Annotated in this window: 94 protein-coding genes (2 of these 94 running past the window's edge); 39 read left to right on the top strand and 55 right to left on the bottom strand. The window is 66.8% G+C overall.

The window, feature by feature from the left end; genetic code table 11:
- The 5 genes from ACLB1G_RS08320 to ACLB1G_RS08340 all read right to left on the bottom strand — a co-directional run.
- Nucleotides 1–677, bottom strand: partial view of an ABC transporter ATP-binding protein gene (locus ACLB1G_RS08320; RefSeq protein ID WP_491626735.1) — the 5' portion only. Its footprint begins 130 nt before the window's first position; the window shows 677 of its 807 coding nt (coding positions 1–677); it begins with the start codon at nt 675–677; its stop codon lies off the left edge, out of view.
- 10 nt (nt 678–687) lie between these two features.
- On the bottom strand, nt 688–1,629 hold the full coding sequence (ntrB, locus tag ACLB1G_RS08325; RefSeq protein WP_491626736.1) for a nitrate ABC transporter permease: 942 nt from the start codon (nt 1,627–1,629) through the stop codon (nt 688–690).
- Nucleotides 1,630–1,659: 30 nt separating this feature from the next.
- Entirely contained in the window at nt 1,660–2,949 is a 1,290-nt protein-coding gene (locus ACLB1G_RS08330; RefSeq protein WP_491626737.1) for a CmpA/NrtA family ABC transporter substrate-binding protein, read from the bottom strand.
- Nucleotides 2,950–3,226: 277 nt separating this feature from the next.
- Nucleotides 3,227–3,856, bottom strand: a complete 630-nt coding sequence (locus ACLB1G_RS08335) for an ANTAR domain-containing response regulator (RefSeq protein ID WP_491627264.1) — start codon at nt 3,854–3,856, stop codon at nt 3,227–3,229.
- A 143-nt stretch (nt 3,857–3,999) separates the two neighbouring features.
- A complete protein-coding gene (locus tag ACLB1G_RS08340; protein WP_491626738.1) occupies nt 4,000–4,587 on the bottom strand; it encodes a TetR/AcrR family transcriptional regulator in 588 nt (195 codons plus the stop codon).
- Between the two features lie 167 nt (nt 4,588–4,754).
- Here ACLB1G_RS08340 and ACLB1G_RS08345 point away from each other — a divergent pair, with 167 nt between their 5' ends.
- Nucleotides 4,755–6,344: a methyl-accepting chemotaxis protein gene (locus ACLB1G_RS08345; protein ID WP_491626739.1), complete on the top strand. Its 1,590-nt coding sequence runs from the start codon at nt 4,755–4,757 to the stop codon at nt 6,342–6,344.
- The gene (locus tag ACLB1G_RS08350; RefSeq protein ID WP_491626740.1) at nt 6,344–7,117 is read left to right on the top strand and encodes a substrate-binding periplasmic protein; all 774 of its coding nucleotides are present in this window, start codon (nt 6,344–6,346) and stop codon (nt 7,115–7,117) included. The genes ACLB1G_RS08345 and ACLB1G_RS08350 overlap by 1 nt, the downstream gene beginning before the upstream one ends.
- 21 nt (nt 7,118–7,138) lie before the next feature.
- Here ACLB1G_RS08350 and can read toward each other — a convergent pair whose 3' ends face one another.
- The 9 genes from can to ACLB1G_RS08395 form a co-directional block, all read right to left on the bottom strand.
- Complete coding sequence (can, locus tag ACLB1G_RS08355) at nt 7,139–7,825, bottom strand: carbonate dehydratase (protein ID WP_491626741.1); 687 nt, start codon at nt 7,823–7,825, stop codon at nt 7,139–7,141.
- Nucleotides 7,826–7,904: 79 nt separating this feature from the next.
- Nucleotides 7,905–9,023 carry a molecular chaperone DnaJ gene (dnaJ, locus tag ACLB1G_RS08360; protein WP_491626742.1) on the bottom strand — a complete coding sequence of 373 codons (1,119 nt, stop codon included), beginning with the start codon at nt 9,021–9,023 and terminating at the stop codon, nt 7,905–7,907.
- Between the two features lie 132 nt (nt 9,024–9,155).
- The gene (gene dnaK, locus ACLB1G_RS08365; protein ID WP_491626743.1) at nt 9,156–11,099 is read right to left on the bottom strand and encodes a molecular chaperone DnaK; all 1,944 of its coding nucleotides are present in this window, start codon (nt 11,097–11,099) and stop codon (nt 9,156–9,158) included.
- Nucleotides 11,100–11,188: 89 nt separating this feature from the next.
- Nucleotides 11,189–11,722 carry a nucleotide exchange factor GrpE gene (gene grpE, locus ACLB1G_RS08370; RefSeq protein ID WP_491626744.1) on the bottom strand — a complete coding sequence of 178 codons (534 nt, stop codon included), beginning with the start codon at nt 11,720–11,722 and terminating at the stop codon, nt 11,189–11,191.
- 225 nt (nt 11,723–11,947) lie between these two features.
- Nucleotides 11,948–13,057: a ferrochelatase gene (hemH, locus tag ACLB1G_RS08375; protein WP_491626745.1), complete on the bottom strand. Its 1,110-nt coding sequence runs from the start codon at nt 13,055–13,057 to the stop codon at nt 11,948–11,950.
- An 87-nt stretch (nt 13,058–13,144) separates the two neighbouring features.
- On the bottom strand, nt 13,145–13,870 hold the full coding sequence (locus ACLB1G_RS08380; RefSeq protein WP_491626746.1) for an NYN domain-containing protein: 726 nt from the start codon (nt 13,868–13,870) through the stop codon (nt 13,145–13,147).
- Nucleotides 13,871–14,024: 154 nt separating this feature from the next.
- Nucleotides 14,025–15,677 (bottom strand): DNA repair protein RecN, encoded by a 1,653-nt coding sequence (gene recN, locus ACLB1G_RS08385; RefSeq protein WP_491626747.1) that lies wholly within the window; start codon nt 15,675–15,677, stop codon nt 14,025–14,027.
- Nucleotides 15,678–15,693: 16 nt separating this feature from the next.
- Entirely contained in the window at nt 15,694–16,602 is a 909-nt protein-coding gene (locus ACLB1G_RS08390; RefSeq protein ID WP_491626748.1) for an NAD kinase, read from the bottom strand.
- Nucleotides 16,603–16,702: 100 nt separating this feature from the next.
- Nucleotides 16,703–17,689, bottom strand: coding sequence for a DUF3667 domain-containing protein (locus tag ACLB1G_RS08395; RefSeq protein ID WP_491626749.1), 987 nt, complete (start codon nt 17,687–17,689; stop codon nt 16,703–16,705).
- 146 nt (nt 17,690–17,835) lie between these two features.
- Between ACLB1G_RS08395 and ACLB1G_RS08400 the strand changes: the two genes are divergently transcribed.
- The 3 genes from ACLB1G_RS08400 (at nt 17,836) to gloA (ending at nt 19,916) form a co-directional block, all read left to right on the top strand.
- A complete protein-coding gene (locus tag ACLB1G_RS08400; protein WP_491626750.1) occupies nt 17,836–18,123 on the top strand; it encodes a hypothetical protein in 288 nt (95 codons plus the stop codon).
- An 8-nt stretch (nt 18,124–18,131) separates the two neighbouring features.
- Nucleotides 18,132–19,430, top strand: a complete 1,299-nt coding sequence (locus tag ACLB1G_RS08405; protein ID WP_491626751.1) for a PQQ-dependent sugar dehydrogenase — start codon at nt 18,132–18,134, stop codon at nt 19,428–19,430.
- A gap of 78 nt (nt 19,431–19,508) precedes the next feature.
- Entirely contained in the window at nt 19,509–19,916 is a 408-nt protein-coding gene (gene gloA, locus ACLB1G_RS08410; protein WP_491626752.1) for a lactoylglutathione lyase, read from the top strand.
- Between the two features lie 408 nt (nt 19,917–20,324).
- Here the strand turns inward: gloA and ACLB1G_RS08415 are convergent, their stop codons facing one another.
- From ACLB1G_RS08415 to ACLB1G_RS08440, 6 genes are all read right to left on the bottom strand, one after another.
- A complete protein-coding gene (locus ACLB1G_RS08415) occupies nt 20,325–21,221 on the bottom strand; it encodes an SDR family NAD(P)-dependent oxidoreductase (RefSeq protein WP_491626753.1) in 897 nt (298 codons plus the stop codon).
- A gap of 10 nt (nt 21,222–21,231) precedes the next feature.
- Nucleotides 21,232–21,972 (bottom strand): glucose 1-dehydrogenase, encoded by a 741-nt coding sequence (locus ACLB1G_RS08420; RefSeq protein ID WP_491626754.1) that lies wholly within the window; start codon nt 21,970–21,972, stop codon nt 21,232–21,234.
- 155 nt (nt 21,973–22,127) lie between these two features.
- Nucleotides 22,128–23,450, bottom strand: coding sequence for a TolC family outer membrane protein (locus ACLB1G_RS08425; RefSeq protein ID WP_491626755.1), 1,323 nt, complete (start codon nt 23,448–23,450; stop codon nt 22,128–22,130).
- A 109-nt stretch (nt 23,451–23,559) separates the two neighbouring features.
- On the bottom strand, nt 23,560–23,883 hold the full coding sequence (locus tag ACLB1G_RS08430; RefSeq protein WP_491626756.1) for a rhodanese-like domain-containing protein: 324 nt from the start codon (nt 23,881–23,883) through the stop codon (nt 23,560–23,562).
- Nucleotides 23,884–23,890: 7 nt separating this feature from the next.
- On the bottom strand, nt 23,891–24,544 hold the full coding sequence (locus tag ACLB1G_RS08435) for a protein-L-isoaspartate O-methyltransferase family protein (RefSeq protein WP_491626757.1): 654 nt from the start codon (nt 24,542–24,544) through the stop codon (nt 23,891–23,893).
- Between the two features lie 170 nt (nt 24,545–24,714).
- Entirely contained in the window at nt 24,715–25,365 is a 651-nt protein-coding gene (locus ACLB1G_RS08440; protein ID WP_491626758.1) for a TetR/AcrR family transcriptional regulator, read from the bottom strand.
- A gap of 229 nt (nt 25,366–25,594) precedes the next feature.
- Here ACLB1G_RS08440 and trxA point away from each other — a divergent pair, with 229 nt between their 5' ends.
- Genes trxA through ACLB1G_RS08460 form a run of 4 tightly spaced genes read left to right on the top strand, consistent with a single transcriptional unit; the run spans nt 25,595 to nt 31,004 of the window.
- Nucleotides 25,595–25,924, top strand: a complete 330-nt coding sequence (gene trxA / locus ACLB1G_RS08445) for a thioredoxin (protein WP_491626759.1) — start codon at nt 25,595–25,597, stop codon at nt 25,922–25,924.
- Between the two features lies 1 nt (nt 25,925).
- Nucleotides 25,926–26,798 (top strand): hypothetical protein, encoded by an 873-nt coding sequence (locus ACLB1G_RS08450; RefSeq protein WP_491626760.1) that lies wholly within the window; start codon nt 25,926–25,928, stop codon nt 26,796–26,798.
- A gap of 18 nt (nt 26,799–26,816) precedes the next feature.
- Complete coding sequence (locus tag ACLB1G_RS08455; protein WP_491626761.1) at nt 26,817–29,690, top strand: insulinase family protein; 2,874 nt, start codon at nt 26,817–26,819, stop codon at nt 29,688–29,690.
- Nucleotides 29,691–29,747: 57 nt separating this feature from the next.
- The gene (locus ACLB1G_RS08460; RefSeq protein ID WP_491626762.1) at nt 29,748–31,004 is read left to right on the top strand and encodes an MFS transporter; all 1,257 of its coding nucleotides are present in this window, start codon (nt 29,748–29,750) and stop codon (nt 31,002–31,004) included.
- A gap of 22 nt (nt 31,005–31,026) precedes the next feature.
- Here ACLB1G_RS08460 and trxB read toward each other — a convergent pair whose 3' ends face one another.
- A complete protein-coding gene (gene trxB, locus ACLB1G_RS08465) occupies nt 31,027–31,983 on the bottom strand; it encodes a thioredoxin-disulfide reductase (RefSeq protein ID WP_491626763.1) in 957 nt (318 codons plus the stop codon).
- Nucleotides 31,984–32,187: 204 nt separating this feature from the next.
- Nucleotides 32,188–33,654, bottom strand: coding sequence for an aminotransferase-like domain-containing protein (locus ACLB1G_RS08470; protein WP_491626764.1), 1,467 nt, complete (start codon nt 33,652–33,654; stop codon nt 32,188–32,190).
- Between the two features lie 193 nt (nt 33,655–33,847).
- Between ACLB1G_RS08470 and ACLB1G_RS08475 the strand changes: the two genes are divergently transcribed.
- The 4 genes from ACLB1G_RS08475 (at nt 33,848) to ACLB1G_RS08490 (ending at nt 41,571) form a co-directional block, all read left to right on the top strand.
- Nucleotides 33,848–36,193 carry a TonB-dependent siderophore receptor gene (locus ACLB1G_RS08475; RefSeq protein ID WP_491626765.1) on the top strand — a complete coding sequence of 782 codons (2,346 nt, stop codon included), beginning with the start codon at nt 33,848–33,850 and terminating at the stop codon, nt 36,191–36,193.
- A gap of 22 nt (nt 36,194–36,215) precedes the next feature.
- Nucleotides 36,216–38,027: an ABC transporter ATP-binding protein/permease gene (locus ACLB1G_RS08480; RefSeq protein WP_491626766.1), complete on the top strand. Its 1,812-nt coding sequence runs from the start codon at nt 36,216–36,218 to the stop codon at nt 38,025–38,027.
- A complete protein-coding gene (locus ACLB1G_RS08485; RefSeq protein ID WP_491626767.1) occupies nt 38,024–39,757 on the top strand; it encodes an ABC transporter ATP-binding protein/permease in 1,734 nt (577 codons plus the stop codon). Before ACLB1G_RS08480 ends, ACLB1G_RS08485 begins: the two co-directional genes overlap by 4 nt.
- Before the next feature lie 221 nt (nt 39,758–39,978).
- Nucleotides 39,979–41,571 carry a methyl-accepting chemotaxis protein gene (locus ACLB1G_RS08490; protein WP_491626768.1) on the top strand — a complete coding sequence of 531 codons (1,593 nt, stop codon included), beginning with the start codon at nt 39,979–39,981 and terminating at the stop codon, nt 41,569–41,571.
- A 255-nt stretch (nt 41,572–41,826) separates the two neighbouring features.
- Here ACLB1G_RS08490 and ACLB1G_RS08495 read toward each other — a convergent pair whose 3' ends face one another.
- Both ACLB1G_RS08495 and ACLB1G_RS08500 read right to left on the bottom strand, forming a co-directional pair.
- On the bottom strand, nt 41,827–42,936 hold the full coding sequence (locus ACLB1G_RS08495; RefSeq protein WP_491626769.1) for a porin: 1,110 nt from the start codon (nt 42,934–42,936) through the stop codon (nt 41,827–41,829).
- 36 nt (nt 42,937–42,972) lie between these two features.
- A complete protein-coding gene (locus tag ACLB1G_RS08500) occupies nt 42,973–44,529 on the bottom strand; it encodes a methyl-accepting chemotaxis protein (RefSeq protein WP_491626770.1) in 1,557 nt (518 codons plus the stop codon).
- A gap of 278 nt (nt 44,530–44,807) precedes the next feature.
- Between ACLB1G_RS08500 and ACLB1G_RS08505 the strand changes: the two genes are divergently transcribed.
- Nucleotides 44,808–46,589 (top strand): DUF885 domain-containing protein, encoded by a 1,782-nt coding sequence (locus ACLB1G_RS08505; RefSeq protein ID WP_491626771.1) that lies wholly within the window; start codon nt 44,808–44,810, stop codon nt 46,587–46,589.
- A gap of 1 nt (nt 46,590) precedes the next feature.
- Here the strand turns inward: ACLB1G_RS08505 and ACLB1G_RS08510 are convergent, their stop codons facing one another.
- Nucleotides 46,591–46,791: a hypothetical protein gene (locus ACLB1G_RS08510; protein WP_491626772.1), complete on the bottom strand. Its 201-nt coding sequence runs from the start codon at nt 46,789–46,791 to the stop codon at nt 46,591–46,593.
- Between the two features lie 205 nt (nt 46,792–46,996).
- Here ACLB1G_RS08510 and ACLB1G_RS08515 point away from each other — a divergent pair, with 205 nt between their 5' ends.
- From ACLB1G_RS08515 to ACLB1G_RS08525, 3 genes are read left to right on the top strand one after another with little or no spacing between them, the layout of a single operon-like run.
- Complete coding sequence (locus ACLB1G_RS08515; protein WP_491626773.1) at nt 46,997–48,013, top strand: M14 family zinc carboxypeptidase; 1,017 nt, start codon at nt 46,997–46,999, stop codon at nt 48,011–48,013.
- A complete protein-coding gene (locus ACLB1G_RS08520; RefSeq protein WP_491626774.1) occupies nt 48,010–48,768 on the top strand; it encodes an alpha/beta fold hydrolase in 759 nt (252 codons plus the stop codon). The genes ACLB1G_RS08515 and ACLB1G_RS08520 overlap by 4 nt, the downstream gene beginning before the upstream one ends.
- A gap of 13 nt (nt 48,769–48,781) precedes the next feature.
- Nucleotides 48,782–49,039, top strand: a complete 258-nt coding sequence (locus tag ACLB1G_RS08525) for a YkgJ family cysteine cluster protein (RefSeq protein ID WP_491626775.1) — start codon at nt 48,782–48,784, stop codon at nt 49,037–49,039.
- Here the strand turns inward: ACLB1G_RS08525 and ACLB1G_RS08530 are convergent.
- Complete coding sequence (locus tag ACLB1G_RS08530; protein WP_491626776.1) at nt 49,036–49,800, bottom strand: SDR family oxidoreductase; 765 nt, start codon at nt 49,798–49,800, stop codon at nt 49,036–49,038. The genes ACLB1G_RS08525 and ACLB1G_RS08530 overlap by 4 nt on opposite strands.
- A 239-nt stretch (nt 49,801–50,039) precedes the next feature.
- Here ACLB1G_RS08530 and ACLB1G_RS08535 point away from each other — a divergent pair, with 239 nt between their 5' ends.
- Nucleotides 50,040–50,921, top strand: coding sequence for a LysR family transcriptional regulator (locus ACLB1G_RS08535; RefSeq protein WP_491626777.1), 882 nt, complete (start codon nt 50,040–50,042; stop codon nt 50,919–50,921).
- A 40-nt stretch (nt 50,922–50,961) separates the two neighbouring features.
- On the opposite strand, the gene ACLB1G_RS08540 is transcribed toward ACLB1G_RS08535, so the two are convergent.
- Genes ACLB1G_RS08540 through ACLB1G_RS08550 form a run of 3 tightly spaced genes read right to left on the bottom strand, consistent with a single transcriptional unit; the run spans nt 50,962 to nt 53,001 of the window.
- Entirely contained in the window at nt 50,962–51,642 is a 681-nt protein-coding gene (locus ACLB1G_RS08540; RefSeq protein ID WP_491626778.1) for a hypothetical protein, read from the bottom strand.
- 2 nt (nt 51,643–51,644) lie between these two features.
- Entirely contained in the window at nt 51,645–52,415 is a 771-nt protein-coding gene (locus ACLB1G_RS08545; RefSeq protein WP_491626779.1) for a MipA/OmpV family protein, read from the bottom strand.
- Between the two features lie 7 nt (nt 52,416–52,422).
- Nucleotides 52,423–53,001: an outer membrane beta-barrel protein gene (locus ACLB1G_RS08550; protein WP_491626780.1), complete on the bottom strand. Its 579-nt coding sequence runs from the start codon at nt 52,999–53,001 to the stop codon at nt 52,423–52,425.
- A gap of 193 nt (nt 53,002–53,194) precedes the next feature.
- Here ACLB1G_RS08550 and ACLB1G_RS08555 point away from each other — a divergent pair, with 193 nt between their 5' ends.
- Nucleotides 53,195–53,872, top strand: a complete 678-nt coding sequence (locus tag ACLB1G_RS08555) for a response regulator (RefSeq protein WP_491626781.1) — start codon at nt 53,195–53,197, stop codon at nt 53,870–53,872.
- On the top strand, nt 53,869–55,176 hold the full coding sequence (locus tag ACLB1G_RS08560) for an ATP-binding protein (RefSeq protein ID WP_491626782.1): 1,308 nt from the start codon (nt 53,869–53,871) through the stop codon (nt 55,174–55,176). The genes ACLB1G_RS08555 and ACLB1G_RS08560 overlap by 4 nt, the downstream gene beginning before the upstream one ends.
- A gap of 22 nt (nt 55,177–55,198) precedes the next feature.
- Here the strand turns inward: ACLB1G_RS08560 and ACLB1G_RS08565 are convergent, their stop codons facing one another.
- On the bottom strand, nt 55,199–57,580 hold the full coding sequence (locus tag ACLB1G_RS08565) for a hybrid sensor histidine kinase/response regulator (protein WP_491626783.1): 2,382 nt from the start codon (nt 57,578–57,580) through the stop codon (nt 55,199–55,201).
- An 18-nt stretch (nt 57,581–57,598) separates the two neighbouring features.
- The gene (locus tag ACLB1G_RS08570; RefSeq protein ID WP_491626784.1) at nt 57,599–58,342 is read right to left on the bottom strand and encodes an SDR family oxidoreductase; all 744 of its coding nucleotides are present in this window, start codon (nt 58,340–58,342) and stop codon (nt 57,599–57,601) included.
- A 114-nt stretch (nt 58,343–58,456) separates the two neighbouring features.
- Here ACLB1G_RS08570 and ACLB1G_RS08575 point away from each other — a divergent pair, with 114 nt between their 5' ends.
- From ACLB1G_RS08575 to ACLB1G_RS08600, 6 genes are all read left to right on the top strand, one after another.
- Nucleotides 58,457–59,383, top strand: coding sequence for a LysR family transcriptional regulator (locus ACLB1G_RS08575; protein ID WP_491626785.1), 927 nt, complete (start codon nt 58,457–58,459; stop codon nt 59,381–59,383).
- A 75-nt stretch (nt 59,384–59,458) separates the two neighbouring features.
- The gene (locus tag ACLB1G_RS08580; protein WP_491626786.1) at nt 59,459–59,713 is read left to right on the top strand and encodes a hypothetical protein; all 255 of its coding nucleotides are present in this window, start codon (nt 59,459–59,461) and stop codon (nt 59,711–59,713) included.
- A 1-nt stretch (nt 59,714) separates the two neighbouring features.
- Entirely contained in the window at nt 59,715–60,284 is a 570-nt protein-coding gene (locus ACLB1G_RS08585; protein ID WP_491626787.1) for a hypothetical protein, read from the top strand.
- Nucleotides 60,285–60,600: 316 nt separating this feature from the next.
- Complete coding sequence (locus ACLB1G_RS08590; RefSeq protein WP_491626788.1) at nt 60,601–61,497, top strand: LysR family transcriptional regulator; 897 nt, start codon at nt 60,601–60,603, stop codon at nt 61,495–61,497.
- 161 nt (nt 61,498–61,658) lie between these two features.
- A complete protein-coding gene (locus ACLB1G_RS08595) occupies nt 61,659–62,576 on the top strand; it encodes a LysR substrate-binding domain-containing protein (protein WP_491626789.1) in 918 nt (305 codons plus the stop codon).
- A 48-nt stretch (nt 62,577–62,624) separates the two neighbouring features.
- A complete protein-coding gene (locus ACLB1G_RS08600; RefSeq protein ID WP_491626790.1) occupies nt 62,625–63,383 on the top strand; it encodes an OBAP family protein in 759 nt (252 codons plus the stop codon).
- A gap of 17 nt (nt 63,384–63,400) precedes the next feature.
- On the opposite strand, the gene ACLB1G_RS08605 is transcribed toward ACLB1G_RS08600, so the two are convergent.
- The gene (locus tag ACLB1G_RS08605; RefSeq protein ID WP_491626791.1) at nt 63,401–64,267 is read right to left on the bottom strand and encodes a GIN domain-containing protein; all 867 of its coding nucleotides are present in this window, start codon (nt 64,265–64,267) and stop codon (nt 63,401–63,403) included.
- 159 nt (nt 64,268–64,426) lie between these two features.
- Here ACLB1G_RS08605 and ACLB1G_RS08610 point away from each other — a divergent pair, with 159 nt between their 5' ends.
- Entirely contained in the window at nt 64,427–64,894 is a 468-nt protein-coding gene (locus tag ACLB1G_RS08610) for a GNAT family N-acetyltransferase (protein WP_491626792.1), read from the top strand.
- Here the strand turns inward: ACLB1G_RS08610 and ACLB1G_RS08615 are convergent.
- Nucleotides 64,843–65,403 carry a GNAT family N-acetyltransferase gene (locus tag ACLB1G_RS08615; protein WP_491626793.1) on the bottom strand — a complete coding sequence of 187 codons (561 nt, stop codon included), beginning with the start codon at nt 65,401–65,403 and terminating at the stop codon, nt 64,843–64,845. The two genes, ACLB1G_RS08610 and ACLB1G_RS08615, sit on opposite strands and share 52 nt — an antisense overlap.
- 59 nt (nt 65,404–65,462) lie before the next feature.
- Here ACLB1G_RS08615 and ACLB1G_RS08620 point away from each other — a divergent pair, with 59 nt between their 5' ends.
- Together ACLB1G_RS08620 and ACLB1G_RS08625 are read left to right on the top strand one after the other, a co-directional pair.
- Nucleotides 65,463–65,801, top strand: coding sequence for a nucleotide pyrophosphohydrolase (locus ACLB1G_RS08620; protein WP_491626794.1), 339 nt, complete (start codon nt 65,463–65,465; stop codon nt 65,799–65,801).
- 144 nt (nt 65,802–65,945) lie between these two features.
- Nucleotides 65,946–67,025 carry an Rpn family recombination-promoting nuclease/putative transposase gene (locus tag ACLB1G_RS08625; protein WP_491626795.1) on the top strand — a complete coding sequence of 360 codons (1,080 nt, stop codon included), beginning with the start codon at nt 65,946–65,948 and terminating at the stop codon, nt 67,023–67,025.
- Here the strand turns inward: ACLB1G_RS08625 and ACLB1G_RS08630 are convergent.
- The 7 genes from ACLB1G_RS08630 to ACLB1G_RS08660 all read right to left on the bottom strand — a co-directional run bounded on the left by ACLB1G_RS08630 (nt 67,022) and on the right by ACLB1G_RS08660 (nt 76,049).
- Entirely contained in the window at nt 67,022–67,921 is a 900-nt protein-coding gene (locus ACLB1G_RS08630) for an alpha/beta hydrolase (RefSeq protein ID WP_491626796.1), read from the bottom strand. The genes ACLB1G_RS08625 and ACLB1G_RS08630 overlap by 4 nt on opposite strands.
- A gap of 82 nt (nt 67,922–68,003) precedes the next feature.
- Entirely contained in the window at nt 68,004–70,445 is a 2,442-nt protein-coding gene (locus ACLB1G_RS08635; protein ID WP_491626797.1) for a TonB-dependent receptor plug domain-containing protein, read from the bottom strand.
- Between the two features lie 358 nt (nt 70,446–70,803).
- Nucleotides 70,804–72,660, bottom strand: coding sequence for a TnsB C-terminal domain-containing protein (locus ACLB1G_RS08640; protein ID WP_491626798.1), 1,857 nt, complete (start codon nt 72,658–72,660; stop codon nt 70,804–70,806).
- The gene (locus tag ACLB1G_RS08645; RefSeq protein WP_491626799.1) at nt 72,660–72,806 is read right to left on the bottom strand and encodes a hypothetical protein; all 147 of its coding nucleotides are present in this window, start codon (nt 72,804–72,806) and stop codon (nt 72,660–72,662) included. The genes ACLB1G_RS08640 and ACLB1G_RS08645 overlap by 1 nt, the downstream gene beginning before the upstream one ends.
- Nucleotides 72,807–73,067: 261 nt before the next feature.
- Entirely contained in the window at nt 73,068–75,260 is a 2,193-nt protein-coding gene (locus ACLB1G_RS08650; protein WP_491626800.1) for a DEAD/DEAH box helicase, read from the bottom strand.
- A gap of 252 nt (nt 75,261–75,512) precedes the next feature.
- The gene (locus tag ACLB1G_RS08655) at nt 75,513–75,740 is read right to left on the bottom strand and encodes a hypothetical protein (RefSeq protein WP_491626801.1); all 228 of its coding nucleotides are present in this window, start codon (nt 75,738–75,740) and stop codon (nt 75,513–75,515) included.
- A gap of 90 nt (nt 75,741–75,830) precedes the next feature.
- The gene (locus tag ACLB1G_RS08660) at nt 75,831–76,049 is read right to left on the bottom strand and encodes a hypothetical protein (protein ID WP_491626802.1); all 219 of its coding nucleotides are present in this window, start codon (nt 76,047–76,049) and stop codon (nt 75,831–75,833) included.
- A gap of 185 nt (nt 76,050–76,234) precedes the next feature.
- Here ACLB1G_RS08660 and ACLB1G_RS08665 point away from each other — a divergent pair, with 185 nt between their 5' ends.
- From ACLB1G_RS08665 to ACLB1G_RS08680, 4 genes are all read left to right on the top strand, one after another.
- Nucleotides 76,235–77,854 carry a M28 family peptidase gene (locus ACLB1G_RS08665; protein WP_491626803.1) on the top strand — a complete coding sequence of 540 codons (1,620 nt, stop codon included), beginning with the start codon at nt 76,235–76,237 and terminating at the stop codon, nt 77,852–77,854.
- A 122-nt stretch (nt 77,855–77,976) separates the two neighbouring features.
- Complete coding sequence (locus ACLB1G_RS08670) at nt 77,977–81,213, top strand: DUF6701 domain-containing protein (RefSeq protein ID WP_491626804.1); 3,237 nt, start codon at nt 77,977–77,979, stop codon at nt 81,211–81,213.
- Between the two features lie 80 nt (nt 81,214–81,293).
- A complete protein-coding gene (locus tag ACLB1G_RS08675; RefSeq protein WP_491626805.1) occupies nt 81,294–81,989 on the top strand; it encodes a dienelactone hydrolase family protein in 696 nt (231 codons plus the stop codon).
- Between the two features lie 313 nt (nt 81,990–82,302).
- A complete protein-coding gene (locus tag ACLB1G_RS08680; RefSeq protein ID WP_491626806.1) occupies nt 82,303–82,743 on the top strand; it encodes a thioesterase family protein in 441 nt (146 codons plus the stop codon).
- Here ACLB1G_RS08680 and ACLB1G_RS08685 read toward each other — a convergent pair.
- Nucleotides 82,740–83,240 (bottom strand): DUF3016 domain-containing protein, encoded by a 501-nt coding sequence (locus ACLB1G_RS08685; protein WP_491626807.1) that lies wholly within the window; start codon nt 83,238–83,240, stop codon nt 82,740–82,742. The genes ACLB1G_RS08680 and ACLB1G_RS08685 overlap by 4 nt on opposite strands.
- 172 nt (nt 83,241–83,412) lie before the next feature.
- Between ACLB1G_RS08685 and ACLB1G_RS08690 the strand changes: the two genes are divergently transcribed.
- Both ACLB1G_RS08690 and ACLB1G_RS08695 read left to right on the top strand, forming a co-directional pair.
- Nucleotides 83,413–85,362, top strand: a complete 1,950-nt coding sequence (locus ACLB1G_RS08690; RefSeq protein ID WP_491626808.1) for a PhoX family protein — start codon at nt 83,413–83,415, stop codon at nt 85,360–85,362.
- 268 nt (nt 85,363–85,630) lie between these two features.
- Complete coding sequence (locus ACLB1G_RS08695) at nt 85,631–87,136, top strand: DUF3369 domain-containing protein (RefSeq protein WP_491626809.1); 1,506 nt, start codon at nt 85,631–85,633, stop codon at nt 87,134–87,136.
- Here ACLB1G_RS08695 and ACLB1G_RS08700 read toward each other — a convergent pair.
- The 4 genes from ACLB1G_RS08700 to ACLB1G_RS08715 form a co-directional block, all read right to left on the bottom strand.
- The gene (locus ACLB1G_RS08700; RefSeq protein WP_491626810.1) at nt 87,114–88,199 is read right to left on the bottom strand and encodes a type II toxin-antitoxin system HipA family toxin; all 1,086 of its coding nucleotides are present in this window, start codon (nt 88,197–88,199) and stop codon (nt 87,114–87,116) included. The two genes, ACLB1G_RS08695 and ACLB1G_RS08700, sit on opposite strands and share 23 nt — an antisense overlap.
- A 68-nt stretch (nt 88,200–88,267) precedes the next feature.
- Entirely contained in the window at nt 88,268–89,650 is a 1,383-nt protein-coding gene (locus tag ACLB1G_RS08705) for an ATP-binding protein (RefSeq protein WP_491626811.1), read from the bottom strand.
- Nucleotides 89,651–89,745: 95 nt separating this feature from the next.
- Nucleotides 89,746–90,225, bottom strand: coding sequence for a hypothetical protein (locus tag ACLB1G_RS08710; RefSeq protein WP_491626812.1), 480 nt, complete (start codon nt 90,223–90,225; stop codon nt 89,746–89,748).
- Between the two features lie 49 nt (nt 90,226–90,274).
- A complete protein-coding gene (locus ACLB1G_RS08715; RefSeq protein WP_491626813.1) occupies nt 90,275–90,520 on the bottom strand; it encodes a hypothetical protein in 246 nt (81 codons plus the stop codon).
- Between the two features lie 206 nt (nt 90,521–90,726).
- Between ACLB1G_RS08715 and ACLB1G_RS08720 the strand changes: the two genes are divergently transcribed.
- Nucleotides 90,727–91,125, top strand: a complete 399-nt coding sequence (locus ACLB1G_RS08720) for a hypothetical protein (RefSeq protein WP_491626814.1) — start codon at nt 90,727–90,729, stop codon at nt 91,123–91,125.
- A gap of 85 nt (nt 91,126–91,210) precedes the next feature.
- Here ACLB1G_RS08720 and ACLB1G_RS08725 read toward each other — a convergent pair whose 3' ends face one another.
- On the bottom strand, nt 91,211–94,363 hold the full coding sequence (locus tag ACLB1G_RS08725; RefSeq protein ID WP_491626815.1) for a CHASE domain-containing protein: 3,153 nt from the start codon (nt 94,361–94,363) through the stop codon (nt 91,211–91,213).
- Nucleotides 94,364–94,369: 6 nt separating this feature from the next.
- The gene (queC, locus tag ACLB1G_RS08730) at nt 94,370–95,074 is read right to left on the bottom strand and encodes a 7-cyano-7-deazaguanine synthase QueC (protein ID WP_491626816.1); all 705 of its coding nucleotides are present in this window, start codon (nt 95,072–95,074) and stop codon (nt 94,370–94,372) included.
- Nucleotides 95,075–95,286: 212 nt separating this feature from the next.
- On the opposite strand from queC, the gene ACLB1G_RS08735 reads away from it, so the two are divergent.
- Together ACLB1G_RS08735 and ACLB1G_RS08740 are read left to right on the top strand one after the other, a co-directional pair.
- Complete coding sequence (locus tag ACLB1G_RS08735; protein WP_491626817.1) at nt 95,287–97,176, top strand: autotransporter assembly complex protein TamA; 1,890 nt, start codon at nt 95,287–95,289, stop codon at nt 97,174–97,176.
- The gene (locus tag ACLB1G_RS08740; protein ID WP_491626818.1) at nt 97,176–101,882 is read left to right on the top strand and encodes a translocation/assembly module TamB domain-containing protein; all 4,707 of its coding nucleotides are present in this window, start codon (nt 97,176–97,178) and stop codon (nt 101,880–101,882) included. Before ACLB1G_RS08735 ends, ACLB1G_RS08740 begins: the two co-directional genes overlap by 1 nt.
- Here the strand turns inward: ACLB1G_RS08740 and ACLB1G_RS08745 are convergent.
- Nucleotides 101,879–104,368, bottom strand: a complete 2,490-nt coding sequence (locus ACLB1G_RS08745) for a S9 family peptidase (protein WP_491626819.1) — start codon at nt 104,366–104,368, stop codon at nt 101,879–101,881. The two genes, ACLB1G_RS08740 and ACLB1G_RS08745, sit on opposite strands and share 4 nt — an antisense overlap.
- 121 nt (nt 104,369–104,489) lie before the next feature.
- Here ACLB1G_RS08745 and ACLB1G_RS08750 point away from each other — a divergent pair, with 121 nt between their 5' ends.
- Complete coding sequence (locus tag ACLB1G_RS08750; protein WP_491626820.1) at nt 104,490–105,017, top strand: CcdC protein domain-containing protein; 528 nt, start codon at nt 104,490–104,492, stop codon at nt 105,015–105,017.
- A 22-nt stretch (nt 105,018–105,039) separates the two neighbouring features.
- On the opposite strand, the gene ACLB1G_RS08755 is transcribed toward ACLB1G_RS08750, so the two are convergent.
- The 7 genes from ACLB1G_RS08755 to ACLB1G_RS08785 all read right to left on the bottom strand — a co-directional run.
- Nucleotides 105,040–106,569, bottom strand: coding sequence for a cryptochrome/photolyase family protein (locus tag ACLB1G_RS08755; protein WP_491626821.1), 1,530 nt, complete (start codon nt 106,567–106,569; stop codon nt 105,040–105,042).
- Between the two features lie 12 nt (nt 106,570–106,581).
- Nucleotides 106,582–109,410: an ATP-binding protein gene (locus tag ACLB1G_RS08760; RefSeq protein ID WP_491626822.1), complete on the bottom strand. Its 2,829-nt coding sequence runs from the start codon at nt 109,408–109,410 to the stop codon at nt 106,582–106,584.
- 2 nt (nt 109,411–109,412) lie between these two features.
- Nucleotides 109,413–110,198, bottom strand: coding sequence for a hypothetical protein (locus ACLB1G_RS08765; RefSeq protein ID WP_491626823.1), 786 nt, complete (start codon nt 110,196–110,198; stop codon nt 109,413–109,415).
- Nucleotides 110,191–111,594, bottom strand: coding sequence for a hypothetical protein (locus ACLB1G_RS08770; RefSeq protein WP_491626824.1), 1,404 nt, complete (start codon nt 111,592–111,594; stop codon nt 110,191–110,193). Before ACLB1G_RS08770 ends, ACLB1G_RS08765 begins: the two co-directional genes overlap by 8 nt.
- A 143-nt stretch (nt 111,595–111,737) precedes the next feature.
- The gene (locus ACLB1G_RS08775) at nt 111,738–112,364 is read right to left on the bottom strand and encodes a hypothetical protein (RefSeq protein WP_491626825.1); all 627 of its coding nucleotides are present in this window, start codon (nt 112,362–112,364) and stop codon (nt 111,738–111,740) included.
- A gap of 66 nt (nt 112,365–112,430) precedes the next feature.
- Nucleotides 112,431–113,186 carry a DUF3108 domain-containing protein gene (locus ACLB1G_RS08780; RefSeq protein WP_491626826.1) on the bottom strand — a complete coding sequence of 252 codons (756 nt, stop codon included), beginning with the start codon at nt 113,184–113,186 and terminating at the stop codon, nt 112,431–112,433.
- On the bottom strand, nt 113,183–113,685 hold the 3' portion of the coding sequence (locus ACLB1G_RS08785) for a DUF3108 domain-containing protein (RefSeq protein WP_491626827.1). It continues 700 nt past the right edge of the window; only the last 503 of its 1,203 coding nucleotides appear in the window; the start codon falls outside the window, past its right edge; its stop codon occupies nt 113,183–113,185. Before ACLB1G_RS08785 ends, ACLB1G_RS08780 begins: the two co-directional genes overlap by 4 nt.

Here is a 113,685-nt window from a genome sequence, read left to right on the forward strand (position 1 = left end):
ACGATCTCGCCTATGGTGGCGGCCGGGCCGTTGGTCATCATGACGATGCGGTTGGACAGCAGCACCGCCTCGTCCACGTCGTGCGTCACCATCACCACGGTGGACTTGGTGGCGGCCACGATCTTCAGCAGCTCGTCCTGCAGGTGGGCCCGGGTCAGCGCGTCCAGGGCGCCGAAGGGCTCGTCCATCAGCAGCACCTTGGGCTCCATGGCCAGCGCGCGGGCAATGCCGACGCGCTGCTTCATGCCGCCCGAGATCTCGTGCGGGCGCTTTTGCTCGGCCGCCGTCAGTCCCACCAGCGCCAGCGCGTTCATGGTGCGTTCGCGCAGCTGGCTGCGGGTCTCGGCGCGGCCGAACACGCGCTCCACGCCCAGGTGGATATTCTCGTAGCAGGTCAGCCAGGGCAGCAGCGAATGGTTCTGGAACACCACCGAGCGCTCCGGCGACGGGCCGGCAATCTCGCGGTTGGCGCACAGCAGCACGCCGTCGGTGGGCTTCAGCAGGCCGGCGATCAGGTTCAGCAGGGTGGACTTGCCGCAGCCCGAGTGGCCGATCAGGGTGATGAATTCGCCCTTGCGCACTTGCAGGTTGATGTCGCGCAGCGCATGGAACACGCCCTTTTTGGTGTGGAACACCATCTCGGCGTTCTGGATATCGATGAATTTCGGATCTTCCATGATGCCCCCCTCAGTTGGCGACTTGTTCGTAGGTGAATGCGCGGGCCAGTGCCATCAGCGCCTGTTCCAGCAGCAGGCCGACCACGCCAATCACCACGATGGCGATGATGATGTGCGGCACGTTCAGGTTGTTCCACTCATCCCATACCCAGAAGCCGATACCGACGCCGCCGGTCAGCATCTCGGCCGCCACGATCACCAGCCAGGCGGTGCCGATGGCCAGGCGCACGCCGGTCAGCATGTAGGGCAGCGCCGAGGGCAGCAGGATCTTGGTCAGGATTTTCCACTCGCTCAGGTTCAGTACGCGCGCCACGTTCATGTAATCCTGCGGCACGCGCTGCACGCCGACGGCAGTGTTGATGATCATGGGCCAGATCGAGCAGATGAAGATGGACCAGATGGCGGCCGGATTGGCCGACTTGAACACCAGCAGGCCGATCGGCAGCCAGGCCAGCGGCGAGACCGGCTTGAGCAGGCTGATGATGGGACCGAACATGGCGTTCAGGAAGCCGACCCGGCCGATGGCAAAACCCAGCGGGATGCCGACCAGGGCGGCCAGGCCGAAGCCCACCGCCACCCGCTGCAGCGAGGCCAGCACGTTCCAGCCTATGCCCTGGTCGTTCGGGCTGTTGCGGTAGAACGGGTCGGCAAACAGCTTGGCGGCTTCCCCGAAGGTGGCCAGCGGGGTCGGGAAGCTGCTGTTGTTGGCGGCGATCAGCTGCCACACCAGCACCATCAGGGCCAGGCCGGCCAGCGGCGGCAGCACTTTTTTCAGCAGGGTGGCGGCGCGGCCCGGACCGCGCGCGGCCAGCGACACCGGCGCGCGCGGCGGACGCGGACGCACCGGGGCGCCAGCGTTGGCCGGGCTGGCATCGGTGGCCAGCACGGCGGCGACATCGGTGATGGCGGCCGCAGGCTGCAGCGGGGCTCCAGTTTTCAACATGGCGCTCATGACATTTCCTTTTCAAAAGGTGAATGACGCTCAGGCTTTGACTTTGAAGGAGGCCGCGTAGGCCTTGGGGTTCTTGCCATCCCAGACTGAACCGTCCATGAGCTTGGAGCTGCGCAGCGGGCTCTTGGGCACGGGGGTGCTGGTCATGGCGGCGGCATCCTTGTACAGCTGGATCTGGTTGACCGAAGTGGCGACCGCCAGGTAATCCGGGTCATCCTTCAGCAGGCCCCAGCGGCGGTGCTGGGTCATGAACCACATGCCGTCCGACAGGTAGGGGAAGTTGACCGCGCCATCGTTGTAGAACTTCATGTGGTTGGGATCGTCCCAGGTCTTGCCCAGGCCATTCTGGTAGCGGCCCATGATGCGCTGGTCGATGGCGTCCTTGCTGGTGTTGACATAGGACTTGTCGGCGATGGCCTCGGCCATCTTGTTCTTGTTGGCCAGCGAGGCGTCGATCCACTTGCCCGCCTCCAGGATGGCGGCGATGGCGGCGCGGCAGGTGTTCGGGTACTTTTTCGCAAATTCCAGCGTGCAGCCCAGCACCTTTTCGGGGTGATCCTTCCAGATGTCCTGGGTGGTGGTGGCGGTAATGCCCACGCCGTCCATGATGGCGCGGTGGTTCCACGGCTCGCCCACGCAGAAGCCGTCCATGTTGCCGACCCGCATATTGGCCACCATCTGCGGCGGCGGCACGGTGATGACCTTGGCGTCCTTCATCGGATTGATGCCGTTGGCGGCCAGCCAGTAGTACAGCCACATGGCGTGGGTGCCTGTCGGGAAGGTCTGGGCAAAGGTGTAGTCGCGCTTGTCGCTGTTCATCAGCTTGGCCAGCGAGGCGCCGTCCACCGCGCCCTTGTCGGCCAGTTTCTTGGACAGGGTGATGGCCTGGCCATTGTTGTTCAGGCTCATCAGGACGGCCATGTCCTTCTTCTGGCCGCCGATGCCCATCTGCACGCCGTACAGCAGGCCGTACAGCACGTGGGCGGCGTCCAGGTCGCCGTTGTTCAGCTTGTCCCGCACGCCGGCCCAGGAGGCTTCCTTGCTGAGCACGAACTTCACCCCGTATTTCTTATCGAAGCCCAATACCGAGGCCATGACCACGGAAGCGCAGTCGGTCAGCGGAATGAAGCCGATCTTGATTTCCTCCTTTTCCGGCTTGTCCGACCCTGCCGCCCACACACCGCCTGTTGCCAATCCCAACATACTTCCTCCCGCTACCAGAGCTGCACCATGAATAAAATTCCTGCGGGGCACATTAACGGTGTCCGTTACCTCTGGCAAGGTGCTTTTCTCGTGTAGCTGGTGGTCTTTCATGGTCATCCCTTTGTAGTCGGCTTTAACTGGTTGGGGCAAAAAAAAACGTCCACCCTCATGAACGGATTCATGATCGGTAGACGTCGTTGTCTGGTGGATTCCACCGCCGTTGGCGAAATCGCAGCAAGCGCATCATTGCGCTTTGCCTATAGCGTATGCAATGAGCGTGCCAGGCACTCTCAGGGGCAAATCGGTTTCAAAGGGAGGAATGCGCACCGCTTGGTGGCGCATTGGTGAACATTAACGCACCGCGATTGCGCAATGCATCATTCTGGATGGTGCATCAGCCCAGCAAATCCTCGACGTCGAGGATGCGCTGCGCCACGTCGGACAGCTTGAGGTTCTTGCTCATGGCCATGGAGCGCAGCTTTTGATACGCCTGCTCCTCGGTGAAGTTCTGGCGCTGCATCAAGAGGCCCTTGGCCCGCTCGATCACCTTGCGCTCGGCCAGCTTGCTCTTGGTGTCGGACAGCTCCTCCAGCAGCTTCTGCTCGCGCTTGAAGCGCGCCAGGGCCACGTTGAGCACCGGCTTGATGCGGTCGCTGTGCAAGCCGGCCACGATGTAGGCCGACACCCCGGCCGCCACCGCCGCCTCCATGCTCTCCTGGTCGTCGCTCTCGGTGAACATGACGATGGGGCGGCGCTCGTCGCGGGTGGCGATGACGATGTGCTCCAGCACGTCGCGCGCGTCGGACTCGGCGTCCACGATGATCATGTCGGGCTGCAGCTGGGCGATGCGCTCGGGCAGATACATATCGGGCGGCAGCGAGGCGATGATGTCATAGCCCGCTTCCAGCAGGCCGATGCGCAGGATACGGGCCCGTTCGGCCTGGGCGCGCAATGCCTCGTCGTCCTCCAGTCCAGCGTGGATGATGGTGTTGACTACGACTATGCGCAAGTTGCGGGAGCTCATCATGGGGACACGGTCGGGGCATTGGCTTACGGCGAAGCAAGAACCAAACCAGTATTCGGAATGTGGATTTCGAGATTCTACGGTACAACCGCCGGATTTCGCCAGCCCGGCCTGCGCCGCGCCTCAGTCCGCGTCAGTCCGCGTCAGTCCGCGTCAGTCCGCTCAGCCGGCGTGTCGGCAAACTGCTGCTCGACCATCGCCAGCAGCGTGGCCTGCATCTGCTGTTTTTCCTGTTCGGTAAAACGGCGGATGTTGAGCATTTCCAATAACACAAACCCATCCAGCGTGGTCCATACCGACAGCCCTACCCCTGCGCTGTCCTGGAAGCGCGCCAGGGCTTCGGTGCCGGTTTCATACATGCGGCGCACCGGGCCCATCACCGCCGGGTAGGTCGATGAGGCCACCAGCAGGCTGCCCATCAAGCGCTTTTCCCGCTCGCTGAGACCGAAAGCATAGTGGATGCGTGCGGTGAGGAAATGCTTCAGGGAATGGGGGTCCGCCCCCGGCGGCGCACAGTTGGCCTCCAAGCGCGAGTACATGCGCTCCACCAGCCCCACTAGCAAGGCTTCCTTGGATTTGAAGTGATAGATCAAGCCGCCCTTGGTGATGCCAGCCCGGGATGCAACCTCGTCCAGTGTGACAAGGTGCACTCCCCCCTCCGCCAGGATGGATTCGAGGGCGTTCAGAAGCGCATCGCGGTTGCTGCTGCGCGCGCTATAAGTTGGGTTCATGACCGTTGTTTTTAGGTGTAAGTGTTAACCGTAATTTTACTACACCCCCTCTCCCAAGGCGGCCTGTATGCGATGCATATGCGGCATTGCAATCATGTTTTCCAAAAACAAATGGTGTACTATCCGTGCAGTATAGTTAAACCAGTTAAAGGGAGAGAAAGTTGAAGTTGAAATATCGTTTAATGCTGGGTTTGGGGCTGCTGGTGTCGTTGGCGCTGGTGATAGGCGGGGCCGGCATGCTGAGTGTGAAGGCACTGGACCGCAACGTGCGGGAGATTCTCGACATCAATAATCCGGAAATGCTGTACGCCGGCGAACTGGCGGCCTCGATCCAGGATCGCATGATCGCGGTACGCAACATCATCCTGCTGAGCGATGCCGGCATGCTGGAAAAGGAACAGGAACGCATCAGGAAACAGGACGCCATCTATCGCGACAACTATATCAAGCTGGGCCGGCTGTTCGATCAGGAACCGTCCACCACGGCCGAAGAAAAGCAGCTCTACGCCCTGCTGCAGGAACAGGAGCGCGCCGCGCTGCCCGTGCTGCAGGAAGTGGTCGATGCGGGATTGAGCGGCGATCACCAGCGCGCCACCGAGCTGGCGATCAACAAGCTGCGTCCGCTGCAGCGGGCCTGGGTCGATGCCGCGGCCAGGCTGAAAGCCAAGGAAATCGCCCTGAACGAGGAGGCCGGCGTCTCCGCCAAGGACAGCGCCGCGCGCGCCTACGGCATCATCGCGGTGCTGAGCGGCGCCGTGCTGCTGATGGGCATGGCCATCAGTACCATCCTGCTGCGCGGCACCATGCGCCAGCTGGGCGGCGATCCGACCGAGGCCCAGGCCCTGGCGCGCGCGATCGCCAGCGGCGACCTGGCCCACGGCATCGATACCGCGCACCTGCCGCGTGACAGCCTGCTGGCGTCGCTGGAACAAATGCGCGTCAGCCTGAACTCCCTGGTCAGCGAGATCCAGGGCTCGGCCGATGCCATCGCCAGCGCATCCGGCCAGATCGCCGAAGGCAACAACGACCTGTCGCGCCGCACCGAGTCCCAGGCCTCGGCGCTGGAGCAGACCGCCGCCAGCATGGAGGAGATCACTTCCACCATCGGCAATAACAGCGACAGCGCCGCGCACGGCCAGCGACTGGCCGAGACCGCGCTACACAGCGCCGCCGCCGGCGGCCAGGTGGTGGCGCGGGTGATGGCCACCATGGACCAGGTGTCCAAGAGCAGCACCCGCATGACCGAGGTGATCGGCACCATCGAGGGGATCGCCTTCCAGACCAACATCCTGGCCCTGAACGCGGCGGTGGAAGCGGCGCGCGCAGGCGAGCAGGGCCGCGGCTTCGCCGTGGTCGCCAGCGAGGTGCGCGCCCTGGCGCAGCGCTGCGCGGCCGCCTCGCACGAAATCCGCCAGCTGATCCTGGCCTCGGTGTCCGATATCGATAGCGGCTCATCCGCCGTGACCGAGGCGGGACGCGCCATGAGCGACATTTCCAGCGCCATCGACAGCGTGAACAACATCATGCGCCAGGTGGTGGCGGCCTCGGTGGAACAGCGCTCGGGCGTGGAGCAAGTCAACGCCGCCATTACCAGCATGGACGACGTGACCCAGCAGAACGCCGCGCTGGTGGAAGAAGCCACCGCAGCCACCCGCGCCCTGGCCAGCCAGGCCGAGAGCCTGCGCGCCAACGTGTGCCGCTTCCAGATCGCGCCGGCCAGCCAGGTCCAGGGCCGGGCCCTGGCCCTGATGGCCTGATGCGCTGCCGACTGGCCGCGCTGGCGTGGCTCCTGCCGGCCGCCTGCGCGGCGGCGGCGGCTCCGCCGCCGCTACACCTGCCCCTGCACTTGCATCTGCTCAGCGTCGAAGCCCCTCCCTACGTGCAGGCAGGGCCTGACGGCCGGGCCGGCGGTGCGGCGGCCGACCTGGTGGCGGCCCTCTGCGCGCGCGTGCACGTGCAGCCGCAGGTGCGGCTGTACCCGCTGGCGCGGGCCATGGCCCTGATGCGCCACGGCGACGCGGACGGCATGTTCATTGTCGCCAGGACGCCGGAACGGGCCGCGCGCTACGCATTTTCGGCCCAGCCGCTGCTGCGCCAGGAACTGGTGCTGTTCGTGCGCCGCGACTCGGCGCTGCGCTACGACGGCAAGCTGGCCAGCCTGTCCGGCCACACCCTGGGGCTGGTGCGCGGGGCCAGCCATGGCGTAGCCATCGATACCGCCGTGGCGGGCGGCACGCTGGCCCGGATCGACTACTCGGCCAGCGCGGAAGCGAGCTTCCGCAAGCTGCTGGCCGGCCGCGTCGACGTGGTGGTCAGCGACCGGGCCGGCGGCTGGGCCACGCTGCACAGGCTGGGCGCGGCGCAGCGCGTGCGCCTGGCCGGGGCCGCGCTGCAGGCCAGCCCGGGCTACCTGATGTTCAACCGCCAGCGCGTGGCGCCGCGCTTGCTCAAGCGGATAGACGACGCCATGGCCGGCATGCGCCAGGATGGCAGCGCTCAGCGCATCCGCAGCCGCTACGGACTGCGCTGAACGGCCCTGGAGGCCAGCGTCTTACAGGCCGTCGATCGCGGCGTAGCGCTGCAGCCGCGCCGCCATGCGCGGCGCCAGTTCGTGGCCGGCCGCCACCGTCATGCCGAGGTCGTGCAGCTTGCCGTCGCGCAGGCCATAGACCCAGCCGTGCACGGTCAGCTCCTGGCCGCGTTCCCAGGCATCCTGCACGATGGTGGTCTGGCACACGTTGTTGACCTGCTCCACCACGTTCAGCTCGCACAGGCGCTCGGAACGGCGTGCGCTGGGCAGGGTGTCGCCCAGGTAGCGCTCATGCTTGTGGCCCACGTCCTGCACGTGGCGCAGCCAGTTGTCCACCAGCCCCACCCTAGTGCCGGTCAGGGCCGCGTGCACGCCCTTGCAGCCGTAGTGGCCGACGATGATGACGTGCTTGACCTTCAGCACCTCGATGGCGAACTGCAGCACCGACAGGCAGTTCAGGTCGGAATGCACCACCACGTTGGCGATGTTGCGGTGGACGAAGACGTCGCCCGGCAGCAGGCCCAGCAGTTCATTGGCCGGCACCCGGCTGTCCGAGCAGCCTATCCACAGGTATTCCGGCGAGGCTTGCTGCGCCAGGCGCTGGAAGTAGCCGGGGTCGCGCGCCACCTGGGCCTCGGCCCAGTGCCGGTTGTTGTCCAGCAGATGATGCAGCGGCGATACGCCCTGCTCCGGGTCCGGTACGCTCATGGTGTTCCTCTCTCTACATGAAAAGACCGCCGGTCTGCGTGATGCGGAGCGGCGGTCTGGTGATTACGCGGCGGGCGGATTACTCGAAGAAGTCCTTGACCTTGTCGCGCCAGGTCTTGGTTTGCGGGCTGTGCTTGTTGCCGCCCTCGGTGGTCGAGCGCTCGAACTCGCGCAGCATTTCCTTTTGCTTGTCGGTCAGCTTGACCGGGGTCTCGACCGCCACATGGCAGAACAGATCGCCCGCGAAGCCGGAGCGCACGCCCTTGATGCCCTTGCCCTTGAGGCGGAAGGTCTTGCCCGACTGGGTGCCCTCGGGGATGGTGAAGGCCACCTTGCCGGACAGGGTGGGTACTTCGATCTCGCCGCCCAGGGCCGCCTTGGTGAACGAGATCGGCATCTCGCAGTGCAGGTCGTCGCCTTCGCGCTGGAACACCGGGTGCGGCTTGATGTGGATCTCCACATACAGGTCGCCGGACGGGCCGCCATTGGTGCCCGGTTCGCCGTTGCCGGACGAGCGGATGCGCATGCCGTTGTCGATGCCGACCGGGATCTTCACTTCCAGGGTCTTGTTGCGCTTGATGCGGCCCTGGCCCGAGCAGGCCGTGCACGGCTCGGGGATGACCTTGCCGGTGCCGTGGCACTTGGGGCAGGTCTGCTGGATGCTGAAGAAGCCCTGCTGCATGCGCACCTGGCCGTGTCCGCCGCAGGTCGAGCAGGTCACCGGCGAGGTGCCGGGCTTGGCGCCGGAACCGTGGCAGGTGTCGCACTTGTCCCAGGACGGCACGCGGATGGTGGTGTCGAAGCCGTGCGCGGCCTGCTCCAGCGTGATCTCCAGGTTGTAGCGCAGGTCGGCGCCACGGTAGACCTGGGGACCGGCGCTGCGGCGGCCGCCGCCGAAGATGTCGCCGAAGATGTCACCAAAGGCGTCGCCGAAGCCGCCGCCGCCAAAGCCGCCACCGCCGCCCATGTTGGGATCGACGCCGGCATGGCCATAGCGGTCATAGGCCTCGCGCTTCTCCGGATTGGTCAGCATCTCGTAGGCTTCCTTGACTTCCTTGAACTTCTCTTCCGCATCCTTGGAATCCGGATTGCGGTCGGGATGGTACTTCATCGCCAGTTTGCGATAGGCCTTCTTGATTTCGTCTTCCGACGCGTTTTTGGCGACACCGAGTGTCTCGTAGAAATCACGCTTTGCCATTTTCCAGGGACCTTGCTGTATGTATGCTGTGTACTGATTACGCGAAAAAGCCGAGCCGGCCGCCGCAGCTACGGCAACACGGCTCGGCATGTCCGCGCCCCGCGCCTGCGGCGCGGGGCTGGCGGGGCTGGCTTACTTGCTGTCTTTCACTTCCTTGAAGTCGGCGTCCACCACGTCGTCCTGCGGCTTGGCTTGTTCGGCGCCGGCGCCGGCGCCAGGCTGGGCGCCTTCACCGCCGGCAGCCTGCTGGGCCTGCATGTCGGCGTACATCTTCTCGCCCAGTTTCTGCGAGGCGGTGGACAGCGCGGCCACCTTGGCGTCGATCTCGGCCTTGTCGCCCGACTTGATTGAGCCTTCCAGCTCGGTGATGGCGGCTTCGATCTTCTCTTTCTCGCCGGCGTCCAGCTTGTCGCCGTATTCGGTCAGGGACTTGCGGGTCGAGTGCACCAGGGCGTCGGCCTGGTTGCGCGACTCGGCCAGTTCCTTGACCTTCTTGTCTTCCTCGGCGTTCAGCTCGGCATCCTTCACCATCTTCTGGATCTCGGCCTCGGTCAGGCCCGAGTTGGCCTTGATGGTGATCTTGTTTTCCTTGCCGGTGGCCTTGTCCTTGGCGCCCACGTGCAGGATGCCGTTGGCGTCGATGTCGAAGGTCACTTCGATCTGCGGGGTGCCGCGCGGGGCCGGCGGGATGCCTTCCAGGTTGAACTCGCCCAGGCCCTTGTTGCCGGCTGCGATTTCACGCTCGCCCTGGTAGACCTTGATGGTCACGGCCGGCTGGTTGTCGTCGGCGGTCGAGAACACCTGCGAGAACTTGGTCGGGATCGTGGTGTTCTTGTGGATCATCTTGGTCATCACGCCGCCCAGGGTTTCGATACCCAGCGACAGCGGGGTCACGTCCAGCAGCAGCAGGTCCTTGCGGTCGCCCGACAGCACCGAGCCCTGGATGGCGGCGCCGACAGCAACGGCCTCGTCCGGGTTCACGTCCTTGCGCGGCTCCTTGCCGAAGAACTCCTTGACCTTTTCCTGCACCTTGGGCATGCGGGTCATGCCGCCCACCAGGATGATGTCATCGATGTCCGACACTTTCACGCCGGCATCCTTGATGGCGGTGCGGCACGGTTCGATGGTGGCGTTGATCAGCTCTTCCACCAGCGATTCCAGCTTGGCGCGGGTCATCTTCAGGGTCAGGTGGACCGGGGCGCCGTTGGCCATCGCGATGTAGGGCTCGTTGATCTCGGTCTGCTGCGAGGACGACAGCTCGATCTTGGCGCGCTCGGCCGACGCCTTGATGCGCTGCAGGGCGATCGGGTCTTTTTTCAGGTCCAGGCCGTTGATCTTCTTGAATTCATCGATGATGTAGTCGATCACGCGCTGGTCGAAGTCTTCGCCGCCCAGGAAGGTGTCGCCGTTGGTCGACAGCACTTCGAACTGCTTCTCGCCATCCACGTCGGCGATTTCAATGATGGACACGTCGAAGGTCCCGCCGCCCAGGTCATACACGGCAATCTTGCGGTCGCCCTTTTCAGCCTTGTCCAGGCCGAAGGCCAGCGCGGCCGCGGTCGGCTCGTTGATGATGCGCTTGACGTCCAGGCCGGCGATACGGCCGGCGTCCTTGGTGGCCTGGCGCTGCGAGTCGTTGAAGTAGGCCGGCACGGTGATCACGGCCTCGGTCACTTCTTCGCCCAGGTAGTCCTCGGCGGTTTTCTTCATCTTGCGCAGCACTTCGGCGGAGATTTGCGGCGGCGCCAGTTTCTTGTCGCGCACGCCGATCCAGGCGTCGCCGTTGTCGGCTTTGGTGATGCTGTACGGCATCAGCGCGATGTCCTTCTGGACTTCTTTTTCCTCGAATTTACGGCCGATCAGGCGCTTGACGGCGAACAGGGTGTTTTTCGGGTTGGTCACGGCCTGGCGCTTGGCCGGCGAACCGACCAGGATCTCGCCGTCTTCCTGGTAAGCGATGATGGAAGGCGTGGTGCGCGCGCCTTCGGCGTTTTCAATGACCTTGGGCTGGCCGTTTTCCACGATGGAAACGCAGGAGTTGGTGGTCCCCAGGTCGATACCGATAATCTTGCCCATGATGTTATTCCTTATTTGCTAGAGTTCAGATAGAACTGATATGTGGGAATGCTGTATGTTTTCAAGTGCTTAGCGATGAACGCCAGCAATTATTTCGGCGCGGCGGCGGTCACGATGGCCGGGCGCAACAGGCGGTCCGCGATCATGTAGCCCTTCTGCAGCACGGCCACCACGGTATTGGCTTCCTGCTCGGCCGGCACCACGGCCACGGCCTGGTGCTTGTTGGGGTCCAGCTTCTCGCCCTGGGCAGGCAGGATTTCCAGCAGGCGGTTTTTCTCGAAGGCGGAATTGAGCTGCTTGAGCGTCATTTCCACGCCTTCCTTGAGCGAATCGAGCGAGGGCGATTCCACTTTCAGGGCCATCTCCAGGCTGTCCTTGACGGGCACCATGGCCTCGGCAAAGCTCTCCACGGCGAACTTGTGGGCCTTGGCCACGTCTTCCTGCGCGCGGCGGCGGATGTTTTCACCGTCGGCCTTGGCGCGCATGAAGGCGTCATGCATCTCGGCCAGGCGCGCCTCGGTCTCGGCCAGCTGCTGTTCCAGGGACGACTGGGGAGTCGCAGGCGGGACCGCCGCAGGGTCCGACTCCGGGCTGGGTACGGCTTGGTTTTCCTGATCTTGCATCTAAGACTCCTACTGATCGTATTTTTTTGACATGACAGAATGACTGCACGGGCAGCAAGTGGGGCAATATCCACTCTTTTTCAAGGGGTATTCCACAACCCCCGCAAGCGCTGCCGTCAACACTACAAGCCGGCTATTTTAACAGGCTGGCACTCCTCCCCTGCAAGTGCTGATGACGGTGCTACGGTATTCAGTTGGCTATGTTGTCGCTTTTTCCGCAAGGGCTTACTGGCTGGCGCCACGCTCCAGGGCGGCGGCGCGGCCGGTGTCGGCGTCGCGGCGGCGCGCCTCGCGCTCGGCGGGGCCCAGCTGCGTCGGCCAGCCGATCAGGTGCTGCTCGGCGATCTCGCCCAGGCCGCGTATCCAGGCCGGGTTATCGTTCAGGCAAGGAATATAGTGGAACTGCTTGCCGCCGTTGGACAGGAATTCATGCCGCACTTCCATGGCGATTTCCTCCAGGGTTTCCAGGCAGTCGCTGGTGAAACCCGGGCATAGGATGTCCAGATTCTTTACGCCGTCGCGGGCCAGCTGGGCCACGGTGGGCGCGGTATAGGGCTGCAGCCACTCAGCCTTGCCGAAGCGCGACTGGAAGGTGACCAGGCATTGATCGGGACGCAGCTTGAGGCTGGCGGCCAGCAGGCGCGCCGTCTTCAGGCACTCGCAGTGGTAGGGGTCGCCCAGCAGCAGGGTGCGCTTGGGCACGCCGTGGAAGCTCAGCAACAGTTTTTCGCCGCGGCCGTGCTGCTCCCAGTAGGCCAGCACGCTCTGGCGCAGGGCGTCGATGTACGCCTCGTGGTCGTGGTAGTTGCGCACCAAGCGCAGCTCGGGAATGTTGCGCACCGAGCCGTAGTGCTGGAACACGGCGTCGTAGATGGAGCCGGTGGTGGTGCCGGAATACTGCGGATAGGCCGGCAGCACCAGGATACGCTGATGGCCGTCGGCCTTGAGCTTGGCCAGCACGTCGGGCAGCGCGGGCGAGCCGTAGCGCATGGCCATGGCCACGGTCAGGTCATCGTGGCCGCGCTGGCCCAGCACGGCGCGCAGGCCCTGGGCCTGGGCGGCGGTGTTGATCCTCAGCGGCGAGCCGTCCTCGGTCCAGATCGACGCGTATTTTTTGGCCGACTGGCCGGAGCGGAACGGCAGGATGATCAGGTGCAGGATGCACCACCAGATGGCGCGCGGGATTTCCACCACGCGCGGATCGGACAGGAACTGCTTCAGGTAGCGGCGCACGGCGGAACGGGTCGGCGCGTCCGGCGTGCCGAGGTTGACCAGGACAATGGCGCTGCGGCTGGCGCTGCCGTGGGTATGGGGCGGTTCTGCTTGAAAGCTCATGTGGCGGGCGGCTGGCTGAAGATGAATAACTAGCCATTATAGTGAATTCACCCGGCTGCACATTGCTCCCTATGCCAGCGGATCATTTCAGCTGTCTTCGAACCAGTGCCTTGGCTTGACGATCGGCTTTTTGCGGGTCAAAACCAGGCTGGGCAACTGGGCCGCCAAAAGCTGCTCGTCGCTCAAATACGGAACTATCCAATCAGCATATTTGGCAAGTGACCCGCTCAGCCGGCGCTTCGCTTTTTCGCCAGCCTCGGGTGGCCTCACCGGGCTGACCAAGCCGATGACCACACCAGGGAAATCTTCGCGTACGGCCGCCAAGGCTGGCTCGGCGTCGCTATCATTGGAAACTAGGACAATACGGTCATAGCGACCTTTTGCCACGTCGCGATACATATGCAGAGCGAGGTTCACGTCTGTTTTCTTTTCCTCGAGCTTCCAGACCCGTACGCGCAGGCCGCGGTCGTAACGCGCACCGTCAACGAACAGCGGCATCAGGCTCCCGCTGCGATCATAGCTATGTTTTCCGTTGATGACCTCGACGCGATGTTGGTGCAGTGCGTACAGCGCACGATGATAAGCACTCTGCGCAGTCTCGGAGGCCACACCGTGTGTGGAAAAATTCGCAAGCACCGGCGCAGTGAAGAATTTAAGCTTACACAAAATCTCGTTCTGATCGCGCTGCGCCAGGATCGCATCAAACAAGCCGGCAACATCCAGCCATTTGTACTGACTGTGCCGCAGCCGGCTATAGTACAAATTACAGCCGTCGATATAGACCGCCGTCCTGTGCGGAGAGCTTTGCGGCATGTTTACCTCTCGGATGTGAAAAAGCCGCCCTATCGAGCGGCTTTTCCTTCTCACCCAAGACCAACGACGGACTTGCGAGAGATGAGTGGTTTAGCCATGGTCGGACAAATTATCGAAACAGTCAAGCCGGTTAATCAAGTGACCGCTACTCGCATCAGGAAGCCAGCAGCTCGCGGGCGTGCTGGCGCGTGGTGGCGGTGATTTCCAGGCCGCCCAGCATGCGCGCCACTTCCTCCACCCGCGCGGCCGGATCGAGCACGTGGATGCGCGAGGCGGTGCGGCCGCCGGGCGCTGCGCCCTTGGCCACCTGGAAATGCTGGCCGGCCTGGCTGGCCACCTGCGGCAAGTGGGTCACGCACAGCACCTGGCGCTCCTGGCCCAGGCGCCGCAGCAGCCGGCCCACCACCTCGGCCACGCCGCCGCCGATGCCGCTGTCGACCTCGTCGAAGATAAGGGTGGGCGTGGTAGCGGCCTTGGAGGTGATCACGGAAATGGCCAGCGAGATGCGCGCCAGCTCGCCGCCCGAGGCCACCTTGGCCAGCGGACGCGGCGCCACCCCGGCGTGGCCGGCCACCAGGAATTCCACCTGCTCGACCCCGTGCGCGCCCGGCTCGCAGCCGTTCAGCGCGACTTCGAAGCGGCCGCCGCCCATGCTCAGCTCCTGCATGGCGCTGGTGACGGCCTCGCCCAGCTGGCGTGCAGCCTTGGCGCGCGTCTGCGACAGGCGCTGCGCCACGTCCAGGTAGGCGGCCTTGAGCTTTTGCTCCTGCTGGCGCAAGCCATCGAGGTCGGTGGCGTCGGCCAGCTGGCGCAGCTGGGACGACAACCGGTCCAGCTCCTGCGGCAGCTGCTCTTCCTCCACGCGGTATTTGCGCGCGGCCGAATGCAGGGCTTCCATGCGGGCGTCGACCTCGCGCAGGCGCGACGGGTCCAGGTCCACCTTGTCCAGGTAGGTGTTGAGCGCATACACGGCTTCCTGCAGCTGGATACGGGCCGGTTCCACCAGGTCCACCACGGCCTGCAGGCCGCTGTCGATGCCGGCCAGCTTGCCCAGCTTCTGGTTCAGCGACGACAGGTGCGACAGCACCGGGTTCTCATCCGATTCCGACAGCACCGACAGCGCCTCCTGCACGCCCTCCAGCAGGCTGGCCGCGTGCGACAAGCGGCTCTGTTCCAGGCTGACCTCGGCCCACTCGCCGGGCTTGGGCGCCAGCTTTTCCAGCTCGCCCACCTGCCACTCCAGCCGTTCGCGCTCGTACAGCACGTTGGCCGCGTTGGTCTCGAATTCCTCCAGCTGCCTGGCCAGCGCGCGCCATGCCCGGTAAGCATGCAAGACGGCGCGCACCTGGTCGGCCGCGCCGGCCTGGCTGTCGAGCAGCATGCGCTGGGCGTCTGACTTGAGCAGCGACTGGTGCGCATGCTGGCCGTGAATGTCCACCAGCAGGTCGCCCAGCTCGCGCAGCTGGGCCGCCGTGGCGGCCACGCCGTTGATGTAGGCCTTGGTACGGCCGGCGTTGTCGATCACGCGGCGCAGCAGGGCGCCGCCCTCCTCCACCGCGAATTCATGCGCGGCCAGCCAGGCGCGGGCCGCCTCGCCGGGGGCGAAATCGGCCGTGATATCGGCCTTGGCCGCGCCCTCGCGCACCACGCTGGCGTCGCCGCGGCCGCCCAGCGCAAGGGTCAGCGCATCGATCAGGATGGACTTGCCGGCCCCGGTCTCGCCGGTGAACACGGTGAAGCCGGCGGAAAATTCCAGTTCGATCTGGTCGACGATCACGAAGTCGCGGATGGACAGGGTACGCAGCATGGAAGTGTGGATAGGGTTAATGGAGTTTGCCTTCGCCGGACGGATACTCGTTCCAGTGCAGCTTTTCGCGCAGCGTGTGGTAGTAGCTCCAGCGCTCCGGATGCAGGAAGGTGATGGTGTGCGGCGAGCGGCGGATGAGGATGCGGTCCTGCGGCATCAGGCTGGCGAAGGTCTGCATGTCGAAGTTGACGCTGATGTCGCGCCCGCGCACGATTTCGACCACGATCCCGCTGCTCTCGGGCAGCACGATGGGGCGGTTGGACAGCGCATGCGGCGCGATCGGCACCAGCACGATGCCGCCCAGGCTGGGATGCAGCAGCGGCCCGCCGGCCGATAGCGCGTAGGCGGTGGAGCCGGTCGGGGTGGCGATGATCAGGCCGTCCGAACGCTGGTTGTACATGAAGTGGCCGTCCACCTCGACCCGCAGCTCGGCCATGCCGGCGCCGGCCCCGCGCGACACCACCACGTCGTTCACGGCCAAGCCCACGTGCATGCTGGCGCCGTCGCGCAGCACCTGGCCTTCCAGCAGGGTGCGGCGCTCGGCCTGGTAGCTGCCGCCCAGGATCTGGGCCAGCACGTCCAGCATGCCGTCCAGCGGGATGTCGGTCATGAAGCCCAGGCGGCCCTGGTTGATGCCGATCAGCGGCACGTCGAAGGGCGCCAGCTGGCGCGCGATGCCCAGCATGGTGCCGTCGCCGCCCAGCACGATGGCGGCGTCGCAGCTGGCGCCGATCTGCGCCGCATCCATGGCCGGCACGCCATCCACGGCCACATGCGCCGCCGTTTCCTGTTCGAACACGACGGCGTGGCCCCGTTCGCGCAGGAAGGCGACGATGCGGTGGACCGGTTCCTCGATGCCATCGGTGTGGTGGCGGACGACCAGGGCGATGGTCGGGAACAGGTCATGCGTGGCTGGCTTGGTCATCTCGGCAAATTCTCGGTGGGCGACACGCAGGAGAGTAACCCATAACACACGGGCGCAATACTGTACATTCAACCAGTATTGCGCGCAGTATAGTGCGGCCTCAGTGTCCGGTCAACACGCCCATGGAGGCCGCCGCCAGGAAGCCCAGCGCCAGCGTGAAGGTGTACAGCGTCATCAGCACGGCCCAGCGCCAGAACGTGCCGAAGCGGCTCTTGTGGTAGACCCTGCGCATGGCCCACGGCAGGTAGCCCAGCAGCCAGCACCACATCAGGCCCTTGAAAAAGCCCGGCAGCGGGAGGAACATCAGGGTCAGCAGGGCATAGGCAAAGGCGTTGCTGTGCAGGGCGAACAGCAGGTGTTCGCCGAAACGGCGCCCGCTGCCCAGGTACAGCACCTTCAGGTAGAAGGCGAACACCGGCATCAGGCAGAACACGGCATAAGGCAGGAAATGCAGCAAGCCCGCCGACAAGGCCTGGCTCTTTTCCGCCAGGGACAGGTGCTCGAAATGTTCGACCTTGTGCTGGACGTAAGGATAGTCGCCCAGCCAGCTGCTGACGCTGCGGCCATCGATGGTCATCGGCTCATTGCCGTTCTCGCTCTCCCCCTCCGCTTTGCCTGCATGGGCGGGCGCGGTGCTGGCCGCGGCCTTGCTCCGGGCACGCTCCCGCGCCTTGGCCTCGATCTCGTCCACCGCCTTGGCCGGAATCATTTGCTTGACCTCCTGCGGCACCGCCTTGTCATTCTTGCTGTCGCCCAGATCAACCATGGACATGCCGCTGAACTTCAGCACGGCAAAGAAGATCAGGCTGCAGGTCAGGTAGATGCGCAGCGGCTGCACGAAGCGCACCCGGCGCCCGCGTATGTATTCATTGGTCAGCGCGCCGGGGCGGAAGAACAGGCGCGCCAGCGTGCCCCACAGCTTGCCTTCCAGGGCCACGTAATGGCCGATGAACTCGTGCAGGAATTCGCGCGTGCTGGCCGGATGCAGCACCGTCTCCTGGCCGCATTGATGGCAGAAATTGCCGCTGGCGACGGCGTTGCAATTGGGACAGGGACCGGGCAAGGCGGCGTCGGCGTGGGAACTCATGCAAGCACTCTCAGAAAACGATGACGGAATAGTAAGCGATTTTCATGCCAGAAATACATATCCGCAACAAATTCAATCGAACGGCCAGCCTGTGGCCAACGCGCTATCATGGATTGAAAAGATATCTAAAAGGAAAGGTTATTGCCATGACTACCGAAAAACAAGCCGGCACCGCCATGCCGGAAGCGGGTGTGAACACCCGGCAGCGCACCGGCCACGACGGCCAGACCGAAGACCAGCACCGCCTGCCGCACGAGCGCGACGAGTCGCCCGACCAGCGCAAGGACCCGCGCAGCGTCGGCAAGCAGGCCGCCAGCGACGTCGAGCAGGGGCTGGCCGACACCAGCCGCGCCGGTCCCGGCGTGGAAGCCACCAGCGGCAAGCCGACCGGCTCCGCCCCCGCCCAGCCCCAGCCTGGCTCCAAACGCGATTGAGATCCCGCATGAAAACCACCGTGTTTGCCATGGCGGCCCTGGCTGCCCTCCCCGCCCTGCAGGCCCAGGGCCAGTATCCGGCCGGTTTCGGCCCCAACCCCAGCCTGCCGGAACCGGACAAGAAGCTCATCCCCACCGTCAACGTGGCGCCGGCCGAAGCGTGGAAGGGCGACGACAAGCCCAACGCCCCGGCCGGCTTCGCCGTCACGCCCTATGCGCGCGGCCTGGAACACCCGCGCTGGCTGTACGTGCTGCCCAACGGCGACGTGCTGGTGGCCGAGACCAACGCCCCGCCCAAGCCGGACGACAGCAAGGGCGTCAAAGGCGCCGTCATGCAGCACGAGATGAAGAAGGCCGGCGCCGTGACCAAGTCGGCCAACCGCATCACCCTGCTGCGCGGGCTGGACGCCAATGGCGTGGCGCAGCGCCGCAGCACCCTGCTGCAGGGCCTCAATTCACCGTTCGGCATGGCCCTGGTGGGCGGCTACCTGTACGTGGCCAACAGCGACGCCATCGTGCGCTACCCCTACAAGGATGGCGACAGCACCATCACGGCGGCCGGCACCAAGGTGATGGACCTGCCGGCCGGCACCATCAACCACCACTGGACCAAGAACATCATCGCCAGCCCGGACGGCAAAACCCTGTACGTGACGGTAGGCTCGAACAGCAATGTGGGCGAGAACGGCCTGGACAAGGAAGAAGGCCGCGCCGCCATCTGGCAGCTGGACCTGGCCACCAACAAGGCGCGGCTGTACGCGACCGGCCTGCGCAATCCCAACGGCCTGGCCTGGGAGCCGCACAGCAAGACGCTGTGGACCACCGTCAACGAGCGTGACGAGCTGGGCAACGAACTGGTGCCCGACTACATGACCTCGGTGAAGGATGGCGGCTTCTACGGCTGGCCCTACAGCTACTACGGCCGCCACGTGGACCAGCGCGTCGATGCGCAGCAGCCCGACCTGGTGGCCAGGGCCCTGGTGCCGGACTACGCGCTGGGCGCCCACACGGCTTCGCTGGGCCTGGCCTTCTACGAGGGCAAACTGCTGCCGGCAGCCTACCGGGGCGGCGCCTTCATCGGCCAGCACGGCTCCTGGAATCGCAAGCCGCACAGCGGCTACAAGGTGATCTTCGTGCCCTTCTCCGGCGGTAAGCCGTCCGGTCCGCCGCAGGACTTCCTGTCCGGCTTCCTGGACAGCGACGGCAAGGCCCATGGCCGTCCGGTGGGCGTGGCGGTGGACAAGCAGGGCGCGCTGCTGGTGGCCGACGACGTCGGCAACGTCGTGTGGCGCGTGGCGCCCAAGTAAGCGAGCACGAGCGGAACTGGGCAGGAATGGCGCAAAACGCATAGAATCCGGGTTCAGGCATCTACCAAGGATACATACATGCGCATACTGCACACCATGCTGCGGGTCGGCGACCTGCAGCGTTCCATCGACTTCTACACCAAGGTGCTGGGCATGAAGCTGCTGCGCACCAGCGAAAACCCGGAATACAAGTACAGCCTGGCCTTCCTCGGCTATGGCAGCAATCCGGACCACGCGGAACTGGAACTGACCTACAACTGGGGCACCACCAGCTACGAGATGGGCACGGCCTACGGCCACCTGGCCATTTCGGCCGAGGATATCTACGCCGCCTGCGACGCCGTCAAGGCCAACGGCGGCAACGTGACGCGCGAACCGGGCCCGGTCAAGGGCGGCAGCACCGTGATCGCCTTCGTCACCGATCCGGACGGGTACAAGATCGAACTGATCGAACGCGCCTTCGAGGGCGCCGGCGCCGGGCTGTAACTGACCGTGGGGAGCGCCACGCCCAGGCGCTCGCCCAGCAGCCGCAGCTCCCACAGGCGCAGCGGCGTGAACAGCATGGTGACCAGGATGGCGGCCGCCAGCAAGTGCGACAGGCCCATCTTGTATTTGCGCTGGGCGATCTTGCTCAGGCCGTAGGCCACGAAGGCCACGATCACCGCCATGCAGACGGCAAAATCGAGTGTCATCCAGCCGCGCTGCACCAGTATCAGATCGGCCGCCAGCACGCCCACGGCGGCCAGCGCCGGCAGCGCGGAATAGGCATCGTTCCTGGTCTCGGCTTGCGGCATGTAAGTCCCCTGAGCTGCGGTCGGCGGATAGAGCCGCGCTCTCCGGCGCGTGGATTAATTATGCCCTGAGTCCGCCACCCGCAGCGTACGCTGCGCCACTTTAGTTTGTAACAGCGGGACGCAGCAGGTCGGCGATGCCAATCCGGTGCGCGAACTGCTCGCGCACGCGCTCGGCCACCTCGGTCACGGCGCCGGCGCCGTCATCGAGGAAGTCCACCACCGAGCGGAACGGACGCTGCCCGTGCGGCAGGCTGACGATGCGGGCGATCTCGGCGCCGACGGCGGCCGGGTCGGCCTCGGGCGGCATCAGCTGCGCCAGGCGCGCGCCGACCTGGTCCATCAGGCCATCGTAGCGGGCATAGGCCGCGGCGGTGGCCACGTCGGCCGGATGCCCGGCGTTGGCGAAGTGGTCCGTACCCGAGGTGAAGGCGCCCGGCACCACGATGGACGTCTCGATGTTGAAGCGCGCCAGCTCGTAGGCCAGGGTGACGGCCGTGCTGTCCATGGCCGCCTTGGCCGCCGCGTACGGTCCCAGGAAGGGCGGGAAGCCGCCGCGCGCGGTGGTGCTGCTGACCCACAGCACCAGTCCCTGCTGTTGGGACCGCATGACCGGGAGCACCGCCTTGTTGACGCGCTGGGCGCCCAGGTAGTTGGTGTCGAACACGCGCATGATTTCCTCCGGCGTGTACGCTTCCGTGGGGCCGATCACCAGGTGGCCGGCATTGTGCACCACGGCGTCCAGGCGGGCGCGCTCGGCCATGATGGCGGCCACGGCGGCGTCGGCCGACGCCTGCGACAACACGTCGAGCTCGACGGCGCGCACGTCGGCGCCGTGGGCGTAAGCCCAGTCGCGCAGCGCGCGCACCTTGGCGGCGTTACGGCCGTGGATGTCGCGCATGCTGGCGTACACGGCGTGGCCGGCCAGTGCCAGCGCTTGCACGGACAGGTGGCCGATGCCGGTGCCGGCGCCAGTGACCAATACGATGGATTTATCCATGATGGCCTCCTTACACCATGCCGCCGTTGGCGCGCAGGGTCTGTCCATTGATCCAGGCCCCGTCCGGGCCGGCCAGGAAGGACACGGCGGCGGCGATATCGTCCGGCTGGCCCAGGCGCTCCAGCGGCGGCACCTTGGCCAGGCGGGCTATGGCTTCGGGCGTTTTACCGTCCAGGAACAGGGCGGTGGCGGTAGGGCCGGGCGCGACCGAGTTGACCGTGATGTTCTTGCCGCGCAGTTCCTTGGCCAGGATGCTGGTCATGGCTTCCACCCCTGCCTTGGTGGCCGTGTACACGGCGTAGCCGGGCAACAGGGTGCCGACCAGGCTGGACGAGAAGTTGATGATGCGGCCGCCATGGCGCAGTTTGGCCGTCGCCTCGCGCATGGTGTTGAAGCTGCCTTTCAGGTTAATGGCCACCAGGCGGTCGAAGGTAGCGTCGTCGGTGTCGGCCAGGTGCGGCAGTTGCGGCGGCATGATGCCGGCGTTGTTGACCAGGATGTCGACGCCGCCGAAGCGGGCGATGGCCTGGTCGAACAGGCTGCGCACGGCGGCCGGGTCGGCCACGTCGGCCTGCACCGCCAGGGCCTGGCCGCCCTGGGCGGCAATGGCGGCCACCACCGCCTCGGCCTCGGCCGCGCGGCCCGCGTAGTTGACGACGACTGCATGGCCATCGCGGGCCAGGCGCTGGGCGATGGCGGCGCCGATGCCGCGCGATGCCCCGGTAACGATGGCGACTTGTTGCTGGGTCATGATCTGCTCCTCAAAGTGTGGTGAAGTGCAGCCAGTATGACTCCACACGGTTGACGAATAAATCCATGAAAATTGCAATGACTATGCAATTTTTACCAATAATCCAGCGATAAAAAAACCGGCCGCGCGGGCCGGTGTCGTCCATCCCGCAGCGTTCAGTGCTGCAGCAGGGCGTTGACCGGGCCGAGGTCGTCTTCCTTGAGCGAGCCGGCGGCGGCTTTCAGGCGCAGGCCGTTCATGATGGCGTCGTAGCGGGCCTTGGCCAGGTCGCGCTGGGTCGAGTACAGCAGCTTCTGGGCGTTCAGCACGTCGATGTTGATACGCACGCCCACCTGGTAGCCTAGCTTGTTCGACTCCAGCGAGGACTTGCTCGACACCTCGGCCGCTTCCAGCGCCTTGACCTGGGCCAGGCCGCTGTTCATGCCGAGGAAGGCGGAACGGGCGCTCTGAGCGGCGGCGCGCTTGGTGGCGTCCAGGTCGTTGCGCGCCTTGTCTTCCAGGGCGATGGTTTCACGCACCTTGCTGGTGACGCCAAAACCGCTGAACAGCGGCATGCTCCAGCTGACGCCGATGGCGTTGTTGTTCGTGATGCTGCCGCCGGTGACGGTGGTGTGCGAGGTGTTGGCGATCAGGTTCACGGTCGGCATGTGGCCGGCGCGGTTGCGGGCGATCTCGCGCTTGGCGATCTCCACTGCCAGCTGGGCGCCCACCACGCTGTAGTTGGCGTTTTCGGCCGACTGCACCCAGGGTTCCACCGAGGCCGGCGACGGCGGGCTGATGGTGATGCCCGGGCGCAGCGGCGACAGTTCGCCGGGGGCGGCGCCGATGATGACCTGCAGCGCCGTGCGCTTGTTGTCCAGGTCGTTGATGGCGGCGAATTCCTGTGCCACCACCAGGTCGTAGGCGGCCTGCGCCTCGTGGGTGTCGGTAATGGTCTGGGTGCCGACCTCGAAGTTGCGCTTGGCCGAGGCCAGCTGCTCGGTGGTGGCCACTTTCTGGGCCTGGGTCGAGGTCAGGTTGTCCTGCGCCGTCAGCACGTCGAAATAGGCCTGGGCCACGCGCACGATCAAGTCCTGGCGCGCCTGCGAGAAGGTGGCTTCGGACACGGCCTGCTGCAGCTTGCTCTGCTGGTAGGACTGCCAGGCGCCGTAGTCGAACAGCGGCTGCACCAGCTGCACGGTGTAGGTGTTGCTGTGGTAATCGGTGTCGACCTTGCCGGTGCGGGCATTGATGATGGAGTTGTACGGATTGGCGTCGCCGCTGTTGCGCAGGTTGGATCCGGAGGCCGACACGCTGGGCAGCAGCAAGGCACGTCCCTGGGTGCTGCGTTCCTGACCGGCCGCCAGCGACGAGCGCGCGCTGGCATAGGTGGCGTCGTTTGCCAGCGCCTGCTGGTACACCTGGATCAGGTCGGCCGCCTGTGCGTTAAGCGTCAACATGGCGCTGGTGATCAGCACGGCGAGGAGGGATTTCTGCATTGCGTTCTCCGTTGGAGTCATCAAAAAAGTTGATCAAATCTACACTTTCGCGTCCGGCGGGCCGCACGCGGTCCGGCGGCGCCGCCGCCAGCAACCGCTGACGCTTGCCTCAGTACTTGGGCATGGCCGGATCGACCTGCAGCGCCCAGGCATGGACGCCGCCGGTCAGGTTGACCATCTTGCCGAAACCGTGGTGCTCCAGGTACGCCGCCACCTGCATGCTGCGCGCGCCGTGATGGCAGATGCAGACGATCTGCGCATCCTCATCCAGGTCGTCGATGCGGGCCGGGATGGTGTTCATTACGATATGGGTCGAGCCCGGAATGTGGCAGGTCTCGAATTCCCAGTTTTCGCGCACATCCAGCAGCACCGGCTTGGGCCGGTCCGGATCGGCCAGCCAGGCTGCCAGTTCAGGGGCGGTGATCTGCTCCATGCGGCGCTCAGAACTGGAAGGTGGACGGGGCGGCCGCTTGTTGCAGCGGCGCCACGTCGGTTTCAAACAGGGTGCGGGTGTCGTAGCCGGCTTCACCGGTACGGGTCACCAGCTGGGCCTTCATGGCCGGGCTCTGGGCAATGATGACCGCCAGGCGGCCGCCGACCTTGAGCTGCTTGAGCAGGCCCTGGGGCAGCTCGGGCAGCGAGCCGGACACCAGGATCACGTCGAACGGCGCGCCGTTGGTCCAGCCGTTGGCGCCGTCGCCCAGCTCCACGGTCACGTTGGCCACGCCGCTGACGGCCAGGTTCTTCTCGGCCAGGGCTTTCAGTTCGGGATTGATTTCCACGGTGGTCACGTGGCGGGCGCGGTGCGCCAGCAGGGCCGCCATGTAGCCGGAACCGGTGCCCACTTCCAGCACGGATTCATGTTTCTTCACTTGCAGATCCTGCAGCAGGCGCGCCTCGTACTTGGGCGCCAGCATGGCCTGGCCGGCCGGCAGCGGGATTTCCGTATCGACAAATGCCAGGCTCTTGTAAGCGTCCGGCACGAAGTTCTCGCGCTTGACCACGTGCAGCAGCTCCAGCACGTCCGTGTCCAGGACGTCCCAGGGACGGATTTGCTGTTCGATCATGTTGAAGCGGGCTTGTTCGATATTCATTTGATGACTCGGAGGAAAAATAAAGAATCCGTCATTTTATCGTTGAACTGGCATGGAGGCACATGTTATCGAGAAAGACGGCAGGGCGAGGGAAATTGCGACAGTCTGCAGTTTAAGGGGGATGAACGTACCAAAACAGCAATCTGGAGTGCAATTGAAGGGCGCCACGGTCAGGCCGCCGGCGCCGGGTCGGCCAGCAGGCCGCGCAGGCTGACGTCCAGGAAGGCCGCCATGTACTGTTCCGGGTCCAGGTCCGGCATGTCGCAGGGCAGGAAGGCATGGGCCCACATCATCAGCATCACCACCGGGGCGGTCAGCACGCGGGTCATGACGGCCGTATCGATAGTCCGGAACTCGCCGCTGGCCATGCCCCGGCGCAGCACGCTGCACAGCAGGCCATTGCCGCGCACCACCACTTCCTCGTTGTAGAAGGCGGCCAGGTCGGGGAAGTTGGTGGCTTCGGCCATCATCAGCTTGGTGATGCCGGCCAGCTTGGTGTCGCCTATCTTGTCCCACCAGCGCATCATGATGACGCGGAACAGGTCGGCGCTGGGACCGGCATAGTTGGCGATTTCCTGCTCGGCGTCGCCGATGGCTTGCACGATGGTGCCGCGCACCACGGCTTTGAATAGTTCCTGCTTGTTCTCGAAATACAGGTAAAGCGTGCCCTTGGAGACGCCGGCGCGGCGCGCCACGTCCTCCAGCCGGGTGGCGGCGAAGCCACGCTCGACAAACTGGGCCAGCGCCGCCTCCAGCAATTCCTGCGGCCGGGCGTCCTTGCGGCGCTCCCAGCGGGGCTTGGTGTCGGAAGGGGCTTGCATAAGGGAAGGATGAGAAACTTAATTAACTTACTTATAAGTCATTAATATAGCCCCCACCCCCGCCATCGTCAAGCGTCCGCTGGCCGGCGCGCAGGCGGCGCCCCCCCCAACTGTACTGAAACATGGAGCAGTACCGCATGACGGAAATTCCAATTCCATAGGGACGCACAGGCTGGCGCGACTGTTAATCTTCCCGTGCTACCTCTTCACATTTATCGGGAAAAACACTATGTCTTCTACTATCCTCAACACCAGCGACGCCGACTTCGAGACCGACGTGCTCAAGGCGCCTGGCCTGGTGCTGGTCGACTTCTGGGCCGAATGGTGCGGTCCGTGCAAGGCCCTGTCCCCGATCCTGGCCGACCTGGCCGGCGAATATCCCGAAGTTCGCGTGGTCAAGCTCAATGCAGACGAAAACCGCCAGGCGATGGAGCAGCACGCGGTACGCGGCCTGCCGACCCTGATCCTGTTCGCTGGCGGCAAGGAGCGCACGCGGTTGACCGGGACCCAGTCCAAGACCCGCCTGGCGGCCATGCTTGACGACCAGCTGGAGGCCTGAGATGCACGCCTACCACTCGAACCCGGCCGTGCGTGACGCGGCCCTGGAACAGCTGCGCCGCAACGCCGCCGCCGCACGCCTGGCTCCGGGCCCCCTGTCCTGGAATGGTGAAAAGGGCAGCCTGGTGGGCTGCGTGCTGGAAAGCGAAGACCTGGCGCAATGGGAGCAGACCCTGGGCCTGCCGCAATGGCTGGCGACCACCGCCGACGGCATCGCCGCCACGCTGCCGTCCGCCGACGCCGCGCTGGGGTTCGGCGTCGACCTGCTGAGCGCAGTGCGGCCGGGCGCCGACGTGACGCCGGCCGCCAGCGCCGTGATCGTGGACGTGCTGGCCGACGCCGGCGAGTTCATCGGCAAACTGGCCGAGGTGCCCGCCGAACTGTCGCAGATATCGGCCCAGGTGCAGGCGCTGCACCGCCGCCTGCTCGATGGCGACCGTCCCGCCCCGGCCGAGTGGCGCGCCGTGCGCCGCGCCGCCACCGCCCAGACCGACGCGCAGGCGTCCGAACTGCCGCGCAGCCTGGCCACCTGCGTCGAGACCGCCGCCTGGGATGCGACCACCTCCACCGCCGTGGTGTTCGACACCTTGCGCGTCTACAGCAGCGCGCTCACCCACAAGTCGGACGCCGAATCCGGCTACACCAAGGAGCTCGATACCGAGATCCGCGCCAATCTCAAGCTCATGTGGGACACGCACCTGGCCGCCCAACCCGAACTCCAGCAACAGGGCATTACCGTTTTCAGTTTGCTGGAAGAGCACAACCCGGAGATGGCCGCGAAAATCCGCTGGAAAACCAAGCTCGACCGCGAGGCCTACGCCTACGCCAACCGGCGCGCCGCCGAAGTCCTGATCGCGCAACTGCAGCGCGCCTGACGCCACCCGCACATCGCCATGACCACTTTCGAACTACTCCGCAGCCACGACATTCCGGCCCTGCGCACCACGGTCGAGGAATACCACGAACCGCGCTCCGGCGCGCGCCACCTGCACCTGGCCACCGAGGGCGCCGACCTGGCCTTCCTGGTCGCCTTCCCGACCATTCCGGACGCCAGCGACGGCCGCGCCCACATCCTCGAACACCTGGCCTTGTGCGGATCGCGCCGCTACCCGGTGCGCGATCCGTTCTTCGCCATGGTGCGCCGTTCCACGGCCAGCTTCATGAACGCGATGACCTATGCGGACCGCACCGTCTATCCGTTCGCCAGCACCGGCCGCCATGACTTCTTCAACCTGCTCGACGTCTACCTGGACGCAACCTTCTTCCCCAAGCTCGATTACCTGAACTTCCTGCAGGAGGGCTGGCGCTACACGCTGGAAGGCGGCAAGCTGCACTACCAGGGCGTGGTGTTGAACGAAATGAAAGGCGCGTTCACCGATCCGCAGCGCGCGCTGTATCGCGGCCTGGCTAGCAAACTGCTGGAAGGCACCACCTATGCACTGGAATCGGGCGGCGATCCGCTGGTGATCCCGGCGCTCAGCCACGCCATGCTCAAGGAATTCCACGCCAGCCACTATCATCCGTCGCAAGCGCTGTTCATGTCGTCCGGCCCGATCGCCGCGGCCGAAGTGCAGCGCCGCATCGCCGATCGCGTGCTGAGCCAGCTCAGCGGCGCCGCGCCGCACCGCCTGCCGCAACTGGCCACGGTGAGCGCGCCGCGCAGCGCCAGCATCGCCATCCCGGCCCAGGGCAGCGGCGGCCGTGACCACGGTGTGCAGCTGGCCTGGGTGCTCGGCGAATCGGCCGACCCTGCGGTCTACTACCACGCCGTCCTGCTGCAGGCCGGCCTGCTCGGCGACGCCGCCGCGCCGCTGCGCCAGGCCATGGAATCGGCCGGCTATGGACGGCCAGCGCGCATCAACGGCATGGACCCGGGCGCGCGCCAGCTGCTGTTCCATATCGGCATGGAGGGCCTCGGCATCGAGCAACTGGAAGCTGCCCGCACCCTGCTGTGGGGCACGCTGGAGCGCGTCGCCGAGCAGGGCGTGCCGGCGGCGGCGCTGCAAGCGGCGCTGCGCGACCTCACCTACGAGCAGCGCGACACCAGCGGCGGCCGCATGCCGAACGTGCTGATGCGCATGCTGAACGCGGTGCCGGTGGTGCTGCGCGGCGGCGACGCCATCGGCGCCTTCGACAGCGCCGCGGCGCTGGAACGCCTGCGCCAGGACATCGCCGATCCGGTCTTCTTCCCCGGCCTGGTGCGCGCCTTGCTGGCCAATCCGGCGCGGCTGGATGCGCAAGTCCATCCGGACGCCGACTATTTCACGCGCCGCGCGGCAAGCGAGCGCGAACGCCTGGACGCGCTCCAGGCCACGCTCTCGCCAGCCGGGCTGGCGCAGGTGGCGGCCGATAGCCGCGCACTGGACGCGCTGCAGCGCGCGCCTGCCGACTTCTCCGTGCTGCCGCGCATCCGGCCGGCCGACGTCAGCCCGGCGCCGCTGGCGCTGCCCGAGGTGGCGGCCGCCGCTGAAGGCAAATATGTGTTCAGCATCCCCTCCAACGGCATCTCCTATGCCCGCGTGCAGTTCGATGTGAGCGCGCTGCCGCAGGCCGACTGGCCCTGGCTGGCGCTGTATGCCGGCCTGCGCGGGGATCTCGGGGTGGCCGGCCGGGACTACGCCGAGGCGGGCGCCTGGCGCCGCGCCCGGGTCGCGCGCCACGCCATCGGCTTGAACGCGGCGCCGGCCGGCGGCGGCGTGCTCAATCTGGGCATGAACTTCTTCGCCAGCGCGCTGCGCGAAGACCATGCGCCCTTGGCCGAGGTGCTGGAGACCTATGTCCGGCATCCGCGTTTCGACGAAGAGGCGCGCATCCGCTTCCTGATCGACCAGATGGCGCGCCGGCGGCTCGACGCGCTGGCGCAGGACGCCGACCGCTATGCGCGCCTGATGGCGACCGCCTCCCTGTCGCCGCTGCGCGCCTTCGAGCACGCGACGGACGGCGCGGCCTTCGTGCCCTTCCTGACCGGCCTGCAGGCGCAGCTGGCCACGCCGGACGGCTTCGCGTGGGTCCGCAACCGCCTCGCCAGCCTGCACGCGCAAATCGTCACCAGTCCCGCCACCGTGCTGGCCGCCGGCGCCGACGACGATGCCGACGCGCTGGCCGCGCTGTTGGACGCACCGCGCGCCGCGACCGGCGCCAGCGCGGCAAGGACACCGGTGCAAATGCCGACCGCCGCCGACCTGGCCCTGTTCGCGCCCAGCCAGGTCAATCACTGCCACATCGCGTGGGCCGTGCCCGACCTGCGCCATCGCGACGCGCCGGGGCTGGCGGTGGCGGCCCAGTTGCTGTCGCACCAGCTGCTGCACCAGGCGCTGCGCCAGCGTGGCGGCGCCTATGGCGGGTACGCCAGCTACGAGGAGGGCGCCGGCACCTTCACCATGAGCTCCTACCGCGATCCGCGCCTGGCCGGCACTTACGCCGACTTTGCCAGCGCGCTCGACCAGGTGATCGGCACCGCGTTTGGCCAGGAGCAGCTGGAGGAAGCGATCATCTGCGTGATCCAGAAACTGGACCATCCCGCTGCGCCGTTCGACAACGCCCTCAGCGCCTGGACGCTGCATCAGCGCGGCATCGGCCTGGCGGCGCGCCAGCAGTTCCGCACCGGCGTGCTCGGCTGCACCCTGGGCGCGGTCCGTACCGCCGTGGGCCGCTGGCTCAAGCACCAGGCGCCCAGCCGCGCGGCGGCGGTTGGCAAACTCGAGCAGGACCTGGCCGGGCTGCGGGTGCTGGATCTGCTGGCCTACAGCAAGGGCTCGCAGGCCTGAGCATTGCCCTGGCCCCCGTGACGGCCGCCGCGGCGGCCGTCATTCATTCCCCACACCATGACCTTCTTCCTCGCCCGCCTGTCGCGCGACACCTTGCTGCGCGACCCCAACTTCCGCTGTTTCTGGATCAGCGCAACGCTGAACGGCTTCGGCGGCCAGATCAGCCTGTTCGCCATCCCGCTGTGCGCGGCGGTGGTGCTGCATGCGTCGCCTGCCCAGATGGGCACGCTGGCGGCGCTGGAAGCGCTGCCGTTCGCGCTGTTTTCGCTGCCGACCGGGGTCTGGCTGGACCGCAGCCGCAAGCTGCCCATCCTGCTCGCCAGCAAGCTGGCGGCGGCGCTGATCCTGGCGGCCATCGCGCTGGCCTTCAAGGGCGGCGTGCTGTCGATGGGCTGGATGTATGCGCTGGCCTTCCTGCTCGGCTGCACCTATGTGGTGGGCGGCAGCGCCGAGCAGGTGTTCCTGACCAACGTCATCGGACGCGAACGCATCGTCATCGCCCAGACCCATTTCGCCACCAGCGATTCCGCCGCGCGCCTGCTGGGGCCTGGCATCGCCGGCGTGCTGGTGCAGTTGCTGAGCGCGCCGTTCGCGGTGCTGGCGACCTCCGCCGCCCAGCTCGCCTCCATCTTCAGCATGCGCCGCATCGTGGCCGCCGATCCGGTGCCGCCACCGAGTCCGCATCACGCCCTGCGCGACATGCTCGATGGCTTCGGTTTCATCCGGCGCCATGCCGTGCTGCTGCCGGTGGCCTGCACGGTGGCGGCATGGCAGATGCTGTTTGCCGGCTATATGGCGCTCAACGTCCTGTTCGCCACCCGCACGCTGGGACTGTCGCCCGGCATGCTGGGCATGGCGCAGGCGGCCGGCGGCGCCGGCGTGCTGCTCAGCGCCGTGCTGATGCAGCCGCTGAACCGGCGCCACGGCACCGGCAAGACCATGCTGGCCGGCCTGGTCGCCACCACGGCCTGTTTCACGCTGACGGCGGCGCTGCCGGCGCGTCCGTGCGGCAGCGCCGCGCTGGGCCAGGCCGCCTACGCGGCGCTGCTGTTCCTGCTCGATGGCGGCGTCATGCTGTTCATGCTGCCCTACATCGCATTACGCCAGCGCCACACGCCGGACCAGTACCTGGGCCGGGTGAATTCGACCATGCGCTTCCTGACCGTGTCGGTGGTCCCGCTGGGGGCGGCCAGCGCCGGCATGCTGGCCGAGCATCACGGCATCCGCGCCGCGCAATGGTGCGTGGCGGCGGCCGCCCTGGCGCTGACGGCGGTGATCTTCCGCCGTTCGCCGCTGCCGCATCTGCGGCAATGAGCGCGCCTTGTCGAGGGACCCTTCAATCGCCCAGCTGCTCCAGGTAGCGCTGCGCATCGAGCGCCGCCATGCAGCCGCTGCCGGCGCTGGTGATGGCCTGGCGGTAGACGCTGTCCTGCACGTCCCCGGCCGCGAACACGCCCGGCACGCTGGTCGCGGTGGCCATGCCGGCGCGGCCGCCGTGGGTGGCGATGTAGCCGCCGCATAGCGCCAGCTGGCCGTCAAACAGCGCCGTGTTCGGGCTGTGGCCGATGGCGATGAAGACACCGTCGGCGCCCAGCGCGCTGCGGGTTCCGTCCATCGTCGAGCTCAGCACCGCACCGGTGACCTTGCGGCCGTCGCCGACGACCTCCTCGATGACCTGGTTCAGCTGCAATGCAATCCTGCCCTCGGCCACCCGCGCCATCAGGCGATCGACCAGGATGGGTTCCGCACGCAGGCGCCCGCGCCGGTGCACCAGCGTGACATGGCGCGCGATGTTGGACAAGTACAAGGCCTCCTCGACGGCGGTGTTGCCGCCGCCGACCACCAGCACGCGCTGGTCGCGGTAGAAGAAACCGTCGCAGGTGGCGCAGGCGGACACGCCGCGGCCGCGGTACGCGGTTTCCGAGGCCAGTCCCAGATAGCGGGCCGAGGCGCCGGTGGCAATGATCAGCGCGTCGCAGGTGTAGGCGCAGCTGTCGCCGACCAGCCGGATCGGCTTCTCATGCAGGTGTGCCGTGTGGATGTGATCGAACGCGATGGTGGTGCCGAAGCGCTCGGCGTGCTCGCGCAGGCGCTGCATCAGCTCGGGGCCCTGCACACCGAGCGGGTCGCCGGGCCAGTTTTCAACGTCGGTGGTGGTCATGAGCTGGCCGCCGGGCTCCAGGCCGGTCACCAGCATCGGCTTCAGGTTGGCGCGCGCGGCGTAGACGGCGGCGCTGTAGCCGGCCGGGCCGGAGCCCAGTATCAATACGCGGGCATGGATGGCCGGCTTCATGGGTACTGCTTTCGCCGGGTATGGACGGGCGGTTGGCTCAGGCTGCCGGCGTGGGGTGCCAGGGTGGTGTTCAAGAGGGGCTCCTGTGTTGGTGGGCCCCCATGGTAGCGCCGGCGCACGGGCGGCCGTCATGACGATATGCGCGATTTCGGCGCAACTGTCCGTACGCGGCCGCCGGGACGGAATTGCAAAGGAGGGGGGGGCTCAGGACTTCAACAGGCGCGCCAGCGCCGGCAGCGCCGGACTGCCCAGGGTGCGGCTGATGTTGAAGCGCATGTGCGAACGGTAGGCCTGGTTCGAGGTGAACAACTCGCCCGGGGCCATCAGGTGGCCCTCCTCGCCCAGCCGGGCGGCCAGCGTGGTGGCGTTCGCGCCGCCCGGCAGGTTGGCCCAGACATACATGCCGGCGTCGGGCGCATGCGCGACGCCGCAGCCGAACGCGCCCAGCTGCTCGATGACGGGCTGGCGGCATGCGTCGAGGCGGGCGCGCAGCTGCGCCGCATGATGCCGGTAGCTGCCCTGGGACAGCAACTGGTAGACCACGCGTTCATTGAGCGAGGTGCCGGCGATCTGGCTGACGGTGCGGTACACCACCAGCCAGTCGATCACCTTCTGGCTGGCGCACACGTAGCCGACCCGCAGGCCCGGCGACAGCATCTTGGAAAAGCTGCCGATGTAGATGACGCGCTGGAGCTGGTCCAGGCTGGCCAGCCGCGTGGCCGGCGCGCCGGGGCCGGACACCATCAGGTCGCTGTAGGTGTCGTCCTCGACGATGGTCAGGTCGAACTCTTCCGCCAGCCGCAGGATCTGGAACGCCTTGTGCGGCGAGATATTGCCCGAGGTCGGATTGTGCAGCACCGAATTGCAGAAGAAAAAGCGCGGCCGGTGGCGTTCGCATTGGGCGCGCAGCACCTCCAGGTCCGGTCCGTCAGCCTGGCGCGGCACGGCGGCGATCTCCAGTCCCGTCGACAGCAGGCGGTCACGCAGCAGGAGCGGCCCCGGCTCCTCGACCAGCACCGGGGTGCCGGCCACGGACAAATACCGCAACACCACCAGATGCAGGGCGTCGGTGGCGCCGGCGGTGGTCATGATGCGCGCCGCCGGCACGTCGATCTGCAGGTCGCGCAGCTTGGCCTGCAGCTGCTGGCGCAATGGCAGGTAGCCGAGCGGGTCGGGATACGCCATCAGGCTGCGCGCGCTGGCGCGCGCCACCGAACGCAGGGCCTTGCCGACCGCCGTCTCGTCGAGCCAGTCCGGCGGCAACACGCCCAGTCCGGTCGTGCTGACCGCGTCGCCAGGCGGGCGCAGCAATTGAAAGCGGCGCCACTCCGACAGCAGGTGCAAGCCGCCAGGTTCGTCCGCGCGCCAGCTGGCGCGGCGGTCGGCCCTGACGAAGAATCCCGAGCCGGGGCGCGATTCCAGGCGCCCCTGGACGATCAGCTTGTCGTACGCACGCACCACGGTGTCGCGGCTGACGCCGCACTCGTCGGCCAGCTGGCGCACGGAATGGACACGCTGGCCGGCGCTGAGTTTGCCGGACTGTATGTCTTTCACCACACGCTCGACGATGCGGTCCACCAGCGATTTGCGCTCGGCGCCGTCCGCCTGTTGCGCCAACGCCTCACGATCAATGGTAACGGCAGGGCGATGGCGGATGCGTCCACGCGGCATGATGCAAGATCTCCTAGAGGTGGTTATTTTCTGTACTGATCGGAAGCTCGGTACGCAACGACGAATATGCTTCAGTGCCGTACTGTTGTGACACTAGTATGACAGAAAACATCTAATTATATTGGAGTCACATTCTCCATAAAAAAAGGTGTCCTTCATGTCCTGCCAGGTTAAGAAAGCTCTACCCCGCCACATGATTCTCCCTGCCGCGATTGCGGCCGCAGTAGCAACGCTGGCCGCGCCCGCGTGGAGTCAAACCCAGGCGGCGGCCGCTCCGGTCCGCATCGACCCGGCCACCGACTACCACCTGCAGGCCGGGCTGGTGCCGGCCACGCTGGACGCGATCGCCGTCCGCAGCGGCCGCAAGATCGTGTTCGACCGCGAAGCCCTGAGCGGTCTGATTTCCGAATCCGTGCACGGCCACCTGGCGCCCGCCGCCGCGGTGACGCAGGCGCTGACCAACACCGGCTACGTGGTCGAGGAGGACGCCGCCGGCGTGCTGACCGTCAGGCGCGCGGCGACCGTGCTGGTGACGGCACGGCGCGACCAGGCCGAAACCAGCTTCAAGGCCGACCGCTCGGACACCGCGACCCGCAGCGGCACCAGCCTGCACGTGGTGCCCGGCTCGGTCACTCTGCTCACCAGCAAGGTGCTGGAGTCGCAGCAGGCCACCAACCTGACCGACGCGCTGCGCAATGTCAGCGGCATGAAATTCGACCAGACCCCGCAGAACACCACCACCTTCCAGATCCGCGGCTTCCAGGCCAGCAGCGACACCAACGGCGTCACCGACCGCAACGCCACCACGCGCGGCGTCCTGTCGGTCGAGCGCATCGAGGTGCTGAAAGGCCCGCAGGCCATCCTGTCGGGCGGCGATTCGCTGGGCGGCGCGGTCAATATTGTGGTCAAGAAGCCACAAGCGGCGCCTATCCGCGACGTCACCGCGCAGTACGGCACGCACGAGGAAAAGATGATCGGCGCCGACCTCTCCGGCGCACTGGGCAGCGACTCGCGCCTGACCTACCGCACCATCGCCAGCAGCGACAATGCGCGCGGCAGCGAAAGCGGCCTGAACGGCAGCACCAACCGCTCGTTCATGCAGGCGCTGCGCTGGAAAGACCGCAGTACCGACCTGGTGGTCAGCGCCGACACCACGCGCATGCACCAGCCGCTGACGCGCTATACCTTCGCCCGCAACGATGGCGTGATCCTGCCGGTGCCGGACCGCCTGCTGGCCAACCCCGCCGACGGCTTCGACCAGAGCGTCTACCGCTTCGGCTACCAGCTGGAACAGCAGCTGGCCGACCAGCTGGTCCTGATCAGCCGCCTCCAGGTGGCGCGCCAGAGCTTCGACCTGCATGCGCCGTCGGCAGCGGGCCTGTCCTACGCCAAGGGCGCCCCGCCCGACTCGCCGCTGCCCAACGTCACCTTCTACGGCTCACGCACGCGATCCAACGACCACACCACCAGCGGCGACCACTACCTGCGCTACCTGTTCCCCACCGGCGAAGTGCGCCACAAATTATCGGTGGGCTACAACCACACGCTGTACAGCCTCAAGCAATACCAGACCACCAGCGACAGCATCTCGGTACCGGTCTTTACGTCCACGCCGTACTACTTCCAGGACAACCGCGACCGCGCCATCCAGCCGATCGCATACAGCGAGACCGGACAGCGGCAGCGCGGGGTGTATGCGCAGGACCTGATGTCGTATGAGAAGTGGAACCTGATGCTGAACGCGCGCCGCACCCAGTACCAGACTCCCGATAATCAATCGACGTTTTACACGACCAAGGGACCGCAGAGCTACTACTACAGCGGCACCAGCGTGCTCCACAACACCGGCGGCGCCGGCCTGGTCTACCAGTTGAACGACCGTACCTCCTTGTACGCCAGCTACGCGGAAGGCTTCGTGCCGAATACCTCGCTCAGCTGCGCCGGCGGCTTCGCACCGCCGAACGAGACCAAGAACCGCGAGGCCGGCGCCAAGTTCGACCTGATGGACAGCCAGTTCACCCTGACCACCGCCCTGTTCTCGCTGCAGAGGTCCAATCAGCTGGTGTACGACCGCGTCAACAACTGCTACAACACGCGTGACGCCCAGCGCACCCGCGGCGCCGAGGTCGATGCCCAGGGCCGCCTGCTGCCGGGCCTGGACGCCATCTTCAATTACACCTATAGTCAGGTGACCGATGTGGGCAATAGCGCGACCGCCTATGCCGGCATCCCGAAACACAAGGCCAGCGTATGGGCGGTGTACCAGTTCCAGTCGGCCGGGATGAAGGGTTGGGGAGTCGGCGTCGGCATTGCCGGCGTCAGCGCCAACCTCGGCACGACCTTTGGCAGCCCCTTCTACGTTCCCGGCGGCAGCCAGGTCGACGCCAGCGTGTTTTACGCCACCGGACCGTGGAACCTGACCCTGGGCGTGAAGAACGTGTTCGACCGCCTGCTGTATTCAACCACGGTCAGCAATTCCTTCATCCCGGTGCTGCCGGGACGCACGGTGGCCCTGACCGTCAAGCGCAGCTTCAAGTAACCGTAGGACAGCAAGGCCGGCAATGACACACAAGCTTCAGCAAGATCCGGCCAGACCCGGCCTGTCCAAGCTCGTCTTCAGCTTCTGGCGCGAAGCCAGAAGCTGGCAGGCCTACCTGATGCTGGCCGTGGTGCTGCTCATCATGTTCGGCCAGGTCTACCTGGCCGTCTGGGCCAACAAGCTGACCGGCCAGGTGACCGACTCGCTGCTCACCATGCAATGGAGCCAGATCCGCCCGGCGCTGCTGGCCAGCATCATGGCCGGCCTGTGCATGGGCGCGCTGGTGGTGCTCGATACTGCGGTGCGGGCGTTCATCGACCTGCGCTGGCGTATCTGGCTTACCGCCAAACTGCAACGGGCGTGGCTGCATGCGCACGCCTTCTACGACATCGAGCGCGACGGCAAAATCGGCAATGCCGACCAGCGCATCGCGGAAGACGTCAAGCTGTTCGTCGATAACACCTTGAGCCTCTCGCTCAGCACGCTGTCGGTCATCGTCAACGTAGCGACCTACGGCGCCCTGCTGTGGCAACTGTCCGGCGTGGTGTCCTTCAACCTGGGCGACACCCAGGTGAGCCTGCACGGCTACCTGGTATATATCGGCGTTGCCTACAACATCGGCCTGCTGCTGCTGACACACTGGGTCGGCAAGCGCCTTGTCGGCCTCAACAACGAGCGCCAGAGCGTCGAGGCCGACTACCGCTTCGGCGCCATGCAGGTGCGCGAAAACGCCGAACAGATCGCCTTCTATGGCGGCGCCCAGCGCGAATCGCAGCGCCTCACCTGGCTGTTCGAACGGGTCCGCGGCAATACGCTCGCGCTGATACTGCGCCAGGCCAAGGTGTTGTTCACCTCCAACGTCTACAGCCACTTGTTCACCGGCCTGCCCACCCTGGCAGCGCTGCCGCGCTACCTGGCCGGCGAACTCACCATGGGCGGGGTGACCCGCGTCGCCGGCGCCTATGTCATGCTGAGCAGCTCGTTGAGTTTCTTCAGCACCTCCTACCAGGTCTACACCACCTGGTTCGCGTACGCCAACCGTCTGCGCGACCTGCAATGGGCGATCCACAAGGCCGAGCTGCGGCAGAGCGGCTACACGGTCACCCATACGCCGGACCGCGCCCTGAGTACCGGCCCGCTGGCGGTCCACGATCCGCAGCAGCGCCCGCTTACCAGCGTCGCGCCGCTGCGTTTCGGTCCGGGTGAGCGCTGGATGGTGCGCGGGCCGTCGGGCGCCGGCAAGAGCACGCTGCTGCGCGTGCTGGCCGGGCTGTGGCCCTACGGCAGCGGCGCCGTCGCCATCCCGCGTGACGCCAGGCTGATGTTCGTGCCGCAGCGCAGCTATCTGCCGGCCGGGACCTTCAAGGAGGCGATGTGCTATCCCGAGCCGCCCGAGCGCTATAGCGACGCCGAGTGCCTGCGCATCCTCGCCGACTGCGGGCTGGCGGAACGCATCACCAATCTGCAAGCGGTCGACCAATGGCAGCAGCGGCTGTCCGGTGGCGAACAGCAGCGCGTCGCGTTCGCGCGCATCCTGCTGCACGCGCCGGACTTCGTGTTCCTGGACGAGGCCACCAGCGCCCTCGATCCGGAACTGGAAGCGCGCTTGTACGCCAGGCTGATACAGGCGCTGCCCGGCAGCACCATCGTCAGTGTCGCGCACCGGCCCGATCTGGCCCGTTTCCACGACCACTTGCTCGATATCGCCGCCGAACGCAATGCGGTATGCGGCCACGCTCCGCACATACTTCTTCCCGTTGCTGCCGGAGGGCACGGTTGCCCTGGCCATCCAGCGCAGCTTCCAGCAACCGTGGGACAACAGAGCCAGCAATGACACACAAGCTCCAGCAAGATCCGGCCAGGCCCAGCCTGTCCAAGCTCGTCTTCAGTTTCTGGCGCGAAGCCGGAAGCTGGCAGGCCTACCTGATGCTGGCCGTGGTGCTGGCCATCATGTTCGGCCAGGCTTATGTGGCCGTCTGGGCCAACAAGCTGGCCGGCCAGGTGACCGACTCGCTGCTCACCATGCAATGGAGCCAGATCCGCCCGGCGCTGCTGGCCGGCGTCATGGCCGGACTGTGCGCCGGCACACTGGTGGTGCTCAATACCTCGGTGCAGGCCCTCCTCGACCTGCACTGGCGGACCTGGCTTACCGCCAAACTGCAACAAGCCTGGCTGCATGCGCACGCCTTCTACGACATCGAGCGCGACGGTAAAATCAGCAATGCCGACCAGCGCATCGCGGAAGACGTCAAGCTGTTCGTCGACAGAACGCTGCACCTCTCGCTCAGCACGCTGTCGGTGCTGGTCAGCGTGGCGACCTACACCGGACTGCTGTGGCAACTGTCCGGCGTGCTGTCCTTCACCTTGGGCGACACCCAGGTGAGCATCCACGGCTACCTGGTGTATATCGCCTTTGCCTACAACATCGGCCTGCTGATGCTGCTGCACTGGGTGGGCAAGCGCCTGATCGGCCTCAACAACGAGCGCCAGAGCGTCGAGGCCGACTACCGCTTCGGCGCCATGCAGGTGCGCGAAAATGCCGAACAGATCGCCTTCTATGGCGGCGCACAGCGCGAATCGCAGCGCCTCACCTGGCTGTTCGAACGGGTCCGCGCCAATACGCGCGCGCTGATACTGCGCCAGGCCAAGGTGTTGTTCGCCCAAAACGCCTATAGCTATCTGTTCACCGGCCTGCCGACGCTGGCGGCGCTGCCGCGCTACCTGGCCGGCGAGCTCACCATGGGCGGCGTGACCCGCGTCGCCGGCGCCTATAGCATGCTCAGCGGCGCATTGAATTTCTTCAGCCAGGCCTACGCAAGCTACGCCACCTGGCTCGCTTATGCCAACCGCCTGCGCGACCTGCAATGGGCGATCCACAAGGCCGAGCTGCGGCAGAGCGGCTACACGTTCACGCGCTCGCCGGACCGCGCCCTGAGCACCGGCCCGCTGGCGGTCCACGATCCGCAGCAGCGCCCGCTTACCAGCGTCGCGCCGCTGCGCTTCGGTCCGGGCGAGCGCTGGATGGTGCGCGGGCCGTCGGGCGCCGGCAAGAGCACGCTGCTGCGCGTGCTGGCCGGGCTGTGGCCCTACGGCAGCGGCGCCGTCGCCATCCCGCATGACGCCAGGCTGATGTTCGTGCCGCAGCGCAGCTACCTCCCGACCGGGACCTTCAAGGAGGCGATGTGCTATCCGGAGCCGCCCGAGCGCTACAGTGACGCCGAGTGCCTGCGCATCCTGGCCGACTGCGGGCTGGCGGAACGCATCACCAATCTGCACGCGGTCGACCAATGGCAGCAGCGGCTGTCCGGTGGCGAGCAGCAGCGCGTCGCGTTCGCGCGCATCCTGCTGCATGCGCCGCACTTCGTGTTCCTGGACGAAGCCACCAGCGCCCTCGATCCGGAACTGGAAGCGCGCTTGTACGCGGCGCTGATGCAGGCACTGCCGGGCAGCACCATCGTCAGTGTCGCGCACCGGCCGGAACTGGCCCGTTTCCACGACCATCTGCTCGACCTCGCCGCCGCACGGAAATCGCCTGCGGACATTCCGGCCGCCAGCCAACATTGAGCTTGGCCTGATCCAGCGCATACCGGGGCGCTCCGCCTGCGTGGCGGGCCCGCCACGGTTGCGCCTGGGGGCCCTTCCCTCCTGTGGCGCGCTAGCAAAAGCACCCGCTACCTCAGCCAACTGCATCTTGACTGTTGCCGCATCTCAATTAATACTGGATGCCCCCGGGGTCCCGCCCTCCATTGCATCATGCAATCCACCGTTTTTGCAAAGGAATCCGCATGAACAAGCTCACCGTCCGCACCAGCCTGATGGCGGTTCTCACCTTGTTTGCCGCCATGATACTGGTCGGCGCCGGTGTCGGCGTCTATGCACTCAGCCAGGCCAACCAGTCCACCTCGCAGGTGTACCAGATGTCGTCCCAGGTGATCGCCATCAACGACGCCTACAAGGACACTACCCGCACCCGCTCGGCCATGACGCGCGCCTATTCCATCCTGAAGGAAGGCGGCGCCCCGGCCGACAAGGACTCCGCGCTCAAGAGCGCCCAGACCTCATATGACCGCACCCTCAAGCAGCTGGCCAGGTTCAACGACATGCCGGCCTATCCGGGCCAGGACGCCGCGCTGAAAAGCGGCCTGGTGACGGCCGGCCGCGAACTGTCGCAGGGGCTGGAACAGGCCGCCAATGCCCTGCGCGCCGACGACAGCGCTACTTACAGCCGCATCAACGCCAAGGACCTGACCCCGCTGGGGGCCAACTTCTCTTCCCTGCTGGAGAAATTTCAGAAAGAGGCCGACACCAATACCAGCGAGCTGATGGAAAGCCGCGGCCGCGACTACCAGCTGGTGCGCGGCCTGGTGGTGCTGGGCCTGGCCATCGCAATGGCGCTGGTGGTGGCCGTGCACTTCATGCTCAAGCGCGTAGTGCTGCAGCCGCTGGACCATGCAGTGGGCCTGCTGGACCAGGTGGCGCGCGGCGACCTGACCGCCCATATCCAGGCCGGCAGCAGCAATGAAATCGGCAGGCTGATAGGCGCCATCGGCCGCATGCAGCAGGACTTGCGCAGCACCGTGAGCAAGGTGCGCAGCGGCGCCGACGCCATCAACACGGGCGCCGAGGAAATCTCGGCCGGCAATATGGACTTGTCGAGCCGCACCGAAACCCAGGCCAGCTCGCTGGAGGAAACCGCCGCCTCCATGGAGGAACTGACCAGCACCGTGCGCCAGAACGCGGAAAACGCCCAGCAGGCCCGCCAGCTGGTGCAGAACGCCTCCGACACGGCCGCCAAGGGCGGCGAGGTCATGGGCCAGATGGTCAACACCATGCAGGACATCAACGATTCCTCGCGCAGGATCGTGGACATCATCTCGGTGATCGACGGCATCGCGTTCCAGACCAATATCCTCGCCCTGAACGCGGCGGTGGAAGCGGCCCGCGCCGGCGAGCAGGGCCGCGGCTTCGCGGTGGTGGCCTCCGAGGTGCGCAACCTGGCGCAGCGCTCGGCCACGGCGGCCAAGGAAATCAAGGAATTGATCGACAACTCGGTGTCCAAGGTGGACTTCGGCGCCACCCTGGTGCAGCAGGCCGGCGCCACCATGAACGAGGTGGTGGACAGCGTGCGGCACGTGACCGGCATCGTGGCCGAGATCGCCGAGGCCAGCCGCGAGCAGAGCGACGGCATCGAACAGGTCAACCGCGCCATCACGCAGATGGACGAGGTGACCCAGCAGAACGCGGCCCTGGTGGAACAGGCGGCCGCCGCCACCCAGTCGCTGCAGCAGCAGGCCAGCAACCTGGCCGCCACCGTCAGCGTGTTCAAGATCGAGGGTGCTGGCGCGCCGTCGTCGTCGCGCCAGCTGGCGCTGCGCTAAGAACCCGTTTCAAAATGACCATGGCGTCGTTACGGCTCCTAGCCGTGCAGGCGCACTGTCTTCGTCGTCCCGGCCTTGGCCCGTGCCTAGCCCTGCTCATTTTGAAACGGGTTCTAAGCCATCAAACGGGCATGGTGCTTGCGGTGGCGCAGCAGCGCCAAGACCTGGAAGGCAAGCGCGCCAGGCAGGCCTGCGCTACATCGATCAAGGCGATGAGTCCCAACCCGTGACAGTGGACGGTCGGCCCGGCCGGCCTTAGAACTTGTGCATCATGCCCAGGGTGACGCCGCGTCCATGCGCACTATTGGGCACGGCGCCGGTCATGCCGGCCGCATTGCCCTTCCAATTGGTGGAGTCTGCTTCCACATACAGCGTGGTCCGCTTGGACAGCTCGTGCTCCAGGTAGGCATACACGCGGTCAAAGCCGTCATCGATAAAGCCGGTGCTGTTGCGCCGCACCCGGTAATAGGCAAGGGTCAGCAGGTCGGCCGGCGAGAGCGAGACGCTGGCGCCGCCGGAGGCGATGCGCTGCCTGGTTTCCTTGTTGATTGCCGTGTCAGCCTTGTTGTTACCGTAATTGGCCTTGATGGTCACCGAGGCCAGCTTGTAGGCGGCGCCGATGGTATAGGCATCGAGCGCGAAATCGGCACGGTTCTTGAACTTCATGTAGCCACCCGACAGGGCCAGTGCGTCGCGCTGGTAGCTCAGGGCAGCGCCCATGGTGGACAGCGCGCCGGTGTCGCCCGGCACCTCGCCAAAGGAATAGGACAGCCGCGCCGTGACCGGTCCCATCTCGCTGGTGAACTTCAGCATGTTGTCGAGGCGGTAGAAGTTGTCGTTATACCCGCTGGTCCCGTACTGCGTGCCGAAGGCATGGGTGCCATACGCCGTATTGCTCAGAGCGGTGACATTGATATTGGGGTTGAAGCTGGCATTGCGCATCCCCAACGGATCGACCGGATTGATCGCATCGGACAGTATCGTGGCCTGCCTGCCCAGGGTCAGCGTGCCCGCGCCGGTCTTCAGTCCCACCAGGGCAATCCGGTCGAACAGTTTGTCGGACTTGGCGCTGCTGCCGGTGTCGAGATTGAGGCCGCCCTCCAGGTGAAACACGGCGGCCATGCCATTGCCCAGGGCTTCCTGGCCCTTGAACCCCCAGCGGCTGGTGTTGTTGACGCCACTGGTAATGGCGGAAGTGGTATCGGAGGGCGTCGGCGCATTACTCGCGTTCATTCCCCTGCTGTAGCGCGCGCCGAGGTCGGCTATGCCATACAACGTCACACTGGATTGGGCCATGGCCGCCGCCGGCAGCAAAATAAGGCCTCCGGCAAGCCCCAAGCCTGCCATACATGTTTTGTTTTTCATCGTCTCCCACCCTCATCACATCAATGATAGAAACGCCTACCGCAAAGCGATGGCGCTGTTGTTATTATCGATACGGAACAAGTTGACCGAATTGGACAAGTCCGCCGCCAGGTCCTGCATGGATTGCGATGCCGCTGCGGACTCCTCCACCAGGGCCGCGTTTTGCTGGGTCACGGTATCCATCTTGGCGATGGCGATATTGATTTCCTCGATGCCGACGCTTTGCTCCTGGGTCGCCGCGCTGATGTCCGTCACTATGCTGCTGACCTTGCGCACGCTCTCGTTCACTTCGGTCATGGTGTGGCCGGCCAGGTCGACCAGCTTGCTGCCAGCACTGACCCGCTCGACAGACCCGTTGATCAAATCCTTGATTTCCTTGGCTGCGGCGGCGCTGCGCTGCGCCAGGTTGCGCACTTCACTGGCCACCACCGCGAACCCGCGCCCCTGTTCGCCGGCACGGGCAGCTTCCACGGCGGCATTCAAGGCCAATATGTTCGTCTGGAAAGCGATGCCATCAATGACGGCGATGATGTCGACGATCTTGTGGGAGGACTCGTTGATGGCATTCATGGTTGAAATCACTTCGCCCACCACTTTCCCGCCCCTGCCCGCCACTTCGGTGGCAGAGATGGCCAGGCTATTGGCCTGCCGCGCATAATCCGCGTTTTGCTTGATGGTGGACGTCAGCTGCTCCATGGCCGAGGCGGTTTCCTCCAGCGAGGCGGCCTGCTCTTCCGTTCTGGCGGACAGGTCCAGATTTCCGGCGGCGATTTCCTGCGAGGCGACATTCAGCGTTTCCGTTCCCTTGCGCACCTGTCCAACCAGGCCCTGGAGATTGGTGTTCATGGTTTGCAGGGCACGTAGCAACAAACCGATTTCATCGGTGGAATCGGGCGCGATGTGCGCTGTCAGATCGCCTTGCGCGGCCTTCTCGGCCACCTGCACCGCCGCGTGCAAGGGGCGGCTGATCAAGCGCGCGATGTACAGCGCCAGCGCGACATTCACCAGCAACGCGGAAATCAAGATGGCGATAATCCAGTTGCGGGAAGAAGCGTACAGCGCTTCATTGCGTTCCTTCGCGCTGTCGCTTTCAGTCTTGCTGAGCTCCACCAGCTTGTCGACCACGTCGTTCGCCTCGCGGAACAGCTTTACCGACTCGCCGCGGATGGCGTCCCGGGCCTCGTCTTTCTGGCCTTTGCGCGACAAGGCCATGATTTTATCGTTGGCCACGGAATAGGACTTGAACGCGGTTTCCAGCGACATGACCAGTTTATCCTCGTCCGGCGAGCGCGCCAGCAAACGGTATTGCGACTGATAGTCGGAAAATTCCTTGGACCGCGTGACTATGCTCTTTTCATAATACGCATAATCCTTTTCTTCAGCAGAGAGTATATGCTGGAGTTCGGACACCCGCATGCGATTAAGCGTGGCTTTCATCAGCAGCGCCAGCCTCACGCTCGGCAAGGTATCATTCAGGACTGCTGCCGATGCCGTATTCAGCCGGGAATTCTGATATATACCGAAGATACCTATGATCAGTGTCAGTAACAGCGCGATAAAAAAAGACAGCAACAATTTATACGCCATCTTCATATTTAAAAACCACGTCATTTTTTCTCCCGCCCCTTTTATCCTATAAAATCCGTGTGAGCGTCTTCGTCAACCTTATCAAATCGCACAATACATTTGTCGATGATGCAATCATTAAAAGGCCGCGCTGCGCTCTTGATTTTCCACACTAACTTTTCTTGCAGGAAAATGCAAAAAAAAAGCCAAATAATGTGCCGCCAATCGGAGAAAGAGACGTGTCCTTACAACTTCCCATGAACGGCGCCAGCCTGCATCAAACCAGACAGATACGAAAGGAACCCATGACCCGCGCCCTCCCGCTGCTGCTATGCACCCTGCTGTGCGCCGCCCTGCCCGTTGCCGCCCAGGTGAAGACGCCGGCCACGCCGGACCAGATGAACCGGCTGTACGCCGACTACTGGGAAGACTACCTGCGCCAGAATCCCATCGCCGCCACCTACAACGGCGACGCGCGCTACAACGACCGCTTTGGCGCCACCACCTCGGCCGAGAGCCGGGCGCAAAGCCGCGCACTGGCGGAGAAATACCTGGCGCGCAGCGCCGCCTTCGATCCGGCGCCGCTGCCGCCCGAGGACCGCATCAGCTACGACCTGCTGCGCTACCGCCTGCAGCAGGTGCTGGACGGCTTGCGCTTCCCGTCCGACCTGATGCCGGTCGACCAGTTCTCCGGCCTGCACCTGTCCATGGCCCAGCTGGGCTCCGGCAGCTCGGCCCAGCCATTCCAGACCGTGCAGGATTACGACAACTGGCTACAGCGCGCGGCCGGCTACGCGCCCGCCGTGGACGGCATGATCGCCGACATGAAGACCGGCATCGCCCAGGGCGTGGTGATGCCCAAGGCGCTGATACAGCGCGTGCTGCCGCAGCTCGACAGCGTCGGCAGCGACGACCTGGAGAAAAGCACCTACATGCAGCCGGTGAGGAAATTCCCATCCTCCTTCAGCGCCGCCGACAAGGCGCGCCTGACCGAGGCCTACGGCAAGCTGGTGCGAGAGCAGCTGGCGCCCGCCAACCGCAAGCTGCTGGCCTTCATGCGCGACACCTACCTGCCGGCCGGGCGCGACAGCGCTGGCATCGGCGCCCTGCCCGGCGGCCAGGACTGGTACGCCGTTCTGGCGCGCCGCACCACCACCACCACGCTGACCCCGGCCGAAATCCACGACATCGGGTTGCGCGAGGTGGCCCGCATCCGCGCCCAGTTCGAAGAGGCCAAGGTCCGCGTCGGCTTCAAGGGAACGCTGCGTGAATTCTTCGATTATCTGAACACCTCGCCCGAACTGCGCTTCAAGTCGCGCGACGAGATCCAGGCCGCCTACGAGGCCCTGCGTCCCCAGGTCGAAACCAAGGTCGGCCTGCTGTTCGCGCGTGTGCCCAAGGCGCCGTTCGAGATCCGCCCGGTCGAAGCCTACCGCGAAGTGAGCGCCGCTCCGGCTTCGTACCAGCGCGGCTCGGTGGACGGCTCACGTCCCGGCATCTTCTACTACAACGCTTACAAGCCGGAGACCCGCACCCGCTACACCACCAATGCCTTCTTCCTGCACGAGGCCATCCCCGGCCACCACTTCGAACGCAGCCTGGCCCAGGAAACCACCGGCCTGCCGGCCTTCCGCCGCTTCGGCAGCAGCACCGCGTTTTCCGAAGGCTGGGGTCTGTACAGTGAAATGCTGGGGCAGGAAATCGGCATGTACGACGATCCCTGGCAATGGGTGGGCCGCCTGACGGCCGAGATCTGGCGCGGCGTGCGGCTGGTGGTCGATACCGGCATCCACGCCAAGGGCTGGACGCGCGAACAGGCCATCGCCTATTTCCGCGACAACGTGCCGCAGGATGAAGTGACGGCGGTGCAGGAGGTGGAGCGCTACATCGCGGTGCCGGGCCAGGCCCTGAGCTACAAGATAGGCGAACTGAAGCTACGCGAGCTGCGCGCGCGCGCCGAGCAGGCGCTGGGCCCGGACTTCGACCTGCGCGCCTTCCACAACGAAGTGCTGTCGCACGGCTCGGTGCCGCTCGACGTGCTGGACGGCGCCGTCAACCGCTGGATCGCGGCGCGCAAGAAAGGCTGAATCAGCTCAGCAGCACGGGCGCGGTCTCGCCGCGCAGCTTGTCCAGCATCTGCAGGGTGGACGGCGACAGGTTCATGATGCCGAGGTAGGCGCAGTACTCGCAAAAGGCCTGTTCCGGACTCATGGCGGTGATGTCGCTGTCGGTCAGGCCGCGGCGGCGCAAGGCGCGTAAACACACGGGGTCCATCTTGCTGGTATTCATTCTGCGTGCTCCTTCTGTGTCATCGTTCCCGGGCCGGGTGGCAGGCGGGGTGGGAGCTTAAATTATAAATTATTAAAGTGCCTTGCGGCAACATATATTGGATTGCATTAATTAAATCCTGCTTAAGCTTGGCCCCCAGCCGCGCACGGTAGCCGCGCGCCTGCCATTGGGCTACACTGTCGCTCACCCACAGCCTTGGACCGCCATGCCCGAGAAGAACCTGCCTGAACTGATCACCCTCAAGCGTCTGATCGACCAGGGCGGCAACCATCTGGAAGTGGCCACCCCGTGCACCATCGCCATGGATGGGCGCCAGTTCCCGGTCTACAGCATCGCGCTCGGCAACCCGAGTCCAGAGGTGCCGGCGCTGGGCTTTTTCGGCGGCATCCACGGCCTGGAACGCATAGGCACGCAAGTGATCCTGTCCTTCCTGGAAAGCCTGCTGGCGCGCCTGCGCTGGGACAGCACCCTGCACCAGCAACTGGAATCCATGCGGCTGGTGTTCATGCCGCTGGTGAACCCGGGCGGCATGTGGCAGGCCACGCGCTGCAATCCTTCCGGCGTCGACCTGATGCGCAACGCGCCCCTGAGCGCGGTCGAGAAAGTACCCTTCATGCTGGGCGGCCAGGGCTACAGCCGCCACCTGCCCTGGTACCGCGGCGCGCCGGGCGCGCCCATGGAGCCGGAAAGCCGGGCCGTGTGCGAGCTGGTGGAGCGCGAACTGCTGACGCGCCAGTTCAGCATGGCGCTGGACTGCCATTCCGGCTTCGGCCTGCGCGACCGCATCTGGTTCCCGCACGCCCACACCAAGACGCCGATCCAGCACCTGGCCGACATCAGCGCGCTGGAAGCCCTGTTCAGCGAGAGCTACCCCAACCACAACTACGTGTTCGAACCGCAAAGCCGCCAGTACCGTACCCACGGCGACCTGTGGGATTACCTGTACCTGAACGGCACCGCGCACAGCGAGCGCGTGTTCCTGCCGTTCACGCTGGAGATGGGTTCCTGGCTGTGGGTGAAGAAGAATCCGCGCCAGCTGTTCGACCGCGTCGCCATCTTCAACCCGACCGCGCGCCACCGCCTGCAGCGCGTGCTGCGGCGGCATTTGATCTGGTTCGACTTCCTGATGCGCGCCGCCAACAGCCACGGGCGCTGGCTGCCGGAAGGGATGGCGCGCACGGTCCAGCACCGGCGCGCGCTGGCCCAGTGGTACCACGCGTGAGCACCTGGGTCCTGCTGCGCGGGCTGATGCGCGAACAGCGCCATTGGGGAGAGTTCCGGCACCAGCTGGCCGTGGCCCTGCCCGATGCCGATATCGCCACCCCTGACCTGCCCGGCAATGGCGAGCGCCACGCGCTGCGCAGCTGCATTACCGTGGCGGAGATGGTGGAATTCTGCCGCCAGGACCTGCTGGCGCGCGGATGGCAGCCGCCGTACCACCTGCTGGCGCTGTCGCTGGGCGGCATGGTGGCTGCGGAATGGGCGCACCGCCATCCGGGCGAGATCGCCGGCTGCGTGCTGGTCAACACCAGCATGCGGCCCTACAGTCCCTTCCACCTGCGCCTGCGCTGGCAGAACTACGGCGCCATCCTGCGCCAGCTGCTCCGGCGCGGCGCAGCGCGCCAGGAAGCCCTGGTGCTGCGCCTGACCAGCAATGCGGTCCGCACTGCCGAGGAACGACGCGCATTGCTGCTGCGCTGGACCTCCTACCAGCGCGACTACCCGGTCAGCCGCGCCAATGCGCTGCGCCAGCTGCTGTCGGCGGCGCGCTACCATGCGCCGTCCACGCGGCCGCCGGTGCCGCTGCTGGTGCTGTGCAGCGCCGGCGACCGGCTGGTGGACCACCGCTGCTCGCTGCGGCTGGCCGAGGCCTGGCAGGCGCCGCTGCAGGTGCATCCCGATGCCGGCCACGACCTGCCGCTGGACGACGGTGCCTGGGTCGCGCATGCGGTAAAATCGTGGCTCACCCGACACTGAATCGCGCACACCCATGAACTGCCGTGACGATTGCGGCGCCTGCTGCACCGCCCCCTCCATCACCAGCCCGATACCCGGCATGCCCAGCGGGAAGCCGGCCGGCGTACGCTGCATCCAGCTGGCCGACGACAACCGCTGCCTGATCTTCGGCCGCCCCGAACGGCCGGCCTTCTGCGGCGGCCTGCAGCCGTCGGCCGAGATGTGCGGCAGCAGCCGCGAATACGCCATCCACTGGCTGGAGCAGCTGGAAGCGGCTACCGCGCCCTCCTAAGCTGGCACCAGGTTTTCGCCGCCGGCTACCTCGATCACCGTCCCCGTCACATAGGGATTGGTCATCAGGAACAGCGCGCCGTGTGCAATATCCTCCGGCCTGCCCACGCGCCGAACGGGGAAGGTTTGGGCCACCTTGTCGCGCAATCCATCGCGCTGCTCGGCGGGCAGGAAGCTCCACATGTCTGTATCCACATAGCCGGGACGGATGGTGTTGACGCGCAGCGGCGCCAGTTCCAGCGCCAGCGAAGCCGACAGCGCTTCCACCGCGGCGAACGCGGAGGTGACAGCCGTGAAGCCGAGCTTGGGCCGCACCGCCATGCCACCCGTCAGGAAAGTGATGGAGCCCTGCGGGCGCAGCCGGGGCGCCGCATGGCGCGCGCAGGCCCAGCTGCCCAGGAACTTGCCCTCGACATAGCTGCGCACGCCGTCCATGTCGGCGTCCATGAACTGTCCCCAGCTGCCGATATCGGGTGCGGCGGTGACCACCAGATGGTCGAACGGCCCGATGGCCTCGAAAGCGTCGCGCACCGCCGCCTCGTCACGCACATCCAGGCTAACCTGCTCGAAGCCGGCCAGCTCCGGATGCTCGGCCAGCGCCGCCACCCGCCGGCTGGCGACCACCACGGCGGCGCCGGCCGCGCGCGCCGCACGGGCGATGCCCAGGCCGATGCCGGTCTTGCCGCCCACTATCACCACCTTTTTCCCGGACAGGTCGAAGGATGGGTTGGATATTGCACGCTCATTGTTTGCGCTACTCATGGTCTTGCTCCTTAGTCAGTTATCAGGATGCCGCCCCTGGCAGCAGTAAGAACCCGTTTCAAAAAGACCATGGCGTCGTTGCCGCTCCTTGCCGTGCAAGCGCACTGTCTGCGTCGCGGCGCCTAGCCCTGCTCATTTTGAAACGGGTTCTAAGACCATGGTAATTTGAGTCCGGATTGATGATAATCACCGCAGGATTCATTAATCCTATTCCAAATTCGAATTAATAAATCTCAGCCATGGATCAGTTTCAGGAATTGAGCGCGTTTGCCGCCGTCGTGGAAGCTGGCGGATTTTCCGCCGCGGCCAGGCGCACGGGCCAGTCGCAGTCCGTCATCAGCAAGGCCGTCACGGCCCTGGAACAGCGCTTGCGCGTGCGCCTGTTCAACCGCACCACGCGCAGTGTCACCCTGACCCAGCACGGGCGCAGCTACTATGAGCGGACCAAGCCGCTGCTGGAGGAACTGACGCAGGCCAATGAGGAACTGGCCGGCAGTACGGCGCCCATCTCGGGCCTGGTCAGGATCGCGGCCTCGGCGACGTTTGGCCGCCTGCATGTGCTGCCCCTGGTACCACAACTGCTGTCGCTGCATCCCGGCCTGCAGCTGGACCTGCAGCTGTCGGACGGCGTGCAGGACCTGCTGGCCGATGGCATCGACCTGGCGATACGGGTCAGCCCGGCCCGCCATCCGGACGCCGTGGCCAGGCGGGTGGCCACTACGTCGCTGGTGTGCGTCGGCTCGCGCAGCTATTTCGAGCGCCACGGCACACCGCAGGTTCCCGGCGACCTCGCCAGCCACAACTGCCTGATCTACAACGGTATCCGTACCTGGACCTTTGCCGGCCCCCAGGGAGCTATCAGCGTGCCGGTGAACGGCAACCTGTCCTCCAATACCGTGGAAACCATCCTGTCCGCCGTGCAGGCAGGGGTCGGCATCGGCATGTTCTACCGCGCCTCCCTGGCCGGGCCCTGGCCGGAGCCGGACCTGGTTCCCATCCTCGAACAGTTCATCAGCGCGCAGCGCGACGTCAGCCTGATCTGGCCGAACCGGAAATTCATTTCCGCACGGGTGCGGCAGGTGACGGACTATTTCGCGGCGGCGCTAGCCGGGCGTATCTGATCGCCGCAGGCATTAGGCTCGCACCGTCGTGATGGCGCCGCTATTCCAGCAAGGCGGCGATCGCCAGCGGCGTGGTGCTGGTGACCACCTGCCCGGCCTCCGGCCAGGCCGCAAAGCGATAGGCGTACACGCGGAAGCCTTGCACCACGTCGCCCGCGAAAGCCGGACCATCGGTAGCCGCCAGCGCCACCACCGCGCCGCTGGCGGCATGGAATTGCACCTGTGCCGTGTCGCCGCGCGCATACGTGAACTGTACCCCGGCGCAGTTCTTGCCACTGTCCTCGCCCGCGTAGCGCAGGTAGGCCAGCAGCTGCTCGCACGCGGTCCGTAGATCGGCCGCCGCATAGATTCCGTCCGGCCGCGTGACGATGGATACCCACGGCCCCGCCTTGAACTGCCCCGGCTTGCGGTTGACCACCAGCTCGGCATTATCGTCATAGGCTGCCTTGGAAAACGGGAACACGGCGCGGCCCAGCGCATCGAGCGCCAGCGACACCTGGGTCCCCTTGCCATTGAGCGTCAGGCGCAAGCCATCGAGCGTCGCGTTCCTGTCGCGCGGCCGCAGGCGGTAGTGGTGTTGCAGGAACTGCTTGGGCTTGCCGTATTTTTCAAACCAGATCATCTGGCGATACGCATCGCGGTAGGAGATCCAGTCGCTGTCGGCCTGCGCACAGGCGGCGCCCGGCAGCATGGCCAGGCAGAGCAGGAGGGCCGCGCGCATGGTCAGAACCGGTATGCCAGGCCGGTCGACCAGGTGACATAGGTGCGCCGCTCAACCACGGGGCTGCCGGCCGGCCCGCTGCCGAGACGGGTCGCCGTCACCCCGCTGGCCAGCAGCCACTGGCTGCTGAGCGACCAGTTCCAGTTGGCGCCGGCGGCCAGCGCCGCCACCCCGCCGTCCGGACGGTAATCGCGCACCCCGCCCGCATCACGACGCACCTCGTAGCGCTCGCGCATGACGGGATCGCTGGCCAGGGCCAGGCTGGCGTACAGCGACACGCTATGGTGCGGCGCCAGTTCCGCCCAGCTCTTTTGCACGCCCAGTTCGCCGCGCACGCCGTGCGCGCTGGTGTCGTACACCATGCTGCTGCGCAGCCGGGCGCTGTCGCCCAGGTAGTAGTTGAAGAATCCGCCGGCATCGAGCGAACCGCTGATGGCATGCGAGCCGCGCAGGCGGCGGTTGTCGCCCGGATCGCGCGCATTGGTCGACAACAGCAGCGGCCCGTATTCCACGCCCGCCGTCTGCGACAGGTGCCAGCCGGCGGCGCCGACGGATGAAACGAACACGCCATTGCTCCACTCCACCTGCAGCAATGGACGCAGCACCACCGGCCGCGTGGCATCGGCCGCCGCACTGCTGCTGGTGGCCAGCGCCGCTCCCACGTACATGTCGCGGCTGCCGTCCGGCATCATGGGCAGGCGGTCCCCGCCATGCGCCAGGCTGCAAACCGGCAGCAGCAGCAGTGTCAGTGACGGGAGCGGCAGCTTGTTCATCTCATCCTTAAAAACCGGCCTTCAGGCCCAGCGATATCTTGTCCATGGACGCGTTCAGGCCTTGCTGTTTCAATCTGTCCGTGTGCTCCAGTTCCAGCTGCAGCGCCACATCCTTGCCGACCGTGAAGGCCGCGCCCAATCCCACATAGGCCCCGGTCTTGTGCACCGTATCGCCCAGCGATGCGCCCTGGCCCGAGAGCGCGGCCTTGAAGCGCCCCTGCGCCACACCCAGCTTGCCATACAACGCCCAGCTCTCGCTCAGCTGCCAGGTGTTGCGCGCCGCCAGATAGGCCAGGCTGGTGCTGGTCTTGAGCTGGTAGCCCGGCTCCAGGTCGAACACGCTGTCGCCGGCCTGGCCGCGATAGCCGGTTTCCAGCGCCCACGACGGCGACAGCACATAGCCCGCGAACACGCTGCCGGAGAACTTGCGCCCGCCGGCGTCGATGTCATGGACGACGCCGGCGTCGCTGTAGCGGACGTGGCCCCTGGCCCCCTGGTTGATGCTCGCGCCCACATAAACATCTTCGGCATGCGCCAGCGGCATGGCCGCTGCAGCGATCAGGATAGAGCACAGAAATTTGTTCATATTGGATTCCGTTTGAAATAAGAGCCTCCATGGTAGGCAGGCTCGCGGCCGGAATCCGCCGCGTTCTGTCGTTGAATTGTCTCCAATTTGTAGGGCGCATTTGTATAAAAAGTGTACGCAGTTGTACCTGATTGTCGAAAATGCCACCGGTGCCCGGCGCTCCACTACAATGTCGCTGCAAACAGGAGGGACGATGCAGCGGGTAATGCTGGTGGAAGACGATGCGCGCCTGGCCGCGCTGGTAAAGGAATACCTGGATGGCTATGGCTACCTGGTCGACGTGGTCGGCCGGGGCGACCTCGCCCTGGAGCGCTACCGCGACACCCAGCCCGACATGGTCATCCTCGACCTGACCCTGCCCGGCATCGACGGCCTGGTGGTATGCCGCCAGCTGCGCCAGCTGAGCGCGGTGCCCATCCTGATCCTGACCGCGCGGGAAGACAGTTTCGATGAAGTCTCCGGCCTGGAACAGGGCGCGGACGACTACGTCAACAAGCCAGTAGAGCCGCGCGTGCTGCTGGCGCGCCTGCGCGCCCTGCAACGGCGCGGCGCCAGCGTGGGCGGCAGCGATATCGTCATCGGCCAGCTGCGCATCTCGCGCGAGAACCGCACGGTGCGGTGGCGCGACTGCGAGGTGCCGATGAACAGCGCCGAATTCAAGCTGTTCCTGATCCTGGCCGACGCCGCCGGCAGGGTCATGTCACGCAACGACATCCTGGTCAAGATGCGCGGCATCGAATTCGATGGCATGGACCGCAGCATCGACAACTGCGTCTCGCGCCTGCGCCGCAAGTTCGGCGACCATGGCGCCGAACGCATCAAGACCGTGTGGGGCGAAGGGTATCTGTTCAGCCCTTCAGCCTGGGAATGAACCGGCTGTTCCGGCGCCTGGCGCTGCTGGTGCTGCTGGCCATGACGCTGGCCAGCGCCATCATCTACCTGGTGTTTCTGTTGCTGTTTGGCGATCCGCTGCAGCAGATCGCACGGCGCCAGGCCGCCGGCCAGATCTTCCTGCTGGAGCAGTACGTCGACCAGGCGCCCGCCGATGAATGGCTGCCGCGCCTGAACAAGATGCGGGAAATGTCGGATGTCACCCTCGACCTGCAGCCGCTGCGCAGCGCCTTGTCCGAGCTGCCCGCCAGCCAGCAGGCGGCGCTGCTGCGCGGCGAGGTGGTGATGGATGTCGCGGGCAAGGCCTACTACCGGCGCGTCGATACCCGTGGCGCACGCTACATCGGCAGCGAGGATGACGTGATCCACGCCCGCCACCTGCCGGTCGATATAGGCGAAGCGCTGGGCATGGAAGCGATACGCTTCATCCTGATCGCGCTGTTCCTGCTGGTGCCGATAGGCTGGTGGTCGCAGCGTCACTGGCGCGGCCTGCAAGCGGTCTCGAAAATGGCCGATGATTTTGGCCGCGGCGACCTGGCCGCGCGCGCCACGGTACACCGCAGCGCCAGCATCGCCCCGCTGGCGGCACGCATCAACCAGATGGCGGGGCGCATCGCCACGCTGCTGGAGGCGCGCAAGCACTTGCTGCATTCGGTATCGCACGAACTGCGCACGCCCATCGCGCGCCTGGAGTTCGGCATGGAACTGCTGCGCGAGCGGCACGCGCAGGGCGACCCAGCCTTGCTGCGCCGCCTGCAAGCCATGGCAACCGACATCGATGAACTGAAAGCGCTGGTGGATGAACTGCTCGGCCTGAACCAGCTCGACCATGCCGACGCCATCGAGCGCCGGGCGTTCGCGCTTGCGCCATTGCTGCAAGGCTGCACGCCACCTCAGGGCGCGCAGCAGTTCAGCGCCAGCATCGCCGCCGACCTGGGGGAACTGCACGGCAATGCGCGCCTGCTGGCGCGCGCCGTCAACAACCTGCTGCGTAACGCCGCCAAGTACGCGCGCTCGCGCATCACGCTGGACGCCAGCCGCGCCGAGCGGCTGGTGGTCGTGATCGACGATGACGGTCCCGGCATTCCAGTCGAAGCGCGCCAGCAGGTGTTTGAACCGTTCTACCGGCTGGCGCGCGATGCCGACCACGCGGCCGGGGGCCACGGCCTGGGGCTGGCCATCGCCGCCCGCGCCGTCGCCCTGCACGGCGGCGAGATCCGCATCGACACCTCGCCGCTGGGCGGGGCGCGTTTTACCATATCGATACCAGCAAGCCGGGACTAGCGGCCGCCGCGTACCGTCCGCATTACTGCAGCAAGGCCAGTAAGCGGTCCAGGTCCACCGGCTTGATGGCCAGGTCGTCGAAGCCGGCCGACAGGGCCTGCTTGCGGTCCTGCTCCTGCCCGTAGCCGCTGACCGCGATGATGCGGGCATCCCGGGTGGCCGGATGCTCGCGCAATTTGCGCGCCAGGGTATAGCCATCCATGACCGGCATGCCGATGTCCAGCAGATACGCCTCGGCCGGCGCCTCGGCCGCCTTGGCGAGGGCCTGCACCGGATCGGTTTCCACAGCGGCTGTGTGGCCCAGGGCCGCCAGCAAGGCGGCCAGGGTACGGGCCGCATCCTCGTTGTCATCGACGATGGTGATCTTCCTGGGCCGGGCGCCGCTTTCCGCCGCCGCAGGGGCAGACGCGTGCGCCGCCCCGGCCTCGAGCAGCGGCAGGGCGACGATGAAGCGGCTGCCTTGTCCTGGGCCCGGGCTGCTGGCCTCGACCGTGCCGCCATGCAGCTCGGTCAGGCGCAGCACCAGCGACAGCCCTATGCCCAGGCCGCCCTGCTGCCGGTCCACCCCGCGTTCTCCCTGGACGAACAGGTCGAACAGGCGCGGTATCATGTCCTCCGTGAGGCCCATGCCGTTGTCGCGCACCTCGACCATGGCCCTGCCCGCCGCCACCGACAGCGTCATGTCGATCACACCGCCTTGCGGCGTGTAGCGGGCCGCGTTGGTGAGCAGGTTGACGAACACCTGTATCAGCCGCTTGGCGTCGCCCAGCACCACGGCGGGTTCGGCGCAGGCATGCACGGTCAACTGGTGGGAGCGCCGCTTGACCAGGGGCAGCACCTGCTCGGCGGCGTCGGCCAGCGTGGTTTTCAGGTCGACCGGCGCCCGGTCCAGCGTGATGTTGCCCCTGGTCACGCGCGCCACATCGAGCAAGTCGTCCAGCAATCCCGCCATGTGGCGCACCTGGCGGTCGATGATCTGGCTCATGCGCACGGCCTGCTCGTCCCGGCTGCTGCGCATCAGGAAGCCGGACGCCGAGCTGATCGGCGCCAGCGGATTCCTCAGCTCGTGGGCCAGCATGGCCAGGAACTCGTCCTTCTGCCGGTTGGCCGCCTGCAGGGCGGCCTCGGCTTCCTTCTGCTGCTGGATGTCGATGGTGATGCCGTCGAAACGGGACGGCTGCCCAGCGCCATCGTAATACACCTTGCCCTTGGCCCGTATCCACCGGGTCCTGCCGTCGGGCGCGACGGTGCGGTACTCGACGTCGTAATCCGCCTGCTCGAACACCGCCCGCCGTATGGCTTCCGCCACTTTGGGACGGTCATCCTCATGCAGCACGCTGTAGAACAGGTCGATGTCGATCTCCGCGTCGGGCGGCTGGAAGAACTGGGCCTTGCAGGTATCGTTCCAATAGACTTTGTCCAGCGGCAGCGGGCAGTAGAACACGCCCAGGCTGGCCGCTTCCACCGCCAGCTGCAGGCGCTGGTCGGCGGCGGCGGCTTGCTGGTGGCTTTCTTCCAGCGCCTGGCGCATGGTGTGCTGCGCGGTGACGTCGAAGCCTTCGACGAAGATGCCGGTGGTGCGTCCATCCTTGTCCTTCAGGGGCTGGCACACCAGGTCCATGTACAGCTGTTCCAGCTGCGCCTGCGGCCCGCGGCGCAGCTGCAGCGCTACCCCATCGGCGGTAAAGGGCACCCCGCTGCGGTAGACCTCGTCCAGGATCTGGTTGATCCCCTGGTCTGCCAACTCAGGGAATACGCTGGCGACCGGACGGCCGATGACGTCGCGGTGGCCATGGAAGCGGCGGTGCGCTTCATTTTCGATGGCGTACACATGGTCGGGACCGCGCAGCATGGTCATGAAGCCCGGGGCCTGGTTGAACATCTCCTGGAACACCGCCAGCGTTTCCACTTCGCGGTTCAGCCGCTCTTCGGCCAAGGCCCGCTCGGCTGCGCCGGCGCGGCGGAAGGTCTGACGAACCACGCGTCCCAGGCCGACAAAAAATGCGCCCACGATGAGGAACAGCAGGATAACGATACGGTCGGCAGGATCATGGATCCCCATCCGGTATATCGGTCCCAGTATGTACAACCCGTACACGGCACCCGCAAGCAAGACCACAGTGGCGGCCAGGTCGCCAAACAGGGTGGCGGCCAGCGCAACAGTGGGAATGAAAATGAGGAAAGGCGCGCGGGCGCCGACCAGGAGACTGAGCAACAGCTGCGCGGCGGTTGCCACAGCCACCAGAACCAGTGCTATCAGGATCTGCCGGCTGTAGGCGAGCTCCTTATTTCCGATGAGCATATTGGTACCTTGGAGACATCGTACACGCCTGCGTAGAGTAGGAAGTGCAAGGATAGCATGTTGATTATCCGCAAGGCGCGCGGACCGCGCCATGCCTCGCATGGCGCGGTCCAACGGTCATCAGGCCGCGAAGCCGCCGTCGATCAGCAAGTCGGCTCCGGTGACGAAGGCTGCCTCCGGACCGGCAAGGTAAGCCACCATGGCGGCGATCTCGTCGGCTTTGCCGTGGCGGCGCAGGGCCATCAGGTCGTGCAGGGCGGCGCCGAATTCACCGCTTTCCGGATTCATGTCGGTGTCCACAGGACCGGGCGCCACGTTGTTGACGGTGATGCCGCGCGGGCCCAGGTCGCGCGCCATGCCTTTCACCAGGCCCACCAGGGCCGACTTGCTCATGGCATAGGTGGCGCCGCCGGCAAACGGCATGCGCTGGGCGTTGGTGCTGCCGATGTTGATGATGCGCCCGCCATCGCCCATGTGTTTGGCCGCCGCCTGCGAAGCCACGAACACGGCGCGCACGTTGATGGCGATGGTGCGGTCGAAGTCTTCCAGCGTGAACTGCTCCAGCGGGGCGACGGCCAGCACGCCGGCGCTGTTGACCAGGATGTCCAGGCGGCCGTAGCGTTCGGCCACGCTGTCGATGGCGCGCGCCAGGTTCGCGGCGTCGGCGGCGTCAGCCTTGATGGCGATGGCCTGGCCGCCGCCGGCCTTGATTTCCTCGGCCAGGGCTTCGGCGGCGATGGCCGAGGCGTTGTAGCCGATGGCGACGGTGGCGCCTTCACGCGCCAGGCGGCGCGCCGTGGCGGCGCCGATGCCGCGCGAACCGCCGTTGATGAAAGCGACTTTGCCGTTCAGTGGGGTGCTCATGATGTGTTTCCTTTCGGTGTGGTTGGTTGATGAACACAGTATGGGCGCCGTCATTAGATCGCGGTAGCCATGGAAATTGCTGTTCAGTTTCAACCATTGGTATAAGATGTAGCCATGTTGACTGAACTGTCCAGCTATCTCGACGCCTTCATCGCCGCTGCCGACGAGGGCGGCTTTTCCGCCGCCGCGCGCCGCCTGGGGGTGACGCCGGCCGCCGTCAGCAAGAGCGTGGGCCAGCTGGAGGCGCGCCTGGGCGTGCGCCTGTTCCAGCGCAGCACGCGCAGCCTGGCCCTGACCACGGATGGCGAGCGCCTGTATGCCCAGGTACGGCTGCCCTGGAGCGAGATCGGCGATGCGCTCACCGATTTGCGCCAGGGTGCGGGCAAGCCGGCCGGCACCCTCAAGGTATCGCTGGCCTACACCATGGGACGCGAGTATTTCGTGCCGTTGATGGCCGAATTCGTGCGCCGCTATCCGGACGTGGTGCCTGACCTGCATTTCGATAACCGCCAGGTGGACTTGATCGCCGAAGGCTATGACGTGGCCATCGGCGGCGGCATCGAGCTGACCGACGCGCTGATCGCGCGCGAGCTGGCGCGCCTGCGCATCGTGCTGGTGGCCGCGCCAGCCTACCTGAAGGCGCAGCCGGCGCCCGCGCATCCGTCGGAACTGGGGCGCCACCGCGGCCTGCTGCGCCGTTCGCTGGCCAGCGGGCGGCTGGTGCCGTGGACCTTGAAGAACGGCGCCGGCCAGGAACTGGTGGCCAGCGTGCGCCCGGTGATGGTGCTGGACGATCCCGAGGCCATCGCGCGCGCGGCCGCCACCGGCATGGGCATCGCCATGCTGCCGCTGCCGCACGCGCTGCCGCAGCTGGAGCGCGGCGAGCTGGTGCGGGTGCTGCCCGAGTGGTATGCGGAGGCGCTGCCGCTGTCCATCTACTACTCCAGCCGCAAGCTGGCGCCGGCCAAGGTCAAGGTGTTCGTGGAATACATCGTGGAGCAGTTCCGCGCCAGCGGCCACGCGGCGCGCTTCCGGCAGTGAGGCCTGGCCGGCTGTTCAGGGAACCATACGACAGGTCGGCGGTCCAACTGGTTTGCCTCGAAGTCCAGAAAGGCCATGATCATGCCCAAGCCCACGTACTTGCCTGAGAAAGCCACTACCCCAGCTACGTCCGAAGCTGAACGGAAAAAACGCGCTGAAGAGTACGCCAAATCCCTGCGCGAGATAGCCGAGCGCTTTGGCGTGGAGATGGACAACTACGACGAGCCGGACGTCAATCCTTATGAAGTCCCTACAGCAGTGGGTATTGAGATAGCCATCAAGGCTGGCATCATCACACGCAGCGGAAAACTTAAATATCCATACGACTAGCGTGAATACCGCACTCATCGCTTATCACGGCTGCGACGTCACTACGCGCGACGATTTTGTTAGCGGGCGGCTGCAGACCCTTAGCCATAGTAATAATAGATATGACTGGCTCGGATCAGGCGCGTACTTCTTCGAAGGCGATCCCGATCGCGCTCACATGTTTGCGCAAGCTTCTAGCGATCATCCCAAAAAACGCTATTCCGCACAGGCTATTGCGAGCCCCGCCGTAGTCGGCGCGGTACTTCAAGTACGGCATTGGCTGGACTTGAACACGCAAGCCGGCATCAGGGAATATGATTCAGCATATCGGTCACTGGTCGAGATTTTCAACAAGTCGGCCAAGTCTCTTCCTCAAAACCGAGCAGCTGGCGACAGCGATACTGATATGATCTATCGCGCCTTGGACAATGCCGTGTTCAATTGGCTACACAAAATGCGCGACGCTCAGTTATCTCTACCTCCATTTCAAGCTGTGCGAGCAGCCTTCGCCAGGGTAGCCAAATCGCACCGACATCCGGGCTGCACACCAAAACGCATGTTCAGATCGCCTTGCGCGACAACAGCTGTGTGATCGGCTGGTTTCTTCCCGCTCGCGCAAAACCGCTGACCGAACCGCAATATGCCGAGGCGAAAGCGCGGCTGGATGCTGCGGTTGCTTTGTATAAAACACCGCGCAGCCGACATTAAGCACCATCGCTTTGCTGCCGCGCCAGGCATTGCATTACAATCAGCTTGACGGCGATGCTCACGCCGATACCCACCGCGCCGATGACGGCCATCCACTGTGCCATGTCCAGGTCCTCCTTGCTCTGACTGGACTTTAGCCGCGCGGCGGCGCCAGGGCCAATATCAAATATGGCGGCCCACGATCTCAAAAAGGCATAGGCATGATTTCTCTGAAGCAGATGAAGTATTTCACCGAGGTGGTGGACGCGGGCAGCTATTCGCGCGCCGCCGAATCGCTGTACGTGGCGCAGTCTGCCCTGAGCCGGCAGATCAAGGAACTGGAGGGCGAGGTGCAGGCGCAGCTGCTGCGCCGCGATCCGCGCCAGGTCGAGCTGACCGACGCCGGCCGGTTGTTCTATGAGCGCAGCAAGCGCATCCTGCAGGACGTGGCGGAAACCGTGGCCCTGACCCAGCGCGCCGGCCAGGGTGCGCTGGGCACCGTGCGCCTGCTGCATTCCAGTTCCGTGACCCTGACCAGCGCCATGGGCGCCGCCCTGCACCGTCTGCTGGACGCCGCGCCCGGCCTGGCGCTGGAAGTGTCCAAGGCATCCTCCGACCACCAGGCCGCCGACATCGCGGAGGGCCGCGCCGACCTCGGCCTGGCGCGCCTGCCCATCCTGCGCCGCCATCCCGACATCGTGGTCAGGGAGGTGGGCAGCGAAGCGCTGATGGTGGCCGTGGCCGCCAGCCACCCGCTGGCCGCGCAGGACGCCGTGGACCTGGCCAGCCTGCGCGACGAAGCCTTTGTCTCGCTGCCACACCGCGAACGCGGCGGCCTGAGCTACCTGGTCGCGGGCCTGTGCGTGGCCCAGGGCTTTTATCCCAAGGTGGCGCGCGCCACCTCGCGCAAGACCTCGCTGCTCAACCTGGTGGAGGCGGGCTTCGGCATTGCCATCGTCCCGTCCAGCATGCGCGAAGTGGCGCCGCAGGGCGTGCGCTTCATCGCGCTGCGCGATGAAGCACGTTCACCGGTCGCCCTGATCATGGCGCGCCAACCGGCCGCCATCGTGGCCAATTTCGCGGCCGCGCTGGAAGCCGGGCTGGCGGCACTGTTTTAACGCTTGCGCGCCAGGCCGGCCAGCAGGTGCAGAAGTTCTTTCATCAGTTTTTCCGACATGGCGATCCCCTTCCTCTAGTGTAGGAATTTCTTATGCATTGTGTGATGGGGTATATTCTCATCCCACAGAAGAACGTGATCAAACGAGAAATACCCCATGCGATGGATAAGAAAAACTTACGCTCACTGTCCGGGCTGATCGATTTCGAATGCGCCGCGCGCCACGCCAGTTTCAAACTGGCGGCCGAGGAATTGCACAAGACGCCGGCCGCCGTCAGCCTGCAGGTCAAGCAGCTGGAAGAGGCTGTCGGCTTCGCCCTGTTCCTGCGCCATCCGCGCCATATCGAGCTGACCGAGAAGGGACAAGACCTGGCGCTGACCGTGGCGCGCATGCTGGACGAATTGCGCGGCAAGGTGGCGGCCTTGCGCGGCGGGGACGAGGAAAAAATCCTGCGCATCAGCACCACCTATTCGCTGGCCCTGCGCTGGCTGGTGCCGCGCATCCCGCGCTTCACGCTGCGCTACCCGGACCTCGACCTGCGCATCGACTCCAGCGACAAGCTGGTCAACCTGGAAGACGACAATATCGACGTGGCGCTGCGTGGCCAGCGCGCCGCCGAGGGCGACCCGGACATGCTGTTCCGTAACCACTGGATTGCCGTCTACAGCCCCAGCCTGCTGCAGCCCGGCCAGCACGCGCTGGGCCTGGCCGACCTCAAGCGCTTCCCGCTGCTGTATGGCGAAACCACGGAGGTATGGGAGCGGCTGCTCAAGGCCAATGGCGTGCACAAGGGCCGCTACGATTTCTCGCGCGGCTTTTCCAACCTCAGCGTGATCGCCCAGGCCGTGCTGGCCGGCCAGGGCATCGGTCAGCTGACCTATGCCATCGGCTACGACGACATCCGCAGCGGCGCGCTGCACGTACTGCCCTGCCGTGGCGTGCCGCATGACGACGGCTATTACTTCCTCACCAGCCGCCGCAAGCGCGAGCTGCCGAAAGTGCAGCGCTTCCGCGCCTGGCTGGAGGAAGAAATCGCCGAGATGGAACAATCGATGTTGACCCACTGTATCGTGCCCTGATCCGCGCGCGCAGGCGCTTACACTGCGCTCTCGCTTCTGGAGACGGACATGAACAGATACTACGCGGCCGCGCTGGCCGCATGCGCGTGGATCGCGGTCGCGGCCGCGCAAGACAAATCGGCGCCGGAAGCGGCGCCGCCGGGCGCGCCCAAGAGCGGCAAGACCCGCGCCCTGGAAACCGGCGCGGCCCTGCTGCAGAACAACCTGCCGGTCAAGGGCTTCGACATCTACCTGGTCGGCTTCCATCCCATGAAGGACAAGCCCGAGCAGCAGATGGAAGCCCACCACTACTGCCACCAGATGAACCAGGACTTCGCCCAGTGCGTGCTGTTCGATTCGAACACGCGCGACGCCAACATGAACGGGGTCGAATACATCATCTCGGAAAAGCTGTACCAGCGCCTGCCCGAGGCCGAGCGCAAGATGTGGCACCCGCACAATGGCGAAATCCTCAGCGGCCAGCTGATGGCGCCCGGCATCCCGCAAACGGCCGAGCGCGCGCTGATGAAGGACAAGATGAACAGCTATGGCAAGACCTGGCATTTCTGGAACATCGGCCACGCCGGCGCGCCCAGCGATGAGCTGCCCATGGGAATGCCGATGCTGGCCTGGTCCTTCAACCGCGACGGCGAGATCCAGCCCGGCCTGGTGGAAGAGCGCGACCGCCGCCTGCAGCGCGACACGGCCCGGACCCGCGAAGACCGCACCGCCTTGCGCGAACTGGCCAAGCCGCAAGGCGGCGTGGACGCCCTGAAAGGCCAGTTCGCCCGCCCCAGCCGGGAAATCCCCGGCGTGACCGAACCCTGACCCTGGGCATGCGGGTGTTACTGGATGATGGAGACGCGCTTGCCGCTGACGCTGCGCTGGGCCGGGTTGCCGTAGACCGTGATGCGGCCGGAGCCGTTGCTGTCAGCCACCAGGCTGTCGGTGACGCCGGCCGTGATGCTGCCGGAACCATAGGTGCTGAGCTCGGCGCCACGGCTGCTCAGTCCGGACAGGTCGGCGCTGCCGGAACCGTACAGGCGCACATTGATGCTGCGTACCGTACCGGCCGCGTTGACGCCGCCGGAACCGTGCACGTCCAGGCTCAGGCTGTCGCCCTGCAAACGGCCCAGCTCCAGCCGGCCGGAGCTGTTCAGGCTGGCCACGGTGGCGCCACTCTGCAGCCCGGCGGCTTGCACGCCGCCGGAGCCGGTCAGGCGTACCTTGAGGCGATCGACCCGGCCCGACAGCTGGGTGGAGCGCGATCCGGTCTGGGTGATCTCGAAGTCGCCACCGCTCAGGCCGCTGACCGTCAAGCGGCCGGATCCGTTGGACACGACCTGGTTCAGGACCGGCGTGGTGTAGGTCACGCGCACGGGATTGCTGGTGCGGATGCTGCCTTCCACCCACACCCGCAAGGTGCCACCGGCCGCGTCGGTGCGCACCATGGGCAGCAGGTTGCTGTCGCCCTCGACCTGCAGCGTAGGACCGGAGCCGACCCGCACCTCGACCTGCAGCGGACCGTTGATGTCGATGCCGCTCAGGGCCGCCACCTCGCGCCGCTCGGTGCCCACCTGGCCATTACCCTGCACGGCCGAACCGAACCCCGTTTCGTAGCGCACCTTGCCATCCTCGGGCACAACGATGATGGCGCAGCCGGCGACGGCCAGCAGCATGGACAGGGCAAAGGGCGTGAGGGCGGAGCGCATGGCGGTGGTTCCTTCGTTATGATGATGGCCACACTGTAGCGCCGCCCGCGCCACGGCGCCCGGGCGCTGCGATGAACTGCAGGAATCGGGGGCTGAACTGCGCCAGGCCGGGTCCGCCGTGCTAGCATGCCGCCGTCACCCAACTCTACTCCCGGCACCATGCAGATCGCCTTCGAATCGCCCGACCAGCCCGAGGTCATCGCCCTGATCGCCGAGCTGGACGCCTACCAGCTGACCCTGTATCCACCGGAAAGCGTGTACGCGCTGGACCTGGCCACCCTGTGCCAGCCGCACGTGCGCTTTGCCGTGGCGCGCGGTGCCGATGGCCGCGCCGTGGGCTGCGCGGCGGTGGTGCTGCTGGAGCAGGACGGCGTGCGCTATGGCGAGATCAAGCGCATGTATGTGCAGCCGGCCAGCCGTGGCGCCGGCCTGGCCGCGCGCCTCCTGGCTGCGGTGGAACGGGAGGCCGCTGGCGCCGGCTGCATGCGCATGGCGCTGGAGACCGGCCCCAGCCAGCCCGAGGCGCTGCGCCTGTATGAACGCCACGGCTACCGCCGCTGCGGCCCGTATGGCGATTATCCCGACGATCCCTGGAGCGTGTTCATGGCCAGGGAACTGGCGGCCTGAGGGCTGTGCAGTTCCAGCTGCAGCAGGTCGTACCACTGGCCATGCAGCTCGAAGCAGCTACGCGAGCGGCCGTAGACCTGGAAGCCGCTGCGCTCCAGCACCCGCAGCGAGCCGGTGTTCTCCGGCCGCACGGTGGCGTACAAGCGCCACAGGTCGAGCGCGCCGAAGGCCTGTTCCAGCACCAGCCGCACCGCCCGGGTGGCGTAACCGCGCCCGGCGTGGCGCTCGCCAACCCGGTAGCCCAGCTCGGCCCGGCGGTAGTGCGGCCGCAGCACGCTGTTGAGGTTGATGCGGCCGACGATCTCGTCCTGGTCCAGCATCAAATACTGGTAGGCGGCGTCGCGCTGGTGGTCCAGCATGGCCTGGGCGATGGCCAGCGCCACGCCTTCCTGGCTGTAGTAGGACGGCGAGCGGGCATTGATCCAGGATTCGAAATAGGCGCGGTTTTCCAGCTCGAAGGCAAGCAGGGCCGCGGCGTCGGACGGAGTCGGAGGGCGTAGGGTCAGCATGCGGCCATGGTACCCGATGCGGCGGGTACAATCATGGTTTCATTCCGATTGCGCGCGCCATGACAGCCACCACCACACCCACCGACAGCCTGGCCGACATCCGCGACCGCGCCCGCCAGTTCGCGCTGGAACGCGACTGGGAGTCCTTCCACACGCCCAAGAACCTGGCCATGGCGTTATCGGTCGAGGTGGCCGAACTGGCCGAGCATTTCCAATGGCTGCGCAGCGGCGCGCCGGACGAGCTGGACGAACAAGCCCGCACCGGCATCCGGCACGAAATGGCCGACGTGCTGCTGTACCTGGTGCAGCTGGCCGACCGCTGCGGCGTCGACCTGCACCAGGCGGTGCTGGAAAAAATGGTGCTGAACGCACGCAAGTATCCCGCCCGGTCCGCCTGACAGGCCTTGTGCTAGCGCCGTACGCGCCGAGGGCACGCCACCCTGCCGGCCGGCGACAGTTTCTGCACCCGGTTTGCGATTAGCCAAACCTGGTGCGCGCGTCAGGCGAGTTGAGCAGCAGCCCCGGGGGCTACACTGGATTCCATGTCCAGCACCCACGACCATATCTACAAACAGCTGTTCTCGCATCCGGAGATGGTGCGCGAACTGCTGCGCGGCTTTGTTCCGCAAGCCTGGGCGCAGCAGCTGGAGCTGGAGGCGCTGGAGCGCGTGAACGCCAGTTACGTTGGCGAGCGCGGCGCCCAGCGCCATGACGATCTGGTGTGGCGCGTGCGCCTGGACGGCGACTGGATCTACCTCTACCTGCTGCTCGAACTGCAGGCGCGACCGGACCACTGGATGGCGCTGCGCATGCAGGTCTACGTCGGCCTGCTGTACCAGGACCTGGTACGCCAGCGCCAGCTGACGCGCGGCGGCAAGCTGCCGCCCGTGCTGCCGGTGGTCCTGTACCATGGCGCCCGGCCATGGCGCGCGCCTGCCGAACTGTCGGAGCTGATGCTGCCCGCGCCGGACGGCCTGCAAACGCTTCAGCCTCGGCAAGGCTATATGCTGGTTGACGGCGCCAAGGCGGCCGATGATGACACGCACGGCAACCTGGTTGCAGCGCTGTTTAACCTCCTGCACGCGCGCGACCGGCCGGCGTTGGAACTGGCGCTCGCCCGGTTTGTAGCGCATCTGCAGAATCCCGTGATGAGCCACGTCAAAGCGAGTCTGTCGCACTGGATGGATTTTGTCTTGAAGGAGAAGGCGGTTGAGACTATGGTGATGATGGATAGCGATAGGGAGGCTGACATGCTGAAACGCATAGACCATCCATGGCGGGATTGGGACGACTTCATACAGTGGATGGAAGATAGGGGCAAGGAACAAGCGCTCGAACAAGGCTTGAAACAAGGCCTGGAGCGAGGGCTGGAGCAAGGGCTGGAGCAAGGGCTGGAGCAAGGGCTGGAACAAGGCCAGGAACAAGCCAGGCAGGAGGTCCGCCAGATGCTGCGCGACTGGATGAACAAGGCCGGCCTGCCGTTGACCGAACTAGCCGACCGCCGCATTGCCACGGCAGCCCTGCCGCAAATGGTGCAGTGGCTGTCCGAGCTGGCGCAGGGGCGCAGCGTCGAACAGGTATTTGCCGCCGACACCCCTGCCATCAATCAAGAGGGACTCTAAGGCAGGCCCAGCGCCTTGCGGATGCGGGCGCCCGTGATGCGCCAGGTCGGCGACGCGGCCGACACTTCATCGTAATGGCTGCCGCCAGGCAGCACGATCATCTCGGCCTCGTCGCCGGCCGCGCGGGCGCGCCTGGCGTAGTCCTCTCCCACGCGCGGCGGCGAGATGGTGTCCAGCTCGCCATGCACCAGCACCAGCGGCACGCCGGTGGGCAACAGCTCGGCCGGCGAGGTGTCGCTGTAGACATCCGGCCGCGCAGCGCTGGGCAGACCGGCCAGCTGGGCGCGGCTACGGTCGCAGCTGGACTGTATCAGCGCTTCCTCGTTGCGCAAGTCGGCCAGGCCGCCCAGGCTGACCACGGCCCGCACCGGCAGCGGATCGGCCGCGTACAGGGGACTGGCGGCCGGCAGCCGCGCACGCGCCGCGCCCCATTGCGCCAGGTGGCCGCCGGCCGAATGGCCGACCAGCACCACCCGTCCCAGGTCCAGCCTGTGCTGCGGCGCCAGGGTGCGCAGCCGGTCCAGCGCCGCGCCCACGTCCTGGTACATGCCGGGATAGCCGCCGCCCGGCTCGTCGTAGCGGCGATATTCCACGTTCCACACCGCCACCCCGTGCCGGACCAGGTCGGCCGCCATGGCGCGCATCTGGACGATGCCGCCGAACTGCACCGTCCAGCAGCCGCCGTGGATGATGGCGGCCAGCGGGAATGGTCCCGGTCCGGACGGGAGGAACAGTTCGGCGTACTGCGAGGGTGCGGCGCCATAGGCCACGTGGTGGTCCGGCGCCGGGCCGCCCATGGCCAGGTAATCCTGCAGGGTCATGGGCGCGGCGGCTGCGGCGCCGGCGCCGCCGGCCAGGGCGGCGGCCATCAGGCGCTGTCGTAGGAAGGGAAGCATGGTCGGTCCTGTGCGGTTGCGATAGCCGATGCTACCGCAAGCGCGCAGGCGGTGGAATAGCTACCGTGCCGTCACGTCACGCTCAGAAGCGGTAGGTGGCGCGTGCATAGTAGTAGCCGCCGTTGATGCCTATCGGCGAGAACGAGGGATAGATGGTCACGGCGGCATTGTCCAATTCGGCACGCTGGGCGGCCAGCAGGGCGGCATTCACCTGGTCCGGGTACTTGTTGAACAGGTTGTTGGCGCCCACCGATACGGTCCAGGCCGGGTTGATGCGGTAGCCCACTTCCAGGTCGGTCAGGAACTTGGTGCCGATCTTGGTTTCGTAGTAGGTGCCGCCATCCTCGGTGCCCCATTCCGACGATTTGCCGTAGATGTTTTCGCGCAGGTTGACGGTCCAGTTACCCACCTTCCACAGTGCGCCCAGGTTGACCCGCACCTTGGGCGAGGCGGTCTCGATGTCGGAAATGGCGGTCTGGTCCAGCAGGGTCTGCGGCAGCAGCTGCGCAGGCGCCTGGTTGACCTTGGTGACCTCGGTCTTGTTGTAGTTGGCGGCCAGCGACCAGTCCACCTTGCCGTACTCGCCGTAGCTGCTGTTCTTGGTGGCCATGAATTCCAGGCCGCGGGTGCGGGTGTTGACGGCGTTGGTGAAGATGTTGATGCCGGTACGGGTCACGGCCGGGTCCAGCACATTGCCATTGGCCTTGATGGCGGCCACCACGGCGGCCGAGTTCACGGCGCCGCCGGACCCGTACACCGAACCGCTGCCGACGATGCGGTCGCGGATGGAAATCTGGTAGGCATCCACGGTCACGGATATATCCTTGGCCGGATTGAGCACCAGGCCCAGGCTGAAGTTGGTCGAATGCTCGGGCTTGAGGCCGTTGACGCCGACCAGCCTGGCGCCGGCCGAATTGGGCGGCAGCTGCACGAAGGCGGTGGTGGGGCCGACGTTGGTGGCCGAGTAGTATTCCTCGGCAAGGGTGGGCGCGCGGAAGCCGTTCGAATAGGTGCCGCGCAGGCCGGCCGCCGGGCTGAAGTCATAGCGGCTGGTCAGCTTGCCGACCTTGGCGTTGCCGAAGTCGCTGAAGTGCTCGTAGCGCGCCGCCAGGTCCACGGTCCAGTCCTTGATGGGCTGGCCGGAGAGGTCCACATAAGCGGCCTCGCCGGTGCGGCGGTGGCTGCCGGCGTCGGTCAGCGAGAAGCCGGGGTAGGCTTGCGAGCCTTCCTTGTAGCGCGAGGCGGGGTCGCCGGCCACGATTTCATACTTGTCGATGCGGTGCTCCAGGCCGGCCGCCACGTTCAGCGGGCTGGCCATGCCGGCGTCGAATTCGCGCGAGGCTTCCAGCGAGGTGGTCAGCTGGCTGGCGATGAACTGGCCGGCCTCGAACACGGTGGGGGTGCTGCCGGTGTCTTGCCACAGCGAGACGTTGCCGGAGTCCATGTTGCCGATGTGGTCGACGTCGCGGCCATAGGTCGAGCTCAGGTCCAGCTTCCAGCCGCCCGCCATGCCCTTGATGCCGGCCGTCAGCGCGTAGTCGTCCTCCTTCAGGGTCTCCTTGGGCGAGAAGCCCAGCGGGTAGATGGTGGGCAGGCGGTTGGGCAGGCGGTAGTTCTCGTATGCGCGGGCCTTTTTCTTGCCGTAGGTGGCGATGGCGTACAGCGTGGTGTCGGGATTGATGTCCCAGCCGAAGTTGGCGGCCAGCACATGCAAGTGGTACTGGGCGTCGCCCGAGATGTGGTTCAGGTAGGGATAGCCGGCTGCCTGCGCCATGGTGGGATTGGCGGCCAGGGTGGCCTTGTCGATCACGCGAGGGTCGATGCCGCCGCGGTCGCTGTAGCCGTGGTACTTGGATTCGGCGGTCAGGCTCAGGTAGGCGTCCTTGAACGGTTCCACCCCGATGTTGGCCGAGCCGTCGCCGGTGCGGCCGCCGCCATCCCAGTAACCGCCGCCGGTGACGCTGGCGGTGCCGCCGTGGTTGTTGGACTTGAGGATGATGTTGACCACGCCGGCAATGGCGTCCGAACCGTACTGGGCGGCGGCGCCGTCCTGTAGCACCTCGATGTGGTCGATGGCGGCCACCGGGATGAAGTTGAGGTCGGCCGCGGCGCCGCCCTGGAACGGGCCGCCCAGCACGGCCAGGTTGGCGGTGCCGTGGCGGCGCTTGCCGTTGATCAGGACCAGGGTGTTGTTGGGGCTCAGGCCGCGCAAACGCATGGACAGGGTCAGGTTGGCGGTGTCGCCGCCGAAGGCCTGGGCGTTGAGCGACGGCAGGTTCTGGGCCAGGGCCTGTATCAGGTCGGGCTGGCCGGTGCGCTGCAGCGAGGAGGCGTCCAGCACCTGGATGGGCGAGGCGCTGTTCTCCGCCTTCAGCCCGCTGGCGCGGGTGCCGGTGACGATCACCGATCCGGCCGAGGTGGGATTGTCCGGGGCCGCCGGCGCGTCATCGGGCGCGCCCAGCGCGATACCCGATTGCAGCAGGATGACGGCGGCGGCGCCGGACTTCAGTATGGCCTTGTGCATGGTTAGTCCTCATCAAGATAAAAATATATTCAAAATCGGAAGCGATACCAAACGATATAAATTATTTATTCCATTACTGTGGGGAGTCCCTTGCTCCACCTTGCAGATATAGCAAGCGGCGTGCCAGTTGCTTGCAAAATGATTATTAAAATAAAGCTGCTTCAGCGCCGCCTGCCTTGCGGCATACAGGTTGGATCAGGAAGCATGAGATGGCGCGGCCCGCGGCGCCGGCGCATGAAGGACTTTATTTATCGGCCGCGCCAGGGCGCATGGACGCGCGCGGGCGGGCGCGCACCACGACAAGGCACGCACACGGTTGCAGCGGAGGGAAAGGTGCGCGGCGCGCGGCCGCGCACGGTCAGACAGTGATGCCGGCGTAGGGGGTGCCGCGGCGCGCTTCGGCCGGCAGGGCGGCGCCTGCCGCAGCGGCATTTGCGGCGGCGCCGGACGGCGCCGGCTGCGGCAGGCGCTCGATCTCGGCCAGCGACAGGCCGCTGTGCTGCAGGCTGCGCTCGGCCAGGCGGCAGGCGTGGAAGTGCAGCGGGGTGCCGGCATCGAGCAGGTAGACCTGTTCCATGTCGGACGGGTCATAAGCCAGGCGCACGCTCCACGGCCCGCGCTGGCGGGCGCGCTCGAACCAGCGTTCGCTGATGGCGCGGGCGCAGGTGTAATAGCTGTCGTGCAGGCGTATGCCCTCGGAGGTCACCATGGCCGAGGCGGCCGGCAGCAGGCAGCAGCGCAGCATGTCCTCGCTGCAGGGCTTGAGGCTGGTGCCGCCCTGCGCCACGGCGGCGTCCCACAACTGGCGCGGGATGGCGCCGCCGGGCAACTGGTGGCGGTTGTTGTAGTAGACCACGGCGTCGATCACGATGCGGGTGAACTGTTCCAGGTCCAGCACGCCGTCCAGCCGGCTGGTCGCGGCAGCCGCGCCGGGGGCGCCCAGCACGAAACGCTTGCCCAGCACGGCGCGCCAATCGTTCGGCCCCTGCTCCACCGGCAGGCAGCGCAGGTTGAAGTTGTGCAGCAGGGCGTCGCCGTTCCAGCCCGCCGTCAGTGCGCTGTTGACGTGCACGGCGGCCGGCAGGTGGCGGCTGGGCCATTGGGACGCTTCGATGGTGCGGCCATGGCTGGCGCCGTAGCGCACCTTGTCGGCGCCGCTGTGGGCCAGCGCCAGCAGCGCATGCTGCCACGACTGGCGCTCCAGGCTGATGTGCACGCCGGTCACCATGCGGGTGTAGCTGTCCACGGCCACGTACACCAACGGCCGGCCCACGGTCTGGCTGCGGTCGGCGCGCGACACCAGCAGCACCTCGGCCTGTACCACGTCCAGGTAGTAGCTGTCGCCGGGACGGCCGGGCGCTGGCGCGCAAGGCGCAGGCAGCAGCATGGCGGCCATCATGGGCGCGGCGCGGCCGGCGCCGCGCGCCATGCCGCGGCGGACCACGCCGGCCGGCCGGTCGTCGTCCTGGTCCAGCCAGTAGCTGAACTGGCCAAAGGTGGGCAGCGGGCCGCACGGGCGGCCATCGTGCTGCAGTACGGCGCGGCCGGTGTCGGGATCGATGCGGCGCGCACAGAAGAAGTCGCCCAGCATCTGCTGGTAGGCGCCCTGGCGCGAGAACTTGGCGTGGTTGTCGGCGTAGCGCGCGGTGGCGACGCGGAACACGCGCCGGATGTCCTCGTCGGCGTTCAGGCCAGGGTCGGCGCCATCCTTGCGCGGACGCCCACGCTTGACGCCGGCCGAGGAGGCGCGCACCTTGCCGCGTCCGCCGGAATTGCAGTAATCGGGCAGCAGCGCGTTGGGTGTCTGGCCGCGCTGCCAGTAGCGCCGCAGGTAGCGATAGATGGTGGGATGGGACACGCCATGGCGGGCGGTGGCGTCCGCCACCAGCTGGCCGCGCCGGCGCGACTCGTAGATCTCGGGTTCCTGGCGGGTCAGCGCTTCGATGATGCCCCAGGCCCGGGTGCGCAGTTCCACGTGCTTGGGTGGCAGCGTATCGGTACTGTGCAGCACGGCATACGGGTCGGCCGGCAAGACCCGCGCCCTTCCGCTGCGCAGGTCGCCGGCCAGGTCCTGCATCCGCACCAGTTCCACCTCGGCCGACTTGGCGGCCACGTCGAACACGTAGGCGTGGCTTTGGTCGTGCGCGATCCACAGCACGCGCACGGTGCGCGCCTGGGGCGGTGCATACTGGAGCAGATCGTTACGGAGTAGCATTAACGGCCCATGAATTGACGGTCTACATTGAACGGGCGGGTGTCGACGTAGATGGAGTGCGGCCCCATCGCGTCGCGTTGACGCACGGCTTCCGGCTCGATGGCCGCGATCAGGGTACGAAACATCTTCTTCAGCATCGTCATCATCAGCTCCTCGGGGAACTGTCTCCGGTCACAGGCAGTGGTTCCTGCCTCTTGTGGGGATTATGCGGATGACTTAGCAATAAGCGGGCCAGACGGCGGTGACTAGGATTTCTCCTAGGAGGTGGGGAGTTTTCTGGGGATCACCCGGAATGTTGCAAGTACGATCAAGCTTTATTGTGGTGCAACGCAACAAGCGCCGCACCGTACGCGTGCGCCATGGCGGCGCACGCGGGGCCATGCTTTAGGTGCTTATTTAGGTGCTTATTAGTATTTGCCCTTCTTGGGACCGGCCTTGGGCTTGGGCGGAGTGGATTTGCCGGAATCGGGCGGCATGCGGTCGGCGTAGGAGATGCGCAGCTGCTGGCCGCCCACCCAGACCTTGCCCAGGTTCTTGAACATATCGTCCGGCATGCCTTGCGGCAGTTCCAGCATGCTGTAGTCCTCGAAAATCTCGATGCGGCCGATGTAGCGCGCTTCCAGCCCGGTCTCGTTGGCGATGGCGCCCACCAGGTTGGCCGGCGTTACGGCCTGGGCGCTGCCCACCTCGACCCGGAACGCGCTCATGGGCACGGCCACCTTGGCCGGCTTGTCCTTTTTCTTCTTGGCGGGCGGCTCGTCCAGGTCGGCTTCGATGCGGGCCCGGGCCTGGTCCAGCGGCGACTCGGACTTGCCACCCGCCTTGGCTCCCGGCTTGGCCTTGGCTTCCCCTTTGGACTCAACCTCCGTCTTGACCTTGGCCTTGGCAGGCTGGACGTCGGCCCGTGGCGGCGGCGCGCCCTCGCCATCGCGGCTGATGCGCAGGAACTGGCCGGCCACGCGGATGCCGGCAATGTAGTCCAGCTGGTCCGGCGGCAGGTCGTCCGGCATGTCCAGCACGGTGTAGTCGTCGTAGATCTCGATGCGGCCTATGTGCTTGGAATCGACCCCGCCCTCGTTGGCGATGGCGCCCACGATATTGCCCGGCTTGACGCCGTGCTGGTAGCCGACCTCGATGCGGTAGGTGCGCATGCCGGGCTCCGGCTCGCGCACGATGCGCTCCTTCCTGGCGCGCTCGGGGCGGTCGAAGCTGCGCTCGGGGCGCTCGGGGCGATCACCGCGCTCAACGCGTTCGGGACGCTCGTCCCAACTGCTGGACTTCTTGTCCAGCAGCAGCGGCACGTCGCCGCGCGCCAGCTTGGCCAGGGCGGCCGCGATCTCGATGGCGGGCACGTTGTGTTCGCGCTCGAAATCCTCGATCAGGGACTGGAACTGCTCCAGCCCGCCCTGGGCCAGGGTGTCGGTGATCTGGGCCTTGAACTTGGCGATGCGCACGTCGTTGACGGCCTGTATGGTGGGCAGCTCCAGCATGCCGATGGGCTGGCGGGTGGAGCGCTCTATCATCTTCAGCAAGCCCTTCTCGCGCGGCGTGATGAACAGGATGGCTTCGCCGCTGCGCCCGGCGCGCCCGGTGCGGCCGATGCGGTGGGTATAGCTTTCCGGGTCGTGCGGCACGTCGTAGTTGACCACGTGGCTGATGCGCTCCACGTCCAGGCCGCGCGCAGCCACGTCGGTGGCCACCAGGATGTCGATCTTGCCATCCTTGAGCTGCTGTATGGTGCGCTCGCGCTGGGCCTGCTGGATGTCGCCATTGATGGCGGCCGCCTCGAAACCGCGCGCCTGCAGCTTGCCGGCCAGTTCCTCGGTGCCCAGCTTGGTGCGCGAGAAAATGATCATGCCGTCGAAGGGCTCGGCTTCCAGGATGCGGGTCAGGGCGTCCAGCTTGTGCATGCCGGACACCAGCCAGTAGCGCTGGCGGATGTTTTCGTTGGTGCCGGTCTTGGCCGCCACCGTCACTTCCTTGGGCTGGCGCAGATAGGTGTTGGCGATGCGGCGGATGGCGGACGGCATGGTGGCCGAGAACAGCGCGGTCTGGCGCGACTCCGGCGTCTCCTGCAGGATGCGCTCGACGTCGTCGATGAAGCCCATGCGCAGCATTTCGTCGGCCTCGTCCAGCACCAGGGTCTTGAGCCTGGACAGGTCCAGCGAGCCCTTGTCCAGGTGGTCGATCACGCGGCCGGGGGTGCCCACCACCACGTGCACGCCGCGGCGCAGGGCCGACAGCTGCGGGCCGTAGCTCTGCCCGCCGTAAATCGGCAGCACGTGGAAGCCGGGGATGTGGGCGGCATAGCTCTGGAAGGCCTCGGCCACCTGGATGGCCAGCTCGCGCGTCGGCGCCAGCACCAGGGCCTGGGGCGTGGTCTGCTTGATGTCGATGCGCGACAGGATGGGCAGGGCGAAGGCGGCGGTCTTGCCGGTGCCGGTCTGGGCCTGGCCCAGCACGTCTTGATTTTCGAGCAACAGGGGGATGGTCGCGGCCTGGATGGGCGAGGGCGATTCATAGCCCACGTCATCGAGCGCGCGCAGCAGGGGCGCGCTCAGCGACAGGTCGGAAAATAGCGGTACGGGTGTGGCAGACATGGCGTCACTTACAAAAAGATAGGGGAGAATCGCCGGAAACGGCGGAGAATTGCCGCTAGTTTACTCTGTCTGGCGCATTCAGGCTGATTTTCCGATGACGCGGGAAGGATGCGCGCCGCCGGAGACGGGGCTGAGGGGCCGGATGAGGCCAGGCCGCGCCGGGGGAGTGGAAATAAAAAAACCCCGCGCGGCGACCGGCCGCCGGCGGGGTGGAGGGTCTTGCCTGGCGCCCGCTTGGGCGCCTGTTTGCCTTTACTTGGCGGCCGATGCGGCGGGGGCGGAAGCGGCCGGAGCGGCAGCCTTGTCGCCTTCGGCTTTCTTGGCTTTCTTGTGGTGCTTGACCGGAGCCGAGGCGGCAGCCGAGGCGGCGCTGGCCGAAGCCGAGGCCGATGCGGCCGAGGCAGGGGCAGGGGCAGGGGTCTGGGCGAAGGCGGCGCCGGCTACCAGGGTGGCGATCAGGGCGGTGGCGATTTTGTTCATGGTGTCTCTCCTCAGGTTGGGTTCAGTAGTCTGGATCAGGGTAAGGCTCAGTTGCTTGGCTCAGTTGCTTGGCTCAGTTGCTTGGCTCAATTACTTGGCTGCGGCGTCCTTGCCGGCGTCCTTGGCTTCAGCGGCAGGTTTGGCGGCGCTCTTTTTGTGGTGAACTTTTTTCTCGCTTTTCTTCACCTCGGCCTTGGCTTCGGCCTTGGCGGGCTCGGCGGCCGGGGCCGAAGCGGCGGGGGCCGGGGTTTGCGCGAAGGCAGCGGTAGCGAACAGGCCGGCGATAACGGTAGCGATGACTTTTTTCATGATGCGTTTCCTTTTCGGGGTTCGGCGTCGGGAACTATTCCCGTGTCGCATGAGCAAAAAACGTGGGGGCGGACGTCCCAGTTGACCCTGATTACACACCCTTACCGATGCTTACATCGCGTTACAAACCCTGGCTGGGATGTAATAAGATAGCGGCCCGGCTTTCCCCACTAGGAGTTCTCCCCATGCGCAAGACCTTCGCCGCCCTGGCCGCCCTGGCCGCCTTCCCCGCCTTGGCCCAGCAACTGCCCGTCGTCAGCGAGACGCCGCTGCGCGCCCACCTGTCCTTCCTGGCCGACGACTTGCTGGAAGGACGCGGCACCGGCCAGCGTGGCGGCGACCTGGCGGTGCGCTACCTGGAAACCCAGGCCGCCGTAATCGGCCTCAAGCCCCTGGCCGACGGCGGCTACCGCCAGCCGGTGCGCATCGAGGGCACCCGCCTGCTGCCCGGCAGCGAAGTGCGTTTCACCGCCGGCGGCAAGACCATCGTGCCGCAGATCGGCAAGGACATCGTGTTCGGCACCGCCTGCGGCCAGGCCGAGGTCAAGCTGGATGCGCCGCTGGTGTTCGTCGGCTACGGCGTGCGCGCGCCCGAGGAGCGCTGGGACGACTACAAGGGCGTGGACATGAAGGGCAAGATCCTGGTCATGATGGTCAACGATCCCCAGCCCACCGCCGCCGAGCCCAACCGCTTTGCCGGCAAGGCCTACACCTATTACGGCCGCTGGCTATACAAGTTCGAGGAAGCCGTGCGCCAGGGCGCGGCCGGGGTGCTGCTGATACACACCACGCCCTCGGCCTCCTATCCCTGGTCGGTGCCCGCCAACGGCTTCAGCCATGAGCGCTTCCACCTGGCCGTGGCCGGCAATCCCATCGAAGGCTGGCTGCACGAGGATGCGGCGCGCGCCCTGTTCGCGGCCGCCGGCCAGGACCTGGACGCGCTGCGGGCCCAGGCTGAAACCCGCGAATTCCGCCCGATGGATTTGAACGTGCGGGTCAGCGGCGAAGTCAAAAGCACGGTGCGCCAGGTGGAGCAATTCAACGTGGTCGGCATCGTGCCCGGCACCGACGCCAAGCTGAAGCAGCAGGCCGTCGTGTATTCCGCACACTGGGACCACCTGGGCATGGACGAGGGCGCGCGCCGCGACGATCCCACCGACCATATCTGGAACGGCGCCATCGACAATGCCTCGGGCGCGGCGGCCCTGCTGGCCATGGCGGCCGAGGCGGTCAAGCACCCGGCCAAGCGCACCCAGGTGTTCCTGTGGCCGGCCGCCGAGGAGCAGGGCTTGCTGGGCAGCGCCGCCTACGTGGCCAAGCCGGCCTGGCCGCTGAGCCAGACCACGGCCGACCTCAATCTGGACAGCATGAACTTCGTCGGCAAGACGCGCGACATCGGCGTGGCCGGGGCCGAGCGCAGCAGCCTGTACGAGACCGCCGGCCAGGTGGCCAGGCAAATGGGCCTGACGCTGGCGCCCGCCATCCCCGACATTTCGGGCGCCTATTTCCGGGCCGACCATTTCAATTTCGCCAAGGCTGGCGTGCCGGCCTTTAACGTGGGCTCGGCCGTGTTCTCGGGCGACGGCTATTTCGACTTCGTCAGGGATGGCGAACGCTCCAAGGCCCGCCTGGTGGCCTTCAAGAAGGATTACCACCAGGTGACGGACGAATACCATGCGGACTGGGACTTGTCCGGCATGGTGCAGCAGGCCCAGTTTACGCTGAACCTGGGCTATGCCCTGGCCAATGCGCCCGGCATGGCGACCTGGAAAGCCGGCGACGCCTTCGGCCAGGTAAAACGCTGAGCAGGTAGTGGGATATATGCCACAGAGCAACATGTAGCCATGCCTTCCCGCCTATAATGCCGTCAGGCCTGGTCCGGCATGGTCCGGCATGGTCAGGCAAAAACACAGGCACAGGCGACACCATGACCTTCCCACTCTTGCGCGCCGTGCTGGCGGTCCTGGCCCTGCTGCTGGCCTGGCCGGCCGGCGCGGCCACCTACAACTACAACGGCAGCGGCGCCACGGCGGCCGGCTGCCTCTACGACGCCAGCGTCAAGACCTACACCTGCGCTGCCGCCGTGGTGGCCGACACCGACGTGGCCATCATCGCCACCGGCTACACGGTCAAGGTGACCGGCTCCGAAACCTTCAGCTACAACCAGGGCCTGCAGATGAGCGGCAGCGCCAGCCTGCAGGCTACCGGCAACCTCGACATCAGCAACATCAATCCGTCCAACATGTCGATCACGGGCGGCACCCTGGTAGCGGGCGGCAATTTCAAGATGGGGTCGCAGGTGCAAAGCATCACGGCCAGCATCACGGCCGCCAGCTACAGCAGCGGCGGCAACCAGGTCAGGATCACGGGCGACCTCACCACCTCTGGCCAGGCCGCGCTGGGTTCGGCCACCACCCTGACCGGTTCCGTGTATTGCGGCTCGCTGACCACCACATCGACCACCAGCATTTCCGGCCTGGTCAACTGCAGCGGCTCGGTGGACCTGGCCTCCTACACCACGGTGGGCGGCACGGTGACGGCCGGCACCTACATCAACACCAACTCGCCCGTCACCCTGAACGGCGCCCTGAGCGCCACCACCTACATCAACATCGCTTCCGGCAGCAGCGTGGTGGGCAATATCACGGCGCCCACGGTATCGCTGCTGGCGTCCTCGGTGACGGTGCGGGGCGACATCACGGCCACCACCTCGCTGACTGTGGCCAGCGGCAACACCGTCTACGGCAACGTCACGGCCGGCAACATGACCATCAACGCCTCCGGTGCAACGGTCAACGGCAACGTGAACCTGACCGGCGACCTGACCATGGGGTCCGGCACCACCATCAACGGCAACCTGGTGGCGCGCGACGTCACCACCCAGTCGTCGGAGGCCTACATCAGCGGCAACGCCTCGGTCAATTCCATCTACCTGGCCTGGCACGCCCGGGTCGGCCAGGTCATCAGCTGCACCGGGACCGGCGCCAACAACGCCACCTGCAGCTGCGTGAACAACAACTCCGGCTACACGGTGGCGCCCAACGCGCCCGTGTGCGCGGCGCCCGCCGCCGCCGGCGCCCACCACATCCAGATCACCCATGACGGCAGCGCCCTGACCTGCGCCGCCGAGACGGTCAGCCTGAAAGCCTGCGCCGACGCCAGCTGCTCCACCCTGTTCAACGGCAGCATCAGCGGCACCCTGTCGCCGGGCGGAGCTGCGTTCACCATCCCGGCGGGCGCGGCCGGCAGCGGCACCGTCAGCCAGGGGACGGCTGGCACCGCGGCGCTGAGCGCCAGCAGCACGGCGGCAACCAACCCCAGCACCTGCGTCAACAGCAGCAACAGCGGCAGCAGCACGCCCTGCAACATGAGCTTCACGACCTCGGGCCTGGTGCTGAGCGTGCCCGACCACGTGGCCGAGACAGCCCAGACGCTTACCATCCTGGCCAAACAGGCCAGCGCCAGCAACCCGGCCGTGTGCGTGCCGGCCGTGAAAAGCAGCACCCAGGCGGTCAACTTCAGCTGCGGCTACAGCGACCCGTCCAGCGGCAGCAAGCTGGTGCGCATCAGCAATGGCGGCAGCTATGTGGGCGCCGGCAGCGGCGCCTGCTCGGCCTCCAGCACCGGCACGGTCAACCTGGCTTTCGACGCCAACGGGCAGGCCACGGCCAGCCTGATGTATGCCGACGTGGGCCTGGTCAGCCTGAACGCCAGCCTGGCCAGCGCCGGCAGCGGCGCCCAATTCAGCGGTTCCACCACCTTCACGGCCGGACCCAAGGCTTTCGTACTGGCCGCCACCAACAGCGCCGGCGGCGCCAATCCGGCCGCCAGCGGCACGCCCAGCGCCACCACCGCCGTGTTTGCCAAGGCCGGGGAGACCGTCAACCTGGCCATTTCCGCCGTCAACAACGCGGGCGCCGTCACGCCCAACTTCGGCAGTGAAGCGACGCCCGAGGGAGTCAGCCTCAGCAACTCGCTGGTGGTGCCGTCCGCCAGCCTTAGTTCCAACGGCACGGCGCCCAGCGCCGGCGCGGTCAGCGCCACCCTGGGCGCCTTCAAGAATGGCAGCAACAATGGCGTCAGCAGCGGCACGTTTTCCTGGAGCGAGGTGGGCGTGCTGAGCCTGAACGCCACCATCAGGAACAGCAGCGGCTACTACATGGGCAAGAGCGGCACCGGCACCGCCGGCGGCCAGCTCAGCGTGGGCCGCTTCGTGCCCGACCACTTCGGCACCGCCCTGCTGGCCGACGCCAGCAACCTGGGCGACAGCAGCAGACACGATCCGGCCTTCATGGCCTGCAACGCCAGCGCCTTCGGCGGCGTCTCGCCCTGCCCCGCGCCCAACGCCGGCGGCTGGTTCGTGTATTCCAAGCAGCCCTACAGCCTGGTGGTGACGGCCTACAACGCGGCCAACGGCGTCACCAGGAACTACGATAACAACTTCACCCTGGCCAAGCCCCATACGCTGACGGCCTGGAACGCCCTGGGGGCAACGGCCGCCGCCAGTCAGCTCAAGGGCGATGGCAGCGGCGGCATCGCCTGGAGCGGCGGCGCCGCCAGCATGCCGGCCGCCAGCTTCGCGCTGGGCGTGGGCACGGTGGCGGTAAGCTCCGCCAGCCGGCCGCTGTACCAGTTCAAGGGCAGCTACCCGGATCTGGTCAGCGCTCCCACCAACATCTATGTGCGCGCCAGCGATGGCGAGGCCAGCTCGGCCCGCACCCCGGCCGCCAGTTCCACCGAAGCGCTGCTGACCGTGGTCAGCGGCCGCGCCCTGTTCAGCAACGGCTATGGTGCGATGACGTCGTACATGCCGGTCACGGTCACGGCCCAGTACTGGAACGGCAGCGCCTACCTGCTCAATCCCGCGTATGCGCAATCGATCGCCTCGCCCTCCTTCCAGTTCAGCAATTACCAGAAGGGCATGTCCAGCGGCAGTTACACCATGACGCCGCAGGGCGCCGCGCCGCTGGCCTTCAGCGCCGGGGTGGCGCGCTTCCGCCTGGGCCCGCCGAGCCCGGCGCCGGCCGCCAGCGGCTCGGTGGACCTGCGCCTGCTGCCCAGCGGCAGCGTCCCCTACATCAACTACCTGCCCGACGTGCTGGGGCGGCAAGTGTTCGGCATCTACCGGGCCGGACCGGTGGTCTACCTGCGCGAAGTGTTCTAGGCGCGCAGCAGGCGCGTCTGCGCATCCCTCAAAAAACGGGTAGCATGCCGGTTTCCGCCCAACCATGAGGAACGATAACAATGGAAACCAACTCCCAGTGGATAGACATCCAGACCGATGACGGCCAGTTCGGCGCCTACCTGTCCCTGCCGCGCGGGGGCAGCGGCCCGGGCATCGTGCTGCTGCAGGAAATCTTCGGCGTCAACCAGCACATCCGCAACGTGGCCGACCAGTACGCGGCCGACGGCTATGTGGTGATCGCGCCCGACCTGTTCTGGCGCCAGGGGGCCCGCATCGAGCTGGGCTATGTGGACGCCGACTGGAAGCGCGCCGTGGAACTGATGCAGGCCACCGATTTCGCGCAGGCCCAGGCCGACGTGGCCGCCACCCTGAAAGTGCTGCGCGCCCGCGATGGCGTGGGCAAGGTGGCCGCGCTGGGCTACTGCTTCGGCGGCCGCCTGTCCTACCACACGGCCGCCAACGGGCTGGTGGACGCGGCCGTGGCCTATTACGGCGGCGGCATCCAGAACGCGCTGGAGCGCGCCGGCGAGATCAAGGTGCCGGTGCTGATGCACTTCGGCTCGGCCGACAGCCACATCCCGAACGAGGCTGTGAAAAGCATCGCCGAACGCTTCGACAGCAACGAGCAAGTGGAAATCCACGTGTACGACGGCGCCGAGCACGGCTTCAACTGCAACCACCGCGGCTCCTACCAGCAGCGCGCCGCCGCAGAGGCCCACGGCCACACGCTGGTGTTCCTGAGCGAAAACCTGTAAGCGCAGCCCTAGGTGTCCGCAGCCCCCGGAGCCCCAGGTGTCAGCCCCGGTGTCAGTGTCAGCCCCGGTGTCAAGCCCCGGTGTCAGGTCTGCCAATAGTAGCCCCGGTGTCAGGTCTGCCAATAGTACATGGGCCCGCCTGTCGAAGCGGCCTCATGTACCAATGGCAGACCTGACACCGGGGTGTTGCCACCGGGGTGTTGCATGGTGTGGGGGGGCGGTGCGGCCATGTCAGGCTATCATAGGCATCTTGCCGGGCCGCCGTCCTATCGCTTAGGGGGGAAGCCCGTTACCGCTCATAGAAAGGATGCTCATGGCCCGCTTGACCCTGGCGTTTCCAGCCGACCAATTCTATTTCACCACCATGCAGACCGTGCGCGTGACCGACATCAACGCGGCCCGCCACCTGGGCAACGATTCCATGATTTCCATGATTTCCGAGGCGCGCGCCCGCTTCCTGTTCGAGTACGGCGTGGCCGAGATAGACGAGGACGGCAACGGCATCATCGTCACCGACCTGGCCACCACCTACAAGGCCGAGGCCCATGCGCGCGACCAGCTGCGCTTCGAGGTGGGGGTGATGGACTTCAACAAGTACGGCGGCGACGTGATCTTCCGCGTGACGCGGCCGGCCGACGATACCCTGGTGGCGCTGGCCAAGCAGGGCTTTGTGTTCTTCAACTACCAGCGCGGCGAGGTGGCGCCCATGCCGGCCGGCTTCGCGGCCAAGTTCGCCACCGTGAATTACGTCTAGGACTTGCCCTTGCCGTGTAATACCTCTTTCTTGAACCATTCGTCCAGCATACGCTTCTCGTAGCGCAGCGGGTCGCCGGCGGAATAGCGGTTGATCTGCTGCTGGTACATCATGTCCGACAGCTGGCTGTCGCCGCTGGCCAGCACCTGGTCGCCGGCGCGCAGGGTGTAGCGCAGGTGCATGCGCGGCCAGTCGGCCCCGCCCGTCATCAGGCGCAGCTCGTCGGTGCCACGGCGCGGCCAGATCATGCGCCCGGCCAGGTCGATGTCCAGCACCTCCACCTCCAGGGTCTGTCCGGCAGGGAGCTGCTTGCCCAGTTCGGTGAAATGCTCGCTGACGTCGCGCAGCAGGCGCTCGCGGTCGTAGTCGGAGCGCGGCACGTCGGCGAAATCCTCGGGTTTGACATAGTGGACGCTGACCTGGGCCCAGGCAGCGCCGCCGGCCAGCAGGGCCAGGGCGGCCAGCAGCGGACGGGTATGGCGTAACAGGGTATGCACGGCATTCTCCTTCATGTTCATCGATACAATATAGCGCCATTCACCGCCACGCGCGCGGCTTGAAGCGCTTTGTTACCAATTCCTGTCATGCGGCTGTCATATCAAAAACATATGATGGCGACCCAGCCGCCCAGCCCCAGAGGCGGCCACCCATCACTTACAGGAAGAATCCATGAGCGCTACCCCCGATCTGTCTCGCCGCCGCCTGATGCAACTGCTCGGCGGAGCCCCCCTGCTGCCGCTGGCCGGCGGCAGCGCCGCCATGCTGCTGTCGGCCTGCGGCGGCGACACCGGCTACAGCAACCCCAGCGTGCCGGCCACCGCCAAGCCGGTGGTGCAACTGAGCTCGGTCAGCTACACCGGCATGGCCGCCCCCAGCCTGGCCAATGCGGCCGCCATGGCCACCACCACCGTGTCGTCCGGCCTGACCGCGACCTACAGCGACGGCAGCAAGGCCAGCTACACCCTGCAATACCAGACCTTCTTCATCACTGGCGCCATGGTCCCGGACGGCAAGGGCGGCACCATCCTGGCCGGCGGTTACTACGACATCAACAACAAGCCCATCCTGGATACCACCGACGCCAACAAGCGCCAGTTCTTCTCCGACTGCCCGGACGGCAGCTCGCTGCTGAGCCTGGCCAACGCCACCGTCAGCGGCGTCAAGGGCAATACCGTGTTTGCCGTGGTGCAGTTCGAATACACCACCCGCAACGTCAAGGGCGATTCCATGTACGGCATGCTGCCCTCCCCCATCGCCATCCTGACCCTGGACCAGGACAAGAGCACCGGCAACCTGTCGCTGGTCAAGTACCACAACGTCGATACCAGCGGCGTGAACGGCCTGTGGATCACCTGCGGCGCCAGCCGCTCGCCGTGGAACACCCACCTGTCCAGCGAGGAGTACGAGCCGGACGCCACCGCCATCGCCACCAATACCCAGTTCGCCAATTTCAGCACCAACCTGTTTGGCGACGCCACCAAGGCCAATCCCTACCACTACGGCCACCTGCCGGAAGTGACGGTCAACCCGGACGGTACCGGCAGCATCAAGAAGCACTACTGCCTGGGCCGCATCTCGCACGAACTGGTACAGGTGATGCCGGACGAGCGCACCGTGCTGATGGGCGACGACGCCACCAACGGCGGCCTGTTCATGTTCATCGCCGACAAGGCCCAGGACCTGTCGTCCGGCACGCTGTACGTGGCCAAGTGGACCCAGAAGACGGCCGAGAACGGCGGTTCCGCCACCCTGTCGTGGATCAAGCTGGGCAGCGCCAGCAGCGCCGAGATCAAGGTCTACGCCGACCTGCTCAAGGCCGCCGACATCATGAGCGTGAAAACCACCGATCCGGCCGACGCCAGCTACACCAAGATCCCGTTCAGCGGCAAGACCAACTGGGTCAAGGTGGTGCCGGGCCGCGAGAAGGCCGCCGCTTTCCTGGAAACCCACCGCTACGCCGCGCTCAAGGGTGGCAGCCTGGGCTTTACCAAGATGGAAGGCACCACCGTCAACGCCAAGGACAAGATCGCCTACTCGGCCATGAGCTACATCCAGGCCGCCATGACCAACGGCTCGGGCGGCATCTCGGTAAAAGGTCCGAACGCGGGCGCCATCTACGCCATGAACCTGGCCGGCAGCCAGAAGGACGACACCGGCGCCGCCATCAACAGCGAATGGGTGCCGGTCGACATGGCCGCCGTGCCGGCCCTGGTGGGCGAAGACCTGGCCACGGCCGACGCCCTGGGCAACCTGGCCAACCCGGACAAGATCGCCAACCCGGACAACATCAAGTTCTCGGAAAAGCTGCGCACCCTGTTCATCGGCGAGGACAGCGGCCTGCACGTCAACAACTTCCTGTGGGCCTACAACGTCGACACCAAGCAGCTCAGCCGCCTGCTGTCGACCCCGTCGGGCGCTGAATCGACCGGCCTGCACGCGGTGGACGACATCAACGGCTTTGCCTACATCATGAGCAATTTCCAGCACCCGGGCGACTGGGAAGCAGCCCTGCACGGCAAGGTGCAAGCCACCCTGGATCCGCTGATACGCGCCAACTACCGCGACCGCTACGGCGCCGCGGTCGGCTACCTGACCGGTCTGCCGAATCTGAATCCCTGAGCTGCATCCCTGACCAGCAGCGCTGAGCCGCAAGGCTCAAGCCCAGCCCGCCGCGCGCCCGCCCGGCGGGCTTTTTTTTTACTGACCGCATCCAATGTTACAAGTTGCGTGGCAATATTGCTAAAACGAAGTATTGTTGTGCAGGTCCGGGCCGCAGTGTGACGCTGCGCAACAGGAAATAATATTGCCTGTTGTTAAGAATCGTGACCCCGACTACAATCGGTTCTTGTGCCTGACTTCCTGATCGTGTGACTTTTGCGGAAACGTTATGTCTTTTTTGTCTAGTGCTGCACCCAAGTTGGCCCCTTGGAAAGTCCTGCTGGTCGATGACGAACCGGACATCCACGACATCACCAAGCTGACCCTGAGCCGCTTCCGCCTGGACGGCCGCGCACTCACCTTCCTGCACGCCTACAGTGGCGAGGAAGCCAAGCAAGTGCTGGCGCGCGAGACCGACATCGCGCTGGTGTTCCTCGACGTCGTGATGGAGCGGGAGGACAGCGGCCTGGAAGTGGCGCGCTGGATGCGCCAGGACCTGGACAACCAGTTCACCCGCATCGTGCTGCGCACCGGCCAGCCGGGCCAGGCGCCCGAGGAACGCGTGATCGTCAACTACGACATCAACGACTACAAGGAAAAAACCGAGCTGGACCGCACCAAGCTGTTCACCACCACCTTTGCCGCGCTGCGCGCCTACCGCGACATCATGAAGGTGGAGGAAGCGCGCAAGGCCCAGGCCAACTACCGCGAGGGCCTGGAGCGGGTGATCGCGGCCTCGTCCCACATCTTCCAGCAGCGCAACCTGAAGGATTTCGCCAACGGCCTGCTGCAGCAAGTGGTGGCCCTGCTGCGCCTGGAGCACAGCATGCTGTTGCGGGTGCGCGGCGCCACCGCCATCGGCGGCGAGCAGGACTACGAAGTGCTGGCCGAGATCGGCGACCAGGACGGCAGCCTGCTGACGCCCGAACTGCTGGCCGAGCTGGACGCCGCCAAGAGTAACAAGATCTCGCGCGTGCAGGGCGACACCTATATCGGCTATTTCCCCAACCCCAGCGGCAAGCACTCGCTGCTGGTGCTCAAGGGCGTGGAAGAAATTTCCGAAATCGACACCAAGCTGCTGGAAGTGTTCTGTTCCGGCGTGGCGATCGCCTTCGACAACATCCTCTTGACCCAGGAAATCACCGACACCCAGGCCGAGCTCATCCTGCGCCTGGGCGACGTGGTGGAGTCGCGCTCCAACGAGGCCGGCAACCACGTGCGGCGCATGGCCGAAGTCTGCCATCTGCTGGCGTCCGCCGCCGGGCTGCCGGAAGACGAGGTGGCCGTGCTGCGCCACGCGGCCCCCATGCACGACATCGGCAAGATCGCCACTCCGGACGCCGTGCTGCTGAAACCCGGCAAGCTCGATGCGGCCGAGTGGGAAATCATGAAGCAGCACCCGGCCGTGGGCCTGTCCATCCTGGACGGCTCGCAACGCCCCATCCTCAAGGCGGCCGCCGTGATCGCCCACCAGCACCACGAGAAATTCGACGGCAGCGGCTACCCGCAGGGCCTCAAGGGCGAGGATATCCACCTGTACGCCCGCATCGTGGCGGTGGCCGACGTGTTCGACGCCCTGATGCACAAGCGCTGCTACAAGGAAGCCTGGCCGGTGGCGCAAGTGGTGGAACACCTGCGCGAAGTGGCCGGCCACCACCTGGACCCGGTCTACGTGGAACTGCTGTGCCAGAACATCGACCGGGCACTGGCCATCAACGAGCGCTTCCCGGACTGAGAGGACGTTTCAAAATGACCATGGCGTCCTCAGAGCTAGTCCCTGAGTAGTTGTTGGGCAATGCGCAGTTGCGCATGCTCGAAGGCTGGCGTGAAATCATCCAGGTCCGCGCCGGCCATGCCGACCGCCTGGCTGGCCATTGCCCGGGCTCGACATGCAGGAAACCGTGGTTCTGCACATGGTCGTCGACATTGGTGATCAGCAAGTTGAACACCAGGCGGCGCCACAATTGTTCCAGGTCGGCGCCGGGATCGACGCAGTTTGCAACGATCACCTCGGCAATCTGGGTGTAGGCATGGTCTTCCCGGCGCGTAGCCTGCAGCATCGAGGCGGCCGACAGATAGGGGATGCGTCCGTCCCCGGCCATCCTGTCGAAACGGCGTATCAGCGCCACCGGGATATCGTCGGACATGACGACGCGCGACTCCGCCACCGTAATGCCGGCGGCGGCGGCCAGGTGCAGCGCCAGGACTTCGCCGCGTGTCAGGCAGCGCTCGTCGCTCACGCTGGGGAACTTGCCGATCGCCAGATGCCCGTCATCGTCAATAACGCTGCACTCGGGCCGCATCCCGCCTATCGAGGTGCCGCGCCCGCGCAGGTAGCGCAGGTCGGCTTCCGTTTCCCTGTTCAGCTCGACCGCACGCGACGCCGCCATCAGCTGCGCCAGTTCCAGCAAGGGCGGCGTGCCGCGGCCCCCCTCCTCCATCACGCGCAGGAACTCATTGCTGTCCGGGTCGGCAAGGCGGAGGGCGCCGATGCGGCTGAAGTCATCGACGCCCAGCAGGAAATCCATGTCGTTCAATTCCGCCGCAATGGCCGCCTTTCCCGCCTGCTGCGCCGCCTTGCGCCGCTTGGCGTGATCGCGCGCGATGACTTTGCAGCCCCAGCCATCAGGCGCCGTATCGGCAAAGGCGAAATGGAATACTGAATCTTCCCTGCGCCGCCGCCGCGCGAGGGCCAGGTCGCTGCCCAGTTTCTGGATCGCCCTGAGCACCGGGGCCGGCAGGACGGCACCTTCCTTAGCGCTCACATATGAGCGCTTATACTGTTTTTTGGGTTCCATGTGAGCGGCTAGCCAGTTTCACGTTAGACCCTGTATTGGCTCCCCGGTGCGCTTTTGTCAACCAGCGCTCATTTGCGCCGCACCTTGGGGAAGCGCAGCTTGTAGTGCAGGCCCATGCCGGGTGCGCTGGCAACCTTGACGGTGCCGCCCAGGGCGCCGGTCACCAGGTTGTACAGGATGTGGGCGCCCAGCCCGCTGCCACCCGAGCCGCGCTTGGTGGTGAAGAAGGGATCGAACAGCTGCGCCAGGGTGGCCGTGTCCATGCCCATGCCGTCGTCGCCGTATTCGAACTCCACCCAGTCGCCGTCGACCTTGCCCTTGATGCTGATCTTGCCCTGCTGGCCTTCCTCGAAGCCATGCACCAGCGAGTTGACCACCATGTTGGTGAGTATCTGCGAGATGGCGCCGGGGAAGCTGGCCATGCTGATGTTGGGATCGCAATCGATCTCGACTTTCACCGGCTTGCCCTTGAGCTTGGGCTGCAGCGACAGCAGCACCTCGTCCAGGTACTTGCGCAGGTTGAAGCTGCGGATGTCATCCGAGGACTGGTCCACCGCCACCTGCTTGAAGCTGCGCACCAGGGCCGCCGCGCGCTGGGTGTTGGTGGTCATGATGCGTAGCGACTGGTCGATCACGTCGAAGAAGGCGTTCAGCCCCTCCTCGTCCAGGGCGCCGGCGGCCAGGTCCTCGCGGGTCAGCTTGAGTTCCTGCACCAGGTGGCTGGTGGCCGTCACGCAAATGCCCAGCGGAGTGTTGATCTCGTGCGCCACGCCGGCCACCAGGCGGCCCAGCGAGGCCAGCTTTTCTTGCCGCACCAGCTCGCCCTGGGCTTCCTTGAGCGAGGCCAGCGCGCCCTCCAGGGCCGCATTGCGCTCCTCGAGTTCCTGCTGGGCCAGGTGGCGCTTGGCGGCCTCCTGCTGCAGCTGGGCGGTGCGCTCCAGCACCGCGCGCTCCAGCCGGTCCACGCTCTGCAAGCCCTGCAGGGCGCTGGACACGTGGTTGGCGATCTGCGCGAACAGGGCCTGGTCTTCCTCGCTGAACGTGTGTTCGTGGTCGTAGCTCTGGATCACGATGGCGCCCAGCACCTGGTGGTTCTGGTCCAGCAGCGGACAGCCCATCCAGTGCTCGGCGATGGTGCCGATGCCGAAGCCGCTCAGCTGGTCGCGCTTGGAGCGGTGCTGCTCGGCCGTCATCACCAGGCGGCGGCCGTTGAGCAGCACCCAGGCCGTGGGCGAGGCGCCCGGCGCCAGTTCGACCACCTTGTCGCGGCTGGGCGGGTCATCCACCTCGTCGACGAAATACACGAAGCGCACCTGATTGGCGGCGCCATCGCTGAGGCAGACGAAGAAATTGGCCGCATACATGATGCGGCCCAGGGCCGCGTGCACGGCCTGCAGGAATTCGGAAATATCGGTGCAGCTGCTCGATTTCTGTCCGATTTCGAGCAACATGGCTTGGACTGCTTCAAGGCGGGCGAGGCGGTTTTCCATCTGTTTTCCCATAACGGCTTGCGTACAGGAAATACTATCAGGTCGCCCGCCCGCCGTCACGGCTTGCGGCAACCGCCGTCCACCCAGGCCTGCGCAGTGTTGGAAGTAAGCTTGAAATCGGGGCGCACGCGCACGGCGGCCAGCTGTTCGCCGTCGCCATCCCAGGCGCTCAGGGTGGCGTAGGGGTCATCCTCGTCCGGCACGATATCGAGCTTGACCACGACACGGCCGTGCTCGCCAGCCACCGCCACCTGCTTGTGCAGTTGGGCGTGCAATTGCTGCTCGTGGCGGCGCAGCACCTCGTTGGCGGTCTTGACCAGGGTGTGGAAGGCCGTGATGTCCAGCGGCTTGGGATTCTTCTTGTCGCGCCCCATGGTCCAGGGACCGACCAGGGCCGGCTCCGGCTCGCCATCCTTGATCATGGCCACGGCCCAGCCATCGTCATCCTCGTTCTTGATCACGCGCGCAGTCCAGCCCTGGCCCTGCCACAGGCGGGCTTCTTGCACTAGGACATCTTCTTCTGGCTGGTCGGACATGGGCTACTCACGGTTTCATGCAGGGGGCTGCATGATACCGCAAGGCCCGTCACCACACCATGGCCGGATGGCGCTGCGGCGTCGCCGGCGGCCGCGCGGGAGACTTGCGCGGATCGATGGCCGGCTGCGGCATTTCATAGGTGTAAGGATTGATGATGATGGGGGGGATGGTCGGCGGCGCCGACGGCGGCCCCTTGGGACCGCCATGGTCCTTGCGGATCTTGTGGACGCTGCGCTGGCGCCGGGTGTAGGTCGAAGGTAGCGGTTGACCTTCGCGGATGTCTGGAACAGCCATGTTGCCCTCCATGTGAGAGTCAGGCTATCAGTATAGGCAAGGATATCTTTAATTCAAGGCCAACCGCTCAGGCTCTTTGCTTGCCGTTCATCCCGCCAATTGTGCGCTTCGTCGCAGTCCGCTGGCGCCGCCGGGACGTTCCCCCTACAGTGGCATCACAGCAGAACAACATCACAACAGATCACAACAGAACAGAGAGGCCCGCCATGCGCAGCAACACCAACAAACTGATCCCCCTGGCCATCGCCATCCTGGTGGCAGGCCTGGTCCTCAACAGCATCGACGCCGGCGACTGGCACATGCAGATCGACGGCGACGAGATCGACGGCCCGCTGGGCGCGCTGCTGGGCGTGGTGTTCGGCAGCGTGGGCCTGGTGATAGGCGCCGTCGCCATGGTGGCCGCCGCCGTGTTCGTGGGCGTGCTGTGCGCCGGCCTGGGCATTGCGCTGGTGTCCGGACTGGTGCTGCTGGCCGCCGTGCTGGCCACCGCCATCTCGCCGCTGCTGCTGCCGCTGCTGATCCCGTTCGGCTGCTACTGGCTGTTCGTGGTGCGCCCGCGCCGCCGCCGCGAACGCGAGCGCGCACTGATGCAGCACGCGATGTAACGATTACCGCCGGACGCGGCCAGCACAGCCTGGCCGGTCCGCCCTTTCAGCCCGGCGCCGCTCCGCGAGAGCGGCGCCGCCATTTTCAGGGTCCGCCTTCGACCCGGTTGCGCCCGCCATGCTTGGCGCGGTAAAGGGCCTGGTCGGCGCGGTTCAGGGCCAGGTCGCCGCCGCCGTCGGCCGCGTCCATGGCGGCGATGCCGATGCTGGCCGTGACCAGCACTTCCCTGCCATCGAGCCGCAGCGCAGCGGCCGCGATGCGCTGGCGCAGGCGCTCGGCAAACACGGCGGCCGCCGCCAGGTCGGCGCCCGGCAGCAGCACGCCGAATTCCTCCCCACCCAGCCGGCCCGGACTATCGACCTGGCGCAGGGTCTCGCCCAGCACCCCGGCCACGTGGCGCAGCACGGCGTCGCCGCCCGCATGGCCGTATTCGTCGTTGATGCGCTTGAAATGGTCCAGGTCCAGCAGCAGCACGGCGGCCTGCGAGTGCGGCTCGCGCCGCAATCGCCGCTGCTGTTCCTCCAGGCGGCGCATGAAGTCGCGCCGGTTGGGCAGGCCGGTCAGGAAGTCGGTGGTGGCCAGTTCGCGCAGTTCCTGCTGCAGCCGGCGCTGCTCGGTGACGTCCACCGTGGTGACGATGATGAAATCCAGGCTGTCCTCGTGACCCGGCATCACCAAGAGGGTCAGCTCGTGGTAGCGCACCTGGCCGTCCAGGCGCGCGTAGCTGGCTTCGCCGCTGACGTGGCGCCGGCCCGCCGCCAGCGCTTCCAGCACGGCGGCAAAGGCCGGCATGGCGCCGCTGTCGAAGATCTGCCCCAGCCCCAGGCGCGGCAGCACCTGCTCCTTGCCGCCCTCGGCGCCGGCCTGGCGCAGCGCGGCCGCGTTGGCGTCGGTGATGCGCACCAGGTCCGCCAGGCGCCGCAGTTGGCTGGGATTGGCCTCCAGGTAGCGCGCCAGCTCGGCCGGTTCACGCTCCAGTTCCGCCAAGGCGAAGCGCACCGCCGACCAGTCCTGCTGCCACAGCGCCACCGGCGCCAGGTCCACCAGGCTGCGGAAGCGCGCCTCGCCGGCGCGCAGGTCCAGCGCGGCCTGGGCCTGCTCGACGGCGATGCCGGCCAGGTGGGCCGCATCACCGATCAGGGCCAGGTCGTCGGCCTGCGGCCGCAGCGCATGGCGGTGATAGATGGCGAAGGTGCCCAGCACCTGGCCGCCGGCCCCCAGGATGGGCTCCGACCAGCACGAGGCCAGTCCGGCGCGGCTGGTCAGGGCCAGGTAGGGCTGCCAGCGCGGATCGCTGGCGATATCCTCGACGATCACGCGCCGGCCGGTCAGCGCCGCCTCGGCGCAGGAGCCATGGCCGACGCCCAGCACGGCGCCCTCCAGCGCCTCGCTGTAGAAGTCCGGCAGGCTGGGGGCAGCCGCCACCCGCAGGCGCTCGCCGTCGCGCAGCAGGATGCTGCACATGCTCCCGTGCTGGCCGGCCTCGACGCCGCGCACCACGGCTTCCAGCACGGCCGCCAGCGGCGCCCCCGTGGCCAGCAGTTCCAGCACCTGGCGCCGCTGCCGCTCGCGCTGCTCGCTGTGGCTGAGCGCGCTGATGTCGCGGAAGGCGCGCAACCGCGCCAGCTGGGTGCCCAGGCGCAGCGGCCGCTCATGCTGCTCCAGCACGCGGCCGTCCCTCAGCCGCAGCAGGCTGCGCACCGCCACCGTGCCGGTGTAGCCATCCGAGGCCGCCGCACCCGGGGCAGCCGGTCCTGGCGCTGCCTGTCCTGGCGCGGCCTGTGCCGGCGTGGCCACGCCCGGAGCGGCTGGCCCCGCCGTCGCTGGTGCTGGCGGCGCGGGATGCTGCGCCCCGCCGCCAGCCGTGCCGGCCTGCGCAGGCCAGGCGTCCTGTCCGGTCGCGCGGCCAGCACTATCTGCCGCCGCGCCTGGCCAGTCCGCCGCCGGCGTGGCGGCATCCGGCAGGCACAACTGCGCCATGTGGCGGGCCAGGGCGGCGCCGTCGCGCCAGTCGAGCGGCGGCGCCACCCGCCACAGCTGGCGGAAGCGGCGGTTGGCCTTCAGCACCACGCCTTGCGGCAGCTCGACCAGGATGCCTTCCTCGGTGGCGTCCAGGATGCTGGCCAGCAGGGCCTCGCTGCGCTGCGCCGCCGCCGCCGCCGCCGTGGTGGCGCGCTGGCCCTGCTGCAGCGCGTCGGCCAGGCGGCGCGAACGGGCCAGCGCGGCGCGCGCCCGCACCCGGCTGCGGGCCAGCAGCCAGGTCAGGGCGGACAGCAGCACGCTCAGGGCGACGCCAGCCAGCGCGGCCCGCAGCGGCCGGCCGCTGCCGTCCAGCGCCAGCCCGGGCAAGGCCGCCACCCGCAGGGTCCAGCGCCGGCCGCCTATGCTGATCTGCTGCAGGCTGGTGCGCACATGTGCTCCCTCCAGGGCGCCGTCATACATCAAGGTGTGCGGCGCCACCGTCTCGCCATCGTAGATTTCCACGTCCAGCCCCGCCGCACGCCCGCCGCCCAGGCCGGCCACCACGTCGCCCACGCGCAGCGGCGCATAGACCCAGCCGCGGATGGCGGCGCGGCGCTGCGCCAGGGTGGCCAGCGGCAGGCCCGGGAGGTAGTCGGGCAGCAGCACCAGCACGCCAGCCGGCCCCGCCCCGGCGCTCCCGTCCTGGCGCAGCCGCAGCATGCCCGTCATCGCCGGCGAGCCGGAGTCGCGCGCCCGCTCCACGGCGGCGCGCCGCACCGGATCAGCCAGGGTGTCATAGCCGAAGGCCAGCAAGTTGGCGCCGCTGAATGGCTCCAGGTAGGTGATGGGCGCATACTCGGGCCGCGCGCCGCCGGGCGCCACATGGAAGTCCGGATAGCCCTCGCGCCGCACGGCAGCCTCGTAGGCCGCCAGCCCGGCGCCGGCCACGTGGCGTACATAGCCCACGCCCTGCAGGCCAGGCATGCGCTGGTGCAGCTCCAGGCCTTCCAGGTAGGTGCGGAATTCGCTCCGGTCGACATCTTCCGAGCTGGCGAACAGGCCACGCACGGCATACAGGGTGTGGATGTAGGCCTGCATGCGCGCATCCAGGCTGTTGACCAGTTCACGCACGCGGAACTGGAAATCAGCCTCGGCATCCTGCTCGGCGTCGCGCAACACGGTTTCCCACACGGCGGCGCTGGCGCCCAGGCCGCCGGCCAGCACCAGCGCGGCCAGCACGGCGGGCCGCAGCAGGATGGAACGCAGCCGCCCCAAGACCATCTAGCGGGCTGCGACGTACTGCTGGTAACCGCGCGCGCGCAGCTCGCACGCCGGGCAGGTGCCGCAGCCGTGGCCCCAGTCGTGCAGCTCGCCGCGCTGGCCCAGGTAGCAGGTGTGGGTGCCAGCGCGGATCAGGTCCACCAGGGCCGCGCCGCCCAGCTCCTCGGCCAGTTCCCAGGTCTGGCGCTTGTCGCGCCACATCAGCGGGGTCTCCAGCTTGAAGCGGGTGTCCATGCCCAGGTTGAGCGCCACCTGCAGGGCCTTGATGGTGTCGTCGCGGCAGTCCGGATAGCCGGAAAAATCGGTCTCGCACATGCCGCCCACCAGCACCGTCAGGCCGCGCCGGTAGGCCACGGTGGCCGCCACCGTCAGGAACAGCAGGTTGCGGCCAGGGACGAAGGTGTTGGGCAGGCCGTTGGCCTGGGTTTCGATGGCGATGTCGTGGGTCATGGCGGTCTGGCCGATTTCCGACAGCAGGCCCAGGTTGATCATGTGGTCCTCGCCCAGCTTGGCGTCCCAGGCGGGGTCCAGGCGGCGCAGGCTGTCCAGCAGGGCCGGGCGCACGGTCAGTTCGACCGCGTGGCGCTGGCCATAATCGAAGCCCATGGTTTCGACGCGGGCGTAGTGCTTGAGCGCCCAGGCCAGGCAGGTGGTGGAATCTTGGCCGCCGCTGAACAGGACCAGGGCGGTATCGGTAACTAGCATGGTATGTCTTTCTCTGTAGGGAACCTCAAAAACCTGCTGCGCGGCCCGCTATCGCCGCTGCGTTGCTCAGCGCACCTCCGTACGCTTGCGCTACTCCCGACGATAACGAACCGCTCGCTACGGTTTTTCGAGGTTCCCTGAAACGGGATGGCGTCCGCCACCGTCGCGGGCAATCCGGTAACATGCGCTTATTGCAACCCCGATGGAGTCTCATGTTACCGGCACCGCGCCCCTCGTTTACGGCTGGACAGCGAATTTTGTCACATCTTGTGGCAAAAGTATTCCTGTGCCCGATTTTGGCCGCCGTCCCCCTGCTGGCCACGGCCGACGGCCTGGATTACCGCGTGCGCATCGAGGCGCCCGGCAAGCTGGACGACCTGCTGGAGCATAACCTGGACCTGGTGCGCTTCCGCGGCAACGCCCGCATCGACCGCGAGCAGCTGCAGCGCCTGGTACGGGTGGCGCCCGAGCAGGTCCGGACCCTGGTGGCCACCGACGGCTACTACAGCCCGGAAGTGAGCGTCACCCTGGATGCCGAGGCCAGCCCGCCGCAGGTGCTGGTGCGGGTGGCGCCGGGCGAGCCGGTGCGGGTGGGCGAGGTCGATGTGCAGCTGCAGGGCTTCGCTCCGCCGGCCGGCCAGCCGGCCGACCAGCGCTACGACACCGAGGCGCTGAAAAACAGCTGGCCGTTGAAACCGGGCGCCGTGTTCCGCCAGGACGACTGGGAAAGCGCCAAGCGCGCCCTGGTGCGCCAGGCCGTGCAAACCCGCTACCCGCGCGCCCAGCTGACCGACAGCCAGGCCACGGTCGACCCGGAAGCCCGCAAGGCCGACCTGCGGGTGGTCATCGACAGTGGCCCCGAAGCGCGCTTCGGCGGCCTGCGCATCGAAGGCCTGCAGCGCTATCCGGCCTCCATCGTCTCCAATCTCAACCAGATCAAGCCGGGCGACTACTACAACGAAGCGGCGCTGCAAGCCTACCAGTCGCGCCTGCAGGACACCGGCTACTTCAGCAGCGTGGAAGTGAGCGCCGACCTGTCCTCGGTGTTGAACGAACGGCTGGACGTGGCGGCCGCCAGGGCCGATGCCGGCGCCAGCCCGGAAGCCCAGGCCCAGGCCGAAGCGGCTGCCCGCGAGGCGCCGCTGCCGCCGCTGCCGCTGCTGGTCAAGGTCACCGAGAACAAGCGCAAGAACGTCAGCGCCGGCCTGGGTTTCAGCACCAACACCGGCAACCGCGCCTCGCTCACCTACGACGACCTGGCCGTGTTCGGCCTCAAGATGAAAAGCGCGCTGACGCTGGAAACCAAGAAGCAGACCGCCAAGGCCGACTTCTACTTCCCGGTCACGCCGGACGGCTACAACGACAGCGTGGGCGCTTCCTACGAACGCACCGACATCTCGGGCGAGCTGACCGCCGTCTCCACGGTGGCGGCCAAGCGCACCTGGGGCACGCCGCTGCTGGAACGCAGCCTGACGCTGGAATTCCTCAGCGAGAGCCAGACCCTGACCGGCCAGGAGACCACCCGCAGCAAGAGCCTGCCGCTGACCTATGGCGTCACCTGGCGCAAGCTGGACAACCTGCTGTTCCCGACCAAGGGCTACGCGCTCAACGCCCAGCTGGGCGGCGCCCTGCTGCCCATCCTGACCGACGAAGCCTTTGTGCGCGGCTATGCGCGCGGCGTCATGTACCTGCCCTTCGGCGCCAGCAGCAACGTGATCCTGCGCGCCGAAACCGGCGTGCTGGCCTCGCGCAACAAGGCCGGGGTGCCGGCCACCTATCTGTTCCGCGCCGGCGGCGACCAGTCGGTGCGCGGCTACGCCTACCAGGCCCTCGGCGTGCAGGAAGGCACCGCCATCACCGGCGGCCGCTACCTGGCCGTGGCCAGCGCCGAATACCAGTACTGGTTCAAGCCTCAGTACGGCGCGGCCGTGTTCTACGACGCCGGCAACGCCGCCGACTCGGTGCAGGACCTGCATCCCAAGTCCGGCTACGGCATCGGCGCGCGCTGGAAAAGCCCGGTCGGGCCAATCAACGTGGACGCCGCCTACGGCCACGCCGTCAAGGAGTACCGCCTGCACTTTTCACTGGGATTCAGCTTCTGATGGCCACCGCAAACGATACCCTGCCCATGCCACCTGTGCCGCCGGCGCCACCGGGACCGCCAGGGCCACCTGATGCGCCACCGCCACGTGCGCGGCGCTGGCCGCGCCGCCTGCTGATCGGCGTGCTGGTGCTGGCGGCCCTGCTGGCCGGCCTGTTCTGGGCCCTGGGCCGCGAGTCCACCCTGCAGCAGCTGGTGCAGCGCCTGGCCAACGCCAGCGGCGGCCAGGTCGCCGTGTCCGGCGTGAGCGGCTCGCTGTACCACCGCATGCACATCAACCGCCTGGTCTACAAGGGCAAGGACAGCACCATCACGGCCGAGCAGATCGACATCAATTGGTCGCCGCTGCAGTACTTCTCCGAAGGCCTGGCGATCAGCGAACTGCACGTGGCCAGCCTGCTGGTGCGCAGCACCGGCCCGGGCGAGCCGTCCAGGCTGCCCGACAGCCTGGCCGCGCCGCTGCGCCTGAGCGTGTCCGACGCCCGCCTCGGCGTCCTGACCCTGCAGAGCGACACCGGAGTGAACGTGATACGCCAGCTGCGCTTCCAGCTCTCCGGCGACCAATCCGGCTGGGTGCTGCGCGACGCCAGCGCCCTTACCCAGCTGGGACGCGCGCAAGCCGCGCTGACCGTGGGCGCCGCGCGGCCCTTCCCCATCCAGGGCACGGCCAGCCTGACACAAAGCGCGGCGCCGGCCGGCCAGGAACCGGCCCAGCTGCGCCTGCAGGCCGGCGGCAGCCTGGCCCTGCTCGACCTGCGCGCCCAGGGCCGCGCCGGCAAGGCCAGCGGCGAAGCGCGCCTGGCCCTGGCGCCCTTCGATCCCATCATCCTGCGCAGCATAGACCTGGCCGGCCGCGACCTGAACCCGGCCGGCTACCAGCAAGGCTGGCCCAGCGCGGACCTGAGCCTGAAGCTGAGCGCCGCCATCGACGCCAGCCAGCGCGTCAGCGGCCAGCTGGCCCTGCTCAACCAGGGCAAGGCCGGCCCGCTGGACCAGCACGCCCTGCCGCTGCAGGTGTTCAGCGGCCGCCTGGGCGGCACCCTGACCGACACCCTGCTCGACAACGTGCTGCTGGACCTCGGTCCCGCCGGCCGCTTCAACGGCGGCGGCGAGGTGAAACGCAGCGGCATCGAGGCCGGCATCGACACCGCCCGCTTCCAGCTGCGCACCGAGCGCATCAACCTGCGCGCCATGCACGGCGCCATGAACCAGACCGCCATCGCGGGCGACATCACGCTGGCCAGCACCGCCAGCAAGCAAACCCTGAGCGCGGCACTGGCCCAGGCCGGCCTGCGGCTGGACTTGAAGGCGACGCTGGAAAACGCCGTGCTGCAGCTGGAGCAGGCGCGCCTGCAGGCCAAAAAAGGCAGTATCAGCGCCACCGGCCAGGCCCGCCTGCAGGAGCAACAGCCCTTCGAGGCACGGCTGCGCGCCGACCATTTCGACCCTGCCGCGCTGGGCAGCTATCCAGCCGCCGACATCAACGCCGAGGTCCAGGCCAGCGGCCAGCTGGCGCCGGAATGGCGGGTCGCCAGCACCTTCACGCTCAAGCCCAGCAAGCTGGCCGGCCAGCCGCTGAGCGGCCAGGGCAAGCTCACTGCCGATGCGCGCCACCTGAGCGGCGTCGACGTGCGCCTGGCGCTGGCGCAGAACTCGGCCGAGCTGCGCGGCAGCTTCGGCGCGCCGGGCGAAGAGCTGCGCTTCACGCTGGATGCGCGCCAGCTGTCGGCCCTTTCCAGCGACTGGATGGGCGCCGTCAGCGCCAGCGGCGCGCTGGGCGGCAGCTTCGAGGCGCCGCGCGCCCGCTTCCAGGCCGATGCGCGCGGCCTGGGGCTGGTATCGGCCAGGCGTCCGGCGCCGGACAGCCTGCTGCACGCCAGCGGCGACATCAGCACCGCCGCCGGCCAGGCGCCGCAGCTCAAGGCCAGCGGCACGGCGCAGCGCGTCAATCCGGCCGCCTTTGGCGCCAGCCAGGCCGGCAATGTGGGCGCCGAGTTCACGCTCGAAGCACGGTTGGCCGCCGACTGGCGCGCCGGGCTGGACTTGCGCCTGCAGCCGTCCACGCTGGCCGGCGCGCCGCTCAGCGGCCATGCGCAGCTGGGCGCGGGACCGGGGCGCATCGAAGGCGCCGACATCGATCTGCGCCTGGGCGCTAACCAGCTGCAGGCCAGCGGCAGCTTCGGCAGCGCGCGCGACCGGCTGGACTGGAAACTGGACGCGCCCCAGCTGAACGCCGCCGGCCCGCAGTTCGGCGGCACGCTGCGCGCCAACGGCGCGCTATCGGGCAGCCTGGACAAACCGGCCGTGGTGCTGAACCTGGACGGCGCCAACCTGCGCCTGCCCGGCCAGCAGCAGATCAAGACCATACGCGGCAGCGCCAGGCTCGGCAACACGGCCGCCCTGTCCACCGGCGGCATCGGTGTACCGGTCACCAGCGGCGCATCGGCGGGTGCAGCACGCAGCGGCAGCACCACGGCCGGCGCAGGAGCGGCAGGCCTGGGCGCCAATGCGGCGGCAGGCGGCGCAACGCTGGCCGGCCTCGCCGGGACGGGCGTCCCGGCAAGACTGTCCAGCCCAAAAGCGGAAGCCGCCCGCCGCGCCGAAGCAGCGCGCGCCGCAGTGCCGGCGCAGGCCGGCGACAGCGACGTGCCGCTGGTGAGCGACATCGAGATCACCGGCTATGCCTCGCCCGCCATCCAGTTGGACCGCGCCCGCCTGCAGACCAGCGGCAGCCGCAGCGGCCACACCATCGAGCTGAGCGCCGCCAATCCCGACTTCGACGCCGCCGTGCGCGTGCGCGGCGCCTGGAACAACGACAGCTGGACCGGCGCCATCGACAGCCTGCAGAACAAGGGCCGCTACGCCCTCACCCTGCAAGCCCCGGCGCCGCTGCGCATCGCCGCCCCGGCCGGCAGCGGCGTGGCCGGCCTGGCCAAGCCGGAGCAGATCGCCCTGGGCGCCGCCGTCATCAGGCTACCCTCCGGCAGCATCAGCCTGGACTATCTGGAGAAGTCCGGAACTTCGCTGCGCAGCCAGGGCCGCGCGGCCGGGGTCCCGGTCAGCTACCTGGCGCAGCTGTCGCAAGCGTGGCGCGACAACGTGCGCAGCGACATGACCCTGGGCGCTTCCTGGCAGCTGGCCATGCAGGCGCCCGGCGGCGGCGCCGCGCCCGCCGTGGACGGCATGCTGCGCATCCAGCGCGAACAGGGCGACCTGGTCTTCATCGGCGCCGACCTGGCGCAGCCGCTCGGCCTGCGCCAGCTGGAAGCACGGGTGGACGTCAGCAATGGCGCCCTGCGCGGGCAGCTCACCGTAGACGGCGCCCGCGTCGGCCAGCTGCGCCTGGAGGGCGGCGCCCAGCTGCGCGACGGCCGCGTGGCCGATGACAGCCCGCTTACCATCAGCGGCAGCGCCAACATGGGATCGCTGGCCTGGCTGGCGCCATTGGCCGGCCAACCCGGCCTGGATATCGACGGCACACTCAAACTGAATATCAGCGGCGGCGGCACGGTAGGCGCGCCGCAGCTCAACGGCGACATCAACGGCGACAAGCTGGTGGTGAACTGGGCCGACCAGGGCATCAAGCTGCGCAACGGCCAGCTGCAGGCCCGCCTGTCCGGCGACCAGCTGCAGCTGACCCGGCTGGCCTTCGACGGCAACGAAGGCAAGGCCCAGGCCGACGGCTGGATGCGCTTTGCCAACGCCGAAGCCAGCATGCAGCTCAAGCTGACCGCCACCGGCCTGGAAGTGCTGGCGCGTCCCGACCGATTGCTGGTGGTGAGCGGCTCCAGCACCCTGGTGCGCGACGCCAAACGCTTCCAGCTGGACGGCAAATTCCGCGCCGACCGCGCCAACATCGAACTGGCCGGCGCCGACAGTCCGACCCTGAGCGACGACGTGGTCATCGTCGGCAAGGACAAGGCGCCGCAGAAAACCGCGCAGGGCATGCCGCTCAATATCGACGTCGAGGCCGACCTGGGCGACAACTTCTACCTCAAGGGCAAGGGGCTGGACGCCCAATTGGCCGGCGCGGTGCGCATCCGCATCCAGGACCGCCGCCCGCCACGCGCCAACGGCAGCATCCGCGTGGTCAGCGGCACCTACGCCGCCTACGGACAGAAGCTGGCCATCGAGCGCGGCGTGATCAACTTCAGCGGCGCCTACGACAATCCCGGCCTGAACATCCTGGCCGTGCGCAAGCGTCCCGAGGGCGAGGCGCTCAGCGAAACCAATGTGGAAGCGGGCGTGGAAGTGCGCGGCACGGCGCTGGCGCCATCGGCCAAGCTGGTGTCCACGCCCACCGTGTCGGACAGCGACAAGCTGGCCTGGCTGGTGCTGGGCCACGGCATCGACAGCGCGGCGGGCAACGACATGGCGCTGCTGGGCACCGCCGCCGGCGCCCTGTTCGGCGGCGGCCAGGGCAAGCTGGCCAGCTCGCTGGGCCTGGACGAGCTGGGCGTGGGCCAGGCCAGCAATACCAGCGGCGCCAGCACTACCGGCAGCGGCCAGGCCAGCGGCTTGCAGAACACCGTGGTCACGGTCGGCAAGCGATTGTCGGCGCGGGCCTACCTGAGTTTCGAACAGGGCGCCAGCACCGCCACCAGCCTGGTCAAGCTGCGCTACAAGCTCAATCCGCGCATCACGCTGCAGTTCCAGACCGGCACCAACAACGCGCTGGACGTGCTGTACACCTGGGCTTTCGACTAGGACGCAGCCTTGCCAGAAGCAGCTTCGCCCGAAGCAGCTTCGCCGCGCAGGTGGCGTTCTAGCCAGGTATAGCTCTCATACAGCATGTGCAGCAGCGATTCGCGGGCCCGGTAGGCGTGGCCCTCATTGGGCAGCATCACCAGCCGCGCCGTGCCGCCCAGGCCTTTCACGGCCTGGAACATGCGCTCGCTCTGCAGCGGATGGGTGCCGGCATTCGGATCCTCGGCGCCGTGGATCAGCAGCAGCGCATCCTGGATGCGGTCGGCGTGGTTGAAGGGCGACATGGCCTGGTAGACCCCGGGCGCTTTCCAGTAGGGCCGTTCCTCGGCCTGGAAGCCGAACGGCGTCAAGGTGCGGTTGTAGGCGCCGCTGCGCGCGATGCCGGCCTTGAACAGGCGCGTGTGCGCCAGCAGGTTGGCCGTCATGAAGGCGCCATAAGAATGGCCGCCCACGGCAATGCGCTCGCGGTCGGCCACGCCGCGCCGCACCACTTCCTCCACCGCCGCCTCGGCCGAGGCCACCAGCTGCGGCAGATAGCTGTCGTTGGGTTCCTGGTCGCCGTCGCCGACGATGGGGAAGGAAGGATTGTCCAGCACCGCATAGCCCACCGCCAGGAAGGCCGCCGGTCCCCAGTAGCTGACGCCATTGAAGCGGTAGGGCGAGCCGGTGGTCTGGCTGGCGGCGGCGGCCGACTTGAATTCGTGCGGATAGGCCCACATCAGCAGCGGCAGCGGACCATCGCGCGCGGCGTCGTAGCCGGGCGGCAGCATCAGGGTGGCGGTCAGTTCCACGCCGTCGGCGCGCCGGTAGCGTATCTGCTCCTTCTGCACATCCTTGAGCTGCGGGGTGGGATGCGGAAAATCGGTCAGCGCGCGCAGCTGGCGCGAGGGTATCCGGCTCAGGTCGCGCACATAATAATTGGGCCGCTCGGTGGGCGATTCGCGCGTGGTCAGCAGCAGCGTGCCTTCCGCGTTCAGCACCGCCGCCACGTTCTCGAAATACGGCGCCTCGCTCTGGAACAAGCGCATCTTCTTTTTCGTGTTCAGGCACAAACGGTCGATGAAGGGCCGGTCGCCTTCCGGGCTGGCGCCGGCGCCGTCCAGCAGTATGGTGGTATCGGGACCGATCAGCAGGCGCGGAAAGCCGCTGGCGTCGGCCCGCATCACCGGCGCGCCGGGGCTGTTGTAGCGGTCCTCGTAGGAACCGTGGTGTATCAGCTCCGGCGCCAGCCCGGGGTGGTCGGGCGCGATCATCCACTGGCGGTAGCCGCGCGTCTTGTGCCAGCGCTCGCTGATCAGTGCCACGTCGCCGCGTCCCCAGGCGATGCCGCCATAGCGCATGGTCAGGCGCGCCAGCACCTGGGCCGGCGCATGGAAGGGCGCGGCGTGCTGGTACACCAGGTCGCGTATGCCGTCCGCCACCTCGCGCGCCGGATCGCCGCCGTCCTGGGCCTCGGCCCACACCAGGGTGGCCGGAGCGTCGGCGCGCCAGGAGACGTTGCGCACCCCATCCGACACGGCGTCGTTCCCCGGCGGCAGGCCTTCCTCCAGCGGCAGCATGGCCACCGTGTGCAGCAGCTTGCCGTCCAGGTCGCGCACTTCGACCCGCTCGCCGAAGCTGGAGGCCGGCACCAGGTAGGAATATGGGCGCGTGACGCTGTGCGTGAGCAGGTACTGGCCGCCCGGCGCCACCGAGGTGCGCGCATACTGGTCCGGGGCGCCCAGCAGGCGGCTGTGGCCCTGCAGGTCCAGGTGCGCCAGCTGCACCGTGATGTAGTACTCGAACAGGCGCGCGTCGTCCTCGTTCTTGAGCAAGTCCTGGTAGGTGCGCAGCTGGCGCGGGGCGCTGCCTGGGGCGCTGTCCTGCACCACCGGGCCGGCGGGCGCCGGGCTGGGACGCGGCGGGGCGCCCAGTCCGGCCGGACGCCAGTGCACCAGCAGGCCGCTGCTGTCCGGCAGCCAGCTGAAGCCGCGCGTGAGCACGGCCGACAGCGGCTGCGCCGACAGGCGCCGCGCGCGCCGCAGTTCGATATCGACCAGCCACAGTTCCAGCACCCCGCGCTCGCCCTTCCATGCCAGGTGCGAAAACGCCAGGTGGCGCTGGTCGGGCGCCCAGGCCATGTCGGCCAGGCGCAGCGCGCGCGGCAGGCCCTTGATGCGCTGCTGGCGTCCGCTGGCGATCTCCATCAGCTCCAGGCCGGTGCCGTAGCTATAGCGCGCCGAGGCGCAGGTGCGCGGGTTGATGCGCAGCCCGGCCAGTTTCAATTCCGGCTGCGCCACCTCGGCAATGCCGGGCAGGGGCGGGGTCTGCACCATGGCCACCAGGTCGCGCCGGGGACTCAGGCTCAGGGCCGGGGCGCGCGGCGCGTCCACCAGGGCTTGCAGCGCCGCCGGCGGCAGCCGGTAGCCGGATTCCTCCACCCCGGCCCGCGGCGAGGACGCCATCAGGCTCAATGAGGAAGGCAGCATGGACAGGGGAGAGGTCATGGGCAGCGCAGGGTAGGCAGATCGGTCCAGTTTGCGGATGCGGCCGCCGATTGTCAATCGCCGCCGTGCGCCATGCGCCCGGTGGCGTACAATCGCGTCTTTGCCTGCTTCTGTATCGGATATGGAAATCAAGACTTTCATCCTGCTGGCCCTGATGCCCCTGGTGGTGTGGCGCGTGTACATGCGCCTGAAGGCGGCGCTGGGACGCAACCGCTCGGAGCTGTGGCGCCACTACGCGGGCGCCGTCATCTTGCTGGGCACCCTCGGCATCGTCGCGGCACAGGTGCTGGGCGATATCGAATCGCTGGGCGCCCTGGCCGTGGGCGCGGCGGCCGGCGCCGCCCTGGCCTTCCTCAACCTGCGCCGCAGCCGCCTGGAAAACACCCGCGACGGCTTTTTCTACCGCCAGGACGCCCGCATCGGCATCCTGATCGTGCTGCTGTGCCTGGCCCGCCTGATGTACCGCATGTTCGCCCTGTTCCTGCAGATGCAGGGCGCCGAGCCGGCCGCGCCGGAATTCATCCGCACCCCGCTCACGGCCGTCATGCTGGGCGTGATGCTGGCCTATTTCGGCGGCTACCAGCTGCTGCTGGCGCGCTGGCGCCGCGGCCAGAAACCGGTGCCGCGCGGCGGCGTCGGACTGGACTGATTCATCGTCCGCGCCCGGGGCGCTACAGCGTCTCCAGCCGGGCGCGCCAGCCGGCCGCCTGTTCCTGCAGCGCCGCCAGCTCGTCGGCCGGCATACCGGCCAGCTGGCGGTAGACGTAGGCCAGGCGCTGGTTGTGCCGCAGCAGGCCGGCGTGGCGGGCAAAGAAATCCCAGTACAGGGCGTTGTAGGGACAGGCCTGCGCGCCGGTGCGCTGCTTGCGGTCGTAGCGGCAGCCCTTGCAGTAGTCGCTCATGCGGTCTATATAGGCGGCGCTGGACGCATAGGGTTTGCTGGCCAGCAGGCCGCCGTCCGCGAACTGGCTCATGCCTACCGTGTTGGGCAGCTCGACCCACTCGAAGGCGTCCACGTACACGCCCAAATACCACAGGTGCAGCTGGTGCGGGTCCAGCCCGGCCAGCAGCGAGAAATTCCCGATCACCATCAGGCGCTGGATGTGGTGGGCGTGCGCCTCGCGCAGCGACTGGCCCAAGGCTTGGGCCAGGCAGTGCATGCCGGTTTGCCCGGTCCAGAACCAGGCCGGCAGCGGCAGGCCATGGCCGAACACATTGCTGTTCTCGTAGCCCGGCATGCGCGCCCAGTACACTCCGCGCACATACTCGCGCCAGCCCAGGATCTGGCGGATGAACCCTTCCACCGCCGCCAGCGGCGCCCTGCCCTCGCGCCAGGCCTGCTCGGCGCGCTCGATCACCTCGCGCGGATGCAGCATCTTCACGTTCAGGGCGAACGACAGCAATGAATGGAACAAACGCGGCGCCTGGCTGTGCATGGCGTCCTGGTAGTCGCCGAAATGCGGCAGGCCGTGGACCATGAAGGCGTCCAGCTCGCGCAGCGCCTGTTCCCGGTCCGGCGGCCAGCGCAGCGCCTGCGCATTGGGCTCGCCGAAGCTCTGCACGCCCGCCACCAAGATGGTTTGCCACAGCGCGCCGTGGTCATGCGCCGTGCGCGCATCGGGCGGTTCGGGCGGCGTACCCTTCCACGGCTTGCGGTTGTCGGCATCGAAGTTCCAGCGTCCGCCGGCCGGGCCGCCGCCGGCCTTCATCAGCACGCCGTGGCGCACCCGCATGTGGCGGTAGAAGTCTTCCATCAGCCATTCGCGGCGGCCACGGAACAAGCGCGCCGCCTCGCCGCGCGTGGTGAGGAAATGCTCGCTGTCCACCATGGCGCAGGGGATCCACTGCCGGCGCGCGAAATCGGCCAGCTGGCGGTCCAGCCGCCACTCGTCCGGGGCCTGGTATTCGAAGGCGCTGGCCTGGTAGTGCTCGAACAGCCATTCCAGGTTGTCCGGCAGCGACTGCAGGTTGGCGCGATCGTCTATCGTGAGGTAGTGCACCCGGTGGCCGTCCGCCTGCAGCCGGCGCGCCAGGGCGCGCATGGCGGCGAAGATGGCCAGGATTTTCTGCGCGTGGTGCCACACGTAGTCGGTCTCCTGCCGCATTTCGATGAGCAGGTAGACCACGTCCGCGCGCCGCTGCGAGAACCAGCTGTGGCAGGGGTTCAGCTGGTCGCCCAGCAGCAGGCGCAGGACGGTCATGGCGTCACGGCGTCAGGCCGCCTTGGCCGGCTCCGTGGGACGGCGCTGCAGCACGAAGATGGGCTGGGCCCACTGCGTGTCCTTCTTCTTCTTGCTGGTGATCAGGGTCAGCTCGGAAGGATCGTAGACGTCGGTGTTGTGGGTCAGCGGCGTGGTCATCAAATACTGGGCGTCGGTGTTCTTGAGGAACTCGCCGACCAGCTGGATGTTGCGGATATCCAGGTGCGCGAACGGTTCGTCGATGAACACGAAGCCGCCCGAGCCTTCCTCCGACTTCAAGAGGCCGATCAGCAGCACCAGCGACTTCATCACCTGCTGGCCGCCGGAGGCCTCGCCGTCGTTCATGCCGATCGGGCCCTTGCCGTCGAACTTGAAGCGCACGTGCAGGCCGGCCTGGGCCAGCAGGGTGTCGTCGTTTTCCAGCCGCACCGGGTCGGCGTGCACCTCAATGTTGGCCAGCTCGCCCAGCTCCTTGATGTTCTTGCTGTACATCTTGATGGTGTAGCGCAGGCGCTCGATGTAGGCCCCGCGCGCGTTGGCCGTGGCCTCGATGGCGCGGTTGTTCTGGTAGCGGCGCTCCTCGGTCTCGCTGGCGCGGCCCGACAGCTGCTCGTTCAGGCGCGCATACTGGTCGATCACGGTGGCGTCCAGCTCCCAGTCGTCGCGCGCCAGGCTGTGTTCCAGGCTGTGGATGCGCAGCGTGACCTGGTGCGCGTTGTGGTGCTCTTCCACCAGGCGCGCGCGGCGGTCAGGACGGCGCCAGCTCTTGGGCAGGTGGCGCCAGGAGCGGCGCAGCGCCAGCAGGTTGCGCGCGTGCTCCGTGCGCTGCTCGATCTGGCGCTTGTAGTTCAGGCGCAGGCCGGCCTCCGCCTCGGACAGGGCAAAGCGCGCGTTCTGCCATTGCGTATCGGCGCGGGTACGGGCCACAGTGGCGTTCTTGATCAGGCCCTGCAGCTCGCCCAGGCGGGTGCCGACGGCGGTACGCTCCTCGCGCAGCGGCACGGCGCTGCGCGCCGCTTCCTCGAATTCCTCGGCGCGCGCCGACAATTCCTTGGCCGCGTCCACCCCGGCCAGGCGCGCCTTCAGGCCGCTGACTTCGGCGGCCAGCTTGCTGACGGCCAGGGTCAGGCTGTCTTCCTGCGCCTCCAGGGCCGGCAGCGATTTCTGGATCGCTTCCAGGCGCTGGGTGCGGCCGGCCGAACCGAAGCGGTAGCGCGAGGCTTCCACGAACAGCGAGCGGCCGCCGCGCCGTTCGCGGTGATAGGCTTCCGGCGTGATCCATTCCTCGTGGCTGCCCAGGCGCGCGCCTTCGTCGACGTTGTCCACGCGGGTGATGCGGGCCAGTTGTTCCACCAGCCAGCCCGGCACCTTGGCCGAGAACTTCACCACCGACATCAGGCTGTCATCCTTGACCGAGGGCGCATGCACCAGGTCGGGCACGATGAAGTGGCGGTAGCGTTCCTTTTCCGCCAGGCGGTAGGCGGCCGCCGCGTCGGACGGCTTATCCAGCAGCACCACCGAGGCGTAGCCGGACAACACGCCCTCGATGGCGCCCTGCCAGCGCGGGTCGGTCACTTCGACCACGTCGGACAGCATGGCGTGGCCTATGCCGGCGTCGTTCAGCACGCGGCGCATGGCGCGCTGCGCTTCCGGTTCCGGCATCGCGGTCTTGCCCTGCAGGGCCGAGATGGTGGCCAGTTCGCCGGCGATCTTGGCGGCCACGGCGTCGCGCGCCATCTTCTGGCGCGCCAGCTCGATTTCCTTTTCCTGCAGCAGCTGCGCCATTTCGGCCAGGTCGGCGCCGGCGTCGGCCGCCAGCTTCTGCAGGCGGGCCTTTTGTTCCAGCAGGCTGTCCAGCGGCTTGAGCTTGTTGTTGATCTGGTTCAAACGGCTCGACAGCGCGGTCGATTCCTGCTCCAGCACCGTCTCGTGCTGCTGGGCGTCGCTCAGGGCCTTGGCTTGCGCCGCCACCTGGGCCCGCTTGTCGCTCAGCTGCTGGTCGGCCTGCGCCAGCGGCTTGCGCGCCTCGCGCAGCTGGCGGCTGATGCTGGCCTGCTTCTCGCGCGCCTCGTGGTATTCCAGCGTGGGCAGCACTTCCTCCTGCAGTTCGCGGCGCTCCTTGGTGAGATCCTCCCACTGGTGGTAGTTGGCGACGCGCAGGCGCAGGCCTTCCAGGTTGGTGCGCGAGGCTTCGAGTTCGGCCTCGAAGCGTTTCAGCTCGGTCTCGGTGTCGCGCTGGTGGCGCTTGGCCTCATCGTAGGCGTCCAGCACTTCCTTGTCGCCGAATACCTGGAACACCAGGTCCAGCAGCTGGCGCGGCGCGTATTCGCACAGCTTGTCGGTCTCGCCCTGCTCCAGGGCCAGCACCTTGGCCATGGCGGGCGACAGGCCGGCCATGGCCAGGCGCTTGCGGTAGTTTTCCACGCCCAGCCAGTCGTTGGCCTCGCCGATGTCCTCGATCTGCACATTCCCGGGGCGCATCAGGTACTGGCGCTTCCAGTCGCCGCCATTCTTCTGCACCTGGCAGAACAGGGTCACCTCGTCATCGCTGAAGAAGCCGGAGCCGCGGAACGGGCGGTTCGAGAGCTGGCGGCCCATGGGCTTGTTGTCCACCACGGCGCGCAGCCAGGCGGTCTGCTGGCCGCTGTGGCGCGCATAGTGCTTGTAGGTGCGGCCCATCGAGCAATCGAGGCCGAACAGGGTGCGCATGGCGTCCAGCAAGGTGGTCTTGCCGGAGCCGTTCTGGCCGGCGATGGTGATGATCTTGGCGTCGAGAGGGATGTTCTTGATGCGCTGCCAGTAGTCCCAGTGGACCAGTTCTAGCGATTTGATGTGAAACATGGTCAGTCCTTGCCTGCGGTGTCGTCGGTGGCGGCGGGCGCCTCGGCCTCGCCGGCCGCGATGGCTTCCACGGCGGCGCCGGCCATGGCGGCGGCGGTGCCGGCGCCATCGTCCGGAGTATCGTCATTGGCGGCCTTGGGCGCCGGGCGGCGCACCGCCACGATGGGGGCGCGCTTGAACACGTCCGCCAGGGCGCCGTTCAGGATGCGTTCCTTGAGCAGGTCGGTGTCCATCAGCAGGTCCAGCAGCGGGCCTTCCAGGATCACGTCGCCGCGCCGCTCGATGAAGCCGAGCTTGGACAGGATGCCCAGGTTCATGTCCAGCCGGGTTTTCTTGCCCAGCTTGTCGCCGAAGTCGGCCAGCAGCGCCTTGTACGGGATGCCGATCGAGGTGTCCTCGGCGCGCGGCAGCGGGCGCTCGACGCCGAACATGTCGTTCTGCTGGTCGTCGGCGTGCTGGTGGGTTTCCTGGCGCTCGCGCTTGGGCAGGATGATCTGCGCCCACAGCACCACCAGCAGGGCCACGCCGTCGCGCGACAGGCCGAAGTTATTGTTCTGCCAGATGTCCTTGGCGCCGAAGATCTTCGGCTCGATGGTGCGCGTCAGCGCCAGCGTCACGTGGTCGGCGTACACGTTGTCGACCAGGCGCATGCCGGTGGCCAGGAGGCGCGCGTCGACGTCGGAGCGGAACTGCTCGTCGGACAGCACACGCTTGACCAGCTTGTCGTCGCGGCGCAGGGTCTGGTGCGTCAGCAGGCGCGCGATCAGGATTTGGGTATCGTCATTCATCGGTCTGGCCGCCTTCCGGGTCCAAAATCAGTGAGAGGGAAGCCATCGACATGGCGGCCACCTCGAGGTCGGGCAGCTGCACCAGTTCGTCGGTCAGGGTCAGGGCCAAAGGCAGGCGCGCCAGTTCGGCGGTGGCGCCCTGCAGGCTGGCTTCGGCCGCATCGCCCAAGAGCGGCAGCAGCGAGGCGCGGTAGGAGGCCACCGCGAAACTGGCCGGCAGCAGCGCGTCCTGGGCCCGTATCGATTTTGGCGCCTCGGCCGCCACGCTGGGGAAGTTGCCCAGGGCGGCGAAGTCGGACAGGCGCGCCAGCCAGTCGTCCAGCTCCTGCTGCATGGCCGGGTTGTCGTTGACGGTGGTGGGCGCGTCCTCGCCGCTGGGCAGGCCGCCCTGCACCGCGCTGCCGGGGCGGTCGGCCAGCAGCTCGGTCTCGGCCACGTCTATCATTTCGGCCGGGGTGATGAACAGCGGCATCAGCGGCTGTTCCACCGCGCCGTCGGCCAGCGAAGCCAGGTCGGGATGCTCGAGCAGCCAGCGCTTGATGTCGGTGGTGGACAGGCCGGACTGGCCCAGGTGCACGCGCTGGCGCTCGATCTGGTTCAGGGCGCGCGAGAACATGCCCTGCATGTTCAGCAGCGCCGACTGGGCGCGGCCGATGGCTTGCGCGGCGCGGTGGGTGGCGCTGTCGGCCCGCTCATCGGAGGTGATGGCGCGCAGGATGTCGGAACCCTTCTCGACCCAGTCGCAGGCCATGTGCCACTTGGCCTGCGAGGCGCGCAGGCGGAATTCGGAACCGGAGGCGATGGCGTCCGAGAATTCCTCGGTCAGGTCGACCAGGCGGCCCAGCAGGTGCTGCAGCTGGTCCACCGTGACCCCGCCCATCACCTGGGCGCCGGCCACCTGCGACAGCAAAAAGCCCATCTCGGCCTGGTCCTTCTGCTGGTCCATGGCCAGCAGGCCGTCGATGGCGGAGAGCACGTTGCGCGCCACCGGGGTGACACGGTACACGGATTGCTGCGGGTCCCAGGCCAGCAGGCCGTGCGAGCGCAGCCGGGTCAGCACGGTTTCCAGGCTTTCCGGCAGCAGATAGGCCAGGCGGGTGTTGATGTCGGCCCGGGTGTAGGCGCTGGTGGCGTTGTCCGAGGCCAGCTCGCGCAACACCAGCAGGCGCACCAGCACGCCGTCGTAGCCGCCGTGGAACAGGGCCGTGAAGGTTTGCAGCAGGGGCTGGGCGCGCTTCAGGTGATAAACCTGCTCGATTTCCTCGGCCGCCACGTGGGGCTGGAAGTGGGCCTGCAGCGTATTTTGCCCGGCTTCCTGCTGGATGTCCTCCAGGCCGGCCTGGTCTTCCTGCGGGAGCGGATGCAGTGCTGCGGCAGCCTGGGCTGCGCTTGCCATAGGTTCAATCATTCTTTGCCATAGTCTGTACGCGGCGCGAAGTGGTCATAAATGCAACAACACCGCCCTGGGTGGGCGTGCCGCATGGTCGCGCGGGGGCGTCAGTATAGCAGTTCCGGCCGCCAGGGCCGGGATGGCGGCGGCTACGGTGACGGCTGGCGGGCCGGGACGGCGGGGGCCGGCTTGCGGGTCTGCTTGATGTCCCGGCGGACTTCCTTGAACTGGGTGTCGATCTGTTTGAACTGATGTTCCGTCTGTGCGCGGAATTCGGCCTGGTCGCTGCGGATGTCGTTGAACTGCGCGTCGATTTGCTTGAACTGTTCTTCTGTCTGCGCACGGAAGGCGGCCTGGTCCCTGCGCATGTCATCGATGTCCTTGCGCATGCCGGCCAGCAGGCGGTTGGTTTCGGCCTGCTGCCCTCCGGCCGCTTGCCCCCTGTCGAAAGATTCCTGCATATTCGACAACAGCACGGCATTGATGGCGCCCACCCCGAACACGATGGCCAGCACGGAGGCCACGGCAATGCCTATCATGTTGCGCTGGGTGGCATCGAGGCGGGCGTACAGTTTGCGCAGCTCGTGCTTGAGCTCGGCAAAACGCTCATCCATGGAAGCTTGCATGGCGGCAAACCGCACATTCAGGAGGTCGCGCAGGCTGTCCACTTTTTCTTCCAGCGGCAGCAGGCGGGCCTCCATGCGCTGGTCCAGGCGGGAACGTGCCGCTTCTTCCCGCGCGTCCATGAGTTCCTTGACGTAGTCGGCTTCGGTCATGCTGGCGGCTCCCGGAAGGCTAACATTCCCAGTATAGGCGGCCTTCCGCAACCGACAGCACGCAAGCTATTTCTTGTTGATCTTGCTCAGGGTCTGGTCGACGAAATCGCCGTCATTGTCGTTGAAGCGGATGCGCACCGGATACCAGTCCAGCGAGGGCGCCAGCCACAAATCGACTTGCTGGCCCTGGGCGTCCGGCGGCGGTGCCTTGACCAGGTGGACGGCGCTGACTTCCCCCAGACCGGTGCTGATGGTCTCGGTGCCGGCCACCTTGAAGGTCCAGGGCTCGGCGTCGCGCCGGCCGGCCACGAAATAGGCCCACTCGCTGCCCGGCTTGAACTTGTCCGGCGTGGCGCGGGCCTGGGCCAGCAGCTGCCAGGGCGCGCTGGTGCGGTCCTGCTCACCGCCCTTGATGGGATAGCTCTCATTGCCATCCGTGAAAGTGATGGTCTTGTCGTCGCGCCGGAAGGTGGTGGTGCTGGGGTCCTTGCGGATGCGCTTCTCGTAGAAGGTGGCGGGCGCCAGGCCGTAGTCATCCACCGCGCCCTCGCTGCGGTTTTCCACCACCTTGCCGAAGATGGAGACCTTGCTTTCGGTGGCGATCGCATACTTGCCGTCGCCGGTGCGCCAGGCCACGGTGGCGTCGCCGCTGATGCCCAGCCCGTGCTGGCGCGCCTTGATGGTGTAGATCAAGTCAGCCGAGGGCGGCAGGCTGTAGGGCCGCTTGACGCTGGGGTGCTCCTGGGCCGGCGCGGCCAACGCACCGCTAACGCCCAGCGCCAGCAGCAGCGCGGCCGCCAGCCTGGAAAATTGCTTGCTCATGATCCTGTCTCTTTCATGGTAATGCGCGACACGGTCTGCGTGGTCAGCGCGCCGCTCGCCTCGGTGTTGCGGATCTGGACCGGATACCAGTGCTGGCCGGGCGCCAGCCAGATGTCCAGCCGCGACGAATACGTGCCCGGCTTGGGCGGACGCGTCATGTGCCAGGTCACCAGCTTGCCCATGCGCGTGTCCAGCTCCTCCTCGCCCACCAGGTGGAAGCGGAACACATTGGCTTCCTTGTCCTCGCCCACCAGGATGTCGACGTCGCCGCCCAGCTGGTTGACGTCGGCCTGGCCTATGCCAGCCAGCTGGAATGGCACCGTGGCCTTGTCCTGCGCGCCCACCAGCAGCGGATAGCTGCGCTCGCTGGCGGAAAAGCTGATGGTGCCCTGCTCGCGGTTGAAATGGGTGGCCGTCAGCGCCCTGCCCTTGCGTTTCTCGGTGGCCGTGACGGGGGCGATGCCGGCGTCGTCAATCGCGCCCTCACTGGTCAGCACCA

This window comes from Duganella kummerowiae, assembly GCF_053572355.1.

Bases quoted from the DNA above. Each gene is read 5' to 3' on its own strand.
- ntrB (WP_491626736.1), bottom strand. From the start codon at position 1,629: ATGAGCGCCATGTTGAAAACTGGAGCCCCGCTGCAGCCTGCGGCCGCC.
- ACLB1G_RS08330 (WP_491626737.1), bottom strand. From the start codon at position 2,949: ATGACCATGAAAGACCACCAGCTACACGAGAAAAGCACCTTGCCAGAG.
- ACLB1G_RS08335 (WP_491627264.1), bottom strand. From the start codon at position 3,856: ATGAGCTCCCGCAACTTGCGCATAGTCGTAGTCAACACCATCATCCAC.
- ACLB1G_RS08340 (WP_491626738.1), bottom strand. From the start codon at position 4,587: ATGAACCCAACTTATAGCGCGCGCAGCAGCAACCGCGATGCGCTTCTG.
- ACLB1G_RS08350 (WP_491626740.1), top strand. From the start codon at position 6,344: ATGCGCTGCCGACTGGCCGCGCTGGCGTGGCTCCTGCCGGCCGCCTGC.
- can (WP_491626741.1), bottom strand. From the start codon at position 7,825: ATGAGCGTACCGGACCCGGAGCAGGGCGTATCGCCGCTGCATCATCTG.
- dnaJ (WP_491626742.1), bottom strand. From the start codon at position 9,023: ATGGCAAAGCGTGATTTCTACGAGACACTCGGTGTCGCCAAAAACGCG.
- dnaK (WP_491626743.1), bottom strand. From the start codon at position 11,099: ATGGGCAAGATTATCGGTATCGACCTGGGGACCACCAACTCCTGCGTT.
- grpE (WP_491626744.1), bottom strand. From the start codon at position 11,722: ATGCAAGATCAGGAAAACCAAGCCGTACCCAGCCCGGAGTCGGACCCT.
- hemH (WP_491626745.1), bottom strand. From the start codon at position 13,057: ATGAGCTTTCAAGCAGAACCGCCCCATACCCACGGCAGCGCCAGCCGC.
- ACLB1G_RS08380 (WP_491626746.1), bottom strand. From the start codon at position 13,870: ATGCCGCAAAGCTCTCCGCACAGGACGGCGGTCTATATCGACGGCTGT.
- recN (WP_491626747.1), bottom strand. From the start codon at position 15,677: ATGCTGCGTACCCTGTCCATCCGCGACTTCGTGATCGTCGACCAGATC.
- ACLB1G_RS08390 (WP_491626748.1), bottom strand. From the start codon at position 16,602: ATGACCAAGCCAGCCACGCATGACCTGTTCCCGACCATCGCCCTGGTC.
- ACLB1G_RS08395 (WP_491626749.1), bottom strand. From the start codon at position 17,689: ATGAGTTCCCACGCCGACGCCGCCTTGCCCGGTCCCTGTCCCAATTGC.
- ACLB1G_RS08400 (WP_491626750.1), top strand. From the start codon at position 17,836: ATGACTACCGAAAAACAAGCCGGCACCGCCATGCCGGAAGCGGGTGTG.
- ACLB1G_RS08405 (WP_491626751.1), top strand. From the start codon at position 18,132: ATGAAAACCACCGTGTTTGCCATGGCGGCCCTGGCTGCCCTCCCCGCC.
- gloA (WP_491626752.1), top strand. From the start codon at position 19,509: ATGCGCATACTGCACACCATGCTGCGGGTCGGCGACCTGCAGCGTTCC.
- ACLB1G_RS08415 (WP_491626753.1), bottom strand. From the start codon at position 21,221: ATGGATAAATCCATCGTATTGGTCACTGGCGCCGGCACCGGCATCGGC.
- ACLB1G_RS08420 (WP_491626754.1), bottom strand. From the start codon at position 21,972: ATGACCCAGCAACAAGTCGCCATCGTTACCGGGGCATCGCGCGGCATC.
- ACLB1G_RS08425 (WP_491626755.1), bottom strand. From the start codon at position 23,450: ATGCAGAAATCCCTCCTCGCCGTGCTGATCACCAGCGCCATGTTGACG.
- ACLB1G_RS08430 (WP_491626756.1), bottom strand. From the start codon at position 23,883: ATGGAGCAGATCACCGCCCCTGAACTGGCAGCCTGGCTGGCCGATCCG.
- ACLB1G_RS08435 (WP_491626757.1), bottom strand. From the start codon at position 24,544: ATGAATATCGAACAAGCCCGCTTCAACATGATCGAACAGCAAATCCGT.
- ACLB1G_RS08440 (WP_491626758.1), bottom strand. From the start codon at position 25,365: ATGCAAGCCCCTTCCGACACCAAGCCCCGCTGGGAGCGCCGCAAGGAC.
- trxA (WP_491626759.1), top strand. From the start codon at position 25,595: ATGTCTTCTACTATCCTCAACACCAGCGACGCCGACTTCGAGACCGAC.
- ACLB1G_RS08450 (WP_491626760.1), top strand. From the start codon at position 25,926: ATGCACGCCTACCACTCGAACCCGGCCGTGCGTGACGCGGCCCTGGAA.
- ACLB1G_RS08455 (WP_491626761.1), top strand. From the start codon at position 26,817: ATGACCACTTTCGAACTACTCCGCAGCCACGACATTCCGGCCCTGCGC.
- ACLB1G_RS08460 (WP_491626762.1), top strand. From the start codon at position 29,748: ATGACCTTCTTCCTCGCCCGCCTGTCGCGCGACACCTTGCTGCGCGAC.
- trxB (WP_491626763.1), bottom strand. From the start codon at position 31,983: ATGAAGCCGGCCATCCATGCCCGCGTATTGATACTGGGCTCCGGCCCG.
- ACLB1G_RS08470 (WP_491626764.1), bottom strand. From the start codon at position 33,654: ATGCCGCGTGGACGCATCCGCCATCGCCCTGCCGTTACCATTGATCGT.
- ACLB1G_RS08475 (WP_491626765.1), top strand. From the start codon at position 33,848: ATGATTCTCCCTGCCGCGATTGCGGCCGCAGTAGCAACGCTGGCCGCG.
- ACLB1G_RS08480 (WP_491626766.1), top strand. From the start codon at position 36,216: ATGACACACAAGCTTCAGCAAGATCCGGCCAGACCCGGCCTGTCCAAG.
- ACLB1G_RS08485 (WP_491626767.1), top strand. From the start codon at position 38,024: ATGACACACAAGCTCCAGCAAGATCCGGCCAGGCCCAGCCTGTCCAAG.
- ACLB1G_RS08490 (WP_491626768.1), top strand. From the start codon at position 39,979: ATGAACAAGCTCACCGTCCGCACCAGCCTGATGGCGGTTCTCACCTTG.
- ACLB1G_RS08495 (WP_491626769.1), bottom strand. From the start codon at position 42,936: ATGAAAAACAAAACATGTATGGCAGGCTTGGGGCTTGCCGGAGGCCTT.
- ACLB1G_RS08500 (WP_491626770.1), bottom strand. From the start codon at position 44,529: ATGAAGATGGCGTATAAATTGTTGCTGTCTTTTTTTATCGCGCTGTTA.
- ACLB1G_RS08505 (WP_491626771.1), top strand. From the start codon at position 44,808: ATGACCCGCGCCCTCCCGCTGCTGCTATGCACCCTGCTGTGCGCCGCC.
- ACLB1G_RS08510 (WP_491626772.1), bottom strand. From the start codon at position 46,791: ATGAATACCAGCAAGATGGACCCCGTGTGTTTACGCGCCTTGCGCCGC.
- ACLB1G_RS08515 (WP_491626773.1), top strand. From the start codon at position 46,997: ATGCCCGAGAAGAACCTGCCTGAACTGATCACCCTCAAGCGTCTGATC.
- ACLB1G_RS08525 (WP_491626775.1), top strand. From the start codon at position 48,782: ATGAACTGCCGTGACGATTGCGGCGCCTGCTGCACCGCCCCCTCCATC.
- ACLB1G_RS08530 (WP_491626776.1), bottom strand. From the start codon at position 49,800: ATGAGTAGCGCAAACAATGAGCGTGCAATATCCAACCCATCCTTCGAC.
- ACLB1G_RS08535 (WP_491626777.1), top strand. From the start codon at position 50,040: ATGGATCAGTTTCAGGAATTGAGCGCGTTTGCCGCCGTCGTGGAAGCT.
- ACLB1G_RS08540 (WP_491626778.1), bottom strand. From the start codon at position 51,642: ATGCGCGCGGCCCTCCTGCTCTGCCTGGCCATGCTGCCGGGCGCCGCC.
- ACLB1G_RS08545 (WP_491626779.1), bottom strand. From the start codon at position 52,415: ATGAACAAGCTGCCGCTCCCGTCACTGACACTGCTGCTGCTGCCGGTT.
- ACLB1G_RS08550 (WP_491626780.1), bottom strand. From the start codon at position 53,001: ATGAACAAATTTCTGTGCTCTATCCTGATCGCTGCAGCGGCCATGCCG.
- ACLB1G_RS08555 (WP_491626781.1), top strand. From the start codon at position 53,195: ATGCAGCGGGTAATGCTGGTGGAAGACGATGCGCGCCTGGCCGCGCTG.
- ACLB1G_RS08560 (WP_491626782.1), top strand. From the start codon at position 53,869: ATGAACCGGCTGTTCCGGCGCCTGGCGCTGCTGGTGCTGCTGGCCATG.
- ACLB1G_RS08565 (WP_491626783.1), bottom strand. From the start codon at position 57,580: ATGCGAGGCATGGCGCGGTCCGCGCGCCTTGCGGATAATCAACATGCT.
- ACLB1G_RS08570 (WP_491626784.1), bottom strand. From the start codon at position 58,342: ATGAGCACCCCACTGAACGGCAAAGTCGCTTTCATCAACGGCGGTTCG.
- ACLB1G_RS08575 (WP_491626785.1), top strand. From the start codon at position 58,457: ATGTTGACTGAACTGTCCAGCTATCTCGACGCCTTCATCGCCGCTGCC.
- ACLB1G_RS08580 (WP_491626786.1), top strand. From the start codon at position 59,459: ATGATCATGCCCAAGCCCACGTACTTGCCTGAGAAAGCCACTACCCCA.
- ACLB1G_RS08590 (WP_491626788.1), top strand. From the start codon at position 60,601: ATGATTTCTCTGAAGCAGATGAAGTATTTCACCGAGGTGGTGGACGCG.
- ACLB1G_RS08595 (WP_491626789.1), top strand. From the start codon at position 61,659: ATGGATAAGAAAAACTTACGCTCACTGTCCGGGCTGATCGATTTCGAA.
- ACLB1G_RS08600 (WP_491626790.1), top strand. From the start codon at position 62,625: ATGAACAGATACTACGCGGCCGCGCTGGCCGCATGCGCGTGGATCGCG.
- ACLB1G_RS08605 (WP_491626791.1), bottom strand. From the start codon at position 64,267: ATGCGCTCCGCCCTCACGCCCTTTGCCCTGTCCATGCTGCTGGCCGTC.
- ACLB1G_RS08610 (WP_491626792.1), top strand. From the start codon at position 64,427: ATGCAGATCGCCTTCGAATCGCCCGACCAGCCCGAGGTCATCGCCCTG.
- ACLB1G_RS08615 (WP_491626793.1), bottom strand. From the start codon at position 65,403: ATGCTGACCCTACGCCCTCCGACTCCGTCCGACGCCGCGGCCCTGCTT.
- ACLB1G_RS08620 (WP_491626794.1), top strand. From the start codon at position 65,463: ATGACAGCCACCACCACACCCACCGACAGCCTGGCCGACATCCGCGAC.
- ACLB1G_RS08625 (WP_491626795.1), top strand. From the start codon at position 65,946: ATGTCCAGCACCCACGACCATATCTACAAACAGCTGTTCTCGCATCCG.
- ACLB1G_RS08630 (WP_491626796.1), bottom strand. From the start codon at position 67,921: ATGCTTCCCTTCCTACGACAGCGCCTGATGGCCGCCGCCCTGGCCGGC.
- ACLB1G_RS08635 (WP_491626797.1), bottom strand. From the start codon at position 70,445: ATGCACAAGGCCATACTGAAGTCCGGCGCCGCCGCCGTCATCCTGCTG.
- ACLB1G_RS08640 (WP_491626798.1), bottom strand. From the start codon at position 72,660: ATGCTACTCCGTAACGATCTGCTCCAGTATGCACCGCCCCAGGCGCGC.
- ACLB1G_RS08645 (WP_491626799.1), bottom strand. From the start codon at position 72,806: ATGATGACGATGCTGAAGAAGATGTTTCGTACCCTGATCGCGGCCATC.
- ACLB1G_RS08650 (WP_491626800.1), bottom strand. From the start codon at position 75,260: ATGTCTGCCACACCCGTACCGCTATTTTCCGACCTGTCGCTGAGCGCG.
- ACLB1G_RS08655 (WP_491626801.1), bottom strand. From the start codon at position 75,740: ATGAACAAAATCGCCACCGCCCTGATCGCCACCCTGGTAGCCGGCGCC.
- ACLB1G_RS08660 (WP_491626802.1), bottom strand. From the start codon at position 76,049: ATGAAAAAAGTCATCGCTACCGTTATCGCCGGCCTGTTCGCTACCGCT.
- ACLB1G_RS08665 (WP_491626803.1), top strand. From the start codon at position 76,235: ATGCGCAAGACCTTCGCCGCCCTGGCCGCCCTGGCCGCCTTCCCCGCC.
- ACLB1G_RS08670 (WP_491626804.1), top strand. From the start codon at position 77,977: ATGACCTTCCCACTCTTGCGCGCCGTGCTGGCGGTCCTGGCCCTGCTG.
- ACLB1G_RS08675 (WP_491626805.1), top strand. From the start codon at position 81,294: ATGGAAACCAACTCCCAGTGGATAGACATCCAGACCGATGACGGCCAG.
- ACLB1G_RS08680 (WP_491626806.1), top strand. From the start codon at position 82,303: ATGGCCCGCTTGACCCTGGCGTTTCCAGCCGACCAATTCTATTTCACC.
- ACLB1G_RS08690 (WP_491626808.1), top strand. From the start codon at position 83,413: ATGAGCGCTACCCCCGATCTGTCTCGCCGCCGCCTGATGCAACTGCTC.
- ACLB1G_RS08695 (WP_491626809.1), top strand. From the start codon at position 85,631: ATGTCTTTTTTGTCTAGTGCTGCACCCAAGTTGGCCCCTTGGAAAGTC.
- ACLB1G_RS08700 (WP_491626810.1), bottom strand. From the start codon at position 88,199: ATGGAACCCAAAAAACAGTATAAGCGCTCATATGTGAGCGCTAAGGAA.
- ACLB1G_RS08705 (WP_491626811.1), bottom strand. From the start codon at position 89,650: ATGTTGCTCGAAATCGGACAGAAATCGAGCAGCTGCACCGATATTTCC.
- ACLB1G_RS08710 (WP_491626812.1), bottom strand. From the start codon at position 90,225: ATGTCCGACCAGCCAGAAGAAGATGTCCTAGTGCAAGAAGCCCGCCTG.
- ACLB1G_RS08715 (WP_491626813.1), bottom strand. From the start codon at position 90,520: ATGGCTGTTCCAGACATCCGCGAAGGTCAACCGCTACCTTCGACCTAC.
- ACLB1G_RS08720 (WP_491626814.1), top strand. From the start codon at position 90,727: ATGCGCAGCAACACCAACAAACTGATCCCCCTGGCCATCGCCATCCTG.
- queC (WP_491626816.1), bottom strand. From the start codon at position 95,074: ATGCTAGTTACCGATACCGCCCTGGTCCTGTTCAGCGGCGGCCAAGAT.
- ACLB1G_RS08735 (WP_491626817.1), top strand. From the start codon at position 95,287: ATGTTACCGGCACCGCGCCCCTCGTTTACGGCTGGACAGCGAATTTTG.
- ACLB1G_RS08740 (WP_491626818.1), top strand. From the start codon at position 97,176: ATGGCCACCGCAAACGATACCCTGCCCATGCCACCTGTGCCGCCGGCG.
- ACLB1G_RS08745 (WP_491626819.1), bottom strand. From the start codon at position 104,368: ATGACCTCTCCCCTGTCCATGCTGCCTTCCTCATTGAGCCTGATGGCG.
- ACLB1G_RS08750 (WP_491626820.1), top strand. From the start codon at position 104,490: ATGGAAATCAAGACTTTCATCCTGCTGGCCCTGATGCCCCTGGTGGTG.
- ACLB1G_RS08755 (WP_491626821.1), bottom strand. From the start codon at position 106,569: ATGACCGTCCTGCGCCTGCTGCTGGGCGACCAGCTGAACCCCTGCCAC.
- ACLB1G_RS08760 (WP_491626822.1), bottom strand. From the start codon at position 109,410: ATGTTTCACATCAAATCGCTAGAACTGGTCCACTGGGACTACTGGCAG.
- ACLB1G_RS08765 (WP_491626823.1), bottom strand. From the start codon at position 110,198: ATGAATGACGATACCCAAATCCTGATCGCGCGCCTGCTGACGCACCAG.
- ACLB1G_RS08770 (WP_491626824.1), bottom strand. From the start codon at position 111,594: ATGGCAAGCGCAGCCCAGGCTGCCGCAGCACTGCATCCGCTCCCGCAG.
- ACLB1G_RS08775 (WP_491626825.1), bottom strand. From the start codon at position 112,364: ATGACCGAAGCCGACTACGTCAAGGAACTCATGGACGCGCGGGAAGAA.
- ACLB1G_RS08780 (WP_491626826.1), bottom strand. From the start codon at position 113,186: ATGAGCAAGCAATTTTCCAGGCTGGCGGCCGCGCTGCTGCTGGCGCTG.